Source organism: Pseudomonas syringae pv. cilantro (genome assembly GCF_001293775.1).
Taxonomy (GTDB): Bacteria; Pseudomonadota; Gammaproteobacteria; order Pseudomonadales; family Pseudomonadaceae; genus Aquipseudomonas; species Aquipseudomonas syringae_P.
Map to the genome: position 1 here is coordinate 42,864 of NZ_LGLN01000010.1, position 101,049 is coordinate 143,912.

Here is a 101,049-nt window from a genome sequence, read left to right on the forward strand (position 1 = left end):
TTGTCCGCTATATCTCGGTTTTCGTAGGAGCGGACTTGTCCGCGAACTGCCGGGAACCGGCAGCGAAAGCAGCCGCCTAGGTGCACCAGATACAACCAAGGTGGCCGGTTTTGGGCCGCTTCGCAGCCCATCGCGAACAAGCGAAGCGTCGCCCGGTCCGCCCACAGGGGCCAGTGTCGGGCTCGGGGCAGTGGCGCATAAAGCTCAGGTCTCCCACAGGGTGCCATGTGTGCCCGGTAAATGTGGGAGTGACCGGGGCGGCGATCCGCATTGCTCACGAAGAGGCCGGTGCAGCCGCTTGATGTATCAGTGTCGTGCCCGGGTCAGTGACGTATAAAGCTCAGGTCTTCGATCAACAAAGTAGTCGTTCACCATCTTGGTCTGCGTCAGCAGTGCCTTGTCCAGTGTGCCGATCATCAGTGTTTCATCCTGACCCGCCAGCAGCGGGCGGCTGCCATCGGGTGCGCAGATGCTGCTGAGTCCGCAGTAACGAATCTCGCCCTCGCTGCCGCAGTAGTTGGCGTACACCAGGTAACAATGATTCTCGAACGCTCGCGCCCGCACGGTTACGTCGCAGACGAAGTCGTAAGGCAGCATGTTCGCCGTCGGCACCAGAATCAGTTCGGCACCTGCCAAGGCCAGGCGGCGGGTGTTTTCGGGGAACTCAACGTCGTAACAAATCAGCAGGCCGAGGCGCCAGCCGTTCAGCTCGACCACCGGGAAGTGATCATCGCCTGCCGTGAACATCGACTTGTCCAGGTCAGCAAACAGATGCGTCTTGCGGTAATTGCACAGGCGGGTGCCTTTGCTGTCGATCAACTGCACGGCGTTGTAAATCTGTTGATCAGCGCCGCGCTCCGGATAGCCATACAGGATGGCGATACCGTTGGCCTGGGCAATGGCAGCAATATGAGTCGCTGCCGGTCCGTCTTGCGCCTGTGCCCGTTCACTGACCGCCTGTGCGCCGATGTTATAGCCGGTCAGAAACATTTCCGGACAGATCAGCAACTGTGCACCCTGTGCGGCGGCGTTGACAGCCTGTTGTTCCAGACGAGCCAGATTGCCGCTGATGTCCAGCGGCAATGGCGGGCATTGATACAGCGCAATTCGCATGACGTTTTCCTTGGTTGTCAGTCAGCCAGCGCAATCGGGCCGATTTCATGAAACACGTCGCCAGGGCCGGGGTTGCTGGCGTGGGTCTTGCCGCCAAAGTGATTCATGATGCCCCATACGGCATTCAGCGACGTCTGCACTGCGCCTTCGACCCAGGCGGGTGTCCAGGACACATCGTCACCGGCGATGAACAGGCCGCGCTGTTCGCTGGGCATGTCCTGCTGCATGAAGTGCGCGTACATGCGCTGGTTATAACGGTAATGCCCCGGCAGCGCACCTTTGAATGCGCCGAGGAAGTGCGGGTCGGCTTCCCACGACACAGTGATCGGATCACCGATGATGCGCGCGGCAATATCGACTTTCGGGTAAATCTTCTTCAGCGCATCGAGCGCCAGCTTCACGCGCTTGTCGATAGGCTGCGGGAGCATTTTCAGCGCGTCGCTCATCCACGAGTAAGACAGGCAAATCACCCCTGGCTTGTCGTCGCCGTTATCGAACAGATAGGTGCCGCGGGTCAGGCGGTCGGTGAGGGTCATGCTCATCACGTCGCGACCGGTTTCCGGGTCTTTGTCCTTCCAGAACGGGCGGTCGACCATGACGAACGTCTTCGATGACTGCATGTAACGCGTGCGGTCCAGCGCCATCCACATCTTCTGCGAAAACAGCGATTCCTCGCACTCGATCTGAGTGGTCAGCAGCCAGCTCTGGCAGGTGGTCAGCACCGCCGCGTATTGTCGGGTGTCGCCCCAGTTATCGGTCACGCTGAAGTTACCATCCTCGGCCCGCGCAATACGCTTGACGCCGGTACGCGGTGCGCCACGGTGCAGCGACGACAGGCTGGTGCCTTTGGGCCAGTGCGCGCAGCGTTCCGGCACGTGGTTCCACAACCCGACCGGCACTTGCTGCACGCCGCCGACGATCAGATGCTGGTGCTCGTCGCAGTTGGTCATGACGACGCGGAAGATTTCCAGCATCGAATTGGGAAAATCCGAATCCCAGCCGCCAGTGCCGAAACCGACCTGGCCGAACACTTCGCGATGGTAGAACGACAATTTGGCAAAGGCTTCGGAGGTTGCGACAAAATCATAGAACGTGCGGTCGTCCCACAGCGGCACCAGCGTGTTCCACAGGGCCTTGAGACGTGGCACGTCGCGGTCACGGATCGCTTGCTGGATATCGGCGAATTGCGAGCCGCTTTCCAGTGCATCGGCCCAGGCGTCAGCGACTTCCTGAAACAGCGCGGGCAGGTCCGAAAGCATCTGCGCGTAATACGTGGTGCCTTCCAGGTCGATGACGGTACTGCCTGACGCCGCTGTCAACGGGTTGGGAAACGGCCTGGACTCCAGGCCCAGCTTGTCGACGTAATGAAAGAACGCCGTCGAGGACACCGGAAAGCGCATGCCGCCCAGTTCGGCCACGATGCCCTTGGCGCCTTCGAACTCTTGCGAGCGCAGACGACCGCCCATTTTCGAGGCCTCGTAGACGACCGGCTTAAGGCCCATCTTCATCAATTCATAAGCCGCCACCAGCCCGGCGATGCCGGCACCGACAATCGCCACTTCCGCGCCATGATGTTCTGCTGGAATGCTGCCCAGGCCTTTCGGGTGCTCGATCCAGTCATCGAAAGCGAAGGGAAAATCCGGGCCGAACATCGTGATCGGTTTTTTGCCATTGGCGGGGTGACGATTGTTTTTCATGACTGACCTTGGTGGGCAACGGCGAAAAACGACAGTCTAGAGAAGGGGGCGCACGTTAATAAGACGCAAAGTGTCGTCGATGTGATGTTTATTTAGGCTAAATGACGAAGGCTTATTACGAACTGTACGTTTCAGCAGCATTCTTTATGCATCAGACTGGCTGCCCGCGATCAATCTTGCTGCTGAGGATGATCGATGTGGTGGTTTTTTCGACGCCATCCACGCTGCCAATCAGGTCGAGCAGCTCATCCAGTTGTTCCGGGGAATCAGTGCGCAGCCAGGCCACGTAATCGAACTCGCCACTGACCGCGCACAACTGCTGAACCTGGGCCATCGCACTCAAGCGCCGCAGCACTTCCTTGCCTGAACGCGGTTGCACAGTAATGCCGACATACGCTTGCAACCCGCCATCGACCACGCGCTGGCCCAGGCGCACGCCGTAACCGGTGATGACCTTGCTGCTTTCCAGTCGCGCCAGCCGCGAGGTGACGGTGGTGCGTGCGATGCCCAGCTGGCGAGCCAGCATGGCTACGCTTTCGCGCGCGTTGATTTGCAAGGCGGCGATCAATTTTCGATCAATTTCATCCAGCGCAGGCGGGCGGGTGTCAGGCACGGGCATTCCTTAAAACTTCCAGCGCTTGGCGGTCTTGGCAAGACGCGCCTGCAAGTCGTCCAGGTTGTGCGCCAGTTGCTGGGTCATCAAGTGGTAGCCCATCAGTTCGGCAGGGATGAGTGGCTGCAGCGCTGGCGCTTCCGGGGGTTCTGTCGTGCGAGCCAGACGCTCGGTCGCGCCGGTTTGCAAGGCGCGGGCCATGCCTATCAGTTGGCGGCGGATCTGCCGGTAATCGGCGTCCAGCGATGCCTTCAACGACTCGTCAGCGATCTGATTCAGGTTCGCAGGTCGAATATTGGCGAGGATTTCCAGCGTGCTCAGGCACATGCGGAAATGCCCCTGAATGGCGTCCAGCTCGACCATGGACATCTTCACTTCCTTGGACACCGACGGCAGCAGCGAGCGCAATTGCAGCATGGTGGCGTTGAGCCTGGCGGTCAGTTTCAAGTGCTCGTCGGCGGTGACCGGCTGGCCCTGCACGATGCGCCCGTAAACTTTGGCACAATCACGCAGGCCGCTGGCCAGGTTGTAGCGCCAGGAAAACACCGCGTACAACGGCAGCGCGAACGAGAACGCCAGCGCCAACGCGATACCGATCAGGATGTCGACGGTGCGCCACAGCCCGTCGCTGATCGGGTTGTAACCGTGGCCGGCCACGATGAACAGCGTGATCGCCGACAGCAACGCGGTATACCCGCCCTTGCCGATGGCGTGATAAGCAAAGAAACCGCACATTACCGACATCATCGCGTAGGTCAGTAGCGGCATTTCCAGATAACCCTGCTGCACCACCACAATCAGCCCGAGCCCGGCACCGATCAGCGTTCCGTAGGCCCGCTCGACCGATTTCTTGCCGATATTGCCGTGGTGCTGCAAACCACCGATCACGATCAACATGGTCACCGACGCCCACTCGCCATGCGGCAGGTTGAGGCCCGTGGTCAGGAGGATGGTCACCAGCAACCCCACGGCAATCCGCGCCGCATGGATCAGCCGCGCATGCCGATAACGGCGGTACGGGTCCAGCAAAGGACGCAGAACAGGGCGAAGCCAGGAGGGTATGAAAGCAGAGCGCGAATTCGTCATGCGTAAAGAGACCGCGAGGGTGGGGAAGAAATCCCTGATTGGATGATGGTATTGCTCAGTAAGCCACATTTGCCGGGAGTTGGGTCGGGATTGTTGGCTATCAGCGTCAATGGAATCGTCAGATCACGCCGTAGGAACAACGTGCCAGGCATAGTAGGGAGCGATTTTGAGATCCGTTAAAGTGCCTTGATATGTAACTTTATGGCAGTTAAGGTGTTATTTAATGATCTATTATTTTCACGTTTTTGAATGCAGTCGTGCTACGTTGTGAATCTTCGTCCCCGCGTGTTCTCGCCGGTAACTGCTGATGAAAGCTTTTTTCCCCGTTCAATGCACCGACACGCTGTTGCGGATAGCGCTGCTGGTGAAGCAGGCCCGGCTGCAACAAGGCGTCCGTCAGATCGACCTCGCCGAGCGGCTGGGGATTTCGCTGCGCACATTTCGTCGCATCGAAGCCGGTAGTGCGGAGGGTGTATCACTGCGCGACTTCATGCTGGTGGTCTGGGGCCTGGGCGTGTCGGAACGCCTGTTCCAAGGGCTGAGGGAAGATACCTCGTTCAGTGTCGAGCAACTGGAGGCCGCTGAACGCAGGCGGGTGCGTTTGCCTGGAAACAAGCCGGAGGATTTTTGATGGCTCAGGCCTATATCTACATGGAGTGCCCTGTCAGCGGGCAGACTCTCACGCTGGGCAAGCTGACGATTCAGGCCGGTGTCGGAACGTTTCAGTACTCACCTGACGCGGTGCAGGCGAATATCTGGGTACCTGATCCATTCAGGTATCCATTGTCTGCGCGTTCTTATTCTGTAACGAAAAATGCTGGCGTGCCCGGCTTTATCGACGACGCCATGCCTGATGGCTGGGGAGAGCGGCTCTTGCATCGAGTCGAAAAGGGCCCTCTGGATGCTATTCAACTGCTGCTCAAATCCCCGAACGGCGACAGAGCGGGCAATATCATGGCCGGCGTGGCTCGCGAGCCGCAGCCTGGTCTGGGCCTGACGCCGCCGAAAGCTCTGCACGCCAGAGGTCTTGATCAGTTCATCGAGGCTTGCGAAGCAATCTATGACAGCCAGCTGGGTGCCGATCAGCTGGAAGCCTTGAGGGTCAGGGATCAGCGATCCTCGGCGGGTGGTGCTCGTCCAAAGCGCACTTATCTGGGGGATCGAAAACTGATTCTGGCCAAGCCCCGGGACGCGTTTGATCATTATGATCTGCCCTCTGTGGAACACGCCTGCATGACATTCGCAGGGCTTAAAGGCCTTCAAGCGGCCAATACCTCTGTCTACCGTGGCGAAAAAATCAATACGCTTCTGGTCGAGCGCTTCGACCGGATGTTTGACGAGCAGACCGGCCGTTTCCGGCGACTACCAATGCTCAGTGGGCTGACCTTGCTGGATGCCGAGTGGAAAGCGCTTAACCATCCGGATTGGCAATACGCGGCACTCGCTGACGAGCTTTATCGTCGGGGTGCTCCGGATCAGGACCGGCGAGAGCTGTATCAGCGCATGGCCTATAACGTGCTGGTCGGCAATGCCGATGACCACCCCCGCAATCACGCGGTTATCTGGAAAGACGGTACCTGGCGGCTGTCGCCCATGTACGACGTGCTACCGATTCTGGATGAAGGGCCTGCTCAGGCACTTGCCATGTCGGTGGGTATCGAAGGACCGCGTCTCAACCGAGGCAACCTGCTGAGTCAGCACCTGCACTTTGGTCTGACCAAGTCAGAAGCAGAGGCCGTTCTGGATGAAGTGGCGGCGTGGGAGGCTGAACTGCATGACTACTACAGCCAATTCCTGGCCGGAGCGGAACTGGATGCGGCGGTCAATGCAACCAGTGGGGCACGCCTGAAGCGTTAGCACTCATCCTCGACGCTTGAGATTTCGCACGTGTTCACGATGAGTGGCGCGGTTGGGTACGCGTCGACCAGCTTGCAGTGCGTTCACTAGTGCATCTACCTGCGCTTCACTGAATACCGGCTGCTGGAATGAGCGGATGTAGCGAATGAAGCCCGCGCCATGCGTCACGTTCATCGGCATTGGTGTCTTGAACGTGCTTTCGCCCATAAAACTGATGACCGAGTGCAGGCATGCCATGTTTACGCCGAGAGTCGCCTCCAGCGCCTTGAGGTGTTTGTAGTTCTGCCGTAACGGGTTCTGAAACCTGAAGGTCTGTCGGTAGATTTTCTGCGTCCATTGCGGCTGCTTTTCGCTACCAAAAATCCAGCCACGTATGTTCTTGGTTTCCAGCACAAAGATGCCGTAGGGCGAGATAAACACATGATCGATCTGGGTTGTGCCGTCTGCTGTGTCCAGGGTGACATTGTGCAGGCGGCGATAGACTGTCTTGTCCAGTTTCCAGTGAGCAAGCAGGCGCACCCATAACTCACCGAGATGACCTTTGGTCTGTGATGATTTGAGCAGCGCCAGCACTAACAAGGCAGGAGCTAGCCAGGTCAGAATATTGATGACGGGGGCGAAGATAGCGCTGTAATTCACGGGGAGTCCTTTCCATGGCGTTCATGTAGGTCCGACAGGTTTTCGGAGCCGAAGCGCAATTCTTTAAAGTGCAGCGCTATTGATCTGATAACGCGTACTACGCCCGCCGCCCGGAAGGCGCGTCAGGCAGTTTTTGGCGAGCAGGTCACTAAGGTGGCGCGTAGCCGTCGCTTTGGAGACCTTGGCCACCGCCTGATACTGCGCCGCACTGATACCCTCTTCAAAGCCGCGCTCGCCACCGTCAAGCAGGCGGTTCAGGACTTTGACCTGTTCGGCGGACAGGCCATCGCCGCTGTGCAGTTGCCAGAAACGTGTCTTGGCCAGTACGCGTTCAACGCGAGCCAGAGCACGCTCAATGCTGCGCAGTAATGTGCGCAGGAACCATTCCAGCCACTCGGTTATATCGGTTGTGCTTTTCTGGCTCGCTTCCAGGACCTGGTAGTAGCCGGCCCGATCTTCAAGGATGCTGACTGACATCGCGTACAGCCGAATGGCCTGCTGATCGCCTTGAGCCAATGCGAGGTCGGTCAGTGCCCGGGTCAGGCGACCATTGCCGTCGTCGAATGGATGCAGCGTGACGAACCAGAAGTGCGCGATGCCTGCACGCACGAAAGGGTCGATGGCCGTGTCATCGCGACTGGTGGCGAACCATTCAAGAAAACTGTCCAGTTGCTGCGCAAGCAGCGTTCGAGGCGGTGCTTCGAAATGCACCGTGGGTCGATCAAGTCTGCCCGAAACGACCTGCATGGGCTCTTCGCCACGCAACTGGCCGACCTGAACGCGGGCGGATACGAAACCGTCCTCTGCCGGGAAAAGCCAGTGATGCCAGTCATACAAACGCTGAAGGTCAAGTGGCTGAGCATGTCTGAGCGTGGCATCCAGCATCAGCTCCGCGAGCCCTTCGCTGCGAGGACCGGTTTTGCCGTTATCAACAAGGCCCAGCCGACGGGCCAGCGAAGACCTGACAGACTCCACATTCAATAGCTCGCCTTCGATGGCGGACGACGTGACAATATTCTGTAACAGGGTATCCAGACCTTCCTGCACCTCGGCATCGCCGCCCACTGCACCGCTCATACCCAGCAGGCGTCCCTGAGCCTTGGCACATTCGCGCAACAACGGCGCGAGATGCTCGCTGTCCCAGCTGAAATGCGGCCAATCGGGTTGTTGCCAGATCCAGAGATGTTCAGACATTGGACGTACCTGTGCAGTGAGCCGAATGAGCGTGTTAATCGGCTCATAGGGTGAGCCGATTGTGCGTGCTATTCGGCTCATCTTCCAGACTTGCTTTCAGAGACTGGAAAATCTCAGGTTCTGATATCCCTTTTTCGCCGCCGTTCAAGGAACCTTGCCCGGCTTCCTGCCACTCAGGACGCCACAATAAGGCCCGTCATGGATAATCTGACGGGTTCTTCGGCACAATGGCTCGACACCACAAAAGCGGACACTATCCAGCATGAAAAGTCTTCTCCCCTCGCTCCTGATTCTCTTTTTCTGCAACGGTGTATCGGCAGGAACGGCACGTGATGAGCAAAGCATGGCGTCCTATGTCGACAGCCACGTCACTGAGCAGATTGCGCTGCTTGAGAAACTCGTCAACATCAACAGCGGTACAGATAACGTTGAGGGTGTCGTCAAAGTGGGTAATTTGATGAAGCCAGAGCTGGAGGCGCTTGGCTTCGAGACCACCTGGCACAACCTGCCCGCGGGCATGAACCACGCCGGCAGCCTTGTTGCGATCCACGATGGCAATAAGTCTGCAAAACGCATTCTCCTGATCGGCCATCTGGACACTGTTTTTCCTGAAACCAGCAGTTTTCAGACATTCACCTACCTTGAGGGCGGCAAGAAAGCCAAAGGCCCCGGCGTCATTGATGACAAGGGCGGCATGGTCACGATGCTTTACGCCTTGCAGGCGCTGAAACACGCTGGCGCGCTGGAGAAAATGAACATCTCGGTGGTCCTGATCGGCGATGAAGAGCTGGCAGCCAAACCGACGGAAATATCCCGAGAAGAACTGATCGCCGAAGCCAAAAGAAGCGACATTGCGCTGGGTTTCGAATTCGCATTGTCGCCTGATCAGTTGATCACTGAGCGGAGAGGGCTGAGCGAATGGTTCCTGACCAGCACCGGCATCGACAAACACTCAGCGACTATCTTTCAGCCTGAAACCGGTTTTGGAGCGGTATACGAGTCGGCGCGAGTGCTTGATGAGATTCGTGTGAAGCTTTCGAACGAGCAAGGCCTGACCATCAATCCGGGACTCATCCTCGGCGGCTCCACTGCGGTCGAAGATGTCGCCAGTGGACAAGGCACTGCTTCAGGAAGAAAGACGACAGTCGCCCGAATCTCTTCTGTGCATGGCGATTTGCGGTTCAGCAGTGAGGACCAGAGAGTTTCTGCAGAAAACCAGCTGAAAGAAATAGCCAGTCACCCGCTGCCGCATACCAACAGCGATTTGAAAATCAAAGCCATCATGCCGGTCATGGTGGATCGCGAAAGCAATCGCAAACTGCTGGAAGCCTACAGCAAGGTCAGCCAGGATCTCGACGGGCCTGTGCTGAAGTCGGCCCCGTCAGCGGAACGAGGCGGAGCTGACATTTCCTATGTGAACAAATACGTAACCGCAAGCCTGGACGGGCTAGGCGCCTGGGGTGAAGGTGCGCACAGTGAAAATGAAACCATCGATTTGAGCTCCTTGCCCATTGTGACGAAGCGGGCGGCTATTTTCATGAGCCGTTATGGCAATTAGTAGAAGGGACTCAGTGGCGTTTAACCTGCGTCTATCGGAGTTCAGCGATCTGCCCGACTTGAGGCGCATCTCGGCGCACGCCCGTGATCGCTATAAAACCATTCCCTCCTTGGCGCATGTCGCCGACCTCCCTCCGCTAAACGCAGACAGATTCGAAGCCTGCCGGGTTGTCGTTGCTGTCGATCAGAACACTCAGAAAGTCATCGGTTTCGCAGCCATGCGGCTTCTCGACAATTTGTTGTATCTGGACAATATTTCCGTGGTACCTGGCGCTTCAGGCAATGGCGTCGGTAAGACTCTGCTGTCCTCCGTTGTAACGCATGCGCAAGATCTTCGGGTTCAGGCCGTGAGCCTGACGACCTTCCGTGAACCGCTGTGGAACGGGCCGTGGTTCAGAAAGCATGGCTTTGGCCCCATGCCGGACGCTGACATCGGCGAAGGGCTCAGATCGGTCATGGATCGCCAAGCGCTGACGTTCAGTCCTGCGACACGTGAGACGTTGTGGCGTGTGCTTTGATCGCGCGGTTGATCAGATGCACGCGATGACTCCAGTTATTTGAGCATCAAGCTGTTTCGTTTATTTCGAATAAAAGTAGTGAGTGGTCGCTTGTCATGGCCGCGATCACATTTGATACCGCATTGGAGAAATCATGACCACCGCACGCGTGATTACCGGCATAGGGAAGCCCCTGTTCCCGGAGCTGGTGGCGCGATTCAAGTGACCAGGTTCCACATGAGTTTGATTTGTCAAAAGGTTAGGTATACGTTACATCCAATCTAATTTGTAATGTATACGGAACATGGACCACTCCCTGATCACAACGCGTCTTGGCGAACAAATTCGGCAGCGCCGCCTCAATCGAGGATTGACGCAAGCCAGGGTCGCTGAATTGGCTGCGGTCACACGGCAAAAGATCATCGCCATAGAGAAAGGCGACCTCTCGGTAGGCATGCTGGCCTATGCGCGTGTGCTTGGCGCCCTGGATTGTGAGCTCTCGGTCATACCCGCTGCCATGCCCACACTGGAAGAAATTCAGGGAATATTTGACTGATGATGACCATGCTGCAGGTTGCAACACCAGAAGGCGAGAGTGGAAGAATCCTCAGCAGCGCAGGCGACTACCGGTTTCGCTATCACGACGACGCCAGGCCCCAAGCCGCGGTCAGCCTGCTTATGCCCCAGCGCCTGGATGAATACCTTAATCGCGGGCTGCATCCGATTTTCCAGATGAACTTGCCAGAAGGTTACGTCCTGGAGCAGCTACGAAATCGATTGGCCAAGATCGCCAGCGTCGATCCAATGTTGCTGCTGGCACTGTCTGGCAGCAGCTCGCCTATCGGTCGAGTAAAGGTCAGCTCGCCGGAGGTCGATGCGCTGTTGCAACGACAGCAGTTCCCAGGAGAGCGCCTTGACGAGATTCTCGCGTGGGATGGTGCTGAAGACATCTTCGCGGGCTTGGTAGATCGCTACATCCTCCGCGCCGGCATCTCGGGCGTGCAACCCAAAGTACTGGTTCCAGAGCACCTAGACTTCACATCGCAGCGCTTCACGTCGAAAACTTCCGATCTGATCATCAAGAGCGGTCGGGATGAGTTCCCTGGCTTGGCGGTCAACGAATTCATATGTATGTCCGTGGCAAAGGAGGCAGGCATTGCGGTGCCAGAGTTCTATCTGTCCGATAACTCGAAGCTGTTCGTCATGCGACGCTTCGACCGGGATGACCAGTTCAACCCCATTGGCTTTGAGGACATGGCGGCACTGATGGGGTTGCCTGCCGAGCAGAAATACAGCAAGAGCTACTCTGCTATTGCCAAAGCAATCCGTCTATTCTGTGCCCCAGAACATGTGCAAGATTCGCTGGCCCGGCTGTTTGCCATCGTGACCCTGAGCTGTATCGTCGGTAACGGTGACGCCCATCTGAAAAACTTCGGCCTGCTTTATTCCGAGCCCACCCAACGCGACGCAAGGCTCGCTCCGGCCTACGACATCGTCAACACCACGGCTTACATCCCCGAGGACGTCTTGGCTTTGGATCTAGTCGGCAACAAATCGCTATTTGCCTCGCGGCAGGGCCTGCTGGACTTCGCACAGGCCTGTGATGTTGCTCGGCCAGAAGAGGTTATCTCCGGGCAACTGCAGGCGCTAGAGCAAGTATTGGCGCGTTCAGTTGAGCTGGGCGAACAGGTGCCAGATATCATCGCTGCCATCAGGCGATGTGCTGAACCGTTTATGAAGACGTTTGGGTAATGAGCTGCGCCTGGCTTTTCAGCCTCAAGAGGGCCGAGCATGCCACTGAATTGCCCCGGTCCAAAACGACAAAAGCCGCGCAATGCGCGGCTTTCAAAGGTGGTGGGCCCACACGGACTCGAACCGTGGACCAAAGGATTATGAGTTGCTGGGCGAGCTGCTAAGCCTAGAGAAATCGTTCGTAGGTGAACGTAGGTTGGCATAGCTGGAGGCCCCGTAGTACGTGGTGTTGAGCGTAGTTTTGAGTAGGTTGCTTAAGCTGGGCATTGTACCGTAGATGTACCTACCTTACAGCTGAAGGACGCCACCAGCGCTGAGGATTGAAATGCATTCGCTTCATTTGGTTGGGTAGGAATTGGGGGAACAGTTCGGTCGCCCTATCCCTTCGCCCTCAATGGATGATGCACCGGTATCTACCGGAAACGAGGGATCGGCCTGTTTACTCGCCGAGAAACCCTCCGGCGCCGCCACCTGAATAATCCTGAATTTCATCCGTTTCGAGCTCGAAAAATCAGATATCCACTGCCGAGCTTTACCTAAGGCTTCGAAGCCGCTAAGTTGGCGTGATGGCAATGTGCCGAAAGGGGAGAAGGGATGCGTCAGGATGACTGCTCATAAAACAATATACTCGCATCTGAGAGGCCGATACTCATTAGCCTCTGAGGCATCGCGTCGACTTTCGTGACATATAATTAAGTATAGGCTAAATATGCTTGATACAAAAAAAGCCAGGGAGCAAAACGGTAGAGACTCATTTAGTAGATATCGTGCCCAGGTGCGGTCTGCTGCTGTTGCTTCACTTTCGATCCTTGAAGGCGGAACTGTAGATAGGGTTTATTGTGATCTGCATGATGACTTTGTGATCAGGAAAAAAGACGGTGATGGATTTACTTATATTTTTTATCAGGTAAAAACCAAGGGAAAACAGAACCACAATTGGACAATTAATGAAGTCTTTGGGCTGAACACTCAACTGAGAGATCAGTCAAAGCAAAACGTAGACGCGTTTAAAGGAAGTTTTGTTGGTAAGCTTCTGCTTCATGCTGTTGTCTTTGACCAGTATTGTAACTCCGTAATATTTCAGACAAATGTTAATAATAGCGATGAGGTCGAAGATTTGTTATCGGATATCGAGTCCGGTATCTTTGCTCATAAATTTTCAAAGGTTATGTTGGATCGCTTTAATGAATGCTTTGGTGAGAATGCTAACTCATTCAGCTCTGAGCAAGCTAAGTCTATGTTGTCTAAATTGTCTTTTGAGTCTGATGTATCTTTTTTGAAAGAGGGCGATAACTACTTTGAGTTGATAGTAAAGGAGAAGATTTATGAATTCAGTGAAATTGAGCTTGAACGCGCTGAGTTTAGAGAGATTCTTTTGAGACTACTCGAACTAGTTGAGAGAAAATCGAGCGGCGTCATAAAAACGTGGGACGCCAACTCCATAGAGAGCTGCGCGGGTGTATCTGTAGATGATTTGCTCTCTATATTAAGCATTTCCAAGGATGCATACTATAGTTTGTTGAGTGGTGGGGACGGCAACGCTATAAAATCTGCGTCCATGATCCAGCGCGCGTTGAAGTCTAGTGGTGCTGATATCTCAATGATCATGTACTGTTCAAAGTGTAAGACAGATTGGGATGTTTGGTATAGTAGCGCTAGGCATGTAATCCAAGAGCTAGATCTTTTATCAATATCGGAGCGTGTCTCTGCTATCCTATACAGCACGATGAATACGCAGGGAGTGCTAGGTATGAACAGCTTGCGTATACCGATAAAAAATTTGCTAGTCGAACTGGAAAGCGAATCCCTAAAGTTTGATCTGACTAACGACCTCATACTGGGCGGTGTTTTCTCTGCTTTGGTTAGAGGTAAATCATGAATTTTGAAAATTTTTTCTCTGTTCTTGCTGTTAAAGATGTATCTATTCCGGTAGTGGTAGATTCGCACAGGCACCAGCTAAATAATGAAGCTCTTTTTCAGTTGCCTCTTATATGTCTTATAGTATTGTTGATGGCAAAAGATAAGAGGAAGCCTCGGGTTTCTGAAATCGGTCAGCTGGTTGGTGAAAGTATTGAAGGCGCTATGTCAGGTTTTAAAGGATCTGCACAACATTTAGGGTGGTCGGCGAACTTAAGGGTAAGAACAGTAAAGGCGATCACGTTTTTGGAAAGTACTTCTCTCATTCACGTCGACAATAGGAAAAGTCGTCTTGCTATAACTGATTTGGGTAAGAAAATAATAGCCAAAGCCATCAGTCAGGATGATGATCTCGCTTATAATCTCGCACAAATTGCACGTTCGTACAGAAATATATGCGTTGCCAAACAGCTTGATCTGGAGTTGGAATGAAACTTGTCAGTTTGAAAATATTTCCTAATGGCCAATCAGGCTGGGGTTCAGATCTTCTGATCTTTGGTCGTGATGTTACTCAGCTGTTTGGCCCGAATGGATGTGGAAAAACTCCACTGGTTCAATCTATTCCGTTTTGTTTAGGTTTTCCAAGTGTCTTTAGGAATGATATATATGACAAATGCAAATGCGCTGAGCTTGTAGTTTCTTCTGCTAAGGGGGAATTACGACTTCGTCGAGTGTATGGAAGAGATCTTGACGTAGAGGTGGTTGAGCCTACAGGAGGGGTTCAGAAGTTTTTTAATGAAAGGGATTACTCTCAATACATTTTCGATTGGCTTGGCATTGTTACTAATAATTTGGTAACTACAGGGAATCAGCTTGGTGCAGCCTATCTTGCAACACTGTTGCCAATATATTACTTAGATCAAGATGTCGGGTATAGTGAGATTTACTGCCCGCCTGGTAAGTTCATTAAAGATCAGTTCTCGGAAATGATGAGGATGGTTTTTGATCTGCCTGTAAAAAATTCATTTGATGTCAAAAAAGATCGTTTTCGAGCTAAGGAGCGTTTGGAGTTCCTGGATAAGGATGCTCAGACATTTGCCAGGATGGTAGATCTAGCTAGAAAGAATGTTTCAGAGATCACCAAGTCAAAGTCGGAGATACTAGCCGAAATTTCTCAGCTAGAATTCGAGTTGGATAGTCTTCAAGATGTCGGAGTTAGCCGGGATGACTCTGTTAATGCTCTAGATCGGATTATCTATATTCATAGAAATAATATTAGAGAAATATCGGCAGAAATAAATCAATTACAAAGGCGTAATTTGGGTATTGGGAAGATTGTTCAAGAGATTAATACAGAAATCGAAACTTTAAATTTGAATGAGGAGGCACGTAGAGTTTTCCTATCATTCAAGGAGATTTGTGGGGCTGACCTGTGCCAGTTGTTCTCGTCAAGCTCTGAATCTTATAGTAAAAATCTACTTTATCTTCGAGATCAAATTAAGGACTTGGAGCGGAACGCTGACCTTGATGAAGTTAGAGTCGGAGAACTAAATCGTCAGCGCGATGCTCAAGAGCAAGCGATTCAGTCGTTAGTTGACGCGCGTAACTCTTCTAGCGCAAAAAGTGACATATCCGCTTTGGTTGAGGCTATTACGAGGCTTAAAACAGAAATATTTACACTTCAGGGGCAGCTAAGCGAACTTGAGAAAGTGACAGCTCTAGAGGGAAAGCATTTTAAAGCTATCGTGGAGCGAGATAAAGCATTGACGTTGTACGAGTCTTTTTCAGTGGGTAGAGCGTATTCGCCAGATTTGATTAGAGTTAGAGCGGATATTCGTCGTAACTTCATAGAGTGGCTTGATGTTCTGCATACAAATAATGTTAGCAGGGATATAACCTTTAAAGATGATTTTTCGCCTCTGCTCGGTGTGGAAACAATATCTCAACTCAAAGGTAGTACGAAAATTCGTGCCGTTTTGGCATATCACGCGGCGGTATTTCAAGCCTTCGCAGAGAGCGGGGTGTTAGGGTTTAAGTTTATGATTCTGGATACACCTAAGCAGCATGAGATTCATAATGATGATTTGGGTCGTTATTTAATGGCTTTGAAAAAACTATGTAGCGATCGTGGCGCTCAGATAGTTTTTTCAACGACTGAATACCACTATGATGGTGATGACAATGATGCGGAGTGGCTGCCTACTTATGATGGAGAGGAGCAGAAAATGTTTTTGAAAGTGGGTGGTGTTATAGCCTAGCACATACGAGAGCAAGTTTTTATCTGGTTGGCAGTACGCCTAGCGAGCTGCGTACTGCCTTTGTGCTGTAGTCAAGGTGAGGGTGATTGAGACTTTAAGTCAAAGTTTCTGTTTTTTCATAGACATAAAGCGTGCACGATCTTCCACTAATATATTTTTCACCCTTGCATGACTCCGCAGCTTGGCTCGCGATTCAAAACCATCCGTTTGAAAAAATCCAGCAAGAGAGTCCATTCGCTTTTCACCAACACGCGCTGCTATCCAATCTATGAACTCCTCGTTGAAGAATGGAAATGTGTATGTTGATTTTCGGTGCATTGCCATTGCTCTCAATTCTGTCAATTTGAAAATATCTGCAACGTCGGTATCGAATGTTATGAGATTGCCCAAGTAGAAGTCGGCCTCTGGCAGGGTTTGCGTATTTGCCATTGCGTCCAGTGCTCTGGGAAGATAAAGGTCCCATGAGCAGTTTTTTATCACAGCTAGTGGATCTTCTTTGTCCAGTACCGAGTTAAGTTTTTTGGATAGTGCGGATCGACCGCCGCGACACAAGATATCTGCGCAAACAATAAGCTCTCGAAGCATAAATGTTGAAGTCTCTTCATGCATAAATTGAATGAGCTCTCCCATTTTGTGCTCTACTGATTTTGATGAACTTGCCTCGATGATTTTGGTGCGAAGAATCATACTTTCGACTAGATCCACCTGCTGCTCGATGCCCTCATGCAATCCGTTGTCTAATTGCTTTTGAAAGTCAGCCAATAGCTCATCTGCGTGAGCCTCTGCTTGCTCTTTATAGATACTCCTAAATCGTAAGCCCCAAGACTCATCTAATGGGCTTGAGTCTAGTGAGAGCGCATGGATTGCGGCGAGAGTCATTCGGCAATTTTCAATTGTTTCTTCATTCCAAGATCTTTGGGCTTCCCAAAGATATAAGTATGGATTAAGTACTGCCAGCTCTTCGTTGTCGAAGTTTGCTCTTAAGGCGTTACCGTATTGTGTTAGTCCAGGTGAGGGGTTTTCTCGATATGCAAGTGCTTTGATAAAGCTGGCTGCATTAGAGTCGACAAAGGTGCCATACCCCATTTGGAATCTAACCGGAGATAAGGTGCTAATCGCTTCTGAGTCTAATACCCATAACGATTTTCCTCGAAAGCAAGTTGAAATAAACCCTCTGTCAGCAAATTCTTTACGTCTCAGTTTAAATGGGCCAGCATCATCTTCTGCTGCGTAGATGATACGCCAATCCTTAAGCACGTATTGATTTTCCTCATAGGCGCGTAAAGCAAGAAGCGGATTTAAGGCGGTGCATACCTGATGTAGGGCGAACTGCGTATCGTAGCTAATGTCTTTGGGGTTCATAGATATAAATCTTCCTTTTATATGACGGTGGTTCACTAATAGTACTGGTTCGGTGTATGCAATCTACGAAGCATGGATAACGAAACAGTTTTTCACTACCCAGTGTGAATATTCACTGTTTCTGAATTTTAGCTGCTATTCCAAAGGCTTCCATAACTCTGGAAACGTTAAGGTATCTGTTTTTATTCGGATTGAAAGAAGCGTTTACTCATGATCGTGCTTCGTGGGTACCTGGGGCCTGATGGATGTGGCAGTTCGCTTATGGGCGATTCGGCCATTAGGCTGCGTATCGATCCCAGGGACGAATGCACCATCACTCTCAACGAAGATATGCGTTCGAATTTGCGAGCATCGAAAGGAAAGTACAAATGGCACTGCCTATACGTAGAGCTTGCAACTGGCCACACGTTCTATAACGCCCCCCGGCTCCGCAGGTGGTCCACTTGGGTTTTAGGATGGTTTAACGGGGCTCGAAAACGGCGGCACATCCAGTCCGAGCTGTAGACAGCCGTCCATCCAGACAATGACAGTGCTACGTGAAGCCTGAACGGCCGGGCTCCATCTGTCGAAAACTCTCACACCTCGATTGACCAAGGACCGTAGCTCGACGTTTACTGTATATGCGTACAGCAAACTCCCCAATCAGGCCAACATCATGACCGTTCGAATCCTTGGCAAACTGTCCGAGTGTGGAATCGTCCTTCCTTTCTACTCGTTCAAAATCCCGGCAGGGTTTCCCAATCCTGCCGCGGACCATATCGAGCAGGACTTCTCGTTTGACAGGCTCATGGATGTTCGGGCACCCCACATTTACGTTGCCCAGATCGACGGGAGCAGCATGCAGGGTATCGGGATATTTGATGGTGACTTGATTGTCGTCGACCGGTCCTTGACTGCAGTGCATGGCAGCATTGTCATCGCCTCTGTGAATGGCGAACCTTTGTGCAAACGGTTAACGATGCAGGGGCAGAACGTCGTTTTGATCTCAGAGAATCCAGGCTATGCGCCGCGCTACATACTGGAAGGAGAGGAATTGGTAATTTGGGGGGTGGTCAAGCATGGCGTGCGTACCTTCAATCTCACGTCCTGACCAGGTCTTCGCACTGATTGATTGCAACAGTTTTTACGCCAGTTGTGAACGCGTATTCCGCCCCGACCTTGCGAAGGTTCCGATCGTGGTGCTGAGCAACAATGACGGCTGCGTGATCGCGCGCAGCTATGACGCGAAAGATCACGTCAAAATGGGCGCGCCTTATTTTCAGATCAAGGATTTGTTGAGGCGCAAGGGCATCATGGCGTTCAGCAGTAACTACGCCCTCTAGTAAGTTATGTGGAATGCTTCTGAGCTACGCTGATTCTGACGACGTTGACCTGTGGGGCTGGGGACGTCTTACGTTCAGGCCCTGCAGAACGCCCAGTCAAATCGAGGGGAAAAAGCCGATAGTCGTGGGCGCTGTGATCTGTTTTTGTAGTTTTACTAAAAGCTACCTGCATTAAGCTGAATAGCTATTTGTAAAATGTATATTATAAAAACATCAATACTCAAACGTGCAGAGGGATGGGTTGCTTTCACTGCAACTGAGTCCGTTCCAAGCTTTCCCCACAGGTGTTGCTACCTTGAGCGTCTCAAGACTCATCCTGATTCCTGCGCTGCTATTACCCTCATAGTCGCACGCCACAAATGCATTACCTGTGATCGCGCTTCGGTTACGTATATTTGCAGTTTTGAAAGCAATACTATTTATGTCCTTTGCATCGCCTCGCGGGTTTTCGCCTCTCCATTGTTGGTTGTTTGGGGCTGGTGCCGTATACACAAAACCTTGCCCTTCCTGATGTTGTTTGATGACGCTGACATCCGGGCACGCGGCAGGAGTAGGAGCGGCATACACCTTGCCCATTAAAAGTGCCAAAGCAACAATGCCTACTGATTTCTTTGAGCGAGCTTTCATTTTACTTTCTCCATCGTGGATCTACGTTGATTTTATTTTTACAGCGGGTGAGCGAGTCGCTTGCCATGCGTTTAACCGACAGATCACCACCACCGACTTATCTATTCGCTTTTACTTTTACAGGTGCCGCGCATGAGTGGTCATCAGTGTCCATCGAGTTCCATTATGCTTTCAAAATATTTAAATAGTCGACAGCGCCTCAATGGCAAAGCTGCGATCAGCGTAAAAAAGTAGGTTCTCTTATCATGTAGCGATTGATCAATCTGAGTCACACCCACCGCATTCGTCACGACACCTATCAGGCTGTGCACGGCGCGGCTCAGGTATCGGCGGAGGGTGCCTGCTTCAAGACGCGTTCCGGTAGTGTGGACGTAGTAATCTCGTCAAGGAACGGAAGACTGGGAGAATAATTTTCCATTCCACATAAACGGCGACATGAGCCAGAGGGTCATGGCGATAATCGAGTCCATGGTCCCTGCCGTCGAGGTGTATAGCATCGACGAAGCCTTTGCCGATCTGACAGGGATGCCTGGCAACCTGACAGAGTTCGGACGCACTATCAGGGCGGCCGTGTACAAGCGGACAGGGATACCCGTCGGAGTAGGAATAGCGCCCACCAAAACCTTGGCAAAGCTGGCCAACTACACCGCGAAACGTCTTCAGACACGCACTGGCGGTGTAGTCGACATATGCGACCCCTTCAATCGCGATTGGGTTTTGCGAAATACCAATGTCGGTGAGGTCTGGGGTGTTGGCAAAAGGATGAAGGCACACCTTGAAGGTATGAAAATTCTGACGGCCAAGGATCTCGCTACAGCGGACCCACGCATGCTTCGTGACCAGTTCAGTGTGGTGATTGAAAAGACCGCCCGTGAGCTTTCAGGCACGCCTTGCCTGGCGCTTGAAGAGGTCGAGCCCCCCCGGCAGGAAATATGCTGCAGTCGTATGTTTGGTCAGCGTCAGACAGAGATTGCGCCCATCAAGGAGGCCGTAGCGACCTACATGATGAGAGCGTCGGAAAAGCTGCGCGCCCAAGGGTCGGTGTGCAAGAAGATCCGCGTCAGTATCCGCACCGGCATGTTTAACCCCGATGAAGCGAGATACGCCAACGGCGCGCTCGTTGAGCTGCCTTATCCAACGAATGACGTCAGGCTCATGACCAGGTACGCGACTGAAGCGGTTGATCGAATTTTTCGTCCAGGTTTCAGGTACAGCAAAGCAGAGGTGCTGCTGATGGATCTGTGTCAGCCTGGCGAATTTACCGATGACCTATTTATGGCTGTCCAGCCAGACAGTTCTGATCGTTTGATGGCCACACTGGACCTGATCAATGGCAAATGGGGGCGCGGAACACTGCGAACCGGGTCGATACCGGCCATTCCAGATTGGGGAATGCGTCGCGAACAGAAGAGCCCAAGCTACACAACGAGGGTTGATCAGTTATGGACGGTAAAAAGCAAATGAGCACTGAGAAGCAAGCTGCCGTTGCGGCATGGACGGTGTTACTGGATGACCGATTTGCTCTTATGGAAAACCCCGGCAGCCAGCATAAAGCGTTGTTGGTATCGGCCCATGCTCTTCATCGGTCACACGTCATCAATGATGAAGACCTGAGTGATATGTTGGAACTGGCAGATGGGGCTTTGGCGTATGCCGTGGAAGTTCAAACCGGCGAATACTGATCTACAGCGCATCTAACAGCACCCCAATGAATGGCAGGGGGCGGAGCCCCTGCATTCATCACTTAGAGTTCATGAATCAGGCGGTGCAAGCGTACGATCCAATAGACCGCTTGCAATGCTCTGATCAATTCCTCGGGCAGATAACGCGCAATTATAGCTTTCATCGTTTCGGCTCTCTGAAGGGGGAAAACCGTACCTATTGAAGTTCTGGTACGGCACGTCCCACTCAAACGTACTAACACGTTGCAAGTTCAAACTAGCACCTTTGCCGTAAATCGCCGTAATCCACTTCGGCAGGCCAGAATGCTGATTAGCGCTGTGCAAACGCGAGACAGTGACACCCTAAGAAGGTTGACACGGTAGCTGATTCGACCTACGGTTGGGTTTCGAGGCTCCAAAAAGTAAGACGCTTCATTGTCTGAGTGTTCGAGGAAGACTTTATCACATGTTTTCCAAAACGAATTGCCTCAGATTCGTTGCCCCAAGGCCCGCCTAGTGCGGGCTTTTTTTGGTCGCTAGCTAGACCTTGGACAGCGCTCCCGGAAAACAAAGGGTTTTACGAGGTCGTTACTCAATAATGATCAACGGTAGGAGCAAGCTATTTGCGGTATAGCGTAAAAAAGTATCCGATGAGTGGTATCGGATGGGGGTATAATACTATAAGAAATTGGTCGCTAGGTCGGAAAGATAAGTAGAAGACGATGAAAAACTGCATCTGTATCTCCCCGTCATGCGTCTTTCTCAACGATGTTTTCAACCCTTTTCGGCATTTCGAATGTGTTTAATGTGTTTGCTGTTTTGTTTGCTATTGATTTAAGTGTTCAGTAAACAGTCGGAATCCCTTTCTGCATCGTTATTAGGTGTATCTCAGCGCGTTTCGATGGTTAGAAGGTGGGTTGAATATACTGCGACCTTTAAGATGTTAAGTGGCGATTGACTATGCGGTACTAGACACAAGGCTGATTTGGATGATGATAGCGAACATTGCGGATTCCCCTCCGATGCTCTTCACCTCAAAATTCGTCCCTGGCGAGCAAGTGACCGTAAGGCAGCCACAGATCGTGTCATCTGCTTTGATGTTGACACGGCTTTCTGCATCTCGCTGAACGAGCGACAAAACAGACGCAAGCTGTTTCTGAAGACAATCGGGCTGCTCATCTCAAACCCGATCAACTTGCCTTATCACGCAGCGCTGCCATGATCCTGTTCGTGGATGCCATGAGTCATATCAGGCAGATAGGTATCTGCGGCACGCGGCCGCAGTGGTCGGGCCCAACATTCTGGTAAGCGCAATAAATGAGGATGACCGTAAGGCAGCGAACCTAGAAAAAACCAGGTCTCGCTGCTCTAAATTTATTGGAGAACGCTGCCCCGCATCAGACTTTGATCAGAATCCGCCCGATCCATTCCGCGACCTGCGTAACGACGGCGTTTCCGGCACCGAAAGCCTCTGCAAGGTTGGCCGCATCCAGTCCGAGGCAAACCCCATCATCTTCAGACGCTCGCTTGTGTACGTCGACGAATACTTCTGGATACGCGACTTCGAGAAGCTGAACACCGTCGCCAGCGCCATGGCGACCCACAAGAAGTGGCGCAAAACCTACTTCTCAACGCCCAGCGCCGTGTCGCACCAGGCCTATCCGTTCTGGCAAGGCGAGAAATTCCGCAACAGCAAACGTAAGGCCGCCAAGGAACCGTGGCCGAGCGACAAACAGATATCTGCCGGCGCACTGTGTCCGGACGGTCAGTGGCGCAAGGTCATCACCATCCTGGACGCCATCGCCGGTGGCTGCGATCTGTTCGACCTGGAGCAGTTGCAGCTGGAGTACGACGACGACAAGTTCGAGCAGCTGTTCATGTGCAAATTCATCGACAGCACCCAGAGCGCGTTTTCCCTGGCAGATCTGGAGCGCTGTTATTCGGACCTGTCGTTGTGGGCCGACTTCGACCCGGACGACCCACGGCCCTACGGCAACAGCCCGGTTTGGATCGGTTACGACCCGAGCCGGACCCGCGACGACGCCACCTGCGTGGTCATTGCTCCGCCACTGGAGAACGGCGGCAAGTTCCGGATCCTGGAGAAGCACAGCTGGCGTGGTCAGTCATTCAAGTACCAGGCCGAGCAGGTCAAGAAGCTGACCGAGCGTTTCAACGTCCAGCACATCGGCATCGACACGACTGGCATTGGCTACGGCGTGTTCGACTTGGTGCGCGACTTCTAGCGGCCTTGAGTGATTTCCCGCCGAATGGATGAGTTCGACTGGCCAGAACGTCGGGCAAATTCGTTGATGGTCACGTATGGCGTGTCGATGGTGATCTGCATTCTGATAATCTCTCTAGCTATATTGGTGATGATGGTTCCTATATGGGCCTCAATGATGTGACCTATATAGGAACCTGTCAAGAGGGTGACTCATGGATTTGGCGATTAAGTTGAAGGCGATCCGCCGGAGGGAGGGTGTGACTCAGTCCGAGTTCTGCGAGCAGGTGGGCATCAGCATCAGCACGTACAAAAAATACGAAGCGTCGATGTTTGAGATGGGGTATGGGGCGCTGTGCAAGGTGACCAACCACCCGAACTTCAAGAAATACACCCTGTGGCTGATGACAGGGGATACAGCCTCTGAGTGCGGTCAGGTCAGTGCGGAGTAGGGATGACGATAAGGCCATTGGGTGATGGGCGGTACGTTGTTGACTGCCGACCAGAGGGGAGCGAGGGGCCGAGGGTTCGCAAGATTTTTCGCACTAAGAATGAAGCGTTGGCTCACGAGCGGCGAGTCATGGGCGACGGAGCCAACGGTGCTTTTGAGAAGAAAAGCAAGGTGGATACGCGCAGGTTGAAGGACCTGGTGGAGCTCTGGCACACCTTGCATGGGCAAAACCTCAAGACCGGAGACCAGCGGAAGGAGTTGCTGCTCAACATGGTCGAGCGGATGGGTAATCCAAAGGCGGTGGCTTTCAGCTCATCTCATTTCGCCCAGTATCGAGCGGAGCGTGCCGAGGGCAAGCATTCGAGGTACATGGAAAAAGGGAAGCCAGGTCGACCCGTCAGCGCGAATATGCTCAACCATGAACTCGCCTATCTCCGGGCTGTGTTCAATGAGCTTGAGCGTTTAAGCGAGTGGAATTTGCCCAATCCCTTGGCCAACGTTCGCAGCTTGAAATTTGATGAAGCGGAAATGGCGTATCTGCTGGATGAGCAAATTGACGCATTGCTGACTTATCTATCAGGGCTTGAAAGTGATGCGCTGTTGATTGCTGAAGTTTGTTTGGCAACTGGTGCCCGATGGGGGGAGGCGGAGAGTCTGCAGTCGCGCCAGGTGCGGAACAAGCTTGTGCATTACAGTAAGACCAAATCCAGCAAGAATCGCACAATCCCCATATCAGAGGACTTGTACGAGCGCCTTAGAAAAGCATTACCGTTCAAACCGTCATATGAATCTTTTCGGCGGGCCGTCGATGCGGTGCAGCTCGATCTGCCTGCTGGTCAGTTGACCCACGTTCTTCGACACACCTTTGCTAGCCATTACATGATGAATGGTGGTGATATTATCACCCTGCAAAATGTTTTAGGTCATGCCACACTGGCGATGACTCAGAAGTATGCACACTTTAGCCCAGGACATATGGCTGAGGTTGTTCACTTGAATCCGTTGGCGCGTATTGGAAAATTGAAAGGGAGTATTTGAATGGCCGTGGTAAGCGCAATAAATGATTCGTTGGTCTTAAGTGAGCAGCTTCTGACTGATTTGGAGATGGGGCGTAGCCTTACCTCGGTAGCGCTGAGAGCAAGTAGGCTAGCACGGCTGATGGGGGACGTTGACGTTAATGAAATAATGATGTTTGAGGTCAACGGCTACCCTCAAGAAAATAACGAGCCGACTGATGAGTCCTGGAGACTAGCTAATATTGCAGGCAGGCTCTATACAGAGGAAGTAGATGGCAAGCTGCAGCAGTTTGGACAGTTCGAAACTCTTGAACAAGTAGAGATGGAAATAGAAGGACTAAAGAAAAGATTACCTCGTTTGAGTGGCATCAACCTGGCAAACGCCAATAAATCACTCAGGATAAAAGTAGGTTTGTTAGGTAATAGGCGGTCATATATTCATGGGTATGTATCAGGTATTTATTTCGAGCTGAAGTTTTCTACGTTAGCAAGCAATATGTTTGAAAGGATTCAACATAAGGTTGATAAAAGTGTGGCTGAGTTAATTCCACAAGCTGTTAAAAAGCTTATGTCGGTCTATGATAATTTGTTATCGCAAAATACCGAAGATTGGTCTAATGCTGTCCATAGTTGTAGGCGAATTCTGCAAGATGTGGCAGATGTTCTTTATCCGCCTCGCGCTAGTAAAATAATCAATCCGGGGCCGAGACAAAAAGAAATTAAGCTAGGGGCGGATAATTATATCAATAGGCTTGTTGCTTACGTAGAAGAGAACTCAGCCTCCGAGCGGTTTGAAGAAATTGTCGGATCACACATGAAATACCTAGGGGAGCGATTGGACTCAATCTTCCTAGCCGCTCAAAAAGGTTCTCATGACGTGATCACCTCCCAAGACGAAGCCGATCGGTACGTGATCTACACCTATCTCGTGATTGGCGACATTCTCAAACTGAAGGCAGATGTGGACAGCAAGGCCGGTGCAGCCACCGAGTGAGAATTTCTGGGTGGACACTTTTTGGACAGTCTGACGGTTTTACACACGAAAAAAAGCCTGGAATTACCTATATCAAAAACGACAAAAGCCGCGCAATGCGCGGCTTTCAAAGGTGGTGGGCCCACACGGACTCGAACCGTGGACCAAAGGATTATGAGTCCTCTGCTCTAACCAACTGAGCTATGGGCCCTCAGTAGGTCGCGGATTATAACGGCGGTTTCACGGCTTCGCTATCCGAAACGTCCGAAAGATTCATAAGAAGAAACCTCGCGCTGAATTCTTCGGCGGGGAGGGGCAGGCTGGTGAGGTAGCCTTGCATCTGTTCGCAGCCTTCGCTGGCGAGGAATTGTTGCTGCTCGTGGGTCTCGACGCCTTCGGCGATCACGGTCAGTTGCAGGCTTCGGCCCAGCGCGATGATGGCGCGGACGATGGCGGCGTCGTGGGTGTCGTCGGGCAGGCCGCGGACGAAGGATTGGTCGATCTTGAGAATGTCCAGTGGCAGGCGTTTGAGGTAGCTCAGCGATGAGTAACCGGTGCCGAAGTCGTCGATGGCCAGTTGCACGCCGAGTGTCTTCAGTTTGTGCAGCACGGCTAACGCTTCCTGCGTCTGGCTCATGATGAAGTTTTCAGTGATTTCCAGTTGCAGGCAGCCGGGCATCAGGCCGTTGTCGGCGAGCAGTGTTTCAATGTGTTCGACCAGGTTTGGCTGGCGGAGCTGGGCGCCTGCCAGGTTGACCGACAGAGGGCCGAACGGTTGACGGGTTTTGCGCCATTTGCCCATTTGCCGGCAAGCCTGCCCCAGCACCCACTCGCCGATTTGCAGGATCATGCCGTTTTCTTCGGCCAGCGGGATGAAGTTTTCCGGGGGCACTTCGCCGAAGGTCGGGTGGCTCCAGCGAATCAGTGCTTCGGCGCCTATCAACTGCTGAGTCAGCAGGCTGATCTTGGGCTGATAGGCCAGGCTGAACTGGTTGCGGTCCAGTGCGCGCCTCAGCTCCTGCTCCAGTGCGATGCGCTCGCTGGCCTGGACGGTCAGGTCGCGGGTGTAGCTTTCGACCCGGTTGCGGCCTTTGGCTTTGGACCGATACATGGCGGCGTCGGCGTTTTTGACCAGCGTCGCGACGTCGGTGCCGTCGTTAGGGAACAGGCAACTGCCGATGCTGGGGCTGATGAACAGTTCGTGCTCGCCGGCTTCGAAGGGGGCGTTGAAACAGGCTAGCAGTTTGTTGGCGATGGTGAGGGCGTCGCCGGGTTGCAGCAGGCCGGGCAGCAAAACGATGAACTCGTCGCCGCCGACCCGCGCCACGGTGTCGATGTCCCGCAGGCTCTCCTTCAGGCGATGAGCGATGCCTTTGAGCAGCAGATCGCCGACCGGATGACCGAGGCTGTCATTGATGTGCTTGAAGCGGTCCAGATCGAGGAACAGCACTGCGCCAAGGCCGCCGGACTCTTCACAGTGCAGCAGCGCGGACTGGAGGCGACTCTCGAACAGGGTTCGATTGGGCAGGCCGGTGAGCGGATCGTGATGCGCCTGGTAGTCCAGTCGTGCCTGGGCTTGCTTGAGGCTGGAGATGTCGGCAAATACGGCCACGAAATGCGTCAGTTGGCCGTCTTTGCTGCGTACGGCGCTGATGGTCAGCCAGCTCGGGTAAAGCTCGCCATCCTTGCGGCGGTTACTGATCTCGCCCTGCCAATGACCTTCGGCGGTCAGTTGGTGCCACATCGATGCGTAGAATGCGCTGTCATGCTGACCTGAGGCGAGCAGGCGGGGCGTCTGGCCGATGGCGTCGCTCTCGCCGTAGCCGGTGATTTCAGTGAACGCGCGATTAACCGCCGTGATGCACTGGTCGGTGTCGGTGATCAGTACCCCTTCAGCGGTGCTTTCGAAGACGGTCGCTGCCAGATGCAGTTTTTCCTGCATTTGCTGGTGCTGGGTAATGTCCCGCGTGATCGTCAGCAGACAGTCCTCACCTGCGATCACCAGTGGCTGCGATGACACTTCGCATATCCGGATATCGCCGCTGGCGTTGCGAAGCCGGGCTCTGAAATCTCGCACCAGGCCGTGGCTTTTGAGCCGTTGAATCAGCGTGTTGCGATCATTCAGGTCAGCCCACACGCCGAGGTCGAACGTTGAGTGCTCTAGGCAGTGCTGCTCGCTGTAGCCGGTAATGCGACAGAACCCTTCATTGACCTCCAGCAGCATGCCGTCCTTTTGGCGAGTGATCGACAATCCGTCAGGCGTGGAATGGAAGGCGTTGGCGAACTTTTCTTCGGAGAGTTGCAATTGCTGTTGGGCTTGTTTGAGTTGGGTGATGTCGCGAACGATCACCAGCACTGCGGGCGTTGCGCCCAGATCGAAAGGCTGGGCGGACATGAGGCCAGAAAAGGTCTGACCGTTTTTGCGTCGAAAAGGTATTTCCAGATTATGGATGTCACCGTTTTGCAGTTGCACCAGAACGTTTGGCCCCATGCCGGGCACTGCCCAGAGACCCAGTTCGGTGGGGGTTTTGCCGATGGCTTCATCCACAGCGATACCGGTCTGCTCCACGAACGTCCCGTTGGCATCCAGGATTTGCCCGTCAACAAGGCTGGCGATGATCATCGCGTCCGGGCACTGAGCGAAGACCGAGGCAAACTTGCCTTCGGACAGTCGCAACGCTTCCCGGTCACTGATATTGATCGTTACTCCCCGCATAGGTGGCTCACGTCCGTGTCTGACCATCGCTGATGTAGCATGACCCTGGCAGCAAGCTACTGGCCAAGGGGTAACCCTAAAGTATTGTGTCTGTTGTGATACATAGTTGTAGGTCAATTACGCCGGACCTGCAATCCGACCGACGTCTGGCAGTCCGGAATCGATCAGGATTGCGTCTGATCTGGAATGACCGTTGAGCGTTGAGCGAAAACGCAAAACCCCCGGCATGCCGAGGGTTTTGTTGACTCGCGGGTGCGATTACTCGTCGAGGAACGAGCGCAAATGCTCGCTTCTTGTCGGGTGACGCAGTTTGCGCAGTGCCTTGGCTTCGATCTGACGAATCCGCTCACGGGTTACGTCAAACTGTTTACCGACTTCTTCAAGCGTGTGGTCGGTATTCATGTCGATGCCGAAACGCATACGCAGAACCTTGGCCTCACGGGCGGTGAGGCCCGACAGCACTTCACGTGTCGCTTCTTTCAGGCTTTCAACAGTGGCGACATCGATTGGCGACTGCATGGTCGAGTCTTCGATGAAGTCACCCAGGTGCGAATCTTCGTCGTCGCCGATCGGCGTTTCCATGGAGATCGGCTCTTTGGCGATCTTCAGTACCTTGCGGATCTTGTCCTCAGGCATTTCCATGCGTTCGCCCAGCTCTTCCGGGGTCGGTTCGCGACCCATTTCCTGCAACATCTGCCGGGAAATGCGGTTGAGCTTGTTGATCGTCTCGATCATGTGCACCGGAATACGGATGGTGCGTGCCTGGTCGGCGATCGAGCGAGTGATCGCCTGACGGATCCACCAGGTGGCGTACGTCGAGAACTTGTAACCGCGACGGTATTCGAACTTGTCCACAGCCTTCATCAAGCCGATGTTGCCTTCCTGGATCAGATCGAGGAATTGCAGCCCACGGTTGGTGTACTTCTTGGCAATGGAGATCACCAGACGCAGGTTCGCTTCAACCATCTCTTTCTTCGCGCGGCGGGCCTTGGCCTCACCGATCGACATGCGACGGTTGATGTCCTTGATCTCGGCTATTTTCAGGCCGGTCTCTTCTTCCAGTGCCGACAGCTTCTGCTGGCAACGCTGGATATCAGGCTGCAGGCGTGCAATGGCTTCAGCGTATTTGCTTTTGCCTTTTGCCAGCGCGTCAGTCCAGCTTTCGTCAACTTCGTGGCCCGGGAACTGGCGCAGGAAGTCGGCGCGCGGCATACGTGCATCACGTACACACAGCTGCATGATGGCGCGTTCCTGGGCACGAAGGCGCTCAAGGGCACCGCGAACACGCTCGACCAGACCTTCAAACTGTTTTGGAACCAGTTTGATCGGCATGAACAGTTCGGCGAGGGCCACCATTTCGGCAATGGCGTGCTTGTCGTCGCGACCAAATTTCTTCAACGCCTTGCGGGTGATTTCCATTTGATCGGAAACAGCACCAAAGCGCTGCTGGGCAATGACCGGATCGGGGCCGCTTTCGACCTCTTCCTCGTCATCGGTGGCCTCTGCCGTTTCTTCTTCTTCGTCATCGCCTTCAGCCTTGGCGGCTTTAGGGTCGACAGGCGGAGGCACCTCGGCAGGCGGCGCAATGCCGTCATCCGGGTCGATGTAACCGCTCAGAACGTCGGAGAGACGACCGCCTTCGCTCGTGACACGTGTGTATTCGGAGAGGATATGGTCAACCGTGCCAGGGAAGTGCGCGATTGCGCCCATCACTTCACGGATGCCTTCTTCGATACGTTTGGCGATTTCGATCTCGCCTTCACGGGTCAGGAGTTCAACGGTGCCCATTTCCCGCATGTACATGCGAACGGGATCGGTGGTACGACCGATGTCGGTCTCGACCGCTGCCAACGCTGCAGCCGCTTCTTCTGCGGCTGCCTCGTCGGTATCGGCGTCGGCCAGCATCAAGGCGTCCGCATCCGGAGCACTCTCGTGTACCGGGATCCCCATGTCGTTGATCATGCGGATGATGTCTTCCACCTGCTCAGGATCTGAAATATCCTCGGGCAGGTGGTCGTTGACCTCTGCGTAAGTCAGATACTTCTGCTCACGACCCAGGGTGATCAACTCTTTGATACGAGACTGCTGTTGCGCTTTTCCGGACATAACACCCTATCCACTGAAGGTCTTGGCGGGCAAAAAACAAGCCGAGGATTATACCCGAGCTATGACCTCACGCGCCAGTTGAGGTCGGGGTTTGTACGGGAACATTGCGATTTAGCAGTTCCCGAAGCTGAATTTTCTCTTCTGGGCTCAGCTCGGTTTGACGAGCTTTGCTGATCAGATGTTCCAGACTGCGCTCGCGCTGGCGAGCGGATAGACTAGTTATAGTGTCGAAAAACTGTTGTTCAAGGTTGTCGGCTTCAATCAGCCATTCCTTTTCGGCCAGGGCGCGCAGCAAGCGACCCTGCTCCGTCCCATGCCAACGTGCTATCAACTGTAACGACCGCAGATTGGGATTCTTTTGCCTGGCTTCAATCAATGCGACGAGTAATTGTGCGTTTGACTGGTCTTCTGCAGCGAAGTGGCTGGCATTTTCGACCTTTTCGGCCAGTTCCGGATGATGCAGCAATGTTCTCAGGGCGGCCTGCATCGGTGGCTCGACGGCGGTCGGTACGCGCGGCGTGCGCGGTTCGAAATCCTGGCGCTTGCCTTTTTTGCCCCAGGACTTGTTGTCCCATTTCTTTTGATTCGGACCGCCGGTTTTCTTCGGTGTCCATTCCTGCTGGGCTTCGTAACCGCCTTGTGGCTGATAATCAGCGAAGTCAGGCGCAGCGTCGTAATCGATATACGGGTTGTAGCTGGGTGGCGCCTCCGCCGGGGCGCTCTGCACCAGTTGGCTGACCGCCTCGCCGGTAAGGCCGGTGATTTCGCTCAGGCGTTGACGCATCAGCGTGCGCAGGTTCGCGCCGGGGACTTTATCGATCAGCGGGGCCGCGAGGGTGGCCATGTGCGCTTTGCCTTCCAGCGAGCGCGGGTCTGACTCTTTGGTCAATTGCTCGAAGAAGTAGTCGGCGAGCGGCTGGGCATGCTGATTGATGCGCGCCTTGAACGCGTCGGTGCCTTCGGAGCGCACCAGTGTGTCCGGGTCTTCGCCTTCCGGGAGGAACAGAAAGCGTGCCCGCCTGCCGTCCTGCAGGCTGGACAGCGTGGCCTCGAGCGCCCGCCAGGCCGCGTTGCGTCCGGCCTGGTCGCCGTCGAAGCAGAACAGCACGTTGGGCACGACCCGGAACAGCCGTTTCAAATGTTCTTCACTGGTGGCCGTGCCCAGTGTCGCCACGGCGTTGCGCAGGCCTTGCTGGGCGAGGGCGATGACGTCCATGTAGCCTTCAACCACTATGATCTCGTCAAGGTTGCGATTGAATTTGCGCGCCTCGAAAAGCCCGTATAGCTCCTGACCCTTGTGGAATACCGGGGTTTCCGGGGAGTTCAGGTACTTGGGCTTGTCGTCGCCGAGCACGCGCCCGCCAAAGGCAATGATGCGCCCACGTGAATCGCGGATCGGAAACATCACCCGGTCGCGAAAACGATCATAGCGTTTGCCGGTTTCTGCGTTTTCGATCAGCAGGCCGGCATCGATCATGACTTTCTGCTGCAGGGCGTCACTGCTCAGGTGTTTGTACAGGTTGTCCCAGCCCGGTGGTGCGAAGCCGAGACCAAAGTCCCGGGCAATTTCGCCCGACAAGCCGCGCCCTTTGAGGTAATCCACTGCCGCCTTGCGCGCCGGATGGCTTTTAAGGGCCTGACGATAGAATTCGGCGGCGGCGTTCAGCAACGGGTAGAGCGGGGAATCGGTCGGCTGACGGGGTTTCTGGCCTTTTACGCCCTGTTCGCGGGGCACTTCCATGCCAGCGGCTTTGGCCAGGTCTTCGACGGCCTGGGGGAAATCCAGGTTGTCGTGGTCCATGATGAAGCCAAGCGCGTTACCGCCTGCGCCGCAGCCAAAGCAGTAATAGAACTGTTTGTCCGGGCTGACGCTGAAAGAGGGTGTTTTCTCTTTATGGAACGGGCAGCACGCGCTGTAATTCTTCCCGGCTTTCTTGAGCTGCACGCGCGAGCTGACAACATCGACAATGTCGGTGCGGTTCAGAAGGTCGTCGATAAAGCTCTGGGGAATCAGCCCGGCCATGGCGTTCTCGTCATTCAAGCGTGTCACAAAAATATCGGATGACTCTACGAGTCTTCCGTCAGCCTGTCAGCCGTCTTTTATACGACGACAGCAATGCGCGGGCACGTCTTTGCAGTCGCAGGTCGGCGCTGAAATCAGGAGAGGGTGAGTGCGTGATGGTCAAGTTGATCATCGGGCCGTGGCCTTTGATGTTCATCTGATATCAAACGAGACGCTGCCTTGGCTGAGCTTCTTGCGAAGTCATCAAGGCATACTCGTCTTGTTCACAGGTCGTCTTGTTGCCCGAGTGGGCATGACCAGTGTTGCCTGCAAGCAGGCCGGACGTGCTTGACTGACTATCCGGGTCGCATGCGCGGCCTGGAAATCTGTCAATTTAGCTAGCGCGAAGCTCTCGCTGCTATACAGCTTTAACAGTGCTGCAACTGCCGACAGCCCAGCTGGTTGGCTGGGCAAGGCAGAAGCTTGCGACGAAGGTCTGTAAATTAATACAGACGAACGGCGCGGCGCTGTTCGCGCTGGACTTTCTTGGCGTGGCGTTTGACAGCAGCTGCTGCCTTGCGCTTACGCTCCGAAGTCGGCTTCTCGTAAAATTCGCGGCTACGAACTTCAGCCAGAACACCGGCTTTTTCGCAGGAGCGCTTGAAACGACGCAGAGCTACGTCGAAGGGTTCGTTCTCTTTAACTTTGACGGCTGGCATCCAGAGCTACCTTCATTCATTACCGGGGTCAACGCTTCGTGCAAACACTGCACAAAAGTACGTCGGTTTTTAAGGGTTGCGGATGTTAACCCCTCATTGAGAGGAATGCAAAGCCTCTGATCGAAAACCGCTGGTCGGCACCTCGGGCGGCGACTATTATGCGCGCCTTCAAATCTGCCCCCTACAAGGCGCAAACCCATGCTAGTACTGGGATTAGAAACCTCCTGCGACGAAACCGGCGTCGCGTTATACGACAGCGAACGCGGTTTGCTGGCGGATGCATTATTCAGTCAGATCGACCTGCACCGCGCCTATGGCGGCGTCGTGCCGGAGCTGGCATCACGCGATCACGTCAAGCGCATGCTGCCGCTGATCCGCCAGACGCTGGCCGAAGCAGACTGCGTGGCGACCGATATCGATGCCATTGCCTACACTGCCGGGCCAGGTCTGGTGGGTGCGCTGCTGGTCGGTGCCTCGTGCGCTCAGGCGCTGGCGTTTGCCTGGGATATTCCGGCGCTGGGCGTTCACCACATGGAAGGCCATCTGCTGGCCCCGATGCTGGAAGAAAACCCGCCGCAGTTTCCGTTTGTCGCTTTGCTGGTGTCCGGCGGCCACACGCAGCTGGTGCGCGTTGACGGTATAGGTCAATACGAACTGCTGGGCGAGACGCTGGATGATGCGGCGGGCGAGGCGTTCGACAAGACCGCCAAGATGATGGGCATGCAGTATCCCGGCGGTCCGGAAATCTCGAAGGCGGCCATGCAGGGTGTGGCAGGGCGTTTTGTCTTTCCTCGGCCGATGACTGATCGGCCCGGGCTGGCATTCAGCTTCAGCGGCTTGAAAACCTCGGCGCTCAACACCTGGCAGCAGTGCCAGAGTGCTGGAGACGACAGTGAGCAAACCCGCTGCGACATCGCGCTGGCCTTCCAGCAGGCGGTGGTGGAGACTTTGACCATCAAGTGCAAGCGTGCGCTCAAGCAGACCGGGCTCAACAGCCTGGTTATCGCCGGCGGCGTCAGCGCCAACAAGGCGCTGCGGGTGTCGCTGGAAAGTATGTTGGGCGACCTGCGCGGGCACGTTTACTACGCGCGTCCGGAGTTTTGCACCGACAACGGCGCGATGATCGCCTTTGCCGGCTGTCAGCGTTTGCTGGCCGGGCAGAAGCAGGATTTAAGTATCAGTGTGCAGGCGCGCTGGCCGATGGAGCAGTTGTCAGGGCTCTAGCTATCGGGCGGTGAAGGCGGTTGCGCGGGGGGCGGGGTGTGTCGTCAGAAATGCCGTTCGCGCCCGGCGAACAGGTCGCGTAGATTGCCGCGATGGCGCCAGACGATGAGCAGGGTCAGCACGCTCATGGGCAATAAGGCATGCGGTTCCTGCCAGGCCAGTAAAGGCAGTGTCAGGGGCGTGGCGATCAGCGCGGCGAGCGAGCTGGTGCGGGTCAGGTAGAGCGTCAGCAGCCAGGCCGCTATCGCCAGGGCGGCTGCAGGTGGGTAAAGGCCCAGTAGCACGCCAGCGGCGGTCGCCACACCTTTGCCACCCCGAAAGCGGAAGTACAGTGGAAACAGATGGCCCAGCACTGCGCAGACGCCGATCCAGCCCTGCTGTGAGGGGGCGAGGCCCCAGGCGCCGGCGAGCACTACCGGAATCAGGCCTTTGCAGAGGTCGCCGAGCAAGGTCAGGACGGCCAGCTTTTTCCCGGCCAGACGCAACATGTTGGTGGCGCCGGCATTGCCGGAACCACTGGCGCGCGGGTCCGGGCTGCCATTGAGGCGGCTGAGCAGGATGGCGAAGGACAGCGAGCCGAGCAGGTAGGCGAAGGTCGCCAGTAACCAAAACATGCTAACCATTCCGGGCGAGGATGCCCTGATTCTAACGGCGCATCGCGCCCTTGTCGTGCAGTGGAGAGTAGGCTTGGACAGAGTTTTCATCGAGGGCCTTGAGGTCGATACGGTCATCGGCGCTTATGACTGGGAGCGTGGCATTCGCCAGTGCCTGCGTCTGGACCTCAGTTTTGCCTGGGACAACCGACCTGCCGCAGCGGGCGACGACCTGAGCAAGGCGCTCGACTACGCCAGTGTTTCGGCACGCATTCAGGCGTTCGCCGAGCAGGCACAGTTTCAGCTGGTCGAGACGTTTGCCGAGCGTCTGGCTGAAGTTTTGATGAGCGAATTCCATATCCCCTGGCTGCGTTTGAAACTGACCAAGCCGGGCGCCGTGGCCGCCGCCAGCGGTGTAGGCGTGGAGATCGAGCGCGGATGTCACTGACGCGGATTTTCCTCGGTCTGGGGAGCAATATCGAACGCGAACGGCATCTGCATGCAGGGCTGGACGCGCTGGATGGCTTTCTGACCGACATGAGCTGCTCGCCGGTTTTCGAGAGCCATGCGGTGGGCATCAAGAGCGGGCCATTCTTCAATCTTGTGGTGTCGGCGCTGACCGATCTGCCGCTGGCAGAACTGGATCGCAGCCTGAAAATCATCGAGGCGGACAATGGCCGCTATGCGCCGGATCGGGTCGGTTTGCCGCTGGACATCGACGTGCTGCTGTATGGCGAGCAGGTCGGCAACTTCGACGGGCTGATTTTGCCTCGGGCCGAGATTCTGAAAAATGCTTTCGTATTGTGCCCATTGGCGCTGATCGCCCCCGAACGTCTGCATCCGGGGGTGGGCGTGTCGTTCAGCACATTATGGGCTGATGCGCAGATTGATCAGCAGCTTTGGCCGGTGGCGTTCGAGTGGCGGGGAGCGGGGTTGACGCCTGAGGGTTTGCTGGGTGGGTGGCCCGGATGACCGCCGAAGATTTATGTTGATGTGAGTCTGCCTTCGCGAGCAAGCGAAGCGTCGCCCGGCTCGCTCCCACAAGGGAGGAGCTAGTCAGTCAGGCAGCACGCTCCGCCTTATACACTTGCAGCGCCTTCAAACGCTCGTTCTTCAACGCATCGCCCAGTTCCTTGCCCTTTAGACCTTTCTCCAGCAGCGGTTGCACTGACACCGCTCGGGCCGCTTGTGCTGCGCTGCGCAGGTACTCGGCCTGTGGATAACTGCGCTGCTCGAAGCCATGCCGGCCTCGTGCGTCCATTTCGCAAGCGGCAATGAACTCTTCGAATCGCTGCGGACGGCGGTAGACGTCGAAGCTTTGCAACAGCTCCAGCAGAGTCGAAGGCTTCAGTTCCAGCGCCCGGTGCCCGTGAGTGTGGTATTGACCGACCAGCAACGCCAGTTCCTGGCATTCCCTTGGCACACGAAAGCGCTCATTGACGGCTTTGATCAGCCGCAAACCCGTGTGTTCATGGGCGATGTGGCGGGGCCATTCGGACTCGGGCGTCAGCCCTTTGCCTAGATCGTGCAGCAGGCAGGCCCAGCGCACACTCAGCGGATGCTCGTGGATGGCTGACTGCTCAAGCACGCTAAGCACGTGCACACCAGTGTCGATTTCCGGGTGGTGCGCAGCCGGTTGCGGTACGCCGAACAGGGCTTCGACTTCGGGCATCAGCTCGTTGAGTGCGCCGCAGTCATGCAGCACCTGGATGAACACCTGAGGCTGCTTTTCCATCAGCGCACGGGAGATTTCTTTCCAGCTCCGTTCGGCGGTCAACGCCTTGAGCTCGCCGGATTCACTGAGCTGGCGCATCAGTTCCATGGTCTCGGGTGCAATGCTGAAACCGTGTTCGGCATAGCGCGCGGCAAAACGGGCAACGCGCAACACTCTGAGTGGATCTTCAGCGAACGCGGGCGAAGCGTGACGTAAAATGCGCGCTTCAAGATCGCGCTGGCCCTGGTAAGGATCGGTCAGATTGCCATCCTTGTCTTCGGCCATCGCATTGATCGTCAGGTCGCGGCGGATCAGGTCCCGTTCCAGCGTGACGTCGGGGCTGGCATGGAAGACAAAGCCGCCATAGCCGACGCCGCTTTTGCGCTCGGTGCGCGCCAGAGCGTATTCCTCGTTGGTCAGCGGATGCAGAAACACCGGAAAGTCCGTACCGACCGGGCGATAGCCTTTGATCAGCATTTCTTCAGTGCTTGCACCCACCACTACCCAGTCGACATCCGTGACGGGCAATCCCAGCAGGCGGTCGCGTACAGCGCCGCCAACTTTATAAATCTGCATAAAAAACCTCCGTGAGCGCGACAGGATAAACCCTGCGTCGCGCTTACGGAGGCTAAAACTGAATGAATCACTGCTCAGCTAACACTGTGTCCACTCACTACAGGTGTACGACCGCCAGATCACGCCGGGAAAACTCACTGTCGGCATGCTCGCCCTTCGGCGGGACGTGATGGACTTTGACCACCTCATCGCCCTGAAGCGTCTCCAGATGGATGTCAAAACCCCATAGCCGATGCAAATGCCTGAGCACTTCATCAGTGGAGTCGCCCAATGGTTTGCGGTTGTGCTGCTGGTGGCGCAGGGTCAGCGACCGGTCGCCGCGACGATCGATGCTGTAGATCTGAATGTTGGGCTCACGATTGCCGAGGTTGTACTGGGCCGCGAGGATTTCGCGGATGGTCCGGTAACCGTTCTCATCGTGGATGGCCGGCACCAGCAGGTCTTCCTTCTGGTCGTCGTCCATTATGCTGAACAGCTTGAGGTCACGAATAACCTTGGGCGACAGGTATTGCAGGATGAAGCTTTCGTCCTTGAAGCTGCTCATCGCAAACTTGATCGCCGTCAGCCAGTCGGTGCCGGCAATTTCCGGAAACCACTGCCGGTCTTCATCCGTCGGGTGCTCGCACATCCGCCGGATGTCCTGATACATCGCAAAGCCGAGCGTATAGGGGTTGATACCGCTGTAGTAAGGGCTGTCGAAGCCCGGCTGGTAAATCACACTGGTGTGCGACTGCAGAAATTCCATCATGAAGCCGTCGGTGACGAGGCCTTCGTCGTACAGGTCATTCATCAGCGTGTAGTGCCAGAACGTTGCCCAGCCTTCGTTCATCACCTGGGTCTGACGTTGTGGGTAGAAGTACTGCGCAATCTTGCGCACGATGCGCACCACTTCGCGCTGCCAGGGCTCCAGCAGCGGCGCGTGCTTCTCGATGAAGTAGAGAATGTTTTCCTGTGGTTCGGCAGGGAAGCGCGCGTTGTCTTCCTTGCTGCTCTTGTCGGCGTTTTTCGGAATGGTCCGCCACAGGTCGTTGATCTGCCGTTGCAGGTGCTCCTCACGGTCCTTCTGGCGGCGTCGCTCTTCTTCGGCGGAAATCGGATACGGACGCTTGTAACGGTCCACGCCGTAGTTCATTAACGCATGGCAGGAGTCGAGCAAGTCTTCCACGGCGTCGATGCCATGGCGCTCCTCGCACTGCATGATGTACTGCTTGGCGAACACCAGGTAATCAATGATCGAACTGGCGTCAGTCCAGGTGCGGAACAGGTAATTGCCCTTGAAGAAACTGTTGTGCCCATAGCAGGCGTGGGCAACCACCAGCGCCTGCATGCAGATGGTGTTTTCTTCCATCAGATAGGCGATGCACGGATCGGAGTTGATTACGATTTCGTAAGCCAGACCCATCTGGCCCCGCGAGTAGGATTTTTCCGTGCTGAGGAAGTGTTTGCCGTAGGACCAGTGGTGGTAACCCAGCGGCATGCCCACCGAAGCGTAGGCATCCATCATCTGTTCGGCGGTGATCACTTCAATCTGGTTGGGATACGTGTCCAGGGCATAGCGCTCGGCAATCCTGCCGATTTCCCGGTCATAGGCCCTTATCAGTTCGAACGTCCACTCTGACCCGGTGGAAAGGGGTTGGCGTTTCTGCTCTCTGGCGGTCATGACACTAACCTTCGCTGGAAGAGTTCGCGGAATACCGGATAGATATCACCGGCAGAGACCAGCTGCTGCTGGGCAAACGTGTCGGCATATTCTTCACCGATGCGCTCGTATTCGTACCACAGGGCCTGATGTTCACGGGGAGTGATCTCCACGTAGGTGTAATACTGCACAAACGGCATGATCTGTTTGGTGAGGATTTCCCGGCAGATCGGCGAGTCGTCGTTCCAGTTGTCGCCGTCCGAAGCCTGGGCAGCGTAGATGTTCCAGTCGCTGCTCGGGTAGCGCGCAGCCATGATTTCCTGCATCAGTTTCAAGGCGCTGGAAACGATGGTGCCGCCGGTTTCCCGGGAATAAAAGAATTCCTCTTCGTCCACTTCGCGGGCACTGGTGTGGTGGCGAATGAACACAACGTCGATCTTGTCGTAGTTACGCTTGAGAAACAGATACAGCAGGATAAAGAAGCGCTTGGCGATGTCTTTGGTGGCCTGGGTCATGGAGCCGGAAACGTCCATCAGGCAAAACATGACCGCTTTGGAACTGGGGTTGGGCTGTTTGACCAACAAGTTGTATTTGAGGTCGAAGGTGTCGAGGTACGGTACGCGCCGGATGCGAGCCTTGAGGCGTTCTATTTCGACTTCCAGCTCCTGAATGTCCCCGAAATTATCCGGCTCTTCGCGCTTCATGCGCTCCAGTTCGCTGGTCGATTCCCGGAGCTTGGCGCGGCTGCTGCCCGACAGTGCGATACGCCGCGCGTGAGCCGAGCGCAGCGTGCGGATGATATTGATGCGTGACGGGTTGCCTTCGTTGCTGATCCCGGCGCGCACGGTCTTGAAGGTGTCCGTGCCGGTCAGGTTGCGTTTGACCAGGTTGGGCAGTTCCAGGTCCTCGAACATGAATTCGAGAAACTCTTCCTGCGTGATCTGGAATGAGAACTCGTCCATGCCTTCGCCGGAGTTGCCTGCCTTGCCAGGCCCCTTGCCGCCTGCGCCACCTTGCGGGCGGGCGATGTGCTCGCCGGTCGTGAATTCCTTGTTGCCTGGATGAACCACGGTCTGTTTGCCGCCGCGCCCGTGATGCAGCACCGGTTCGTCGATGTCGCGCCCGGGAATACTGATCTGTTCGCCATGTTCCATGTCGGTAATGGAGCGTCGGCTGACGGCTTCCTCCACTGCCTTCTTGATATGGTCACGATAACGCCGCAGAAACCGCTGCCGGTTTACCGTGCTCTTGTTCTTGCCGTTGAGACGTCGGTCGATCACATAACTCATAGGCCCCTCCGGGGAGCTTCAAGTTGATAGCTTCAAGCTGCAAGCGAATGCGTTGTCAGCCTGTTAACCCAGGCTGGAACGTCGTTCGCTTGCAGCCGATAGCTTGAAGCTTGCACCTGCGTTACTGAGACTTGCGCACGCGCAGATACCATTCGGACAGCAACCGTACCTGCTTGTCCGTGTAGCCCCTCTCGACCATTCGTGTGACGAAGTCGTTGTGTTTCTGCTGGTCCTCTTTGCTGGCTTTGGCGTTGAAACTGATGACCGGCAGCAGGTCCTCGGTGTTGGAGAACATTTTCTTCTCGATCACCACCCGCAGTTTTTCGTAACTGAGCCAGGTCGGGTTCTTGCCATTGTTGTTGGCACGCGCGCGCAGCACGAAATTGACGATTTCGTTGCGGAAATCTTTCGGGTTGCTGATGCCGGCCGGTTTCTCGATCTTCTCCAGTTCCTCGTTCAAGGCCACACGGTTGAGAATCTCGCCGGTTTCCGGATCGCGGTATTCCTGATCCTGAATCCAGAAGTCTGCATACAGCACGTAGCGGTCGAAGATGTTCTGACCGTACTCGCTGTAGGACTCCAGGTACGCCGTCTGGATTTCCTTGCCGATGAACTCGATGTAACGCGGAGCCAGGTATTCCTTGATGAAGCGCAGGTAACGTTCGCGGGTTTCGGCCGGGAATTGTTCCTGTTCGATCTGTTGTTCCAGCACATAGAGCAAATGCACCGGGTTGGCGGCGATTTCGTGCGGGTCGAAGTTGAAGACCTTGGACAGAATCTTGAACGCAAACCGTGTCGACAAGCCGTTCATGCCTTCGTCGACGCCTGCGCTGTCGCGGTACTCCTGAATCGATTTGGCCTTTGGATCGGTGTCCTTCAGGTTTTCGCCGTCGTACACGCGCATCTTCGAGTAGATGTTGGAGTTGTCCGGCTCTTTGAGGCGCGACAGCGTGGTGAACTGCGCGAGCATTTTCAGGGTGTCTGGCGCGCAATGCGCCTTGGCCAGCGAGCTGTTGAACAGCAGCTTGTCGTAAATCTTGATTTCGTCACTGACCCGCAGGCAGTAGGGCACCTTCACGATATAGATACGGTCGATGAAGGCTTCGTTGTTCTTGTTGTTGCGGAAGCTGTGCCATTCCGATTCGTTGGAGTGGGCCAGCAGAATACCGGTGAACGGAATCGCCCCGAGCCCTTCGGTGCTGTTGTAGTTGCCTTCCTGAGTCGCGGTCAGCAAAGGGTGCAGGACCTTGATCGGCGCCTTGAACATTTCGACGAATTCCATCAGGCCCTGGTTGGCCCGGCACAGCGCGCCAGAGTAGCTGTAGGCATCGGCGTCGTTCTGTGGGAATTCTTCCAGTTTGCGGATATCGACCTTGCCGACCAGTGCAGAAATGTCCTGATTGTTTTCGTCGCCCGGCTCGGTTTTCGCCACGGCGATCTGATTGAGGACCGAGGGATAAAGCTTCACCACCTTGAACTGGCTGATGTCGCCCCCGAACTCAGCCAGACGTTTGGTCGCCCAGGGCGACATGATGGTGCTCAGGTAGCGGCGTGGAATACCGAAGTCTTCCTCGAGAATCGCGCCGTCTTCACTGGCATTGAACAGGCCCAGAGGCGATTCGAAAACCGGCGAGCCCTTGATGGCGTAGAACGGGACTTTTTCGATCAGTTGTTTGAGTTTTTCAGCCAGGGACGATTTACCGCCGCCCACCGGGCCGAGCAGATAGAGGATTTGTTTCTTCTCTTCCAGGCCTTGGGCGGCATGGCGGAAATACGAGACGATCTGGTCGATGCATTCTTCCATCCCGTGGAAGTCGGCAAAGGCCGGATAGCGGCGTATGACCTTGTTGGAGAATATTCGCGATAACCGGGAGTTGGCGGACGTGTCCACCAGTTCAGGTTCGCCGATGGCCAGCAACAGACGTTCTGCGGCAGAGGCATAGGCGCTGCGATCCTGTTTGCAGAGCTCAAGATACTCCTGTAACGAGAGCTCTTCCTGTCGTGTGCTTTCAAAGCGGTCTTTGAAGTGGCTGAATATACTCATGACGTCACCTCGCTCGATACGTAGAGCCGGCGGCGGATCGTCAGTCGATGCTGGCAGCAACTGAGTATCCAGATGCTGTTTACCCCCCAGAACACCATAAAAGTAACTACCGATGACCCACGCGCCGGTGTACCGGCTCTCCCCTGAATACGGATGGCCTAGTCTTAGGATAGTTCGGATTCGGAAAGATAAAGAAGGGTTGCGCGAGAAGAGGGGCTGACCGTTCGTCAGATGGTACGCGAGCCCGCGTAGAACGCGGGATCAGCTGTCATAAAAATATTTTGTATCAGCCTTGCGCGGTTTCGTCGGGGTAAGTGGCGCGCCACAGTTCGAAACCGCCGTCCACGCTGTACACATCGGAGAAACCCTGGCCCACCAGGTAGGCCGCAGCGCTCTGGCTGGAATTGCCGTGGTAACAGACCACGACCAGTGGTTTGTCGAGGTCGGCCTCGCGGATGAAGTCGGCGATCGAATGGTTGTCCAGATGCAGGGATTCAGGAATGTGATTGCTCTGAAAGGACTGCGCATCTCGAACATCGACCAGCACTGCGCCCTGTTCGCGCAGCGCCTGAGCCTGTTCAGGCGGGATACGTTTGAATTCGGTCATTGCTTGGGCTCCTGAGCCTGAGGTTGCGGGGTTTCGGCGATATCGGGCTGCCTGCCGATGACGATGGGCCCGGACGCGGCATTGCCTGTAGCATCGCAATTGCATTGATGGCGTTCAAGCGTATCGACGTTGAGCAGGGTCATGGCACCGCCCCAGACACATCCGCTGTCGAGGGCAAAGACACCGGGTTCGTCGCAGCGACCTTCCAGCGCCGCCCAGTGGCCGAAGATGATCTTCACGTCGCGGGTCTTGCGGCTCTTGTGACTGAACCAGGGGGCGTAGCCAGGAATGGTGGTGCCGACGCCTTCCTTGCTTTTCAGGTCGAGTTTGCCGTCGCTGGTGCAGAAACGCATGCGCGTGAAATAGTTGGTGATGACCCGCAGGCGTGTCACGCCGGTCAGGCTGCTGTCCCATTTGGCAGGTTCATTGCCGTACATGCCATCGAGGAACGCGCCATACACGTGGTCGTCCAGCAAAGCCTGTTCAACTTCGGCCGCGCACTTCAGCGCTTTTTTCAGTGACCATTGGGGGGCGATGCCGGCGTGCACCATGGCGACATTGCGGTCTTCATCGTAGTGCATGAGCTTCTGGCGGCGCAGCCAGCCAAGCAACGCGTCGCGATCTGGCGCTTCGATGATTTCGCGCAGCGTGTCACCTTTTTTCAGGCGTTCCAGGTTGCGGGCGGCCGCGAGCAGGTGCAGGTCATGGTTACCCAGGACGCAGACCAGCGATTCGCGGATGTTGTACAGATAACGCAGGGTTTCCAGCGACTGTGGGCCGCGGTTGACCAGATCGCCCACCAGCCACAGCCGATCCTGTGCAGGGTCGAAGTTGACGTGGTCGAGCAGGCACTTCAGGGGATCAAGACAACCTTGCAGGTCGCCGACCGCGTAAACCGCCATCAGTGCAGCGAGCCCGGAACGGCCAGGCGGAACGGGGCGATCACGGCATCGAAGCGTTTGCCGTCTTCGGCCAGCATCTGATACGTGCCTTGCATGATCCCCACCCTTGTCGTCATGACGGTGCCGCTGCTGTAGGTATGGCTCTGCCCGACCTTGATCAGCGGCTGCTGACCCACGACACCCTCACCCCGGACTTGCTCGACATGGCCGTCTCCGTCGGTGATGACCCAGTGCCGCGAGAGTAGCTTGGCAGGCAACTGGCCGTGGTTGTGCACGGTGATGGTGTAGGCGAACGCAAAGCGGTTCTGCTCGGGCTGCGATTGTTCTGCGAGAAAGCGCGTGACGACGCTGACGTCGACCTGATAACGAGAATCGGACATGCAGTAGGCCTTGAAATCCATTGCGAAAAAACGCGCGTGTGCGGCAGATAGAACAGTCTAGGACAAGTAGGCGCAAAGGTGCGACTGAATGGCCGTTAACCTTTCCGGGCGCTTACTCCGTCACAACCTTTTCGCTGAGCGTGTCGGCCAGGCGAACGAACGCGGCCAGATCCAGTTGCTCCGGACGCAGACTGCCGTCTACGCCGGACGCGGTGATTTCATCGCTGCTGAGCAGTAGCTTCAGCGTGTTGCGCAAGGTCTTGCGGCGCTGGTTGAACGCTTCGCGCACGACCCGCTCCAGGACACGGTGATCCTTGGCCGGGTGTGGCAGTGTTTCATGCGGGACCAGACGAACGATGGCCGAGTCCACTTTCGGCGGCGGGTTGAACGCGCCCGGCCCGACGTTGAACAGGTGTTCCACGCGGCAATGGTACTGAACCATGATCGACAGCCGGCCCCAGTCACCACCGCCCGGCCCGGCAGCCATGCGCTCGACCACCTCTTTCTGCAACATGAAATGCATGTCGCGAATCAGGCTGGCGTTTTGCAGCAGGTGAAAGATCAGCGGCGTAGAAATGTTATACGGCAGGTTGCCGACCACGCGCAGGCTATGCGGCTCGGCGCCCAGGCTGTTGAAGTCGAACTTCAGCGCATCGCCTTGATGCAGGCTGAAGTTCGGCTTGCCGGCGAACTGGCTGTTGAGGATCGGGATCAGGTCCTTGTCCAGCTCAACCACGTCCAGCTGCGCGCCGCTGTTGAGCAAGCCTTCTGTCAGTGCGCCCTGGCCCGGGCCGATTTCCAGCAGGCGCTCTTCGGATTTGGCCCGAATGGCACGCAGGATCTTGTCGATAACGCCTGCGTCATGCAGGAAGTTCTGGCCGAAGCGCTTGCGCGCCCGGTGTTGGTATTGCTCGGTCATGAATGGGTCTCGGCCATCTGGTAAGCGGTTTGCAGCGCCACGTGCAGGCTGCCGGTGTCGATGTTCGCGGTGCCAGCCAGATCCAGCGCCGTGCCGTGATCGACAGAGGTGCGGATAATCGGCAAGCCGAGCGTCACATTGACTGCCGCGCCGAAACCTTTGTATTTCAGCACGGGCAGGCCCTGATCGTGGTACATCGCCAGCACTGCGTCGCAGTGCTCCAGATATTTGGGGGTAAACAGAGTGTCGGCAGGCAGCGGGCCGCGTAAATCCAGGCCCTCGCTGCGCAGACGCTCCAGAGTCGGTTCGATGATGTCGATTTCCTCGCGACCCAGATGCCCGCTTTCGCCAGCATGAGGGTTGAGGCCACAGACCAGAATGCGCGGGTGGGCGATGCCGAACTTGTTGACCAGATCAGCGTGCAGGATGCGTGTCACGCGCTCCAGTCGATCCGGCGTGATGGCGTCAGCCACGTCGCGCAGGGGCAGGTGAGTGGTCACCAGCGCCACGCGCAGGTCGCCGGTCGCCAGCATCATCACCACCTGTTCGGTGTGGGTCAGTTCGGCAAGGAATTCAGTGTGCCCGGAAAAAGCGATGCCGCCGTCGTTGATGACGCCCTTGTGCACCGGAGCGGTAATCATGCCGCTGAAGAGGCCGTCGAGACAGCCTTGCCCGGCGCGCGTCAGGGTTTGCAAGACGAATGCGGCGTTGGCCTTGTTCAGCACGCCAGTTACCACCGGGGCGGCCAGTGGCGTATCCCAGACGTAAAGACTGCCAGCAGGTGCCGGCAGGTCGGGGAGGGCGTCTGCAGTGACATCAAGCAGACTGACGGCCACACCCAGTTGCGTGGCCCGCTCAAGGAGCAGGCTACGGCTGGTGATGGCAATCAGGGGGTAGGGCTGAGGCTGCGTGGCGAGCAGCAGGCAGAGGTCAGGACCTATGCCGGCCGGCTCGCCGGGTGTCAGTGCGAAACGCTTGGGTTTCACTGTTCAGCCTGGGTCGCGCCAGGAAGTTTGATCTCGACGTAGGCTTCGTCACGAATCTGACGCAACCAGGTTTGCAGCTCTTCATCGTACTTGCGGTTGCGCAGAACGCTCAGCGCCTGCTGCTCACGCGCCTGACCGGTTGCATCTGTGGCGCGACGACCCAGCACTTCCAGGACGTGCCAGCCGTAAGCCGTCTTGAACGGTTTGGACAGCACACCCTGCGGCGTATTGCTCATGACTTCACGGAACTCCGGAACCAGCGAGTTGGGATCAACCCAGTTCAGATCGCCGCCGTTGAGCGCCGAGCCAGGGTCTTCCGAGAAGCTTTTGGCCAGCGTCGCGAAGTCTTCGCCATTCTCGATGCGTTCGTAGATTTTTTGCGCCAGAAGTTTGGTCGCTTCTTCGCTGCGGATCTCGCTTGGCTTGATCAGGATATGGCGCACATGCACTTCATCGCGCATCTGTGCCTGGCCCTGACCGCCACGTTTTTCCAGCAGCTTGAGAATAATGAAGCCACCCGGCGTACGTGCCGGAGGCGTCACATCACCAATCGGCATCGAACTGAGCATGTCACCGAACGGCGGCGGCAGTTGAGCGGCTTTACGCCAGCCCATGTCGCCACCTTCCAGTGCGTTTTCGCTGGAAGAGTTGGTAGTGGCAAGCTTGCCGAAGTCCGCACCTTTCTTCAGTTGGTCATAAATGCTCTTGGCTTTGATGGCCGCAGCCTGGATGGCTTCCGAGGAAGCGCTGTCCGGTGTCGCGATCAGAATGTTGGCCAGGTGAAACTCTTCAGACAGCTGAGCCTTGCCCTGATCGGATGCCAGGAAGTTTTTCACTTCCTGTTCGGACACCTGGATACGCTCGGCCACCCGGCGCTGACGCACACGGCTGATGATCATTTCCCGGCGAACCTGCTCGCGCGCATCGTCGTAAGACAGGCCGTCATGCGCCAACGCGGCGCGGAACTGGTCCACGCTCATGTTGTTACGCTGGGCAATGGTGCCGATCGCCTGGTTCAGTTCTTCATCGCTGACCCGAATCCCGGCCCGCTCACCCATCTGCAATTGCAGGTTTTCCAGAATCAGACGATCCAGAACCTGCTTTTGCAGGGCTTCGGCTGGCGGTACGCCAGAGCCGCGCTTGGCGATGGTTTGCTGAACTTCATAAACACGCTGGTCCATCTGGCTTTTCATGATCACGTCGTTATCGACGATGGCCACAACGCTGTCCAGAGGTTGAACCGCTGCATGCACAGCACCGCTCAGCAGTAACGCGCCCAGCATCAGCGGGCGCAGACAATCAGAAAGCTTGGTCTTCACGTTCACGATAACCTTGGATGCCTTTGTCGAGGAAGCTGTCTACTTTGGCGCCAGTCACACCGCCGAGCCCCTTCAACACGATTTGTAGGAATATGCCGCGGTCGCCTTTCTCGTTCTGAGGCGCTGCCTGGCTGAACTCGTCGTAGTCGATCCAGTAGCGGTTGACCAGACGCATTTTCCAGCAGCAGTTGTCGTATTCGAACCCGCCGAAAGCTTCGAGGGTGCGTTGACGGTTGTAGTCATACTGCCAGCGGCTGATCACGCTCCACTGCGGCACGATCGGCCAGATAACCGAGAAGTCGTGCTGCTGGATCTTGTAGTAGTCCTTCACGTAGTTGTCATCACCCGGACGGCCATAGTCACCACCACCAACGATCCACGTACCGGTGCTTTCGTCGTAACGAATCTGGTCGTTGCGATAGCGATAGCCGAGGTTGACAATCTTGTTGGGGTTGGCTTCAGGCTGATAGTGGAACATCGCGCTGCCCGAACGGGTGCTCTTGCTGTCCGGATCCCAGTTGAAATCGGAGCTGAAGCGCCAGTCGCGGTTGAAACGGTATTCGTATTCCAGCGCGTAAGGCGAAACGGTGGACTGAGCATCTTTGCGAGTGGCGAACGCGATGCCCGGCAACTGCACCTTGCGGTCTTCGAAATAGAAGGCCTGACCGATTGCAAAGCGTTGACGCTCGAATCCGTTGTCTTCGATCCAGCGGTTGTTGATGCCCAGCGACAGCTTGTTCTCGTCGCCGATGCGGTCGGAACCGGTGAAACGGTTATCACGGAACAGCGAGGCATAATTGAATGTGCTTTCGCCGGTGTCGAAGACCGGGATGTCGTCCTGGTCTTTCTCGGGAACATAGAGATAGAACAGGCGCGGTTCCAGGGTCTGGCGGTAATTCTTGCCGAACCAGTTGGTGTTGCGGTCGAAGTACAGGCCGCTGTCGACGCTGAAGATCGGTACGGCGCGGTTCTGGTTGCTGTCGAACGTTCCGGGGGCCAGGTCATTTTTGCCCTTGCTGTCCAGATCCAGGTCGTACTGGGTATAGACATACTTGAGCTTCGGCGTCAGGAAACCGTAGGTCCAGTTCATCGGCAGGCTGACTGACGGCGCCAGATTAAGGCGGTTGCCGTTGGCCCGTGCAATACCGCTAATATTTTCGTCTAGCCTACGCGTACCTATAGTTCCATCCTGATTAAATGGTCCACCATCTTTATCAAAAGAATTACCACCGCGCAGGTCACGCTCAAAACGAACTGCTTCGGTCTGATAATCGAACTTCAGGCCTTCCGGGTTGTAGGGCAACGTGCCGTTGAGCGTAAGCTGAGGCATACGATTATAAGGTGTAACGTTCGCAATCGTCGCCAGCTTGTAGGCCTGAGCATTGAGCACTGCCGAGTAGTTGTCACCCCGGTAGGTCAGGGAGCCCTGCTGGTTGATGTAGTCGGTGCTCTTCACACCGATCTGGTCGGTATCGAGATCCTGGAAGTAGTACGGGTCGCTGATGTCGGTGTAGTCGACCTTGGTCAGCCAGCGCGTATCAAGCCCGCCCACGTGCTGCCAGTTGATCATCCAGCGGGTCTTGTCGTAGTCCGATTGCAGCTTGCGCTCGTCGTTCTCGTCGTTCAGGTACGCACCGCCGAACTGGCCTTCGCTGCTCTTGGTCAGGTAACGGAACTCGCCTTCCATCAACAGACCGCGGTCTGCCATGTAACGCGGGTACAACGTGGCGTCGTAGTTTGGCGCCAGGTTGAAGTAGTAAGGCGTGACCAGCGTAAAGCCGTTATCGCCGCCTGCCGCAATGGTCGGCGGCAGGAAGCCGGACTGACGGCGGTCGTCGATCGGGAAGTAGATATACGGCGTATAGAGTACCGGTATGTCCTTGACCCGCAGGGTAACGTTGGTCGCTGTACCAAAACCGGTGGCCGGGTTCAGCGTGATGTTGTTGCCCTTGAGCGTCCAGGCGTTGCTGTTCGGCTCGCACGTGGTGTACGTGCCGTCCTTGAGGCGGATGATCGCGTTCTCGGCACGCTTGGCGTACAGGGCGTTACCGCGAATATTCGACTTGTGCAGGACGTATTCTGCGTTGTCGACCCGGGCTTCGCCGGTATCGAGCTGCAACTCGGCCTTGTCACCGACGATAAGCGCACCGTTGTCGCGCAGACGGACATTGCCGTTCAGCTCGCCACGGTTCTCGGCCTGATGCAGAGCAGCCTCCTGGGCCTCGACCTGCATGCTGCCCTGACGCATCACGACATCACCGGCGAGCGACGCGACCTGTGCTTCCTGTTCGTATCGCGAAGCCTTGGCTCCCACGAACATCGGCGCTTCGCTCATCTTGGTCTTGTCGTCCATGCCCGGGCGAAGAGGCTCGACGTAGGCGCCCGAGCAATACGGGCCGGTTTCGGCCAGTTGCGCTGGGGTAAGCTTGTCGCGAGGAACCCAATCGAGGTGGCTGTAGTCAGCACTACGCGACTTCAGGCCTTTGCCCTTGGCTTCGGTGACCAGTTGCGTACCCGCAGACTGCCCGCTCGAAGAGGTGCTCTCCGATGAGACCGTGCCGTTGGAACTGACCGACGTCGTGTCATGCACGGGGCGCGGAGGCAGGTCTACAGCAGCGGTATTGGATTTCGGCGCACAGTTCCAGGCACCCGAAGCAGAGACTGAGCAGTCATACTGTTCCGCGGCGACCACGAACTGAGTGGCCAGAGGTTGCATCGCCAGCAGACTGCCGGTTACGAGCAACGGAAATTTTTTACGAAACGCGGGGGATTTCAATGCCATCTTATTAGTCCGGGCTTCCTGCGCGCCATCTGCCCGCGGGGGGGCCGCACGCCTCTCGATGGGCTGAAAAAGATTCCGGATAATAAAGCATGACCCGCTTGACGGCTAGCGCCGTCGGAGACCCTTGTAATGTCAGATCAAGATATACGCCTTCAATCCTTGAAAGTTTGGCTCGATGAGCAGCTGCCAGCGTTGTTTGACGCGCAGAATTGGGGCGCCGTGCCCCCGGCCACGTTGACTGCGGCCAGTAGTGATGCAAGTTTTCGTCGTTATTTTCGCTGGGAGGGTGCCGGTCGAACTTTTATTGTCATGGACGCGCCTCCACCGCAGGAAAACTGCAAACCGTTCGTGGATATCGCTCATTTATTGAAAACGTCGGGCATTAATGTTCCGAAAATATACGCCGAAGACCTGACGCAAGGCTTTTTGCTGCTCAACGATCTGGGCCGCAAGACCTATCTGGACGTGATCGACGCCGAAAACGCCGATGCACTGTTCGACGACGCGATCCAGGCGCTGCTGGCCTACCAGCAATTGCCGATGGACGCGCCGCTGCCCAGCTATGACACGGCCTTGCTGCGTCGTGAACTGGAGCTGTTCCCCGAGTGGTACGTGAAGCGCCATCTGGGCATCGACATGGATGAGGCACAACAGGCCGACTGGCAGCAGGTCAGCGAGTTGCTGATCAACAGCGCCCTCGCGCAGCCCAAGGTGCTGGTGCATCGCGACTACATGCCGCGCAATCTGATGATCAGCGAACCCAATCCGGGCGTGCTGGATTTCCAGGATGCGGTGTACGGCCCGGTCACCTACGACGTAACCTGTCTGTTCAAGGATGCTTTTTTGAGCTGGCCGCAAGAGCGGGTCAGCGGCTGGCTCAGGACTTACTGGGATCAGGCGTGGGCCGTTGGCATTCCGGTTCAGGACGACTTTGCAGCGTTCGAGCGGGCCAGTGAGTTGATGGGCGTGCAACGGCATTTGAAAGTGATCGGGATTTTCGCGCGTATCTGCCATCGCGATGGCAAGCCACGTTACCTGGATGACGTGCCGCGCTTCTTCGCTTATATAGAAGCGGTTTTGTCACGCCGTCCCGAGCTGGCTCAGTTGGGGCAACTGCTCACCAGCCTGCAGCATCCCGCAGAGGCCTCTGCCTGAGTGTGCAGATGAGCGCTCGGGAAAACCATTGACTGTGTTGAAGAGGATTGCATGAAAGCGATGATTCTCGCCGCCGGAAAAGGCGAACGAATGCGCCCGTTGACCCTGCATACGCCCAAGCCGCTGGTGCGCGTCGGCGATGTGCCGTTGATCGAGTACCACCTGAACGCATTGCGTGCCGCCGGGTTTCACCAGTTGGTGATCAACCACGCTTGGCTGGGGCAGCAGATCGAAGATTATCTGGGCGACGGTCAGCGTTTCGATCTGAGCATCCGCTACTCCCCCGAAGGCCAGCCGCTGGAGACCGGCGGCGGCATTCAGCGGGCCTTGCCGTTGCTGGGGCTCGACCCTTTTCTGGTGGTCAATGGCGACATCTGGACGGACTACGACTTCAACGCCTTGCGCGTGTCGCTCTCCGGGCTGGCGCATCTGGTGCTGGTCGATAACCCGGCGCATCACCCGACCGGCGATTTTTCACTCGTCGACGGTCAGGTTCGTGATGGCGATTCCGCTGGCCCGCGCCTGACCTACAGTGGCATCGCGATCCTGCACCCGCGGCTTTTTGCCGGCTGCGAGCCGGGAGCGTTCAAGCTTGCGCCGTTGCTGCGTGAGGCGATGCAGCAAGGGCTGGTGACGGGCGAGCATTATCAGGGGCACTGGGTCGATGTCGGCACCCACGAGCGTCTGGCCGAAGTCGAACAATTGCTCGCGGAGACGCGCTGAATGCTCTGGCCCGGCACAGTGATCGGCGCAGGCATCGGTTACGCGATCGCCAGCATTCCGGGGACGATGCTCGGTGCATTGCTGGGGCAGGCGCTGGACCGGCGGTTGAAACTGCAAAACTGGGCGCAGCTGCGCGAGCGCCTCGGCGGACGCGCAGCCATTGCTCAGGACAGTCTGCTGTTTGTGCTGCTGGGGCGACTGGCCAAGAGTGAAGGACGGGTGCTGGCCAGCCACATTCATCAGGCACGAACCGAGATGCGCCGCCTGAGCCTCAACGATGCCGAGCAGCTACGCGCCATCAATGCGTTCAAGCGCGGCAGGGATGGTGCTGACGGGTTGCGCACTTACCTGCGCGGTTTGCAGCGCCAGCCGGACGTGGCCGAAGACCTGCTGCGTGCCTGCTGGCGAATGGCCTGGGCCGATGGCAAGGCTTCACGGGTCGAGCGCGAGCTGATTGGCGTCTGGGGCATGTGGCTTGGCTGGTCGGCGCAGCAAATCGAGGCGCTGGCTGCCGAGTACGATCCGATGAAGCGTTCGCCGATCAACGTCGGTGACGATTACAAAGGCGCGATGATTCTGCTGGGCGTCAAGCCGGACACCGATCCCCTTAGCGTCAAGCGCGCTTATCGGCGGCTGCTCAGTCGCCATCACCCGGACAAGATCGCCGGTTCGGGTGCCAATGCACAGCAGGTGCGCATGGCCACCGAGAAAACCAGCGAGCTGCACAACGCCTATCGGGTGATCAAGGCCCGGCGTGGGTTTACATGATCCTGCACCGGTCTTGAGGTTGGTGGCTACTTGTCTTCTTTGGGGTCTATCCAGCCGCGAATTCGCCGAAACAGCTGTTCTTGTTCCGTGTCTTCGTTGCCCACGATATTAATCAGGGCGATCTGGGTAAAACCGGGGCCTTTGGTGCGTTTGCTGGCCTGCAGTCGTGCTTTTGCAGCCAGGTCTGCCGGATTTTTGTAGATGAAGTCGGCGGTTTTGATTTTCAACGTCGGCACCATGTCCAGCAACGACGGGACGGCATTGACCGGTTCGCGTGCCGCGACCATCACCAACCTCTGCACCGTGGGCGAAGGGCGCTCGCTGAGGAACCGGGTGGCCCAGTAAGCGCCACTGCTGTGTCCGAGCAATATGACGCTGCGCGCCTTGTTCTGCTGGGCGAAGCTGATCGCGCTTTCGATCCGAGCGAAGATACGCTCGGCGCGGGCCTTGTTGCGCTCTTCGTCGGCGGCCGCTTTTGCCGTTGCAGCGCTGGCCAGTGCTTCAGCTTCCGCCGCCGGGTCTGGCGTCTTGGCTGCGGCGTCTTTCGGCGCGTCTTTTGCGGCACTGGCAGGTTTGTCGGCGGCTTTATCCTTATCGGCACTGGCCTCTGTTGCCGCGTCGGGCTCGCGTGCAGTCAGTGTGTCGTCCTCGGCGTCCGGCAGGGTAATGCTCAGGCTCGACCAGCCCACGTCCGGAAACTTGCGGCGCAACGGGCCGACCGCGTCTGGCCAGTCGGGAGACTCGGCGTCGCCCGGCAAAATGATCACAGCGCCTTGTGGCTCTTCACTGTTGGCAGGCTTCCAGAGCGCCAGAAAACTTTCGTCTCCGGCTTGCAGTTGCTGCTGGTCCCGAGTCGGTAACTGGCGCTCCAGAGCAATGGAGTCCTCTTGCGAACGGCTGAGCAGCGGTGCGCGTTCCACGGGCGCTTCGGCGGCAGCGTCCTTGTCGGGGGCCGGGTCGGCGGCCATCGCAGGCAGTGCGCAAGGAAGCATCAATGACAAAAACAATGCAGGAAACATTGCGCGAAAGGTGTAGGACATCGGATATTCCAAGCCAGAAACTATCCCGGCAGCCTAATGGGTTGATCGGCTTTTGTCAGGCCTGAGCGTGGGCGGCCCATGACCGTCCTGCGTACACATGAGAACGACACGTTGATCATTCGTCTTCTGCGCACCGTTTTTATCGGCTGCCTGGCTTTGCTCTTGATGGTGCGGGTGGCGAATGCGCAGGCTGACGAGTCCGGAGTGGCTGCCACTGCGCAACTGACGGCGACGCAGCTTGACTGGCTCAAGACGCATGGCCCATTGCGGGTTGGCCTGGTGTTGCGCGCGCCGTATGCCCAGTTCGATCAACGCCTGCAACAGTTGTCCGGCGCCAACGTCGACCTGATGAACGCTTTGGCGCGGACGCTGCCTGTCGAGCTGTTGTGGCGCAACTTCGCTGATCAGGCGGCGCTGGAAAAGGCGCTGCTCAACGGTGAAATCGACGTTGCGCCGGGCTTGATGCAGACCCCGGCCGGATTGCGTTTGTGGTTGTTTTCCGATCCGTACCTGCGGGTGTCGCAACTGTTGATCGGCGAACGTGATGGCAGCGCTGCGGTGGATCTGGAAAAGCTCGACAGCCTTTCCAGAGTGGCTGTGCGTATGCCAGGCCCGACCGCCGATTACCTGCGCAGCAATTTTGCGCACCTGAACCTGCAAGGCGTGCCGCTGGAGCGTCAGGCGCTGCAATTGTTGCTCAGCCAGCAGGCGCGCTATGCCGTGGTGGATGAAGCGCAACTGAGTCGCCTGCTGCGCGAACCGGAGTTTTCCGCGCTGGCCGTGGTCGGAGATATCGGTTTGCCGCAATTGCTGCGGGTTGCGTCGCGCCGCGATGAGCCGGAACTGGCGGCGATTGTCAGCGAGGCTTTAAAAGCCATTCCGGCCCGCGAGCTGGAGCAGTTGCACGCCCGCTGGATGCCGCTGAACCCGTCGCATTTCAGTGGGTCCACGGGCTTGTGGAAGAATCTGTGCATTTTGTTGCTGGTGATGCTGCTGGCCTGTTTTGCGATTGTGGTCTGGCAACGTCGTCAGCAACAGGCACTGGAGCAGGAGTTGCTGACCGCACGCGAGGACCTTGCCCAACGGGTAGAAAGCGAAGAAGCGCTGCGGCTGGCGCAGTTTTCCATCGATCAGAGCACCGTCGGCATTCTGTGGGTCAATTGGGACAGTCGCGTGCGTTACGCCAATCGGGCCGCGGAGGCGATGCTCGGCTATGCGCCGGGACAGGTGGTCGAGCGCCCGCTGATCGATTTCGAACCCGGCCTGCACATGGACCGTTGGCTCAACCTGTGGAAAAACGCCCGTTCCAGCGAAGACAGCCCGCAGGTGTTCGAGACCCACTGCCTGCGCGCAGATGGCAGCTTTCTGCCTGCCGATGTGTCCTTGAGCTTCCTGCGTTTTCACGAAGCGGAATACCTGGTGGTGTTCCTCAGTGATGTCAGCGAACGACGACGCGCCCATGATCAGTTGCGTGAATTGTCGGCGCATCTGGAGAGCGTGCGCGAAGAAGAAAAGGCGCGTATTGCCCGGGAAGTCCATGACGAACTGGGTCAGATGCTGACCGTGTTGAAGCTCGAAACGTCGATGTGCGAGCTGGCCTATGCCGAGCTGGACCCAGGCTTGAGCGAGCGGCTGGGCAGCATGAAACGCCTCATCGCCCAGCTGTTCCAGTTGGTACGCGATGTTGCCACGGCCTTGCGGCCACCGATTCTCGATGCCGGAATAGCGTCGGCCATCGAATGGCAGGCGCGCCGTTTCGAGGCGCGTACGCAGATTCCCTGCCTGGTGCAAGTGCCCGATAACCTGCCGACGCTCAGCGATGCCAAGGCCACCGGTATGTTCCGGATTCTGCAGGAGGCACTGACCAACGTCATGCGTCATGCTCAGGCCCATACCGTGGAGATCAGCCTGGCGCTGGAAGACGGCATTTTGTGCATGACCATCGCCGATGACGGGCAGGGCTTTGCCGTCGAGTCGGGCCGGACGGTTTCGTTTGGTCTGGTGGGCATGCGCGAGCGGGTGCTGATGCTCGGCGGCAGACTGGAGCTGGACAGCGAGGTCGGTGAGGGCACAACCTTGCGCGCCTACATCCCGATGGACCCGACCGTACAGGAGCGACACCCGTGATTCGTGTTTTGGTAGCCGAAGACCACGCCATTGTGCGTGAGGGCATCAAGCAATTGATTGGTCTGGCCAGGGATCTGCAAGTCGTCGGCGAGGCCAGCAATGGCGAGCAGTTGCTTGAGACATTGCGCCACGTGGCCTGTGAAGTGGTGTTGCTGGACATTTCCATGCCGGGCGTCAACGGCCTTGAAGCGATCCCGAGGATTCGCGCGCTGACCCATCCGCCGGCGATTCTGGTGTTGTCGATGCACAACGAGGCGCAGATGGCTGCACGCGCCTTGAAGGTCGGTGCAGCGGGCTACGCGACCAAAGACAGCGATCCGGCACTGCTGCTGACGGCGATTCGGCGGGTGGCAGCGGGCGGGCGCTACATCGACCCGGATCTGGCCGACCGCATGGTGTTCGAAGTCGGCCTGACGGATAACCGGCCTTTGCATGCGCTGCTCTCGGAGCGTGAGTTCTCGGTATTCGAACGGCTCGCTCAAGGCGCCAACGTCAACGACATCGCCCAGCAACTGGCGCTGAGCAGCAAGACCATCAGCACCCACAAAGCCCGGCTGATGCAGAAAATGAAACTCAACTCGCTGGCCGACCTGGTCAAATACGCGATGGAGCACAAACTGCTCTGAGTCTGAAAACGACACTCTGCTCACCACTATCGTGCGGCGCTCCCACGCCCTGCGCTGGAACGCTCATCGTTGTACACAAGTCTGCTTTTGATTCTGGCCGGAGGCCGTGGGAGCGAACTTGTTCGCGAATGGGCCGGTATAAGCGCCGGAATGCATCGTCTGANTCGCGGACAAGCGAAGCGTCGCCCGGTCCGCTCCCGCGCCCTTCGGGCAGAAGCCTGAAACCTCTTTTTTTTGCGCTCGTCAGGACTTGTGTATCACGCTGAGCGCTGGAACGATCAGACGTCGCCGACGTGCTCAATCGCGCCATCCCTGTAGGGCAATCCCTACCCTCAACCTTCCAGCCGGCCTAGGCCATTCTCTCCCGGTCCCCGATTTGCGGGGCGATCACGCTGCTCTAGTCTTGAGCCCACGCAGACAAAACAAAGGTGTGGGCAATGAGCGACGTCGATATAAGCGCTGGAGCGAGTGATGTTCTGGTCAGCTTTCGTGGTGTGCAAAAGAGCTACGACGGCGAAGCACTGATCGTCAAAGACCTGAACCTGGATATTCGCACAGGCGAGTTCCTGACCCTGCTCGGTCCTTCCGGCTCCGGCAAGACCACCAGCCTGATGATGCTGGCCGGTTTCGAAACGCCGACTGCGGGCGAAATCCTGCTCGGTGGCCGCGCCATCAACAATGTGCCGCCGCACAAGCGCGACATCGGCATGGTGTTCCAGAACTACGCCTTGTTTCCGCACATGACAGTCGCCGAGAACCTCGCCTTTCCGCTGACAGTACGCGGCATGAGCAAGACCGACGTCGGCGAAAAGGTCAAAAAAGCGCTGGGCATGGTCCAGCTCGACAGCTTCGCGCATCGCTACCCGGCGCAGTTGTCCGGCGGTCAGCAGCAGCGTGTGGCCTTGGCCCGCGCGCTGGTGTTCGAGCCGCAACTGGTGTTGATGGATGAGCCGCTTGGCGCCCTCGACAAGCAGCTGCGCGAGCACATGCAGATGGAGATCAAACACCTGCACCAGCGCCTCGGCGTAACGGTGGTCTACGTGACCCACGACCAGGGTGAAGCCCTGACCATGTCCGACCGGGTTGCCGTGTTTCATCAGGGCGAAATCCAGCAGATCGCGCCGCCGCGCAGCCTGTACGAAGAGCCGAAAAACACTTTCGTGGCCAACTTCATCGGTGAGAACAACCGGCTTAACGGTCGTCTGGTCAGTCAGGACGGCGACCGCTGCGTGGTCGAGCTGGAGCGCGGCGAGAAAGTGCACGCGCTGGCGATCAATGTCGGCCAGCCCGGCGCCCCGGTCACCCTGTCGATCCGCCCCGAGCGCATCAACCTCAATGGCCGCAGCGAAAGTTGTACCAATCGGTTCTCTGGCCGTGTGGCCGAGTTCATCTACCTGGGCGACCACGTGCGGGTGCGTCTGGAAGTCGCCGGCAAGACCGATTTCTTCGTCAAACAGCCAATCGCCGAGCTGGACCCGACGCTGAGCGTGGGCGATGTGGTACCCATCGGCTGGCAAGTCGAGCATGTCCGCGCGCTCGACCCCTTGCAGCAAGTGCATTGATCTACCGATAAAAGCAACAACAGAGGCGAACTGATCGCCCATCCCAATCGCTTACCAACACTGCTCGTGGAGAAAAGAACACATGTTGAAATCTTTGAAGTTCACCGCCATCACGTTGGGCCTGATGTGCGCTGCGCAAGCCATGGCTGCGCCCGATCTGACCGTCATTTCCTTCGGCGGCGCCAACAAGGCCGCTCAGGAAAAAGCGTTCTACGCGCCGTGGGAAAAAGCCGGTAACGGCAAGATCATCGCCGGTGAGTACAACGGTGAAATGGCCAAGGTCAAAACCATGGTCGACACCAAGAGCGTTTCCTGGGATCTGGTAGAAGTCGAATCGCCAGAACTGGCTCGCGGCTGTGATGAAGACATGTTTGAAGAGCTGGACCCGAAACTGCTCGGCAATGCCGAAGACTACGTTCCGGGCGCGATCACCACGTGCGGCGCAGGCTTCTTCGTCTGGTCCACCGTGCTGGCCTATAACGCTGACAAGGTCACCACGGCCCCGAGCGGCTGGGTCGATTTCTGGAACACCCAGAAATTCCCGGGCAAGCGTGGCCTGCGCAAAGGCGCGAAGTACACCCTCGAATTCGCCCTGATGGCCGACGGCGTTGCGCCGAAAGACGTCTACAAAGTGCTGGCCAGCAAAGACGGACAAGACCGCGCGTTCAAGAAGCTCGATGAGCTCAAACCCAACATCCAGTGGTGGGAAGCTGGCGCACAGCCGCCGCAGTACCTCGCTTCCGGTGACGTGGTGATGAGCTCGGCTTACAACGGCCGAATCGCTGCCGTGCAGAAAGAAAGCAACCTGAAAGTGGTCTGGACCGGCGGCGTGTATGACTTCGATGCCTGGGCCATCCCGAAGGGTTCGAAAAACGCGGATGCGGCGAAGAAATTCATCGCCTTCATGCTGAGCCCCGAGCAGCAGAAGACCTACTCGCAGAACATCGCCTACGGCCCGGCCAACACCCAGGCAGTCAAGCTGCTGGACAAGGAAACGCTGCAGAACATGCCGACCACGCCTGAGAACATCAAGGATCAGGTGCAGATGAACGTTGCGTTCTGGACCGACAACGGCGAATCGCTGGAACAGCGTTTCACTGCCTGGGCTGCCAAGTAATCAGCCGGCGTTGAGTCAGATCCGGGCGCTCCCTGATACCGGGGGCGCCCCTTTGTTGAAAGATTCCGGAGTTCGCTATGGCCATCGCAGTGCCCTTGACTGAAGGCGCCAGCCCCACCTTGAAGCAACGTCTTGCTCGCGCCGAGCGGGTCAACCGCTGGAAGGCTCAGGCACTGATCGCGCCGTTGGTGATTTTCCTGTTGTTGGTGTTTCTGGTGCCTATCGCCGCGCTGCTCTACAAGAGCGTCGGCAACCCCGAAGTCGTGACTGCGCTGCCGACTACCGTGATCGAAGTGCAGAAATGGGACGGTAAAGGGCTGCCACCCGAGTCGGTCTACAAGGCGATGAGCCTGGACCTGGCCGAAACACGCAAGAATTCCACGCTGGGCGATCTGTCCAAGCGTCTGAACATCGAGCTGGCCGGCTATCGCAGCCTGTTGAGCAAAACCGCCCGCGCGCTGCCGTTCAAGACTGAGCCGGCCTCCTATAAAGAAGCGCTCGAAGCGCTGGATGAACGCTGGGGCGACCCGGCCTATTGGCAGGCGGTGCGCCGCAATACCAGCAGTATCACTCCGTATTACCTGCTGGCCGCCGTTGACCATCGCATTGATGACCTCGGTGAAGTCGCCCCGGCCACGCCGGATCAGGCGATCTACCTGGATATCTTCGCCCGTACCTTCTGGATGGGCCTGGTGATCACCGCGATCTGTCTGGTGCTGGCGTATCCACTGGCTTACCTGCTGGCCAACCTGCCGGCCCGGCAGAGCAACCTGCTGATGATTCTGGTGCTGCTGCCGTTCTGGACTTCAATCCTGGTGCGCGTCGCCGCCTGGATCGTGCTGTTGCAGTCGAGCGGGCTGATCAACAGTGCGCTGCTGGCGATGGGCATTATCGACAAGCCGCTGGAGCTGGTCTTCAACCGGGTCGGCGTTTACATCTCGATGGTGCACATCATGTTGCCGTTCATGATCCTGCCGATCTACAGCGTGATGAAAAACATCTCCCCGACCTACATGCGTGCAGCCATTTCCTTGGGCTGCCACCCGTTCGCCAGCTTCTGGCGCGTGTACTTTCCGCAGACCTACGCCGGCATCGGGGCGGGTTGTCTGCTGGTGTTCATTCTGTCGATCGGCTACTACATCACCCCGGCCTTGCTGGGCAGCCCGAACGACCAGATGGTCAGCTATTTCGTCGCGTTCTACACCAACACCAGCATCAACTGGGGCATGGCAACGGCGCTCGGCGGGCTGCTGTTGTTGGCGACCATCGTGCTGTACCTGATTTATAGCTGGCTGGTCGGCGCCAGCCGCCTGCGTCTGAGCTGAGGAGCGTTACCATGCTGAACCCCTACACATCGCCGATCGAGCGCCTCTGGTATTACGCCTTGCGCATCATCTGCACTCTGGTGCTGCTGTTTCTTGTGCTGCCGGTACTGGTCATCGTGCCGCTGTCATTCAACTCGGGCAGCTTTCTGGTCTATCCGCTGCAAGGCTTCTCGTTGCAGTGGTATCAGGATTTTTTCAATTCGGCTGAATGGATGCGCGCGCTGAAAAACAGCATGATCGTCGCCCCGGCCGCGACCCTGCTGGCGATGGGCTTCGGCACGCTGGCAGCGATTGGCCTGACCCGCGGCAACTTCCCCGGCAAGGCGCTGGTCATGGCCCTGGTGATTTCGCCGATGGTGGTGCCGGTGGTAATCGTCGGTGTCGCCAGCTACCTGTTTTTCGCGCCACTGGGCCTGGGCAACAGCTACACCTCGCTGATTCTGGTCCATGCGGTGCTGGGTGTGCCGTTCGTGATCATCACCGTGTCGGCTACCTTGCAGGGCTTCAATCACAACTTGGTGCGCGCTGCTGCAAGCCTGGGCGCATCGCCGCTGACCGCGTTCCGTCGCGTGACCTTGCCGTTGATTGCGCCGGGGGTGATTTCCGGCGCGCTGTTCGCCTTTGCGACCTCGTTCGACGAAGTGGTCGTGACGCTGTTTCTCGCCGGACCGGAACAGGCGACCTTGCCCCGGCAGATGTTCAGCGGTATCCGCGAAAACCTCAGCCCGACCATCGCCGCTGCGGCGACGCTGTTGATCGGCTTCTCGGTGCTATTGCTGCTGGTGCTGGAATGGCTGCGGGGGCGGAGCGAGAAACTGAGAACGGCTCAGTGAACTGGGAGCTGCAAGTTTCAAGCGGTAAGCTACAAGCTTGAAGCTTGAAGCAGAAGCAGATCAAACGCTTGAAGCTTGCCGCTTAACGCTCCAGGCGAAGCTTGGCGTACAATGCGCACCACCGTGATTCTGCTCAAACAGGTGCGTCATGCAGCCCTTCGTTATTGCCCCATCGATTCTTTCCGCTGACTTCGCCCGACTGGGTGAGGAAGTCGACAACGTGCTTGCTAGCGGCGCGGATTTTGTCCACTTCGATGTCATGGACAACCACTACGTCCCCAACCTGACCATTGGTCCGATGGTGTGCAGTGCGCTGCGCAAGTACGGCGTAACTGCGCCCATCGATGTGCACCTGATGGTCAGCCCGGTGGATCGCATCATCGGCGATTTCATCGAGGCCGGTGCCACGTACATCACCTTTCACCCGGAAGCGACCCAGCACATCGACCGTTCGCTGCAACTGATCCGTGAAGGCGGTTGCAAGGCCGGTCTGGTCTTCAACCCGGCCACGCCGCTGAACCTGCTGGAATACGTGATGGACAAGGTCGACATGATCCTGCTCATGAGCGTCAACCCGGGTTTCGGCGGGCAGAAGTTCATCCCCGGCACGCTCAACAAGCTGCGCGAGGCGCGGGCCCTGATCGATGCTTCGGGCCGTGATATTCGTCTGGAGATCGACGGCGGCGTCAACGTCAATAACATCCGCGAAATCGCTGCGGCGGGTGCTGACACTTTCGTCGCCGGTTCGGCGATCTTCAACGCGCCGGACTACCGCGAAGTGATCGAGAAAATGCGCACCGAGCTGGCGTCAGCCCGCGCATGAGCGGCTTCGAGACGCTGTTTGCAGGCAAGCTGCCAAAGCTGATCATGTTCGACCTGGACGGCACCCTGGTGGACTCGGTTCCCGATCTGGCGGTGGCGGTTGACAAGACCCTGGCCGAGCTCGGCCGACCGCCCGCCGGTCTGGATGCAGTGCGTGCCTGGATCGGCAACGGTGCGCCGGTGCTGGTGCGTCGTGCGCTGGCCAATGATATTGATCACAGTGGCGTCGACGACGCACTGGCCACGCAGGCGCTGGAAATCTTCATGCGCGCTTATGCCGAAAAGCATGAGTTCACGGCGGTCTACCCCGGCGTGCGCGAAACCCTGAAATGGCTGCAGAAGATGGGCGTCGAGATGGCACTCATCACCAACAAGCCGGAGCGTTTCGTCGCACCGTTGCTGGATGAAATGAAGCTGGGGCGTTTCTTCCGCTGGATCATCGGTGGCGACACCCTGCCGCAGAAAAAACCTGACCCGGCTGCGCTGTTTTTCGTGATGAAAATGGCCGGTATTCCCGCTTCGCAATCGCTGTTTGTCGGCGACTCGCGCAGTGACGTGCAGGCCGCCAAGGCTGCCGGTGTCGCCTGCGTTGCATTGAGCTACGGCTACAACCACGGCAGGCCGATTGCCGAGGAGAATCCGGCGCTGGTGATCGATGATCTGCGCAGGCTGATTCCCGGTTGCCTGGATCGGGACGCTGAGATACTGTTGCCCGACATCAAACGTCCCTCCTCAAGAGAATCCATCGTGGTGGTCACTCGCAAACTCTGGATGAAAGTCATCAAGGCCCTGGCCCGCTGGCGTTGGCGCGCCTGACTTGATTCTGGCCGGCCTGCCGGCACGTTTGCCTGACTGACTGTTGCTCCTCAAAACCACGAGGTTACTCATGAACCGTGAAGAATTCCTGCGTTTGGCCGCCGACGGCTACAACCGCATCCCGCTTGCCCGCGAAACTCTGGCTGACTTCGATACGCCGCTGTCGATCTACCTCAAGCTGGCCGATCAGCCGAACTCCTATCTGCTGGAATCGGTGCAGGGCGGCGAGAAATGGGGTCGTTATTCGATTATCGGTTTGCCATGCCGCACCGTAATGCGCGTGCACGGCCATCACGTCAGCGTGACGCATGATGGCGTCGAGATCGAAAGCCTGGACGTCGAAGACCCGCTGGATTTTGTCGAGACTTTCAAGGCGCGCTACAACGTGCCGACCATTGCCGGGCTGCCGCGTTTCAATGGCGGGCTGGTGGGTTATTTCGGTTATGACTGCGTGCGCTATGTCGAGAAACGTCTGGCGGTGTGTCCGAACCCGGACCCGCTCGGCGTGCCGGATATCCTGCTGATGGTGTCCGATGCGGTGGTGGTATTCGACAACCTCGCGGGCAAGATGCACGCCATTGTGTTGGTCGATCCGGCGCAACAGGGTGCCTACGACAGCGGCGTCGCGCTGCTCGATGAGCTGATGAACAAACTGCGCCAGCCAATCACGCCGCGTCGCGGGCTGGATCTGGACCGGCCTCCGGCGGCCGATCCGGTATTTCGCTCAAGCTTCACGCAGAATGATTACGAAGCTGCAGTCGACACGATCAAGCAGTACATCCTCGCGGGCGACGTGATGCAGGTTGTGCCGTCGCAGCGTATGTCCATCGATTTCGCTGCTGCGCCTATTGATCTGTACCGTGCGCTGCGCTGTTTCAATCCTACGCCGTACATGTACTTTTTCAATTTCGGTGATTTCCACGTGGTTGGCAGTTCGCCGGAAGTGCTGGTACGCGTCGAGGACAACCTGATCACCGTGCGGCCCATCGCTGGCACGCGTCCACGCGGCGCCACTGAAGAGGCGGATCTCGCGCTGGAAGAGGACCTGCTGTCCGACGACAAGGAAATCGCCGAGCACTTGATGCTGATTGATCTGGGCCGTAACGATACCGGGCGGGTTTCCGAGATCGGCACGGTCAAGCTGACCGAGAAGATGGTCATCGAGCGTTATTCCAACGTAATGCACATTGTTTCGAACGTCACTGGTCAACTGAAAAGCGGGCTGACGGCGATGGATGCGCTGCGGGCGATTCTGCCGGCTGGCACCTTGTCCGGCGCACCGAAGATCCGCGCCATGGAAATCATCGACGAGCTGGAGCCCGTCAAGCGTGGCGTCTACGGCGGAGCGGTGGGGTACATGGCCTGGAACGGCAACATGGACACCGCGATTGCGATCCGTACGGCGGTGATCAAGAACGGCGAGCTGCACGTGCAGGCGGGTGGCGGCATCGTCGCCGACTCGGTGCCAGCACTGGAATGGGAAGAAACCCTGAACAAACGCCGCGCCATGTTCCGCGCCGTGGCCCTGGCCTCGCAGACTGCCGAGGACTGAGCGGGCTGGATGCTCTGCGTCCCATAGCGGACGCAGAACGTTATACGTAAGTCCTGTGGGAGCGAGCCGGGCGACGCTTCGCTCGCTCGCGAAGAGGCCGGCACAGCCCCGGTAATGGGGTGTTTGGGCTATTGTTTTCGTGAGCAATGCGGATCGCCGCCCCGGTCACTCCCACAATGTTGCATGTGTAACCGGATACTGCTGTTTTAGTCCCACTTTCCGGGCCTGTCAGGACTTGTGTATAACGGTGAGTGCTTCAGCGTGGGAGCGCCTTGGGGGTGACGCTCCGCATGCCGCTTCTATCTAGAAACTCATACTCAACGCCACATTAACCCCCTGCTGGGTCACGTCGTCGTTCTTGCGCCAGTTGTAGTTGCCGCGCAGGGTCAGGTCCTGGGTGAGTTTCTGGCTGACGCCCACAGTCGCGCGGTTCAGGTCGCGTTGTGGGGTATAGCCGTCCAGGGTGAAGTCGACCGACTGTACGCTGTTGAGGGCCATGGTCACGTTCTGCTGATCGGTCTCGAATTCCCGTTCCCGCGCGACTTCGCCCCACACCTGAGTGGTCGGCGTCGCCTGGAATTTGCCCTGCAAACCAACGCCTGCACGCCGGGATTTGCGCGTCTGATCGCTGAAGGTCAAGGCGGTCGAACGGTCGCCTTTTTCCGAGTAGCCATCGACATCGATGTGGGCATAGTCGGCGCTGACGAAAGGCGACAGGTGCCAGCGACTGGCAGCCCCGGCGATATCAAAACCGACTCGCCCGCTGACAGCCCACATTTCACCGTCGGTATCGCCTTTTTCCTGCCCCTCGCTGACACCCAGCGCGAATTTGCGCTCGGCATTTTCATAGTCCAGCTTGCCGCCCGACACTGCCAGGTCGCCCCACCAGTGATTGGCCTGATACTGCAGAAACGCCGTGGCGATGTAGCTGTTGAGCTTGTAGTCCGAGTCCCTGGGGCCGGCTTCCAGCGTCTGTCGATAGGCACCCGCCACGACACCCGTGCGCCAGTTTTCGGCAAAGCGGTAGCTGCCACCGATGGTCAGGTTGTAGCCTTGTCCGTCAGCATCTGCAGAACTGTCCTGCGCGTCGAAGTCCAGTTTCTGACCGCCAGCCGAGAGAATGCTCTGCCACTGGCCGATGCCTTGCCAGTTACCCCAGTCGCTGAGCCACTGCGCGCGGATTTCGTCCTGATGCATGCGCAGTGTGCCGTTGGCCATTTCCGGCAGCAGGCTGATTTCCCACGGTGCCGAGAGCAGTGAATAGGCGTAGTCGGCGAGTAGCCGTTGTCCGGCTTCGGTCGGGTGCACGCGGTCATTGAAGAACAGCCGGCTCGGGTTCGGCGTGGCGCTGGACCGGCCGTTGGTGGTGCTTTCACGGCAGTTGTCGCCGCTGAAACAGGTGCTGACCAGGTTTTCACTGGGGTCGAAGCCGAAGCGTGCCGGTTCGGCCAGCGTCTCGGAGATCAGCAATGGCACGTTGAGCGGGATGATCTGCGCATTGATCTGCGCCAGACGGCTGACCAGTTGTTGATTGAAGGCAGCGCTGAGTACCGACGTGGCAGAGGCCAGCGGCGTACCGCTCAAGGCCGGCGTCCGACCGATGTCCGGCAGCAGCCAGACCATGATGTAGCGCGCCCCTGCCTGTTGCAGGGCCTGTGCGCTGTCAGCCAGTTGATTGGCGGCTTGCCCTGCGCTGCTGGCGCTCAATACGCGACCTTGCAGGAAGTCGTTGCCGCCGCCGGTCAGGTAATACAGAGCATTGGGGTCGGCGCGAAAGCTGTTGGCGGGCAAATATCCGGTCCGGCTGCGCAACAGCATGCCGCTGTTCGGGTCGACGACAGTGGATTGCGAGTTGATCGAATCAAGGATCTGGTCAGTTCGGTAGCCACCGACAGCCCAGTTATTACCATCCGGTGCACCCAGGGCCGCATTGACCGGCGAGGTAGATGCCGCCAGGTCGCCAGCCGGAACCCGCAGCATCCGGCCGATCAGGGTAGATGAGTTCAGATTGAATGCTTCGCCGCTGCCATCCTGATAGGTCGGGCCCACGCGGTTGGTAAAGCGCAGCGTGGAGCCTGCCGGGCCAGCGGTGTCCGGGAACTGCCCGGCATCGGCCAGGCTGTCGCCGAACACCACCATGGTCGAATAGGGGGCCGCAGCGGCGCTGCCGCACGCCAGCGAAAGCAGACAGGCCACGAAGGGCCAGCGCCTTGATGTTTTGGTCATGAAAGTATCCCGGTTGTTGTTATTTTGTACCGGGAACGTAGCAAGATTTTTCATGACTGCAAAGGTCGCTGAAACCCTTTGCCGAGCGGCGGTACTTTTTGAACTCACGCGGCCTTTTCGGTCACGATGCCGCTCAGGTAATTAGCCAGATCGTGCAAGTAGACAAACGGGTGACCCTGCCGCGTGCCGCCTGTGCGGTTGACCTTGAGGTCAATGCGGCCCGCGTTGATCTTGCGTAACAGGTTGCGATCACTCGACAGGTGCGAGAAATAACGCTCCCTTACGGCGCTCAGCGATGGGCACGGCGTGGCGAATTCTTTGCGAAGTTGGTCCAGTATTTCGTTCATTCCATGACTCCCTGTGGTTTGCATATAAGGACTCCCGAAGTGGGGTGCATGCAAACGATACGATATGTAGTGCTTTCATACAATACAGTTTGTATTTTAAATACAGATTGTATGAATCTTCCTACAAGGAGTCGATGTACCAGCACACGTGCGCGGTGCCGTTTTCAGGGTAACGGGTCACGGTGATGCCCTCTGCCTCGCTGATCTCCTCCAGAATCCGCTCCCAATGTTCAAGCACCTCGCCCGGCTCTCTGACCAGTAAGACCTGATGCTCGATTTGAGCCTTGTCACTGGTGATAGCGTCCTGAATACGCTGCGCCAAGGCCAGGTAAGCGTCGTGATGAGCCGTGTCGAGGGGCTGGTTTAGCATGCGTGAACTCCTTTTTACTGTATGTGCATACAGTAATTGAGGAGTATTTCCTACGCAAGCTACAAATGTTTCCTACACAAGTGTGTGGTAGCTGCTGAACGGCGCCCACAAAAAAGCCCCGGTTTCGGGGCTTGGCTGAATCCGCAGCGCGTTACAGACGCATCGTCATTTGCCGGATGACCCCGATCAGTTTGCAGTCTTCAGTAACTGGCAAGGTCGGGTAAGCCGGGTTCAGCGGCTTGAGGAAGAAGCGTCCGGCGTCCTCGACGAGCTTTTTGAATGTGGCTTCGTTGCTTTCGGGAAGTTTGGCAATGACCAGTTTTCCAGCCGTTGGCTCCAGCCCGGTATCGACCAGAATCAACATGCCTTCAGGGATGCTCTGGCCGGCAGGCGCGGTCATCGAGTCGCCCCGCACGACCAGCCAGAAGGCGCGGCCCTTGGCTTTATAATCGCTGATTTCGAAGGTGTCGGAATAGCCGGCCGGGTAGGGCTCGACAGCCTCGCTCCAGCCTCCGGCTTCAACCCAGCTGATGACCGGATAACGATAGAAACGCGAAGGCTGCACCGCAGGCGCTACGTTATCCATAGCGGACTCCTGCCACGGAATGGAGGTCGCGAGGATCGGCAGGCCCAGCTCGGTCAAAAACCGATTGATCACCTCGATCTTCGGCTCGCGCTTGCCGTTCAGCCAATGCCCCACCGCGCCCGGCGTTACACCCATGCGCTCAGCCATTTCTTCCTGGCTGATTTCCTGGGTTGCCATGACCTGTCTTGCGACTTCATACCATTTTCTGTTCATGCGTCGAATCATACAGGCTGTAGGGTGATCGGCAATATACATATTGTAAATGCGGGTTGTCTCTTGAAAATACAGATTGTATTGTCTGCCGCGCAGGCTTTGGGGCGAACTCGCTCGCAAAGCGTCTCCGCAGATCAGGACAGGAAACAGACAATGATCGAGAAAGTAGAAGTGGTCATGCAGCATTGGGGCGAGCAACGCATGCGCGTAGGGCTAGGCGGCGGGCTGAGCAGTCCGATGGCCGGGATCATGGAGTGGGGCGCTTATATTCCGCGTCGCACACCCGGCTCGCGGGCACTGATCGGTAATGGCAGCGGCATGGACTATATAAGCAGCGAAGTCGAAGCGGCCATTGCACAAATGGCTCGCAGCCCTGCCAAAGGCCGTGGGCCCGAACTGGCCCAACTGGCCACCTTGCGTTATGTCGAAGCGTTGCCGGTTCGCGAACAGATGCGTCTGGTGGGCATCAACGAAGGCGCAGACCGCACCTATCGCAACTGGATCAACAAGCTTCATCAGCAAGTGCTGGCGATTCTTGCCGAGCGCAGCGCTTCGCGAAGCAACAAGGATGACGTTTGCAAGGCTGGATAAGCGCGGATGAACAGGGTATCCGATACCGTTTATCCGGGGCGATTGCACAGCTGTGGTCGAACTCGTGTTGAACTCCGGTCAAACTCGACCCACCCCGAAACTGCCCCTTCCCAGGCTTTCCGGAGGGGGGTAAAAAGGTCCCACGATATGCGATTTGCGCCTCAGGGCTGCAGCCGAACAGAGGCTGCTCAACAGCGCCAACCGGTCAATCGCGACCCACCCCCAACCCCGCTTCGGCGGGGTTTTTCATTGGGCCAGGCACACGGAGGCCTCGTGCACATGTTGAAAGACTTTCGATGCGGCCAGTGCAAGAAACTGTAAGCCCGCATGGGTGACCATACCGAACTACATCAAGCGTTCCCCATGCGGAACGCCGAGCCATGTGAAGGCCGTGAGCCATGAGTCATCGCCTTTGATCTAGATAGAAAAGCGGAATCCTTCGCGAACATCAACTGATTAACACGTAAAATCAATGCCTATTGAGCTTCCTCCGACATACATCACCCCTTATCCTGAAATTAGCGCAGGAGGTAATGGTACCTATCGTGGTCAAGACCTTAGTTTTGGTCAAAGCTTTCCGCGAGGTATGCAGAATCCTGTAGCGACTGTGCTGCTTCTTCAGGGTGATTTGTATTGCAGCCCGAACTGTCTTGCCACGTTTCAGGATCAAGCGAGGCGTGACAGCTTCGGGATTCAATCCAAGGTTGCCTTGAAGACCTTCGCAGCGGCGGATCAGCGTGAGGCTGAAGGGCGTGATCTTCGAACGGCTTACAACGAAATCGCAACTGACATCGGCAGAAGCCAGCAGATCAACGAAAATATCATCAAGTATCCGCCAGGCAACCATGTATTGTCTGGCGGCCTTATGACACCATTTCATGCACTGGCTCATGGCATGTTTGGTTTGGGCGCACCCCTTACGTTCCCTATTCAGAATGTTGGGCTTAACGTCGATATCCGTGATATCCCTGATGTAATGAATATTATCCAGAGCGCACGCCCGGTTGGCACCAGTTCGCTTGATGTCAACTTCGCCTATGATGTCGGTAAGGATTCCAACGCATCTTGGCTGACGCTGGGGAACATTACACTCAGGCTGGTGGGAACTATCGATAAAAACTCGAGTGGAGCATGGACATTCTCGGGCAAGATTCGCGCCTTCAATGATGTCTACGATGCCAATCCGTCCAATCATCGCGGATGGCTGGGTGAAAATCTTACTTCGTTGTTGAGTGCCGTTCCATTTACCTCGTACTCGATCGAAATTCCCGGTTCGTTGCCGGTTACGGTTAGTGGCAACTAGGTCAAAGGCATGACAGGTAGCGCATGAGCAGTGGCGTAGCCAGCGTTGACTGATCTGTAAAAAAGACAGGCAGGTGTGTACTGTTTTTCTACTCGTTCGGACCTTTTTCCATAGGATTGACAATGGCTGCGTTACGCAGGAATTTTGTTTTTTTATCATTTCCAGTCGCTCTAGGTGTTTTAGGCTTATCAATCAGGGGGGGCAGTGAAAATCCGCTACAGCCTTCTGATACCTATGGGCTGCCACCGGTGGCTATTTACTTCGTTGTGCTTGTTGGATTTGGAGCCCTCTCTTTTCTCCTGGCTGCGGCCGGAAAATTATTAGAGTGGTTCACCTCCAGTGACGGCAGAATGGGGAGGGTGATTCGACTCGTTCTTTTCGCGCCTATGCTGCTCTCGACCTGTCTCGCCACGTTGGTAAGCGCTGGTTACGCGTTGGATTCATTGACTGGAATCTTCGCCTGCTTGTTATCACTGATATCGACCCTCGGCGCTTATTCCTTGTTTTCAAAAAGGAAAAATTTGGGCTAGCGTCTGATTTCAGGCGCTCTTTTTCTCGAGCCCAAGTTCCTGCTTTCCGTGCGGTTGAACACGGATATGACACGCACGGCTATCTCAGGCCTCGGCATTTGCCGGGACTTTTTCGTATCTGGAGTACCCATGGACCCCACCGACCTAGGCCCAGGCACAGTCACCTGGCTGGGCGGAACGGGCACCATTCTGCTTGGCGGCTTTTTGTGGCTGCGCAAGTTTCTTTCAAGGGATGCAACAGACCGGGCGATGGACAGCGCCGATATCGGCACGGTGCGTCGCCTCAATGAACTGCTCGACTCCGAGCGGCAGGCACGCAAGGAGGCGGAAGCGCGGTCCGATCAGTTCGCCAGGGAGCGTAATGAACTCGCGGCAGCGGTTGGCCGGATGGAGGGCAAGATTGAGGCCCTCACCAGCCATATCGTTCAACTTACCGACAAGGTCACCACGCAGAGTGCGGAAATTGCCCGGCTCCGCTCCAAGCTCGGAGGTGTCAATGATGCACAGACGCGCAATTGATTTTATCGCTCGTCACTGGTGGCGGCAGCTGGAGATCTGGGTGATCGCCGTGCTGCTGCTTGTCGGGTGTCTGACGCTCGGGTTTCAGGCCGGGCAATGGTCGGCCAACGCTGAGCACACCCGGCAACTGGCCGAGATTCGCGCGGCCTATGACGCAGCCCTCGGCAAACGTGATCGCCGTCTCGACAGGCTGGCCGAAACCACAACTCAGGCGGCAGACAAGGTCGAGACCGCTGCGTCAATCGCCAGCCAGGCTGCGCATGCTGCCAGTCGCGCTGCGGACAAGGCGGATGAGGCGCTGGGCAAGGCGAACCAATAGACATTGCTCACGCCCGAACAACCTTCAACACACGCGGAAACCCTTATGAAGATCACCCCGATAGTTGCCCATTTGCAGGCGACCTGCCCGACCTTTGCCGGTCGCATCAGCGCTGGCATCGACTGGGCTGCGGCTGCCCTTGTCGATCAGCTTGCGCATCCCTCGGCCTATGTCATTGCCAGCGGCGATGTGGCCACGGCCAATGACCTGCAAAACGTCATTCGCCAGAACATTACTGACCAGATCGACATCGTGGTCGTGCTTGAAGGTGACGACAAACGAGGTCAGCAGGCCAGCGATCAGTTGCATGCCATTCGCGCCGAGCTCTGGCGCGCGCTGGTGGGCTGGAACGCTGACCGCGATTACGACGCGATGCAGTACACCGGCGGTGCGCTGGTGCAGATCAGCGGCGCACGTGTGACGTATCGCTTCGGTTTTGCCGCGCAGTTTCAGCTGGGCCGCAGCACCTCGGATCAGCCCGCCGAAACCTGGCACGAAGCGTATCTGGATGGTTTGCCGGGCTTTACCGGCGCGACCCTCGAGATGGACTGCGTCGATCCCGCAGACCCGAATCTGAAATCCCCCGGCCCTGATGGCCGTATCGAAGCGAAGTTCATCGCAGAGGTAACACCATGACCCAACGCATCACTGTAATACCGGCCGAAGGCCGCGCTGTGCCGGATCCGGAGGCGGGCGATTTGCTGCCCGCCGAAGGTCGGCAGGTCACCTTCAATGCCTGGTGGCAGCGTCGTCACAACGACGGCGACGTCACCGTTCAGACCGAGCAAACCCCTATCACCTATCAGGCCTTCACAGCCTAACCAAGAGGAAGCCCAATAATGGCTATCAGTTTTAACAACATTCCATCCGACGTCCGCGTGCCGCTGTTTTATGCGGAGATGGACAACTCGGCCGCCAACAGCGCGTCGGCGAGCATGCGTCGCCTGATCGTTGCTCAGGTCAACGACGACGTGTCCGGCCCTGAGCTCGGCTCTCTGGTGCTGGTGCCCAGCGTGGCGCTGGCAAAGAACATCGGCGGTCAGGGCTCGATGCTGGCCGCGATGTACGAGATCTGGCGCAAGGCTGATCCGACCGGTGAAGTCTGGTGCCTGCCACTGCTCAACACCGAAGGCGTCAAGGCCGCTGCAACCGTCACCCTGACAGGCGCTGCGACCGAGCCGGGTTTGCTGAACCTGTATGTCGGCGGTGTGCGCGTTCAGGCAACTGTCGTCAATGGTGCGACCGCTGCGCAAGCTGCAAGCGCGCTGTCGGTAAAAATCAATGCTACGCCTGACCTGCCGATCACCGCGGCCGTCGAGGCCGGTGTGCTGACCCTTTCCTGCAAATGGAGCGGGGCCAGCGGCAACGACATTCATCTGGAATTCAACCGCCTGGGCAAAACCAGCGGCGAAGTCATTCCAGCCGGCCTGACTGCCGCAGTGACGGCAATGACCGGTGGCGTGGGTACGCCTGATCAGCTCAAGGCACTGGCTGCGCTGGGCGACGAACCGTTCGAGTTTCTGTGCATGCCGTGGACCGACACCAGCACCCTGGATGCCTGGAAAGCGGCGATGGACGACAGCACTGGTCGCTGGAGCTGGGCCCGTCAATTGTACGGCCATGTGTACAGCGCCAAGCGCGGTACGGTCGGTACGCTGGTGGCTGCAGGCCAACTGCGCAACGATCAGCACATCACCATTCAAGGTGTGGAAACCGGCGTTCCGCAACCGGTCTGGCTGCAAGCCGCTGCACTGGCTGCGCGCACCGCAGTGTTCATTTCTGCCGACGCCAGCCGTCCGACCCAGAGCGGCACCATGCCCGGCCTGGACCCGGCGCCCGCCAGTCAGCGTTTCACCCTGACCGAGCGTGAATCGCTGCTGCGTTACGGCATCGCGACGGCGTACTACGAAGGCGGCTACGTGCGTATTCAGCGCTCGATCACCACCTATCAGAAGAACGCTTACGGCCAGGCTGACAACTCGTACCTGGACAGCGAAACCATGCACCAGTCGGCGTTCATCATTCGTCGTCTGCAAGGCATCATCACCAGCAAGTACGGTCGCCACAAGCTGGCCAGCGATGGCACGCGCTTCGGTGCCGGTCAGCCGATCATCACGCCGAGCACCATTCGTGGCGAGTTGATTGCGCAGTACGCCCGCCTTGAGGAAGAAGGTCATGTGGAGAACGCCGAAGTGTTCGCCCAGCACCTGATCGTCGAGCGTGATGGCAACGATCCGAGCCGCGTGAACGTGATGTTCCCGCCTGATTACATCAATGGCCTGCGCGTGTTCGCGCTGCTCAATCAGTTCCGCTTGCAGTACGACGAAGCGGCATAAGCCTCACCCACCCTTTTCAAGCCCGCCGCGTGCGGGTTTTTTCATTCTGGAGATAAACAACATGGGTCAGAAAGTTGCGGGTACCTGCTACATCAAAGTGGATGGCACCCAATTGACCATCATTGGCGGCGGCGAAGCCCCTCTGACGAACGTCAAGCGCGATACGGTCGTGCCGGGCTACTACAAGGAAGTCGACAAGGCGGCCTGGTTGAAATTTCAGGCGCTGCATACCGCAGACCTGCCGATCAAGCTGCTCACCACCGGTGTGGACATGACCATCACCTGTGAATTCAGCAACGGCAAGACCTACGTGCTGTCCGGCGCTTACCTGGTCGATGAGCCGGTCAGCAAGGCAGATGACGGCGCCATCGATTTCAAATTCGAAGGCAGTCAGGGGAGCTGGCAATGAGTGAAATCATCGACCTTGCCAGCCCGATCGAAGCTCACGGGGAAAGCCTTTCGCAGGTGACGTTCCGACGCCCTACGGCACAGGAAGCGCGAGCCATCAAGGCCCTGCCGTACAAGATCGACAAGAACGAAGACGTGTCGCTGGACCTGGACGTGGCGGCGAAGTACATCGCCGTCTGCGCCGGGATCCCGCCCTCGTCGGTCAATCAGATGGATCTGTGCGACATCAACACGTTGAGCTGGAAGGTTGCGAGTTTTTTCATGGCAGCGGCATCAGCGACCTTGAAGGCCTGATCGCCGTCGTTTACGACCTCGCGTACTTCTGGAAGACCGATCCCGAACTGATGATGTCCAGGGAGCTGGACGTCATCACCGAATCGATCTTGCAGGCGCAACGCATCAACCAGATCCTGCAGGGGGAGTGATGGCAGACACTATCAAGACGCTGATTACCGGCGTCGACAAGCTGTCTCCAACGCTGGCAACGATTCGCACCAACGTTGATGGTTTCCAGGCCAGGCTTGAAAGCTCTGGCCTGGGAGACGTCAAGGTCGGTGAGATGATCAAGAGCAATGCGTTAGCAGAGCCCTTGATTGCCGGGGTAAAGGCGGCGATCGGTTTCGAGACCAGCATGGCCGGCGTGAAACGCTCGGTCAGCTTTGAAACACCGCAGCAGTTCCAGCAGATGGGGGCCGACATTCTGGACCTCAGTGAACGGTTGCCGGAAAGCGCCAACGGCATCGCGGCGATTGTTGCCGCCGGTGCCAAGGCCAATGTACCGCGCGAAGAACTGACCGGGTTTGCCAGCGACGCCGTGAAAATGGGTGTCGCCTTCGATCAGACGGCGGCCGAGTCGGGCGACATGATGGCCTCATGGCGATCTTCGTTCCAGATGACTCAACCGCAAGTCGCGGCGCTGTCCGAGAAGATCAACGTGCTTGGCGGCAACAACCTGGAAAAGAAAATCGCCACCATGGTTACTGCAATGGGCCCGCTCGGGCCGGTTGCGGGGCTGGCGTCCGGTCAACTGGCGGCGATGGGCGCCACCCTGGCCAGCGTCGATGTGCCGGCCGATGTGGCGGCCAGCGGCATGAAGCGATTCATGCAGTCGTTGACCGAAGGCGGCGCGGCGAAAGCCGGGGCATTCGAGGCGTTGCAACTCGACGCCAATCAGCTGACCCAGGGCATGCAGAGCGACCCGTCCGGGACCATTGAAAAGGTCCTGACGGCGGTTTCCAGTGTTGACCCAGGCAAACAGTCGGATGTCATCACGCAACTGTTCGGCGCCGAATCGCTGGGGGCGATCACACCGCTGCTGGCCAACCTTGACGTGCTCAAGTCCAACCTGGCCAAGGTCGGCGAGGGTGTGCAGAACAGCGGCACCATCGAGAAGGAATTCGCCGACAACTCCCAGACCACGGCGACCGCCATCAAAGAGATGACCAACCGTGTCGATCGTCTGGGCATCAATATCGGCAGTATGTTTCTGCCTGCGATGAACGAAGCAATGGCCGTGATCGGGCCGATGATTTCTCAGGTCGCTGCACTGGCGGCCGAGCACCCTGGCGTGATCAAGGGTGTGGTGGGCGCGGCTATTGCGTTCGGCGTCTTGCAAGTTGCCGTTATCGCTGCAACAGGTGCAGCCCGACTGCTGAGTGCGGTAATGGGCATGTCGCCGCTGGGCCTTATCGTACGCGGCCTTGCGCTGGCGGCAGGTTTTCTGATCGCCAACTGGTCGACCGTCGCGCCTAATTTTCAGGCCGTGTGGGAGGCGATTCGCGGGCCGGCCATGGCGCTGTGGGATGTACTCAAGGCGGTGTTTGCCTGGACGCCGCTCGGCTTGATCGTGGCCAACTGGCAGCCGTTGTCCGAGTTCTTTGCAGCGCTTTGGGATGTGATCAAAGCGCTGGCGACGCCGTTTTTCGACTTCCTGCAGACGCTGTTCGCCTGGTCGCCATTGGGCATGCTCGTGACCAATTGGCAGCCAGTCTCCGAGTACTTCACCGGGTTGTGGGAAATCATCAAGGCCGAGGCACTGCCGTTTGCCGAGGTGCTGGCAACACTGTTCAGTTTTTCGCCGCTGGGCATGGTTATCGAGAAATGGCAGCCGATCAAAACCTGGTTCGCGGATTTGTGGGCGGACATCAAGCCGTTCATCGAGCCGATCATGAGCTGGTTTGGTGGCGACGGAGATAAGTCCCTGCTGAAAAGCGCTACCGAAAAGGTCAATCAGTTCTCTGAAGAACAACGGGTACGCAATGCAGGGCCAGGCGGCGGGACCGGGGCGTTTCTGGCTGCCAACGCTGTCGAGACCAGCCGCTCGCAACAGCAGCAGCTCAACCTGGCGACCGGCGTGCCGCCGACCAGTCAATTGCTCGGCGCGCCGAACTTTCCGGCCCCCGGCAACCTGTTGTTGCAACAGGGCACTTCGGGGGCCGGTTCGCGGCTTGAAGGCGAACTCAATATCCGCTTTGAAAACGCACCGCCCGGCATGCGTCCGGGACAAGTACAGACCAACCAGCCGGGTTTGACGATATCGCCAAACGTCGGTTATCGAACCCTCGGCGCAGGAGCCGGATCATGAGTACATGGCGTGACAGCCTGCTGCCAGCGTCTTTCCGGGGCGTCGGTTTTTTCATTGAAAAAGCCGTCGTTCCGGTGGGCCGCAAGGGGCAATTGCATGAGTTTCCACAACGCGACGAGCCGTATTTCGAGTCGCTGGGCAAGCAGTCGCAGGTTCACACGCTGACGGCCTTCATTGTCGGTCGCGACTGTTTTGAACAACGAGACAAGCTGCTTCAGGCGCTGGAGCAGGAAGGGGCGGGCGAGCTGGTGCATCCGTGGTTGGGGCGCATGCCGGTACAGGTCGGGCAGTGCAGTGTTACGCACACTCTGAGCGAAGGCGGGCTGGTCAAGCTGGATCTGATGTTCTATCCGGCCAACCCGCTCAAGTTTCCTGTGTCGACGCTCAACACCCGACGGCAGTTGCTGGGCGCGTCCGAGAGCCTGCTGGACTCGGCGCTTCGTCGTTACCGCTCGGTCATGGCGACTGTGGATGCCGTGCGTATCAACATTCAGGCGTTGCGAAGCGCGCTGTCCGGGGTGTTTGCCACTATTCAGCGGCAGTTCGCGCCGTTCATGACGATCTATTCGGATGTCACTGCGTTGGTGCATTCGCTGGTCAATGCGCCGCTGACGGTGAGCACGTTGTTTTCCACGTTCTTCGCCAGCTTTGACGGCGACAGGCGTCGATCTGGAAGAACTGACGGCAGCAGCAATATCGGCGGGGCGAGTATCGGAACGAGTGCTGGCAGCGCTGTCGGCGGCAGTTCCGGTGGTGGTAGCGCCTCTGGTTCAGGCGGCTCCGCGAGTGGCAGCAATGTCAGCGGCGCTTCCAGCGGCTCGGCGTCCGGATCGGGCAGCACGTCCACCCGTCAGGCATCCCGGACGGCCATTAACGGCGGAGGGTCCTCTGTTGAAACGGTTCCTTACCGGTCGGTTATTTCCGAGGCCACCCAACAGGCGGAGGCAGTGTCCAGTATCAATCTGGTCAACCAGGGCAGCGGGCTGGACACCGGCGTGACGGCTCAGGCCACTGCGAATCTGGTTCAGGATGCACTGTTGGTCAAAGTGGCGAGAATCGTCGCGAGCATGCCGGTGGCGGCGAAGGTCACGCCGCTGACGGTGGTGCCGTCGCTGGATCAGCAGGTGACGCAAGCGCTGCAACGTGTGGATGTGCCGGTGGCCGATGATGTGATCGAGCTGCGGGACACATTGAGTTCGGCCATCTGGGAAGCGTCGCTGAAAGCCGACCCCGAACATTACCTGGCGCTGAACACTTTGCGACAGGCATTGGTCCGGCACCTCAACGCGGTGGCAGCGTCTGGTGTGCGTCTGGTGGACATGCAGGTGTCCGAACCGCTGCCTGCGCTGGTGCTGGCCTATCGTCGTTTCGGTGATGCCAGCCGGGGGCAGGAAATCGTCCAGCGCAACCGGTTGGCCCACCCGGGTTTCGTGCCGCCCGGCACGCTTAAAATCGCTCAGGAGTGACCCATGATCGACCCTGATGTTGTCACCCTGACGGTTGGCGATCACGACTATGCCGGTTGGAAGTCGGTGGAAATCTCTGCCGGGATCGAGCGTCAGGCACGCAGCTTTGAAGTGAGCATTACCTGGCAGTGGCCGGGCACTGAAGTCGCGCATCCGATCATGCCCGGCGCTGCCTGCGAAGTGCGTATCGGCGGCGAATTGATTCTGACCGGCTGGGTATTTGCCGCGCCGATCAGCTATGACGGCAAGCAGGTCACGCTGAAGATTTCCGGTCGCTCGAAAACCGCCGATCTTATCGACTGCGCGGCCATCAACAAGCCCAGCCAGTGGAAAGAGGTCGGGGTGCTGAAGATCGTTCAGGCGCTGGCTGCTCCCTATGCGTTGTCGGTAATCAGCGAAATCCCGGAAACCTCGAAAATGGCCGATCACACCATTGAGCCTGCCGAAAGCGTGTTCAAGTCCATCGACCGGCTGTTGACCCTGTTCCGGATTTTTTCCACCGATGACGAGTTCGGCAATGTGGTGCTGGCAAGGCCGGGCAGTCGAGGGCAGACCGCAGACGCGCTGGAACTCGGCAAGAACGTGTTGAGCGCCATCATCACGAGGGATTTTTCCGGGCTTTTTTCCGAATACCGGGTCATTGGTCAGCAGACCGGTAATGACAAGACGTTCGGCAAGGAAGCGGCGGAGGTGTCAGCGGTCGTTACCGATGACAGGAATAAAGAGCGCCTGCGCGTGCTGATCATTCATGAGGATGCGCCGATCACACCCCGGCTTGCCCTGAGCCGCGCCAATTGGGAGCGCGGTCAGCGGGCAGGCAAAGCGCTGCTCACCACCTACAAAGTGCAGGGCTGGCGGCAGTCCAACGGCGCGCTCTGGCGGCACAACACGATGGTGCAGGTGGTTGATCCGGTCATCGGCCTGCGCAGGAACATGCTGATTTCAGCCGTGACCTACTCGCTGACTGACCAGGGCACCACCACCACGCTGGTGGTCGGTCCGCCTGAGGGCTTCCAGGCCGAGCCCGGTGACCCCAACAAGCACAGCAAAGTGCAGCTCAATCAGGACGCTTACTCCTGGCTGCTGCCTATCGATGAGGAAACAAACGCATGAGCTTACTCAATCGCATGCTGGTGCGCGGCACGGTGGTGCTCGCCAAGGCCAGCAGCAAAATGCAGGCGCTGCAAATGCGCCTCACCGCCGGGGAGGTCAAGGACGACATGGAGCATTTCGAGCCTTACGGCTTTACCAGCAACCCGTTGGCTGGCGCCGAGGGCATCGCCGCCTTTATCGGGGGTGACCGGTCACACGGTCTGCTGCTGGTGGTGGCCGACCGACGCTATCGCCTCAAGGGCCTGGAGTCGGGCGAAGTGGCGATCTACACCGACGAGGGCGACAAGCTTCACCTCAAGCGCGGCAAAGTCATCGACATCGAAACCGGCACCTTGAACATCAAGGCAGCCGTGGCGGTGAATTTCGACACGCCGCAAATCACCCAGACCGGAAAGATCGTGTCTCAGGGCGATCAACTCGCTGGAGGCATCAGCCAGATCAGCCATCTGCATGGCAACGTGCAGGGCGGTAATGGCCAGAGCGGGCCGCCCGTCGGAGGTGCCGGATGATTATCGAAGGCTCTTTGCAGGCTTCGTTGCTGCGCTCGGTGGTCATCAGCCTGTTCATCTGGCGTCGCGCCGAAACCGACGATCCGTTCGACGATGCCGAACGCTTTGGCTGGTGGGGCGACACCTACCCGGCGCAGGCCAATGACCGCATCGGCTCCAGGCTGTGGCTGCTGCGTCGGGTCCGGCTTACTGCCCAGACCCAGCGTGACGCCGAGTTCTATGCGCGCGAAGCGCTCGCCTGGCTGATCGACGATGGTCAGGTCACGCACATCAACATCCTTACCGAACAGGTTCAGAGCAATCGCCTGAACCTGGGCGTCGAGCTGGTCGTCTCCGACGGTCAGGTCGTACGCTTCAACCCCTCTGAACAGTGGCAGGTGATTTATGCCGTTTGAAACGCCTACGTTACCGGCGCTGATCAACCGAACCCAGGTCGACCTCGCCGACGAAGCGCTGCGCCAGTCCGATGCTCGGGTACTGTCGCGCGCACACAGCGGTGCAGCCTATGGGCTGTACGGCTATCAGGACTGGATCGCCGACCAGATTCTGCCGGACACCGCCGACGAGGACACCCTCGAACGGCAAGCCATCCTGCGCTTGCGCCAACCACGCAAGGTCGCGCAGGCCGCCAGCGGTTCGGTGCGCTTTACCGCTGCGGCCGGGGCTGTGCTGGATGTGGACACCGTTTTGCAATTCAGCGACGGACGCTTCTTCCGAGTGACCAAAGGCGTCACCACGGTCGCGGGCAACAACACAACCACGGTCGAAGCAGTGGATGCAGGCATTCTCGGTAACGCCGATGCTGGCCTGGCGATGACGGCGGTGCAGCCGATCGAAGGCATCGACAGTACGTTCATCGTGGTCGGCGACGGTCTGGCGGGTGGCATCGCGCAGGAAAGCATCGAGTCGTTGCGCGCGCGCGTGGTGCGCTCTTATCGCGTCATTCCGCATGGCGGCAATCAGGACGATTACGTGACCTGGGCGCTGGAACTGCCGGGCGTAACGCGTGCCTGGTGCGTGCGTCGTTACTTGGGGCCAGGCACCGTCGCGGTGTTCTTCATGCGTGACGATGATGTCAATCCGATCCCCGACGCCGGCCAACTGGCTGAAATGGCTGCCTATCTAGAGCCGCTGCGACCGGTGACTGCCGAGGTGTACGTGCTGGCGCCGGTGCAGAAGCCGGTGGTCTACACCATCAGACTGACACCCGATACCTCGGCGGTGCGCGCGGCGGTCGAGGCCCAGTTGCTGGACCTGCACAACCGCGAGGGCGGACTGGGCGAAACCCTGCTGCTGACGCACATCGCCGAAGCCATCAGCCGGGCTGCAGGCGAAACCGATCATGTGCTGGTTTCGCCGGTCGCCAACGTCACGGCGGCGGCCAATCAGTTGCTCACGTTCGGGGGCATCCAATGGTCGTCATAAGAACCGCCGAGCACTACGCCGGGCAACTTCAAGCGCTGCTGCCTCCCGGCCCCGCCTGGGACCCGGAGCGCGTGCCGCAATTGCAGCAAGTCATCACCGGTCTGTCCCGCGAGTTTGCGCGCATCGACGGGCGCGCGTTCGACCTGCTCAACGAGATGGACCCTGCCACCGTCAGTGAGCTGGTGCCGGATTGGGAGCGGGTCATGAACCTGCCTGACCCGTGTCTGGGGCTCAAACCCCTGTTCGCCGACCGGCGCCTGTCTGTGCGCCAGCGGCTAGTGGCAGTGGGAGGGCAGAACGCAGCGTTCTACATCGACATTGCCATCAGCCAGGGCTACCCCGACGCCACCGTGACCGAACACCGAGCGCCCCGTATGGGGCGTTCGCGTTTTGGCCTGGCGCACTTCGGCACCTGGAACGCGCAATTCATGTGGACCCTGAACACCGGCGGCCGCCAGCGGCTGGGGCGGCGCTTCGGGGCCAGCTACTGGGGCGAGCGATTCGGGGTCAACCCTGGCACCGCGATCGAGTGTTTGATTCGTCGAGCAGCACCGGCGCACAGCGTCGAATTCGTTAACTTCAACTGAGGAACACAATGTGGATTATCCCAAGAGTGTGCCAAGCGTAGGCTTGGTCAGCGGCAAATTTGTAGATGAAAACCCGGCCACCGGCACGCCCGGCTCGCTGATCCCTGCAGCCTGGGGGAACTCGGTGACGCAGGAGATTTTGAACGTCATCCAGGGTGCCGGCCTGGTGCCCAATGAGGCGGATGTCACCCAGTTGCATCGGGCTATTCTGGGCCTCGCCGCGTCTGATTATAAAAAGGCCGTGCGCTGCGCCACGACGGTGTCGATCGGCCTGAGCGGCCTGCAGACCATTGATGACGTCGTACTGGTCACGGGCGACCGCGTGCTGGTCAAGAATCAGGACACTGCGTCGCAGAACTGGATTTATGTGGCTGCGGCAGGCGCCTGGACCCGCGCGCAGGATGCGAACGAAAGTAACGAATGCAACCCCGGGCACCTGGTGCCGGTGCAGGCCGGCACGAAAAACGCCGGGACGGTATGGCAGTTGGTCAACACGGTATTTCCGGTATTGGGAACAACGGCGCTGGTGTTTGAGCGTTTGCTGGGACGTAGTGGCGTGGCAGCGGGTGATTACACTCGCGTAAAGGTCAACAAGTTCGGTCAGGTGGAAGAGGGGAGTAACCCGACGACACTCAGCGGTAACGGTATTCAGGATGCCTATACAAAAGCCGAGGCGGATTTGCGCGATCTGCAACGGCCTTTGCGGGATTCCATCACTTATGTCGGCTTGGCTAACAACAAACCTGATGCGCCTTACATGCGCCGTGAGTCCGATGGGGCTTTGGTTCCCCTGCAGCCGAGCCTGGGTTTTGCGCCGGTGCAACAAGGGGGGGGTGTGGGGCAGCAAACCAATTCGGTGAAAATCGGTTGGTCGCCTACAGGCTTGAAGGCGACAGTTGATGTCACTGACTTGGGCAACCTCTGGTACTCCGGTAACTTCGACCCCGCAGGTAAAGCCAACTGGGGGGCTACACTGGCGAGCTATAGGATTTCGGATGCTTACACAAAGGCCGAGGTGTACGCTAAAAGTGAAGTCGACACGCGGGTGGCAGAAAGGGCTCTAGCTGACAGCATCTCTTTCGTGGGGTTGGGCAGTGGTGATCTAACGCAGCCTTACATGCGACGGGTTGCTGACTCAGTTATCTGCTGGCTTCAGACCAAACTGAACTATACACCGGTTCAGCAGGGCACCGGTATCAGCCAGAACAATGCGGTCGTAAAGATGGGCTGGTCGCCCAGCGGACTCAAAGCAACAGTCGACGTTACTGATATTGGAAATTTTTGGTATTCATCTAACTTTGACCCCGGCACCAAAGCTAACTGGGGCACAACATTGGCTGCTTATGGCATCACCAATGCGTACACAAAAGCCGAGATCGACGCTCGCGAAGCACAGCTTGCCGGAACGGATTCGATATCGGCAGTAGGATTAGCCGGTAATGATCCGACGCTGCCTTATATGCGCCGTCTATCAGATAATCAAGTGTACTACTTGCAGCCGCGCTTGGGCTTTGCGCCTGTTGAACAGGGCGGTGGTCCCAATATGTCTACCAGCAGAATTCGCATTGGTTACAACAATGCCGGGAGTTTGCGCCTTCAAGTAGACAGTTCTGACCTGGGTGACATTATCAATGATCAGAATCTAACAGCTAAACTTGTCGCGATAGGACTTGGAGGCATTGGGTCGTATGCTCTTGCGCGGGTCATAAACTCTCAGGGGGCGGTCAATCAGGGCGGTATAGTGGCGGGCGCTAACTTGATTTATAGCTCCACAAACAGTAGCGACGGAACCACTAATAATTCTGGGATTATTAATGTAGGAACCTGGCGCGCCCATGGGGCGTTTTCCAATAATGAACGTACTCTCTTTCAACGAGTTTCATAAAGGTAATCACATGAACACAGTATCAAGTGCTCGTAATCCTCGCTGGGCCGATCAGGCCCATACATCTATCGTTCTTTGGGTGGTCTTTGAGGAGACCAAGGAGTTGTATGGTGAAGTGCCCTTCGCCGCCTCTGCCGATGACCCGGAACCACATGGTGTTGATCTTTTCAATCGCGCAATCGCAGGTGAGTTTGGCGAGATTCTTGAGCCTACCGAAGATATGGTCATGGCACACGTCATGATTATGCGTGGCGGTTATTCGGCCGGGGCTACTGAAAAAATCAATGCATTGGCTAACGAGCTGGATACTTTGCAAGACGCCGTCGCACTGGGCTTGGCCACTGAATCTCAACGGGAAGCCCTGCCTGCGCTAAAAGCTGAGCTTGATGCATATCGACTGTACCGCGTGCAACTCGCCCAACTCGATGCGCAGCCAGGCTTTCCGGAATCGTTCGTCTGGCCCGTACCGCCTGCGTCGCCATTCGTATACGTAAAGCCGATTGAACAGCCAACACCGTTCACAGGTGTGAGTGCAGACGAACTGCCCAAGTAATAACGCCCCGCACTGACGGGGCGTTGTTTTATCTGCAATCCACGTGGCTTTAAGCAGGAGGGTTTTATCAACTCGGGGTGCAGCTTGGTTCTGCAAGCCTTACAGGAGGAACTATGCCTATCAACCAGCAACAACTGCTAAAAATCCTCCCCAACGCCGGCCCGCAAGCCGGCGTTTTTGTTCCTGCGCTTAACACCGCCATGACCCGCTACGCCATCAATACCCGGCTGCGCATCGCCGGATTCATCGCCCAGGTAGGGCATGAATCCGGGCAGCTTCGCTATGTGCGTGAACTGGGTGGCAACAGCTATCTCTCCATGTACGACACGGGGCAGTTGGCGCTGCGTCTGGGCAATACGCCAGACGCAGATGGCGACGGCCAGCTCTATCGGGGTCGCGGGCTGATTCAGGTGACGGGGCGAGCCAACTATGAGGCGTGCGGGGAGGCGCTGGGGCTGGATCTGTTGCGCCAGCCGCAACTGCTCGAACAGCCAGACCACGCGGCCATGTCGGCGGCGTGGTTCTGGGATAGGGCCAACCTCAACGTACTGGCAGACAAGGGCGACTTTCTGATGATCACCCGCCGTATCAACGGCGGCACCAATGGTCTCGCTGACAGGCAAGTGCTGTATCAGCGGGCACTGGAGGTGCTGCCATGAAAGCGCTGGATGCGCGATTCCTGATCCTGGCATTCGTGCTGGGTTCGGGGCTGGGTACGTGGACGGCCTGGAAGTGGCAGGCGGCGTGTTACGGCCTGCAACTGTCAGCGCAAGCGCAGGGTTATCAGCGCGAGCGTGAGCAGGCGGCGCTGGCGGTCGTCGACTGGCAGAACGCCGAACAGGCCAAAAGGCGCGCGCTGGAAATCCGCCTGCGTGACAGTGACACAACCCTTCACAAGGAATTGAGCGATGCTCAGACCTCTCAAACTCGTTTGCGCGACCGTCTGGCCACTGCTGATCTGCGGCTGTCAGTCCTTCTCGCCAACCCCCTCGCGGATGATGAAATGCCAGCCACCGCCGACGCCGGCGGCCTGGTTCATGGAAGCGCGCGAGGCGAACTTGACCCGGCGGCTGCTGGGCGAATTGTCGCCATCACCGATGACGGCGATCAGGGATTGATCGCCTTGAAGGCCTGCCAGGCCTACGTGCGCGAGATTGCGCACTGATGTTTCCCTCCCGCAAAGGCCATCGTGCCCCCGCCTCAATCCCGCCTCCGCAAGGAGGTGCGGCCCTCTTTTCAGCCGTTGCCGGCTCATCAATCGGTCCCGCCCGGTACATTCATATTGCACCGGTCGATTCGGTACGCTAATGTCCCGAAACGTACCAACGAGACCCCCTCCCGTGACGACAGTCAGCAAGCTTTTGATGCGCGTTATCAAGGCTCACGCCCGTTGGCGTTGGCGCGCCTGACTATTTCCTTGCCGGCCCGGCCGGACCCGTACCTGTATGCCTTCGGTTTGTGATGTTTTTGCCGTTGTCACCTCAAGCGTTGTGGCTGAAGAGTGGCGCATGAGCGAAGCAGAATCCGGAAGGCCTGAATCAAAAGTCAGTAAATCAAAAGGTTGATAGCAAAATGTTGCTGATGATCGATAACTACGATTCCTTTACCTACAACGTCGTGCAGTACCTCGGTGAGCTTGGGGCAGACGTCAAAGTCATCCGCAATGACGAACTGACCATTGCCCAGATCGAGGCGCTGAACCCTGAGCGCATCGTGGTCTCGCCCGGTCCGTGCACGCCCAACGAAGCCGGTGTCTCGCTGGAGGTGATCAAGCACTTCGCGGGCAAGCTGCCGATTCTGGGTGTTTGCCTTGGGCATCAGTCCATCGGCCAGGCGTTCGGTGGCGAAGTGGTGCGCGCGCGGCAGGTGATGCACGGCAAGACCAGCCCGGTGGTTCACAGGGACGGCGGCGTGTTTGCAGGTTTGAACCATCCGTTGGTGGTAACCCGCTACCACTCGCTGGTGGTCAAAAGCGATACCCTGCCCGAGTGTCTGGAAATGACGGCATGGACGGCGCTGGAAGACGGTTCGGTTGACGAGATCATGGGCCTGCGTCACAAGACATTGAACGTCGAGGGTGTGCAGTTTCACCCCGAGTCGATCCTGACCGAGCAAGGTCACGAACTGTTCGCCAACTTTCTCAAACAGAGCGGCGGCCAGCGTCAGGGCTAAGGACTTTTTATGAATACTCCGATGAATATCAAAAACGCGTTGAACCGCGTGGTCAACCAGCTGGACCTGTCCACTGCCGAGATGAGCGAAGTCATGCGTGAGATCATGACCGGCCAGTGCACTGAAGCGCAGATTGGCTCGTTTCTGATGGGCATGCGCATGAAGAGCGAGACCATCGATGAAATCGTCGGTGCTGTTCTGGTCATGCGCGAGCTGGCCGACAAGGTCGAACTGAAAACCCTCGACGGCGTTGTCGACATCGTCGGCACGGGCGGTGACGGCGCGAATATTTTCAACGTGTCCACGGCTTCGGCGTTTGTCATTGCGGCCGCAGGCTGCACGGTAGCCAAGCACGGCAACCGCGCGGTGTCTGGCAAAAGCGGCAGCGCTGACTTGCTGGAGGCGGCAGGTGTGTACCTGAACCTGACGCCTGTTCAAGTGGCACGCTGCATTGACAGCGTCGGTATTGGCTTCATGTTTGCCCAGTCTCATCACACCGCCATGAAACACACTGCCGGCCCTCGCCGCGAGCTGGGGCTGCGCACATTGTTCAACATGCTTGGTCCGCTGACCAACCCGGCTGGCGTTCGTCATCAGGTCGTCGGTGTGTTCAATCAGGCACTGTGCCGCCCGCTGGCCGAAGTGTTGCTGCGTTTGGGCAGCACCCACGTGCTGGTGGTGCATTCGCAGGACGGTCTGGACGAATTCAGCCTGGCCGCGCCGACTTTCGTTGCCGAGCTGAAGAACGGCGAAGTGACTGAATACTGGGTGCATCCGGAAGAACTGGGTATAAAGAGTCAGAGCCTGTATGGCCTCGCGGTGGAAAGCCCTGCGCAGTCGCTGGACCTGATCCGCGACGCGCTGGGCCGCCGCAAGACCGAAAACGGCCAGAAGGCGGCGGAAATGATCTTACTCAATGCGGGCGCCGCTCTTTATGCGGCTGATCACGCTACAAGCTTGAAAGAGGGCGTAGCGCTGGCACACGATGCATTGCATACCGGCCTTGCGCGGGAAAAACTGGAAGAGTTGGGTGCCTTCACGGCGGTATTCAAGCAGGAGAACGAAGCATGAGCGTGCCAACCGTACTGGAAAAGATTCTTGTCCGAAAAGCCGAAGAAGTCGCGGCCCGTCGCGCGATCGTGAGCCTGGCCGAGCTCGAACAGCAGGCGGCCAAGGCTGATGCACCTCGTGGTTTCGCAAAAGCGATGATCAATCAGGTCAAGCTGAAGCAGCCTGCGGTCATTGCCGAAATCAAGAAAGCGTCGCCGAGCAAAGGCGTTATTCGGGAAAACTTCCTGCCTGCTGATATCGCCAGAAGTTATCAGGCGGGCGGCGCGACTTGTCTCTCGGTGTTGACCGATGTCGATTTCTTCCAGGGTTCCGATGCCTATCTGCAAGAAGCGCGTGCGGCGTGCAATTTGCCGGTGATCCGCAAGGATTTCATGATCGACCCGTATCAAGTGGTTGAAGCACGTGCTTTGGGCGCCGACTGTATTTTGCTGATTGTTTCGGCACTGGATGACGGGCGGATGGCCGAACTGGCCGCAGTTGCCAAGAGCGTCGGCCTGGATGTGCTGGTCGAGGTGCATGACGGCGACGAGCTGGATCGTGCGCTGAAAACGCTCGATACGCCATTGGTGGGCGTCAACAACCGCAACCTTCACACCTTCGACGTAAGTCTGGAAACCACGCTGGATCTGCTGCCGCGTATTCCGCGTGATCGCATCGTGATCACTGAAAGCGGGATTCTCAACCGGGCCGACGTCGAGCTGATGGAAATCAGTGATGTGTATGCGTTTCTGGTGGGCGAAGCATTCATGCGCGCAGAAAAGCCGGGCGCAGAATTGCAGCGTCTGTTCTTCCCGGAGCGCAAGCCGGCGGCGAGCGGTCCATCCATCGACTGATGGTCTTGAAGAACATTACGCTGAGGTCCGGCATGCAAGACCCGATCATCGATACCTGTGTCGAACAAGGCTTGCAGGCCGAACAGGATTTATTGGCGTCGGTCTGCGCCGGTGCGGCGGATCATGGGCTGCTGCTCTGGCGACCCAACGATCAAGCGCTGGTCATGCCGCGACGTATGAGCCGTTTGCCGGGCTTTGTCGAAGCCTGTGAGACCCTGTCTGATAATGGCTGGCCTGTACTGTTGCGGGAAACCGGTGGCGAGCCGGTGCCGCAATCTCGCGCAACCGTGAATATCGCCCTGGTCTACGCGCAGCCCCGGATGGACGCTGATCGGGACCGGATTGAAACCGCGTATTTGCGCCTGTGTCAGCCGCTTCTGGATTTACTGGCCGAACTGGGTGGCCGGGCGTCATTGGGCGAGGTGGCTGGCGCATTCTGCGACGGCCGCTTCAACGTCAATCTCGATGGCCGCAAGATGGTCGGAACTGCCCAGCGCTGGCGTCAGAGTCAGGGCGGAACGCGCCCGGTGGTGTTGGCTCACGGTGCGTTGTTGCTGGAAGACGAGCGCTTGCAGATGGCGGCGGCGGTCAATCGCTTCAACGAACTCTGCGAACTTGAACAACGTGTGCGAGCCGACAGCCACATTGACCTGCATGAAGCGTTTCCCGGTGTAGAGGTTGTGCCGCGTCTGGCACAGGCCTATCGGCAGCTGCTTTCCGGCCTCTGAATACCCGTTCTCAGCGCGTGCCGAAGACCACCATGGTCTTGCCTTTGACGTTGACCAGGCTTTGTTCTTCCAGAGCCTTGAGCACACGCCCGACCATCTCCCTTGAACAGCCCACGATGCGGCCGATTTCCTGGCGGGTGATCTTGATCTGCATGCCGTCAGGGTGCGTCATGGCGTCGGGCTGCTTGCACAGGTCGAGCAAGGTGCGGGCCACGCGCCCGGTGACATCCAGAAAAGCCAGATCGCCTACCTTGCGCGTGGTGTTGCGCAAACGTTCAGCCATCTGGCTGCCCAATGCATAGAGAATGTCCGGTTCCTGGCAGGCCAGCTCGCGAAACGTGTCGTAAGGGATCTCCGCTACTTCGCACTCGGTTTTGGCGCGCACCCACGCGCTACGCATTGACTCATGCCCCGGCAGTTCGAACAGACCCAGCTCACCGAAGAAATCCCCGCTGTTGAGATAGGCAACGATCATCTCGCGTCGTTCGTCATCCTCGATGAGTACCGTGACCGACCCTTTGAGAATGATGAACAACGAGGCCGAGCGTTCGCCCGCGTTGATGATGTTGCTTTTCGCGGCACAACGGCGACGTTCGGCATGCGGCAGCAGCTTCTCCAGAATGCTCGTTTTGGGTGTAAACGTTATCGCGACCATGCGTGACTTCCGAAATAAGACTATGGCCAAATGGCATACCTGTAGGTATCGGCTGCCGGTGGGTTCTCCGCAGCTTTTCAATACCGGGAAGGCATGATTTGCGAATATTCCTACACGTTTTCCCCGAATAGCATTTTTGCAGACGCCTCAGGCCATGCCCTGACGCTGTGCTAAGCTGGCGCCCCCTTTTTTACACTGGAGTCTTGGCGATGAAGGCACGCATCCAATGGGCTGGCGAAGCCATGTTCCTCGGCGAGTCCGGCAGCGGTCACGTGGTGGTCATGGACGGCCCGCCGGAAAGTGGCGGGCGCAATCTGGGCGTGCGTCCGATGGAAATGGTGCTGATCGGCCTGGGTGGCTGCAGCAACTATGACGTGGTCAGCATTCTCAAGAAGTCGCGCCAGCCGATCGAAAGTTGCGAAGCCTTTCTTGAGGCCGAGCGCGCGGACGAAGATCCGAAAGTGTTCACCAAGATACATTTGCACTTCGTCGTCAAAGGCCGTGGCCTCAAGGAAGCGCAAGTCAAACGTGCCATCGAACTGTCTGCGGAGAAGTATTGCTCGGCGTCGATCATGCTCGGAAACGCCGGCGTGAAGATCACCCACGATTATGAAATTGTCGAACTGGGCTGAGCGCCAGACATCCAACGATCATAAAAACGGCGCACACTCTGGCAGACGGCTTCGGACGTCTGCATAATGCGCCACTTTTTCAGGGCGCAGCGTGCATTGGTTTTCTGCTGGCAGCCCGAACAGACAACCAAAATCGCCAACGCGAAGAGGTGTTAACCGTCCTACGCAGATGAGCCGGGCTCACCTGACGGGCATGCTTGATCACGCGGCTGGCGCCGCACCCATATAGAGAGTTTTTAACGGTGAAAAGCAAACTCAAGCTCCACGGGTTCAATAACCTGACAAAGACCTTGAGCTTCAACATTTACGACATCTGCTATGCGGAAACCCCGCAGGACCAGCAGGCGTACGTCGAGTACATCAATAGTGTGTACGACGCAGAACGCCTGACGCGGATTCTGACTGATGTTGTCGATATCATTGGTGCCAATATCCTGAACATTGCGCGTCAGGATTACGATCCACAAGGTGCCAGTGTGACCATTCTGATCTCCGAGCAGCCGGTGACGCCTACCGAAAGCCAGATCGAAGAGTCGCCAGGTCCACTGCCGGAAACCATCCTGGCCCATCTGGACAAGAGCCACATCACGGTGCATACCTATCCGGAAATTCACCCGGTCGACGGTATTGCCACGTTCCGGGTAGACATCGATGTGTCGACCTGTGGCGTCATTTCACCGCTCAAGGCGCTGAACTACCTGATTCACAAGTTCGAGTCGGACATCGTCACCGTCGATTATCGCGTGCGCGGTTTCACCCGTGACGTGGAAGGCAAGAAGCATTTCATCGATCACGAAATCAACTCGATCCAGAATTACCTCTCCGAAGACACGCGCAACGGTTACCAGATGACCGACGTGAACGTGTACCAGGAAAACCTGTTCCACACCAAAATGCTGCTCAAGCAATTCGAACTGGATAACTACCTGTTTGGCGATGCCACCAGCAACTTGTCTGCCGAACAGCGTGAACAAGTGACCGCGAAGGTCAAACACGAAATGCTGGAAATCTTCTACGGCCGTAACGTAGCGGTTTAAACCCGGATTTCGGATATGAAAAAGGCGCCTCTCGCAGGCGCCTTTTTCGTTCTTGCTGCTTCAGATGCGATAGGTGGACTTGGTCATGACCTTGGCCAGAATACTCATGCCGAATTTGACCGGGGCCGGAAAGCGAAAGCCTCCTGCTTCGAGCGCGGATTCGGCGTGGTGTTCTTCATCGCTGAGCATCTGCTCCAGAATCGCCCGGGACTTGCCATCTTCGGTCGGCAGTTGTTCCAGGTGTTCGCTCAGGTGTTTGCAGACCTGATCTTCTGTTGCAGCAACGAACCCGAGGCTGACCCGGTCGCTGATGATCCCGGCGACTGCGCCCATCCCGAAGGACAGACCGTAAAACAGCGGGTTCAGCACGCTGGTGTGGCTGCCAAGCTGATGAATGCGCTGTTCGCACCAGACCAGATGATCGATTTCTTCTTCGGCCGCATGCTCCATGGCCTTGCGGACCTTGGGCAGCTTCGCGGTCAGCGCCTGGCCTTGATACAGCGCCTGTGCGCAGACCTCGCCGGTATGGTTGATACGCATCATGCCTGCGACATGCCGGGCGTCTGCCTCGCTCATCTTTTGATCGGGCTGGACGACTGCCGGGGACGGACGCCGTGCGTGGGCGCTCGACGGCAGCAGCGTGCGCATTGCGCTGTCGGCTTGCAGTAACAGACGGTCGATAGGGGAATATTGACGTTCGGTAGCCATGGGCACCTCCGGAAGAACCATGCGGGCAGTTTACCCGAATTGGCGTGGGGCGGCTGGGCCTGTGTCAGCCGGCCAGCGATCTTCAGGATCAGCCAGTCGGGTGACTCTCGTGGCGATTTCTCGATCAGCCCGGTGGCCAGTTCATCTGACGCTGACCCAGCACGTGCATGTGAATGTGATAGACGGTCTGGCCGCCCGACTCATTGCAGTTCATGACCACGCGGAAGCCGTCTTCACACCCCAGCTCGAGGGCCAGCCGTTGCGCTGTGAACAGAATGTGGCCCGCCAGGCCTTTGTCTTCTTCGGTCAGGTCATTGAGGGTACGAATCGGCTTTTTCGGGATCACCAGAAAATGCACGGGTGCCTGTGGAGCAATATCGTGAAAGGCCAATACCTGATCATCTTCGTAGATGATCTTCGCCGGAATTTCCCGATTGATGATTTTGGTGAACAAAGTATCCACAGCCGTTTGCTCCTTGTCGGTTGATGGGGGACGCAGCTTACTGCCGTGATCCCGAGTGTACTGCGCGAGACATGGCTCGCCCAGCGACCTTGGTCAGCGCGGGCAGAACTTCTTATTGATGTAACCGCTGATCTGGCGGGCCAGCCAGCGCGAAACCAGGCGCGGGCTGAGGGTCCAGAACCTGTTGCTGAGGCCTGGAATGATGATTGCCCGGTTTTTTGCCAGCGCCCTGACGGTGTACAGCGCCACCTCTTCAGGGCTCATCAGGTTATCGCCGTTCACCTGCAATTGCGCAGTACGGAAGAACGCCGTTCTGGTCGGGCCCGGGCACAATACCGAGACTTTGACGCCGGCCTTTTTCACTTCTTCACGCAGGCCCTCGGAAAAGTGCAGCACATACGCTTTGCTTGCGTAGTAGGTGCTCATCCATGGCCCCGGCTGGAAAGCTGCGACCGACGCGACATTGAGTATCTGTCCGCCGCCCTGGATAGCCATCAGATTGCCGACGGTGTGGCACAAGCGTGTGAGCGCGAGGATATTGAGGTCAATCAGGTCCTGCTCGACGCCCCAGTCCTGAGCCAGAAACGGCCCGCAGGTGCCGATGCCGGCGGCGTTGACCAGCAGGTCGATCTGGTGGGCACCGTCTTCCAGCTCCAGTAGAAAACCCGAGAGTCGCAGCGGCTCGCCCAGATCGCATGCGCGAATCAGCACCTCGACGCCAAAGCGCTGAGTGAATTCCAGTGCAATCGTTTCCAGCAAGTCACGCTGGCGGGCAACCAGAATCAGGTTGCGACCACGACGTGCCAGCGCCTCGGCCATGGCCAGGCCAATGCCACTGGAAGCGCCGGTGATCAGGGCGTAACGGGTCATGCATTTCTCCATTGAGCCTGTGCGCCCGGCCGTTCGCCGGGCGGCAGCAGTTTATTGCTTGTCGTTCTGGTCGTTGGACTCTTCATTGACATCATCAGGAGCGCTCAAGGCACTATCAGTGTCTTCCTGATCATCGTAAGGCAGGGTTTGTTCGTACTCGTCGGTCTTGAGCGCGAGCTCTTCTTTGGCCAGGTTTGCGATGCCGAAATAGATGCTGGCGACCGTGATCACTGGAATCATGGCAATCCACACCACCGCGAGAAACTTCACGCCACGTGTGTTGGGCGGCGGCGGTGGGCCGTACTGGTTCGGACCTTGTGTGCCGGGCAGCACCATGATCAGGAACGGAAACAAGGTGCCTACGAACGGTACGAGGTTCAGCAGCAGGAGCCAGCCTGACCAACCCAGGTCGTGTAGTCTCTGCACGCCGATCATCACGCCGATGGTGATAAACGCGATCACTAATACTGCGATCAACAAGCCGCCGCCGACCAGCGACCCGTTCATGACCGTCAGGGCCACCGAGAGCAGGACGATCAGCGTGACGCACTGAACCATGCTCCACGCCAGAAAACGCAGGCGGCCGATGCGGCCGTGAGTGGTGAAAACTTTGAGCGTGGAATGCCCGTACTCCTCGCTGCCGACCTGCGCCTTGGGCGGCGCGTAGGGCGATGCAGTTTGCGGCGCAAGCTTGTCGGCCGCCCAGGCGTTGGCGGGCGTGGTGACCTCATCCAGCGTGAGGCTGATGGCCTGGTCGGGTTCTATACGCGCTTCGACGCCCGCGTTTTTCAACGCGGCGATATAGCGTTCGGCTTCCGTATGCACCAGCCCGCGCTTGAGGGTCACGGGTGTGCCGCTGAACAGCTTCTCCACCGCCGCCGCATCGCTTTTGAACAATCCGGCCACATTGGCTTTTGCGGCTTCAGGCTCTACGCCGTCACGCACCTGCCCTTCAAACATGATCTTGAAGAGGGTTTCGGTCATACAGGGCTTCCTTGTCTTGAGTGGGGAACGGAGGGACGCCTACGCGCGGGCGTCCTTTCGTGTCTGATAAAGGCAGAGTGCAGGTCGGTCAGAACGGTTTGACGATGACCAGAATGACCACCGCAATCAGAATCAGCACCGGGATTTCGTTGAACCAGCGATAAAACACATGGCTGCGGCCATTTTCGCCACGGGCAAAGCGTTTCATCTGCGCACCGCACACATGGTGATAGCCTATCAACAGGAAAACCAGCGTCAGCTTCACGTGCATCCAGCCCTGGCTGAAATAACCGCTAGGGTCGAAGCTGATCAGCCAGCCGCCGAAGATCAGCGTGGCGATCATCGCCGGTGTCATGATGCCGCGGTACAGTTTGCGCTCCATGATGATGAAACGGTCACGGCTGACGGTGTCCTCGCTCATCGAGTGGTAGACAAACAGTCTTGGTAGATAGAACAGGGCTGCAAACCAGCAGACCATCGAGATCACGTGCAGCGCTTTGATCCATAAATAGAGCATTTTTGATTATTCCCAGGTTCACGGTGGCCGAATAGTAGTGTCTTGTGCGCCCTTACGTCACGTTGTCGGTTGTCGCAGAGGTCGTAGGCTCCTATTATCGACCGCTTTCCAGTTGTTTCGTTGAGGGCAGGTTATGGTCAAGGTCGGTATCGTCGGCGGCACGGGTTACACCGGAGTCGAGCTGCTGCGTCTGTTGGCACAGCATCCGCAGGCAGAAGTGGTGGTGATTACCTCTCGCTCGGAGGCCGGTCTGCCAGTCGCCGACATGTACCCGAACCTGCGAGGCCATTACGACGGCCTGGCGTTCAGCGTGCCGGATGTCAAAACCCTGGGGGCCTGTGATGTGGTGTTCTTCGCTACGCCCCACGGTGTTGCTCACGCCCTGGCGGGTGAGCTGCTTGCGGCAGGCACCAGGGTCATCGACCTGTCTGCCGATTTCCGTTTGCAGGATCCGGTCGAGTGGTCCAAATGGTACGGTCAGCCTCATGGTGCACCGGAGCTGCTGCAAGACGCGGTCTACGGGCTGCCGGAAGTCAATCGCGAGCAGATTCGGAACGCGCGTTTGATTGCGGTGCCGGGTTGCTATCCAACGGCTACCCAACTGGGCTTTCTGCCGTTGCTTGAGGCGGGTATTGCCGACAAAACTCGCCTGATAGCCGACTGTAAGTCTGGCGTGAGCGGTGCAGGGCGCGGGTTGAGCATTGGCTCGCTGTACTCGGAGGCCAACGAAAGCTTCAAGGCCTATGCCGTAAAAGGTCACCGCCACTTGCCTGAAATCACCCAAGGGCTGCGTCGCGCAGCGGGTGGCGATGTCGGCCTGACCTTCGTTCCGCATCTGGTACCGATGATCCGCGGCATCCACTCCACGCTTTACGCAACGGTTGCTGATCGCTCGGTAGACCTGCAAGCCCTGTTCGAGAAGCGCTATGCCGACGAGCCGTTTGTAGACGTGATGCCTGCGGGCAGCCATCCAGAGACTCGCAGTGTGCGCGGTGCCAACGTTTGCCGAATCGCTGTGCATCGTCCGCAGGATGGCGATCTGGTGGTGGTGCTCTCGGTCATCGATAACCTGGTCAAGGGTGCGTCGGGGCAGGCGGTTCAAAACATGAACATCCTGTTCGGCCTGGACGAGCGCGCCGGGTTGTCTCATGCGGGGATGATGCCTTAGAGGGGCAGCTTCAAGTGACAAGCTTCAAGCTTCAAGATAAAGGCGAGTTGGCCCATGCTCTTTGTAGCTTGTAGCTGCTCCCAACCAAATAGTTGACCGTTTTTCTGGGAGAAGCGGATAATGCCGTCATTACGCATTACGACGGCTAACGCCGGGAGATATCTGACATGAGTGTTGAATCCTTCACGCCTACGGCTTTGGAATTCACCCCAAATGCAGCGCACAAGGTGAAAACCCTGGTCGATGAAGAGGGCAATGATCGCCTTAAACTGCGTGTGTTCGTTACAGGCGGTGGTTGCTCGGGTTTTCAGTACGGCTTCACGTTCGATGAAGATGTGGCAGACGACGATACGATCGTCGAGCGCGAGGGCGTGAGCCTGGTGGTCGATCCGATGAGCTTCCAGTATCTGGCGGGCGCTGAAGTGGACTATCAGGAAGGGCTGGAGGGTTCGCGGTTCGTGATCAAGAACCCGAATGCTTCCACGACCTGTGGTTGCGGTTCCTCGTTTTCGATCTGAACAGACCACTGCGAACACGTTTCTGAAAACAAAAAAACGCCGCTCATTGAGCGGCGTTTTGCGTTCAGGCATCAGGTCAGGCAGGGTAGATTGCACCCAGAATCCGCAGGCCTCTGGCGCCGGTCACCGTCGGACGGTTCGCCGGGACACTTTCAAGGCAGCAATGCGCCAGCCATGCAAAGGCCATTGCCTCTACCCAGTCCGGGTCTACGCCGAACTTTGCGGTGCTGCTGACTTTGGTGTCCGGCAGCAGATCGGCAAGACGATTCATCAGCGCGGTGTTATGCGCGCCACCGCCGCAAACCAGCAGGTCGTTGGTGCTCGACTGCGCGGATTGCAGCGACTCGGTAATGGTCAGTGCGGTCAGTTCCAGAAGCGTTGCCTGCACGTCTTCCGGCGCCAGTGTCTGGAACTGGAAGAGGTGATGGCGAAGCCAGCCAAGGTTGAAGACCTCCCGGCCAGTACTTTTCGGGCCTTTAGTCTGGAAGAACGGATCGCTGAGCAGCGTGTTCAGCAACTCTTGGTTGACCTGACCGCTCGCCGCCCAGTTGCCGTCTTCGTCGTAGCTCTGTGTCAGCTTGGATTGAATCCAGGCGTCGAGCAGTACGTTGCCAGGCCCGCAATCGAAGCCTTCAACAGGTCGATCCGACTCGATCAGGCTCAGGTTGCTGAACCCGCCAATGTTCAGAACGGCGCGATGATTCTTGTTGTCATCGAACAGCGCTTCATGGAAAGCCGGCACTAATGGCGCGCCTTGGCCCCCAGCAGCGATATCGCGACGACGGAAGTCACTCACCACGGTGATTTCAGTCAGTTCGGCAAGCAGAGCAGGGTTACCGATCTGAATGCTGTAACCACGAGCAGGCTCATGGCGAATGGTCTGGCCGTGGCTGCCAATGGCGCGTATCTGGCCGGCTACCATGTTCTGCTCTTTCAGCAAGGTCAGAACACCTTCAGCGACCAGTCGGCACCACTTCTGCTCGGTAACGGCTGCGCGAGCCAGCTCGTCCGCGCCGCTGGAGCAAAGCGCCAGCAATTCCGCATGCAGGTCTTCCGGCATGGGAATGTAGTGAGTTGCCAGAAGTATCGGTCGGTTATCCTGCTCCAATAGGGCGATATCGATCCCATCGAGGCTGCTGCCGGACATCACACCTATATAGAAGTAGGCCATGGATTACCTTTTATTGGAGGCCAGCGTGGTGGCCTTTTCCTGATCCATGCGCGCCATTAACGGCTGGCTTTGCTGCATGAAGCGCTGTTTTTCGGATTTGGCGATCGGATCCGCCATCGGAAGCTTCTGACCCAGCGGGTCTACGTGCACGCCATTGACCTGAAATTCATAGTGCAAATGCGGGCCAGTCGACAAGCCGGTGGTTCCAATATAGCCGATCACCTGGCCTTGCTTCACAGAACTGCCGGTTTGCACGCCTTTGGCGAAGCCTTGCATGTGACCATACAGCGTGCGGTAGGTGTCGCCGTGCTGGATGATGACTGTGTTGCCGTAACCGCCACGACGTCCTGCCAGCAGGACCTTGCCGTCGCCGGTTGCCTTGATGGGTGTGCCGCGTGGCGCCGCATAGTCGACACCTTTGTGCGCGCGGATCTTGTTCAGGATCGGGTGTTTGCGCCCCATCGAGAACATCGAGCTGATGCGGGCGAAGTCAACCGGTGTGCGGATGAAGGCCTTGCGCATGCTGTTGCCATCGGCGGTGTAATAATTGGTCGTGCCTTGTTTACTTGTATAGCGGACGGCCGTGTAAGTCTTGCCGCGGTTTGTGAAACGCGCTGCCAGAATGTTGCCGGTGCCGACGTTCTTGCCGTTGACCACTTTCTGCTCGTACACCACATCAAACTCGTCACCCTTGCGGATGTCCTGAGCGAAATCAACGTCGTAGCCAAAGATATTGGCCATGTCCATCGTCATGCTGTGGCTCAACCCGGCGCGCTGGGCTGACTGCGACAGAGAACTGTTGATCACCCCGTGTACATAGGCGTTACGCACGTTGGGCTTGCTGATTTCGCGATTGAATGCGTATCCGGTCGCTGTCTTCGACAGGCTGATGGTTTCGACTTCGCTGAGTTTGGTGTGCAGTTGCTTGAGCTGGCCGTCCGGTGTCATCTCGAACTGGAAGGTCTGACCATTCTGCAGCTTGCTGAATTGCCTGGCTTGCTTGTCACTGGCCAGTACTTCATGAACTGTGGCGGCCGGAAGGCCGACCTTTTCGAACAGCGTCGACAAGGTGTCACCTTTGCTGACGGTGACTTCCCGGTGCAGCGGATCCTTGATTGCGGCAGGTGCCGGTTTTTCTGTTACAGGCTGTGCCGCGGCGGTGTCCTGAGCCTGATCTTCGGTGGCGTCGATCTGGGCAAATGGCGATTCAGCGGTTTCAGGTGTGGCTTGAGTGGCGTCTGGAGCGTCTTGGTCTTGTACGTCCTGATCTGGCATCTCCAGATCAAGGGCAAGGTTCGTTCGTTTGGCTTCGACTTCGCTTGAAGGAAAAACCAGGAGAGCCAGGCTCAACAACGCGGCAATGCCGCTTGCAGCGAGCAGGTGACTCTTCGGATAAAGCGGGGGCGCTTTAGGCGGTGTGTCTTTCATAGGTAATTTGACTTTGAAAAAGGTGAAATGGAAAAGATGAATGACATGATGAAGATGAAATAACTGTATAAAATATAACCAAAACCTGCTCGAAGCAACCCTTCCTGCGGATCAGTGCCTGATTCGCGGGCGAACGCTGGGCAAAACTTGTAATTGGGCTCTGATCTTGTAAGGTTGAGCCCCTTTGAATTGGGGGCTGAAATGAAGTCGGTTGAAGAACAGCTGACGCTGATCAAGCGCGGTGCGGATGAACTCCTGGTTGAGGCTGAACTGGTCGAGAAACTGAAGCGTGGCCAACCGCTACGTATCAAGGCTGGTTTCGATCCGACGGCACCCGACCTGCATCTGGGCCATACCGTCCTTATTAACAAGCTGCGCCAGTTCCAGGATCTTGGGCATCAGGTCATCTTCCTGATTGGCGATTTCACCGGGATGATCGGTGATCCCAGCGGCAAGAGTGCCACGCGTCCGCCGCTCACCCGTGAGCAGGTTCTCGACTACGCCGAGACCTACAAGTCTCAGGTCTTCAAGATTCTCGATCCGGCCAGGACCGAAGTGGCTTTCAACTCGACGTGGATGGACAAGCTCAGCCCCGCTGACTTCATTCGTCTCTCCTCGCAATACACCGTTGCGCGAATGCTCGAGCGTGACGACTTCGACAAGCGCTATAAAAGCAACCAGTCCATCGCCATCCACGAATTCCTGTATCCGCTGGTGCAGGGTTACGACTCGGTCGCTTTGAAAGCTGACGTCGAGCTGGGTGGTACCGATCAGAAATTCAACCTGCTGATGGGGCGCGAACTTCAGCGCTCTTACGGGCAGGAGCCGCAGTGCATTCTGACCATGCCGTTGCTGGAAGGGCTGGATGGCGTGAAGAAGATGTCCAAGTCGCTGGGCAACTATGTCGGCATTCAGGAAGCGCCAGGCATTATGTACAGCAAGCTGGTCTCGATCCCCGATTCCCTGATGTGGCGCTACTTCGAACTGTTGAGCTTCCGCTCGATGGAAGAGATCGATGGCTTCAAGGCTGATTGCGACGCGGGTGCCAATCCGCGTGATATCAAGATCAAGCTGGCTGAAGAGTTGGTGGCGCGCTTCCATGGTGAAGAAGCTGCGGCCAATGCGCACCGTTCTGCGGGTAACCGTATGAAGGAGGGGGAGCTGCCGGCTGATCTGCCGGAGATATCGGTAACGGCGGCTGAAGACATGCCAATCTCGGCTGTCCTTAATAAAGCCGGGTTGGTAAAGAATGCGGCGGTTGCGCGTGATCTGCTGGCTTCTGGCGGTGTACGTATAGATGGTGAGGTTGTTGATCGTGGGTTTGTCTTCAAGCTGAGTGCTACTCATGTCTGCCAGGCAGGCAAGAAGGCTTTCGGGCGCGTTACCCTGGTTTCTGAAGAAAGTTCAAAATAACGGTTGACGCGCTCTGTGATGTGTCTATAATTCGCCCCACTTCCGGCGCAGACGGAAACGAAAAAGTCTTGTAGA

At 57.4% G+C, this 101,049-nt stretch carries 96 protein-coding genes, 1 tRNA gene and 3 pseudogenes; 62 read left to right on the forward strand and 38 right to left on the reverse strand.

Annotated elements, in window-relative coordinates; translation table 11 throughout:
* Positions 1-306: 306 nt before the first annotated feature.
* From ABJ99_RS00875 to ABJ99_RS00890, 4 genes are all read right to left on the reverse strand, one after another.
* Positions 307-1,113 (reverse strand): carbon-nitrogen hydrolase family protein, encoded by an 807-nt coding sequence (locus ABJ99_RS00875; protein ID WP_054084204.1) that lies wholly within the window; start codon positions 1,111-1,113, stop codon positions 307-309.
* Positions 1,114-1,130: 17 nt separating this feature from the next.
* On the reverse strand, positions 1,131-2,810 hold the full coding sequence (locus ABJ99_RS00880; RefSeq protein ID WP_054084205.1) for a flavin monoamine oxidase family protein: 1,680 nt from the start codon (positions 2,808-2,810) through the stop codon (positions 1,131-1,133).
* A gap of 151 nt (positions 2,811-2,961) precedes the next feature.
* A complete protein-coding gene (locus ABJ99_RS00885; RefSeq protein WP_007247969.1) occupies positions 2,962-3,423 on the reverse strand; it encodes an Lrp/AsnC family transcriptional regulator in 462 nt (153 codons plus the stop codon).
* A 9-nt stretch (positions 3,424-3,432) separates the two neighbouring features.
* Entirely contained in the window at positions 3,433-4,509 is a 1,077-nt protein-coding gene (locus tag ABJ99_RS00890) for an FUSC family protein (RefSeq protein ID WP_054084206.1), read from the reverse strand.
* Between the two features lie 307 nt (positions 4,510-4,816).
* Between ABJ99_RS00890 and ABJ99_RS00895 the strand changes: the two genes are divergently transcribed.
* Complete coding sequence (locus ABJ99_RS00895) at positions 4,817-5,140, forward strand: helix-turn-helix domain-containing protein (protein WP_007247967.1); 324 nt, start codon at positions 4,817-4,819, stop codon at positions 5,138-5,140.
* A complete protein-coding gene (locus ABJ99_RS00900; protein ID WP_054084207.1) occupies positions 5,140-6,366 on the forward strand; it encodes a type II toxin-antitoxin system HipA family toxin in 1,227 nt (408 codons plus the stop codon). The genes ABJ99_RS00895 and ABJ99_RS00900 overlap by 1 nt, the downstream gene beginning before the upstream one ends.
* A 3-nt stretch (positions 6,367-6,369) precedes the next feature.
* On the opposite strand, the gene ABJ99_RS00905 is transcribed toward ABJ99_RS00900, so the two are convergent.
* Both ABJ99_RS00905 and ABJ99_RS00910 read right to left on the reverse strand, forming a co-directional pair.
* Complete coding sequence (locus ABJ99_RS00905; protein ID WP_054084208.1) at positions 6,370-7,005, reverse strand: nuclease-related domain-containing protein; 636 nt, start codon at positions 7,003-7,005, stop codon at positions 6,370-6,372.
* Between the two features lie 63 nt (positions 7,006-7,068).
* Positions 7,069-8,199, reverse strand: a complete 1,131-nt coding sequence (locus tag ABJ99_RS00910) for a Fic family protein (RefSeq protein ID WP_054084209.1) — start codon at positions 8,197-8,199, stop codon at positions 7,069-7,071.
* A gap of 262 nt (positions 8,200-8,461) precedes the next feature.
* Between ABJ99_RS00910 and ABJ99_RS00915 the strand changes: the two genes are divergently transcribed.
* The 7 genes from ABJ99_RS00915 (at position 8,462) to ABJ99_RS00945 (ending at position 16,120) form a co-directional block, all read left to right on the forward strand.
* Positions 8,462-9,757: a M20 family metallopeptidase gene (locus ABJ99_RS00915; RefSeq protein WP_054084210.1), complete on the forward strand. Its 1,296-nt coding sequence runs from the start codon at positions 8,462-8,464 to the stop codon at positions 9,755-9,757.
* A gap of 13 nt (positions 9,758-9,770) precedes the next feature.
* Positions 9,771-10,274: a GNAT family N-acetyltransferase gene (locus ABJ99_RS00920; protein WP_054084211.1), complete on the forward strand. Its 504-nt coding sequence runs from the start codon at positions 9,771-9,773 to the stop codon at positions 10,272-10,274.
* 283 nt (positions 10,275-10,557) lie between these two features.
* On the forward strand, positions 10,558-10,809 hold the full coding sequence (locus tag ABJ99_RS00925; protein WP_054084212.1) for a helix-turn-helix transcriptional regulator: 252 nt from the start codon (positions 10,558-10,560) through the stop codon (positions 10,807-10,809).
* Complete coding sequence (locus tag ABJ99_RS00930) at positions 10,809-12,005, forward strand: type II toxin-antitoxin system HipA family toxin (RefSeq protein ID WP_054084213.1); 1,197 nt, start codon at positions 10,809-10,811, stop codon at positions 12,003-12,005. Before ABJ99_RS00925 ends, ABJ99_RS00930 begins: the two co-directional genes overlap by 1 nt.
* Before the next feature lie 709 nt (positions 12,006-12,714).
* On the forward strand, positions 12,715-13,884 hold the full coding sequence (locus ABJ99_RS00935) for a dsDNA nuclease domain-containing protein (RefSeq protein ID WP_054084214.1): 1,170 nt from the start codon (positions 12,715-12,717) through the stop codon (positions 13,882-13,884).
* Positions 13,881-14,354 carry a hypothetical protein gene (locus ABJ99_RS00940; protein WP_054084215.1) on the forward strand — a complete coding sequence of 158 codons (474 nt, stop codon included), beginning with the start codon at positions 13,881-13,883 and terminating at the stop codon, positions 14,352-14,354. Before ABJ99_RS00935 ends, ABJ99_RS00940 begins: the two co-directional genes overlap by 4 nt.
* Positions 14,351-16,120 (forward strand): coiled-coil domain-containing protein, encoded by a 1,770-nt coding sequence (locus tag ABJ99_RS00945; protein WP_054084216.1) that lies wholly within the window; start codon positions 14,351-14,353, stop codon positions 16,118-16,120. Before ABJ99_RS00940 ends, ABJ99_RS00945 begins: the two co-directional genes overlap by 4 nt.
* A 99-nt stretch (positions 16,121-16,219) precedes the next feature.
* On the opposite strand, the gene ABJ99_RS28925 is transcribed toward ABJ99_RS00945, so the two are convergent.
* Positions 16,220-17,482: a hypothetical protein gene (locus ABJ99_RS28925; RefSeq protein WP_220789599.1), complete on the reverse strand. Its 1,263-nt coding sequence runs from the start codon at positions 17,480-17,482 to the stop codon at positions 16,220-16,222.
* Positions 17,483-18,137: 655 nt separating this feature from the next.
* On the opposite strand from ABJ99_RS28925, the gene ABJ99_RS00955 reads away from it, so the two are divergent.
* The gene (locus ABJ99_RS00955) at positions 18,138-18,572 is read left to right on the forward strand and encodes a LexA family protein (protein ID WP_054084217.1); all 435 of its coding nucleotides are present in this window, start codon (positions 18,138-18,140) and stop codon (positions 18,570-18,572) included.
* Positions 18,541-18,801, forward strand: a pseudogene (locus tag ABJ99_RS00960) (Y-family DNA polymerase); the annotation flags it as partial. The gene ABJ99_RS00955 and the pseudogene ABJ99_RS00960, both read left to right, overlap by 32 nt.
* A gap of 216 nt (positions 18,802-19,017) precedes the next feature.
* Here the strand turns inward: ABJ99_RS00960 and ABJ99_RS26430 are convergent.
* Positions 19,018-19,431 (reverse strand): DUF3757 domain-containing protein, encoded by a 414-nt coding sequence (locus ABJ99_RS26430; RefSeq protein ID WP_003348573.1) that lies wholly within the window; start codon positions 19,429-19,431, stop codon positions 19,018-19,020.
* Between the two features lie 429 nt (positions 19,432-19,860).
* Between ABJ99_RS26430 and ABJ99_RS00965 the strand changes: the two are divergent.
* The 6 genes and pseudogenes from ABJ99_RS00965 to ABJ99_RS28565 form a co-directional block, all read left to right on the forward strand.
* Positions 19,861-20,895: pseudogene (locus ABJ99_RS00965) on the forward strand (Y-family DNA polymerase); the annotation flags it as partial.
* The gene (locus tag ABJ99_RS00970) at positions 20,874-21,113 is read left to right on the forward strand and encodes a hypothetical protein (RefSeq protein WP_230080973.1); all 240 of its coding nucleotides are present in this window, start codon (positions 20,874-20,876) and stop codon (positions 21,111-21,113) included. The pseudogene ABJ99_RS00965 and the gene ABJ99_RS00970, both read left to right, overlap by 22 nt.
* Positions 21,114-22,621: 1,508 nt before the next feature.
* Positions 22,622-23,332, forward strand: a pseudogene (locus ABJ99_RS00975) (terminase large subunit domain-containing protein); the annotation flags it as partial.
* A gap of 196 nt (positions 23,333-23,528) precedes the next feature.
* Complete coding sequence (locus ABJ99_RS00980; RefSeq protein ID WP_054084221.1) at positions 23,529-23,765, forward strand: helix-turn-helix domain-containing protein; 237 nt, start codon at positions 23,529-23,531, stop codon at positions 23,763-23,765.
* Positions 23,766-23,893: 128 nt separating this feature from the next.
* A complete protein-coding gene (locus ABJ99_RS00985) occupies positions 23,894-24,802 on the forward strand; it encodes a phage integrase (protein ID WP_230080974.1) in 909 nt (302 codons plus the stop codon).
* Positions 24,803-25,774, forward strand: a complete 972-nt coding sequence (locus ABJ99_RS28565; RefSeq protein WP_160320704.1) for a hypothetical protein — start codon at positions 24,803-24,805, stop codon at positions 25,772-25,774.
* A 113-nt stretch (positions 25,775-25,887) separates the two neighbouring features.
* Here the strand turns inward: ABJ99_RS28565 and ABJ99_RS00995 are convergent.
* From ABJ99_RS00995 to rpsU, 5 genes are all read right to left on the reverse strand, one after another.
* Positions 25,888-25,964, reverse strand: a tRNA-Ile gene (locus ABJ99_RS00995).
* Positions 25,965-25,979: 15 nt separating this feature from the next.
* The gene (locus tag ABJ99_RS01000; protein WP_054084223.1) at positions 25,980-28,469 is read right to left on the reverse strand and encodes a sensor domain-containing protein; all 2,490 of its coding nucleotides are present in this window, start codon (positions 28,467-28,469) and stop codon (positions 25,980-25,982) included.
* Between the two features lie 258 nt (positions 28,470-28,727).
* Positions 28,728-30,575, reverse strand: a complete 1,848-nt coding sequence (rpoD, locus tag ABJ99_RS01005) for an RNA polymerase sigma factor RpoD (protein ID WP_054079712.1) — start codon at positions 30,573-30,575, stop codon at positions 28,728-28,730.
* 67 nt (positions 30,576-30,642) lie between these two features.
* A complete protein-coding gene (dnaG, locus tag ABJ99_RS01010) occupies positions 30,643-32,598 on the reverse strand; it encodes a DNA primase (RefSeq protein WP_054084224.1) in 1,956 nt (651 codons plus the stop codon).
* A 482-nt stretch (positions 32,599-33,080) separates the two neighbouring features.
* A complete protein-coding gene (rpsU, locus tag ABJ99_RS01015; RefSeq protein ID WP_002551877.1) occupies positions 33,081-33,296 on the reverse strand; it encodes a 30S ribosomal protein S21 in 216 nt (71 codons plus the stop codon).
* 198 nt (positions 33,297-33,494) lie between these two features.
* On the opposite strand from rpsU, the gene tsaD reads away from it, so the two are divergent.
* Complete coding sequence (gene tsaD / locus ABJ99_RS01020) at positions 33,495-34,520, forward strand: tRNA (adenosine(37)-N6)-threonylcarbamoyltransferase complex transferase subunit TsaD (protein WP_054084225.1); 1,026 nt, start codon at positions 33,495-33,497, stop codon at positions 34,518-34,520.
* Positions 34,521-34,564: 44 nt separating this feature from the next.
* Here the strand turns inward: tsaD and plsY are convergent, their stop codons facing one another.
* Positions 34,565-35,134 carry a glycerol-3-phosphate 1-O-acyltransferase PlsY gene (plsY, locus tag ABJ99_RS01025; RefSeq protein ID WP_054084226.1) on the reverse strand — a complete coding sequence of 190 codons (570 nt, stop codon included), beginning with the start codon at positions 35,132-35,134 and terminating at the stop codon, positions 34,565-34,567.
* Between the two features lie 73 nt (positions 35,135-35,207).
* Here plsY and folB point away from each other — a divergent pair, with 73 nt between their 5' ends.
* Together folB and folK are read left to right on the forward strand one after the other, a co-directional pair.
* Positions 35,208-35,561 carry a dihydroneopterin aldolase gene (gene folB / locus ABJ99_RS01030; protein WP_054084227.1) on the forward strand — a complete coding sequence of 118 codons (354 nt, stop codon included), beginning with the start codon at positions 35,208-35,210 and terminating at the stop codon, positions 35,559-35,561.
* Positions 35,552-36,085 carry a 2-amino-4-hydroxy-6-hydroxymethyldihydropteridine diphosphokinase gene (folK, locus tag ABJ99_RS01035; protein ID WP_054084228.1) on the forward strand — a complete coding sequence of 178 codons (534 nt, stop codon included), beginning with the start codon at positions 35,552-35,554 and terminating at the stop codon, positions 36,083-36,085. The genes folB and folK overlap by 10 nt, the downstream gene beginning before the upstream one ends.
* 88 nt (positions 36,086-36,173) lie before the next feature.
* Here folK and ABJ99_RS01040 read toward each other — a convergent pair whose 3' ends face one another.
* From ABJ99_RS01040 to ABJ99_RS01090, 11 genes are all read right to left on the reverse strand, one after another.
* Complete coding sequence (locus ABJ99_RS01040) at positions 36,174-37,403, reverse strand: multifunctional CCA addition/repair protein (protein ID WP_054084229.1); 1,230 nt, start codon at positions 37,401-37,403, stop codon at positions 36,174-36,176.
* Positions 37,404-37,500: 97 nt separating this feature from the next.
* Entirely contained in the window at positions 37,501-39,063 is a 1,563-nt protein-coding gene (locus tag ABJ99_RS01045; RefSeq protein ID WP_054084230.1) for a SpoVR family protein, read from the reverse strand.
* On the reverse strand, positions 39,060-40,331 hold the full coding sequence (locus ABJ99_RS01050) for a YeaH/YhbH family protein (protein ID WP_054084231.1): 1,272 nt from the start codon (positions 40,329-40,331) through the stop codon (positions 39,060-39,062). Before ABJ99_RS01050 ends, ABJ99_RS01045 begins: the two co-directional genes overlap by 4 nt.
* A gap of 121 nt (positions 40,332-40,452) precedes the next feature.
* Positions 40,453-42,375 carry a PrkA family serine protein kinase gene (locus tag ABJ99_RS01055; RefSeq protein ID WP_005614133.1) on the reverse strand — a complete coding sequence of 641 codons (1,923 nt, stop codon included), beginning with the start codon at positions 42,373-42,375 and terminating at the stop codon, positions 40,453-40,455.
* A 286-nt stretch (positions 42,376-42,661) separates the two neighbouring features.
* Entirely contained in the window at positions 42,662-42,982 is a 321-nt protein-coding gene (glpE, locus tag ABJ99_RS01060) for a thiosulfate sulfurtransferase GlpE (protein WP_054084232.1), read from the reverse strand.
* The gene (locus ABJ99_RS01065; RefSeq protein WP_054084233.1) at positions 42,979-43,884 is read right to left on the reverse strand and encodes a symmetrical bis(5'-nucleosyl)-tetraphosphatase; all 906 of its coding nucleotides are present in this window, start codon (positions 43,882-43,884) and stop codon (positions 42,979-42,981) included. The genes glpE and ABJ99_RS01065 overlap by 4 nt, the downstream gene beginning before the upstream one ends.
* Positions 43,884-44,264 carry a Co2+/Mg2+ efflux protein ApaG gene (apaG, locus tag ABJ99_RS01070; protein WP_054084291.1) on the reverse strand — a complete coding sequence of 127 codons (381 nt, stop codon included), beginning with the start codon at positions 44,262-44,264 and terminating at the stop codon, positions 43,884-43,886. The genes ABJ99_RS01065 and apaG overlap by 1 nt, the downstream gene beginning before the upstream one ends.
* A gap of 112 nt (positions 44,265-44,376) precedes the next feature.
* Positions 44,377-45,183 (reverse strand): 16S rRNA (adenine(1518)-N(6)/adenine(1519)-N(6))-dimethyltransferase RsmA, encoded by an 807-nt coding sequence (gene rsmA, locus ABJ99_RS01075; protein ID WP_054084234.1) that lies wholly within the window; start codon positions 45,181-45,183, stop codon positions 44,377-44,379.
* A complete protein-coding gene (gene pdxA / locus ABJ99_RS01080) occupies positions 45,180-46,169 on the reverse strand; it encodes a 4-hydroxythreonine-4-phosphate dehydrogenase PdxA (protein ID WP_054084235.1) in 990 nt (329 codons plus the stop codon). The genes rsmA and pdxA overlap by 4 nt, the downstream gene beginning before the upstream one ends.
* Positions 46,166-47,488: a peptidylprolyl isomerase gene (locus ABJ99_RS01085; protein ID WP_054084292.1), complete on the reverse strand. Its 1,323-nt coding sequence runs from the start codon at positions 47,486-47,488 to the stop codon at positions 46,166-46,168. The genes pdxA and ABJ99_RS01085 overlap by 4 nt, the downstream gene beginning before the upstream one ends.
* Positions 47,469-50,270 carry an LPS-assembly protein LptD gene (locus tag ABJ99_RS01090; protein WP_054084236.1) on the reverse strand — a complete coding sequence of 934 codons (2,802 nt, stop codon included), beginning with the start codon at positions 50,268-50,270 and terminating at the stop codon, positions 47,469-47,471. The genes ABJ99_RS01085 and ABJ99_RS01090 overlap by 20 nt, the downstream gene beginning before the upstream one ends.
* Before the next feature lie 129 nt (positions 50,271-50,399).
* Here ABJ99_RS01090 and ABJ99_RS01095 point away from each other — a divergent pair, with 129 nt between their 5' ends.
* The 3 genes from ABJ99_RS01095 to ABJ99_RS01105 are packed head-to-tail and all read left to right on the forward strand — an operon-like array spanning position 50,400 to position 52,916.
* Entirely contained in the window at positions 50,400-51,425 is a 1,026-nt protein-coding gene (locus tag ABJ99_RS01095; RefSeq protein ID WP_054084237.1) for an aminoglycoside phosphotransferase family protein, read from the forward strand.
* Positions 51,426-51,476: 51 nt separating this feature from the next.
* A complete protein-coding gene (gene murU / locus ABJ99_RS01100; RefSeq protein WP_054084238.1) occupies positions 51,477-52,148 on the forward strand; it encodes an N-acetylmuramate alpha-1-phosphate uridylyltransferase MurU in 672 nt (223 codons plus the stop codon).
* On the forward strand, positions 52,149-52,916 hold the full coding sequence (locus tag ABJ99_RS01105) for a TerB family tellurite resistance protein (protein ID WP_054084239.1): 768 nt from the start codon (positions 52,149-52,151) through the stop codon (positions 52,914-52,916).
* A 26-nt stretch (positions 52,917-52,942) separates the two neighbouring features.
* Here ABJ99_RS01105 and ABJ99_RS01110 read toward each other — a convergent pair whose 3' ends face one another.
* Positions 52,943-53,956, reverse strand: coding sequence for an alpha/beta hydrolase family protein (locus tag ABJ99_RS01110; protein WP_054084240.1), 1,014 nt, complete (start codon positions 53,954-53,956; stop codon positions 52,943-52,945).
* Positions 53,957-54,034: 78 nt separating this feature from the next.
* Between ABJ99_RS01110 and ABJ99_RS01115 the strand changes: the two genes are divergently transcribed.
* From ABJ99_RS01115 to trpE, 9 genes are all read left to right on the forward strand, one after another.
* Positions 54,035-56,083 (forward strand): sensor histidine kinase, encoded by a 2,049-nt coding sequence (locus ABJ99_RS01115; protein ID WP_054084241.1) that lies wholly within the window; start codon positions 54,035-54,037, stop codon positions 56,081-56,083.
* On the forward strand, positions 56,080-56,709 hold the full coding sequence (locus tag ABJ99_RS01120; RefSeq protein WP_054084242.1) for a response regulator: 630 nt from the start codon (positions 56,080-56,082) through the stop codon (positions 56,707-56,709). The genes ABJ99_RS01115 and ABJ99_RS01120 overlap by 4 nt, the downstream gene beginning before the upstream one ends.
* A gap of 437 nt (positions 56,710-57,146) precedes the next feature.
* Positions 57,147-58,271: an ABC transporter ATP-binding protein gene (locus ABJ99_RS01125; RefSeq protein WP_054084243.1), complete on the forward strand. Its 1,125-nt coding sequence runs from the start codon at positions 57,147-57,149 to the stop codon at positions 58,269-58,271.
* 82 nt (positions 58,272-58,353) lie between these two features.
* Positions 58,354-59,388, forward strand: coding sequence for a polyamine ABC transporter substrate-binding protein (locus tag ABJ99_RS01130; RefSeq protein WP_054084244.1), 1,035 nt, complete (start codon positions 58,354-58,356; stop codon positions 59,386-59,388).
* A 77-nt stretch (positions 59,389-59,465) separates the two neighbouring features.
* Positions 59,466-60,713 carry an ABC transporter permease gene (locus ABJ99_RS01135; RefSeq protein ID WP_054084245.1) on the forward strand — a complete coding sequence of 416 codons (1,248 nt, stop codon included), beginning with the start codon at positions 59,466-59,468 and terminating at the stop codon, positions 60,711-60,713.
* 11 nt (positions 60,714-60,724) lie between these two features.
* Positions 60,725-61,546: an ABC transporter permease gene (locus tag ABJ99_RS01140; protein WP_054084246.1), complete on the forward strand. Its 822-nt coding sequence runs from the start codon at positions 60,725-60,727 to the stop codon at positions 61,544-61,546.
* A 148-nt stretch (positions 61,547-61,694) separates the two neighbouring features.
* The gene (gene rpe, locus ABJ99_RS01145) at positions 61,695-62,369 is read left to right on the forward strand and encodes a ribulose-phosphate 3-epimerase (protein WP_054084247.1); all 675 of its coding nucleotides are present in this window, start codon (positions 61,695-61,697) and stop codon (positions 62,367-62,369) included.
* Entirely contained in the window at positions 62,366-63,184 is an 819-nt protein-coding gene (locus ABJ99_RS01150) for a phosphoglycolate phosphatase (RefSeq protein ID WP_054084248.1), read from the forward strand. The genes rpe and ABJ99_RS01150 overlap by 4 nt, the downstream gene beginning before the upstream one ends.
* Positions 63,185-63,254: 70 nt before the next feature.
* Positions 63,255-64,736 (forward strand): anthranilate synthase component I, encoded by a 1,482-nt coding sequence (trpE, locus tag ABJ99_RS01155; protein ID WP_054084249.1) that lies wholly within the window; start codon positions 63,255-63,257, stop codon positions 64,734-64,736.
* Positions 64,737-65,039: 303 nt separating this feature from the next.
* On the opposite strand, the gene estP is transcribed toward trpE, so the two are convergent.
* The 4 genes from estP to ABJ99_RS01175 form a co-directional block, all read right to left on the reverse strand.
* The gene (gene estP / locus ABJ99_RS01160) at positions 65,040-66,962 is read right to left on the reverse strand and encodes an esterase EstP (protein WP_054084250.1); all 1,923 of its coding nucleotides are present in this window, start codon (positions 66,960-66,962) and stop codon (positions 65,040-65,042) included.
* Positions 66,963-67,066: 104 nt separating this feature from the next.
* Positions 67,067-67,309 carry a pyocin activator PrtN family protein gene (locus tag ABJ99_RS01165; RefSeq protein WP_007251927.1) on the reverse strand — a complete coding sequence of 81 codons (243 nt, stop codon included), beginning with the start codon at positions 67,307-67,309 and terminating at the stop codon, positions 67,067-67,069.
* A 121-nt stretch (positions 67,310-67,430) separates the two neighbouring features.
* Complete coding sequence (locus ABJ99_RS01170; protein ID WP_054084251.1) at positions 67,431-67,679, reverse strand: DUF1654 domain-containing protein; 249 nt, start codon at positions 67,677-67,679, stop codon at positions 67,431-67,433.
* 151 nt (positions 67,680-67,830) lie between these two features.
* Positions 67,831-68,442, reverse strand: a complete 612-nt coding sequence (locus tag ABJ99_RS01175) for a LexA family protein (RefSeq protein ID WP_054084252.1) — start codon at positions 68,440-68,442, stop codon at positions 67,831-67,833.
* Between the two features lie 189 nt (positions 68,443-68,631).
* On the opposite strand from ABJ99_RS01175, the gene ABJ99_RS01180 reads away from it, so the two are divergent.
* From ABJ99_RS01180 to ABJ99_RS01295, 25 genes are all read left to right on the forward strand, one after another.
* Entirely contained in the window at positions 68,632-69,069 is a 438-nt protein-coding gene (locus ABJ99_RS01180; RefSeq protein WP_054084253.1) for a hypothetical protein, read from the forward strand.
* Positions 69,070-69,541: 472 nt separating this feature from the next.
* The gene (locus ABJ99_RS01185) at positions 69,542-70,372 is read left to right on the forward strand and encodes a lipid II-degrading bacteriocin (protein ID WP_054084254.1); all 831 of its coding nucleotides are present in this window, start codon (positions 69,542-69,544) and stop codon (positions 70,370-70,372) included.
* A 122-nt stretch (positions 70,373-70,494) separates the two neighbouring features.
* Positions 70,495-70,902 carry a hypothetical protein gene (locus tag ABJ99_RS28010; protein WP_147461912.1) on the forward strand — a complete coding sequence of 136 codons (408 nt, stop codon included), beginning with the start codon at positions 70,495-70,497 and terminating at the stop codon, positions 70,900-70,902.
* A gap of 129 nt (positions 70,903-71,031) precedes the next feature.
* Positions 71,032-71,421 (forward strand): DUF3450 domain-containing protein, encoded by a 390-nt coding sequence (locus ABJ99_RS01190; RefSeq protein ID WP_054084255.1) that lies wholly within the window; start codon positions 71,032-71,034, stop codon positions 71,419-71,421.
* Positions 71,402-71,740, forward strand: a complete 339-nt coding sequence (locus ABJ99_RS01195) for a hypothetical protein (RefSeq protein ID WP_054084293.1) — start codon at positions 71,402-71,404, stop codon at positions 71,738-71,740. Before ABJ99_RS01190 ends, ABJ99_RS01195 begins: the two co-directional genes overlap by 20 nt.
* A 45-nt stretch (positions 71,741-71,785) precedes the next feature.
* Entirely contained in the window at positions 71,786-72,376 is a 591-nt protein-coding gene (locus ABJ99_RS01200) for a phage tail terminator protein (protein WP_054084256.1), read from the forward strand.
* Positions 72,373-72,561 carry a DUF2635 domain-containing protein gene (locus ABJ99_RS01205; RefSeq protein ID WP_054084257.1) on the forward strand — a complete coding sequence of 63 codons (189 nt, stop codon included), beginning with the start codon at positions 72,373-72,375 and terminating at the stop codon, positions 72,559-72,561. The genes ABJ99_RS01200 and ABJ99_RS01205 overlap by 4 nt, the downstream gene beginning before the upstream one ends.
* A gap of 18 nt (positions 72,562-72,579) precedes the next feature.
* Positions 72,580-74,076 carry a phage tail sheath subtilisin-like domain-containing protein gene (locus ABJ99_RS01210; RefSeq protein ID WP_054084258.1) on the forward strand — a complete coding sequence of 499 codons (1,497 nt, stop codon included), beginning with the start codon at positions 72,580-72,582 and terminating at the stop codon, positions 74,074-74,076.
* A 61-nt stretch (positions 74,077-74,137) separates the two neighbouring features.
* Positions 74,138-74,485 carry a phage tail tube protein gene (locus tag ABJ99_RS01215; protein ID WP_054084259.1) on the forward strand — a complete coding sequence of 116 codons (348 nt, stop codon included), beginning with the start codon at positions 74,138-74,140 and terminating at the stop codon, positions 74,483-74,485.
* Complete coding sequence (locus ABJ99_RS01220) at positions 74,482-74,778, forward strand: phage tail assembly protein (RefSeq protein ID WP_054084260.1); 297 nt, start codon at positions 74,482-74,484, stop codon at positions 74,776-74,778. The genes ABJ99_RS01215 and ABJ99_RS01220 overlap by 4 nt, the downstream gene beginning before the upstream one ends.
* Before the next feature lie 130 nt (positions 74,779-74,908).
* Complete coding sequence (locus ABJ99_RS01225; RefSeq protein WP_054084261.1) at positions 74,909-77,068, forward strand: phage tail tape measure protein; 2,160 nt, start codon at positions 74,909-74,911, stop codon at positions 77,066-77,068.
* The gene (locus ABJ99_RS01230; RefSeq protein WP_054084262.1) at positions 77,065-78,534 is read left to right on the forward strand and encodes a DNA circularization protein; all 1,470 of its coding nucleotides are present in this window, start codon (positions 77,065-77,067) and stop codon (positions 78,532-78,534) included. The genes ABJ99_RS01225 and ABJ99_RS01230 overlap by 4 nt, the downstream gene beginning before the upstream one ends.
* Positions 78,535-78,537: 3 nt before the next feature.
* Positions 78,538-79,647 (forward strand): phage baseplate assembly protein, encoded by a 1,110-nt coding sequence (locus ABJ99_RS01235; RefSeq protein WP_054084263.1) that lies wholly within the window; start codon positions 78,538-78,540, stop codon positions 79,645-79,647.
* Positions 79,644-80,156, forward strand: a complete 513-nt coding sequence (locus tag ABJ99_RS01240; protein ID WP_054084264.1) for a phage baseplate assembly protein V — start codon at positions 79,644-79,646, stop codon at positions 80,154-80,156. Before ABJ99_RS01235 ends, ABJ99_RS01240 begins: the two co-directional genes overlap by 4 nt.
* Positions 80,153-80,551, forward strand: a complete 399-nt coding sequence (locus tag ABJ99_RS01245) for a phage GP46 family protein (protein WP_054084265.1) — start codon at positions 80,153-80,155, stop codon at positions 80,549-80,551. The genes ABJ99_RS01240 and ABJ99_RS01245 overlap by 4 nt, the downstream gene beginning before the upstream one ends.
* On the forward strand, positions 80,541-81,581 hold the full coding sequence (locus ABJ99_RS01250; protein ID WP_054084266.1) for a baseplate J/gp47 family protein: 1,041 nt from the start codon (positions 80,541-80,543) through the stop codon (positions 81,579-81,581). The genes ABJ99_RS01245 and ABJ99_RS01250 overlap by 11 nt, the downstream gene beginning before the upstream one ends.
* Positions 81,569-82,168, forward strand: a complete 600-nt coding sequence (locus ABJ99_RS01255) for a YmfQ family protein (protein WP_054084267.1) — start codon at positions 81,569-81,571, stop codon at positions 82,166-82,168. The genes ABJ99_RS01250 and ABJ99_RS01255 overlap by 13 nt, the downstream gene beginning before the upstream one ends.
* A 10-nt stretch (positions 82,169-82,178) precedes the next feature.
* Positions 82,179-84,053 (forward strand): hypothetical protein, encoded by a 1,875-nt coding sequence (locus ABJ99_RS01260; protein WP_054084268.1) that lies wholly within the window; start codon positions 82,179-82,181, stop codon positions 84,051-84,053.
* A gap of 10 nt (positions 84,054-84,063) precedes the next feature.
* Positions 84,064-84,606, forward strand: coding sequence for a tail fiber assembly protein (locus ABJ99_RS01265; RefSeq protein WP_054084269.1), 543 nt, complete (start codon positions 84,064-84,066; stop codon positions 84,604-84,606).
* A gap of 113 nt (positions 84,607-84,719) precedes the next feature.
* Positions 84,720-85,265, forward strand: coding sequence for a glycoside hydrolase family 19 protein (locus ABJ99_RS01270; RefSeq protein ID WP_054084270.1), 546 nt, complete (start codon positions 84,720-84,722; stop codon positions 85,263-85,265).
* The gene (locus ABJ99_RS01275; RefSeq protein WP_054084271.1) at positions 85,262-85,771 is read left to right on the forward strand and encodes a lysis system i-spanin subunit Rz; all 510 of its coding nucleotides are present in this window, start codon (positions 85,262-85,264) and stop codon (positions 85,769-85,771) included. The genes ABJ99_RS01270 and ABJ99_RS01275 overlap by 4 nt, the downstream gene beginning before the upstream one ends.
* Positions 85,772-86,178: 407 nt before the next feature.
* The gene (locus tag ABJ99_RS01280) at positions 86,179-86,778 is read left to right on the forward strand and encodes an aminodeoxychorismate/anthranilate synthase component II (protein ID WP_054084272.1); all 600 of its coding nucleotides are present in this window, start codon (positions 86,179-86,181) and stop codon (positions 86,776-86,778) included.
* A gap of 21 nt (positions 86,779-86,799) precedes the next feature.
* Positions 86,800-87,849, forward strand: coding sequence for an anthranilate phosphoribosyltransferase (trpD, locus tag ABJ99_RS01285; protein WP_054084273.1), 1,050 nt, complete (start codon positions 86,800-86,802; stop codon positions 87,847-87,849).
* Complete coding sequence (gene trpC, locus ABJ99_RS01290; protein WP_054084274.1) at positions 87,846-88,682, forward strand: indole-3-glycerol phosphate synthase TrpC; 837 nt, start codon at positions 87,846-87,848, stop codon at positions 88,680-88,682. The genes trpD and trpC overlap by 4 nt, the downstream gene beginning before the upstream one ends.
* Positions 88,683-88,714: 32 nt before the next feature.
* Positions 88,715-89,410 (forward strand): lipoate--protein ligase family protein, encoded by a 696-nt coding sequence (locus tag ABJ99_RS01295; protein ID WP_054084275.1) that lies wholly within the window; start codon positions 88,715-88,717, stop codon positions 89,408-89,410.
* A 10-nt stretch (positions 89,411-89,420) separates the two neighbouring features.
* Here the strand turns inward: ABJ99_RS01295 and crp are convergent, their stop codons facing one another.
* Positions 89,421-90,065: a cAMP-activated global transcriptional regulator CRP gene (crp, locus tag ABJ99_RS01300; RefSeq protein WP_054084276.1), complete on the reverse strand. Its 645-nt coding sequence runs from the start codon at positions 90,063-90,065 to the stop codon at positions 89,421-89,423.
* Between the two features lie 209 nt (positions 90,066-90,274).
* Here crp and ABJ99_RS01305 point away from each other — a divergent pair, with 209 nt between their 5' ends.
* Both ABJ99_RS01305 and speD read left to right on the forward strand, forming a co-directional pair.
* Positions 90,275-90,697 carry an OsmC family protein gene (locus ABJ99_RS01305; protein WP_024674774.1) on the forward strand — a complete coding sequence of 141 codons (423 nt, stop codon included), beginning with the start codon at positions 90,275-90,277 and terminating at the stop codon, positions 90,695-90,697.
* 242 nt (positions 90,698-90,939) lie between these two features.
* On the forward strand, positions 90,940-91,734 hold the full coding sequence (gene speD / locus ABJ99_RS01310; RefSeq protein ID WP_002551946.1) for an adenosylmethionine decarboxylase: 795 nt from the start codon (positions 90,940-90,942) through the stop codon (positions 91,732-91,734).
* Positions 91,735-91,794: 60 nt separating this feature from the next.
* Here the strand turns inward: speD and coq7 are convergent, their stop codons facing one another.
* From coq7 to hemJ, 5 genes are all read right to left on the reverse strand, one after another.
* Positions 91,795-92,442, reverse strand: coding sequence for a 2-polyprenyl-3-methyl-6-methoxy-1,4-benzoquinone monooxygenase (gene coq7 / locus ABJ99_RS01315; RefSeq protein WP_054084277.1), 648 nt, complete (start codon positions 92,440-92,442; stop codon positions 91,795-91,797).
* Positions 92,443-92,566: 124 nt separating this feature from the next.
* The gene (locus ABJ99_RS01320; protein ID WP_054084278.1) at positions 92,567-92,905 is read right to left on the reverse strand and encodes a histidine triad nucleotide-binding protein; all 339 of its coding nucleotides are present in this window, start codon (positions 92,903-92,905) and stop codon (positions 92,567-92,569) included.
* Positions 92,906-92,998: 93 nt separating this feature from the next.
* Positions 92,999-93,775: an SDR family NAD(P)-dependent oxidoreductase gene (locus tag ABJ99_RS01325; RefSeq protein ID WP_007251895.1), complete on the reverse strand. Its 777-nt coding sequence runs from the start codon at positions 93,773-93,775 to the stop codon at positions 92,999-93,001.
* A 51-nt stretch (positions 93,776-93,826) separates the two neighbouring features.
* On the reverse strand, positions 93,827-94,759 hold the full coding sequence (locus tag ABJ99_RS01330; RefSeq protein ID WP_054084279.1) for a DUF805 domain-containing protein: 933 nt from the start codon (positions 94,757-94,759) through the stop codon (positions 93,827-93,829).
* An 88-nt stretch (positions 94,760-94,847) separates the two neighbouring features.
* The gene (gene hemJ, locus ABJ99_RS01335; protein ID WP_007251893.1) at positions 94,848-95,276 is read right to left on the reverse strand and encodes a protoporphyrinogen oxidase HemJ; all 429 of its coding nucleotides are present in this window, start codon (positions 95,274-95,276) and stop codon (positions 94,848-94,850) included.
* Positions 95,277-95,409: 133 nt separating this feature from the next.
* On the opposite strand from hemJ, the gene argC reads away from it, so the two are divergent.
* Both argC and erpA read left to right on the forward strand, forming a co-directional pair.
* Entirely contained in the window at positions 95,410-96,444 is a 1,035-nt protein-coding gene (argC, locus tag ABJ99_RS01340; protein WP_054084280.1) for an N-acetyl-gamma-glutamyl-phosphate reductase, read from the forward strand.
* A 167-nt stretch (positions 96,445-96,611) separates the two neighbouring features.
* Positions 96,612-96,962, forward strand: coding sequence for an iron-sulfur cluster insertion protein ErpA (gene erpA, locus ABJ99_RS01345; RefSeq protein WP_002551953.1), 351 nt, complete (start codon positions 96,612-96,614; stop codon positions 96,960-96,962).
* 76 nt (positions 96,963-97,038) lie between these two features.
* On the opposite strand, the gene ABJ99_RS01350 is transcribed toward erpA, so the two are convergent.
* Positions 97,039-98,133 carry an anhydro-N-acetylmuramic acid kinase gene (locus ABJ99_RS01350; protein WP_054084281.1) on the reverse strand — a complete coding sequence of 365 codons (1,095 nt, stop codon included), beginning with the start codon at positions 98,131-98,133 and terminating at the stop codon, positions 97,039-97,041.
* Positions 98,134-98,136: 3 nt separating this feature from the next.
* Positions 98,137-99,561 (reverse strand): peptidoglycan DD-metalloendopeptidase family protein, encoded by a 1,425-nt coding sequence (locus ABJ99_RS01355; protein ID WP_054084282.1) that lies wholly within the window; start codon positions 99,559-99,561, stop codon positions 98,137-98,139.
* A gap of 201 nt (positions 99,562-99,762) precedes the next feature.
* Here ABJ99_RS01355 and tyrS point away from each other — a divergent pair, with 201 nt between their 5' ends.
* On the forward strand, positions 99,763-100,974 hold the full coding sequence (gene tyrS / locus ABJ99_RS01360; RefSeq protein WP_054084283.1) for a tyrosine--tRNA ligase: 1,212 nt from the start codon (positions 99,763-99,765) through the stop codon (positions 100,972-100,974).
* Positions 100,975-101,049 lie beyond the last annotated feature (75 nt).

Excerpts from the sequence above, each read along its gene's own strand:
- ABJ99_RS00875 (WP_054084204.1), bottom strand. The coding sequence starts at position 1,113 with ATGCGAATTGCGCTGTATCAATGCCCGCCATTGCCGCTGGACATCAGC.
- ABJ99_RS00880 (WP_054084205.1), bottom strand. The coding sequence starts at position 2,810 with ATGAAAAACAATCGTCACCCCGCCAATGGCAAAAAACCGATCACGATG.
- ABJ99_RS00890 (WP_054084206.1), bottom strand. The coding sequence starts at position 4,509 with ATGACGAATTCGCGCTCTGCTTTCATACCCTCCTGGCTTCGCCCTGTT.
- ABJ99_RS00895 (WP_007247967.1), top strand. The coding sequence starts at position 4,817 with ATGAAAGCTTTTTTCCCCGTTCAATGCACCGACACGCTGTTGCGGATA.
- ABJ99_RS00900 (WP_054084207.1), top strand. The coding sequence starts at position 5,140 with ATGGCTCAGGCCTATATCTACATGGAGTGCCCTGTCAGCGGGCAGACT.
- ABJ99_RS00910 (WP_054084209.1), bottom strand. The coding sequence starts at position 8,199 with ATGTCTGAACATCTCTGGATCTGGCAACAACCCGATTGGCCGCATTTC.
- ABJ99_RS00915 (WP_054084210.1), top strand. The coding sequence starts at position 8,462 with ATGAAAAGTCTTCTCCCCTCGCTCCTGATTCTCTTTTTCTGCAACGGT.
- ABJ99_RS00925 (WP_054084212.1), top strand. The coding sequence starts at position 10,558 with ATGGACCACTCCCTGATCACAACGCGTCTTGGCGAACAAATTCGGCAG.
- ABJ99_RS00930 (WP_054084213.1), top strand. The coding sequence starts at position 10,809 with ATGATGACCATGCTGCAGGTTGCAACACCAGAAGGCGAGAGTGGAAGA.
- ABJ99_RS00935 (WP_054084214.1), top strand. The coding sequence starts at position 12,715 with ATGCTTGATACAAAAAAAGCCAGGGAGCAAAACGGTAGAGACTCATTT.
- ABJ99_RS00940 (WP_054084215.1), top strand. The coding sequence starts at position 13,881 with ATGAATTTTGAAAATTTTTTCTCTGTTCTTGCTGTTAAAGATGTATCT.
- ABJ99_RS00945 (WP_054084216.1), top strand. The coding sequence starts at position 14,351 with ATGAAACTTGTCAGTTTGAAAATATTTCCTAATGGCCAATCAGGCTGG.
- ABJ99_RS28925 (WP_220789599.1), bottom strand. The coding sequence starts at position 17,482 with ATGAACCCCAAAGACATTAGCTACGATACGCAGTTCGCCCTACATCAG.
- ABJ99_RS00955 (WP_054084217.1), top strand. The coding sequence starts at position 18,138 with ATGACCGTTCGAATCCTTGGCAAACTGTCCGAGTGTGGAATCGTCCTT.
- ABJ99_RS26430 (WP_003348573.1), bottom strand. The coding sequence starts at position 19,431 with ATGAAAGCTCGCTCAAAGAAATCAGTAGGCATTGTTGCTTTGGCACTT.
- ABJ99_RS00970 (WP_230080973.1), top strand. The coding sequence starts at position 20,874 with ATGGACGGTAAAAAGCAAATGAGCACTGAGAAGCAAGCTGCCGTTGCG.
- ABJ99_RS00980 (WP_054084221.1), top strand. The coding sequence starts at position 23,529 with ATGGATTTGGCGATTAAGTTGAAGGCGATCCGCCGGAGGGAGGGTGTG.
- ABJ99_RS00985 (WP_230080974.1), top strand. The coding sequence starts at position 23,894 with ATGGGCGACGGAGCCAACGGTGCTTTTGAGAAGAAAAGCAAGGTGGAT.
- ABJ99_RS28565 (WP_160320704.1), top strand. The coding sequence starts at position 24,803 with ATGGCCGTGGTAAGCGCAATAAATGATTCGTTGGTCTTAAGTGAGCAG.
- ABJ99_RS01000 (WP_054084223.1), bottom strand. The coding sequence starts at position 28,469 with ATGCGGGGAGTAACGATCAATATCAGTGACCGGGAAGCGTTGCGACTG.
- rpoD (WP_054079712.1), bottom strand. The coding sequence starts at position 30,575 with ATGTCCGGAAAAGCGCAACAGCAGTCTCGTATCAAAGAGTTGATCACC.
- dnaG (WP_054084224.1), bottom strand. The coding sequence starts at position 32,598 with ATGGCCGGGCTGATTCCCCAGAGCTTTATCGACGACCTTCTGAACCGC.
- rpsU (WP_002551877.1), bottom strand. The coding sequence starts at position 33,296 with ATGCCAGCCGTCAAAGTTAAAGAGAACGAACCCTTCGACGTAGCTCTG.
- tsaD (WP_054084225.1), top strand. The coding sequence starts at position 33,495 with ATGCTAGTACTGGGATTAGAAACCTCCTGCGACGAAACCGGCGTCGCG.
- plsY (WP_054084226.1), bottom strand. The coding sequence starts at position 35,134 with ATGTTTTGGTTACTGGCGACCTTCGCCTACCTGCTCGGCTCGCTGTCC.
- folK (WP_054084228.1), top strand. The coding sequence starts at position 35,552 with ATGTCACTGACGCGGATTTTCCTCGGTCTGGGGAGCAATATCGAACGC.
- ABJ99_RS01040 (WP_054084229.1), bottom strand. The coding sequence starts at position 37,403 with ATGCAGATTTATAAAGTTGGCGGCGCTGTACGCGACCGCCTGCTGGGA.
- ABJ99_RS01045 (WP_054084230.1), bottom strand. The coding sequence starts at position 39,063 with ATGACCGCCAGAGAGCAGAAACGCCAACCCCTTTCCACCGGGTCAGAG.
- ABJ99_RS01050 (WP_054084231.1), bottom strand. The coding sequence starts at position 40,331 with ATGAGTTATGTGATCGACCGACGTCTCAACGGCAAGAACAAGAGCACG.
- ABJ99_RS01055 (WP_005614133.1), bottom strand. The coding sequence starts at position 42,375 with ATGAGTATATTCAGCCACTTCAAAGACCGCTTTGAAAGCACACGACAG.
- glpE (WP_054084232.1), bottom strand. The coding sequence starts at position 42,982 with ATGACCGAATTCAAACGTATCCCGCCTGAACAGGCTCAGGCGCTGCGC.
- ABJ99_RS01065 (WP_054084233.1), bottom strand. The coding sequence starts at position 43,884 with ATGGCGGTTTACGCGGTCGGCGACCTGCAAGGTTGTCTTGATCCCCTG.
- apaG (WP_054084291.1), bottom strand. The coding sequence starts at position 44,264 with ATGTCCGATTCTCGTTATCAGGTCGACGTCAGCGTCGTCACGCGCTTT.
- rsmA (WP_054084234.1), bottom strand. The coding sequence starts at position 45,183 with ATGACCGAGCAATACCAACACCGGGCGCGCAAGCGCTTCGGCCAGAAC.
- ABJ99_RS01090 (WP_054084236.1), bottom strand. The coding sequence starts at position 50,270 with ATGGCATTGAAATCCCCCGCGTTTCGTAAAAAATTTCCGTTGCTCGTA.
- ABJ99_RS01095 (WP_054084237.1), top strand. The coding sequence starts at position 50,400 with ATGTCAGATCAAGATATACGCCTTCAATCCTTGAAAGTTTGGCTCGAT.
- murU (WP_054084238.1), top strand. The coding sequence starts at position 51,477 with ATGAAAGCGATGATTCTCGCCGCCGGAAAAGGCGAACGAATGCGCCCG.
- ABJ99_RS01105 (WP_054084239.1), top strand. The coding sequence starts at position 52,149 with ATGCTCTGGCCCGGCACAGTGATCGGCGCAGGCATCGGTTACGCGATC.
- ABJ99_RS01110 (WP_054084240.1), bottom strand. The coding sequence starts at position 53,956 with ATGTCCTACACCTTTCGCGCAATGTTTCCTGCATTGTTTTTGTCATTG.
- ABJ99_RS01115 (WP_054084241.1), top strand. The coding sequence starts at position 54,035 with ATGACCGTCCTGCGTACACATGAGAACGACACGTTGATCATTCGTCTT.
- ABJ99_RS01125 (WP_054084243.1), top strand. The coding sequence starts at position 57,147 with ATGAGCGACGTCGATATAAGCGCTGGAGCGAGTGATGTTCTGGTCAGC.
- ABJ99_RS01130 (WP_054084244.1), top strand. The coding sequence starts at position 58,354 with ATGTTGAAATCTTTGAAGTTCACCGCCATCACGTTGGGCCTGATGTGC.
- ABJ99_RS01135 (WP_054084245.1), top strand. The coding sequence starts at position 59,466 with ATGGCCATCGCAGTGCCCTTGACTGAAGGCGCCAGCCCCACCTTGAAG.
- ABJ99_RS01140 (WP_054084246.1), top strand. The coding sequence starts at position 60,725 with ATGCTGAACCCCTACACATCGCCGATCGAGCGCCTCTGGTATTACGCC.
- rpe (WP_054084247.1), top strand. The coding sequence starts at position 61,695 with ATGCAGCCCTTCGTTATTGCCCCATCGATTCTTTCCGCTGACTTCGCC.
- ABJ99_RS01150 (WP_054084248.1), top strand. The coding sequence starts at position 62,366 with ATGAGCGGCTTCGAGACGCTGTTTGCAGGCAAGCTGCCAAAGCTGATC.
- trpE (WP_054084249.1), top strand. The coding sequence starts at position 63,255 with ATGAACCGTGAAGAATTCCTGCGTTTGGCCGCCGACGGCTACAACCGC.
- estP (WP_054084250.1), bottom strand. The coding sequence starts at position 66,962 with ATGACCAAAACATCAAGGCGCTGGCCCTTCGTGGCCTGTCTGCTTTCG.
- ABJ99_RS01165 (WP_007251927.1), bottom strand. The coding sequence starts at position 67,309 with ATGAACGAAATACTGGACCAACTTCGCAAAGAATTCGCCACGCCGTGC.
- ABJ99_RS01170 (WP_054084251.1), bottom strand. The coding sequence starts at position 67,679 with ATGCTAAACCAGCCCCTCGACACGGCTCATCACGACGCTTACCTGGCC.
- ABJ99_RS01175 (WP_054084252.1), bottom strand. The coding sequence starts at position 68,442 with ATGGCAACCCAGGAAATCAGCCAGGAAGAAATGGCTGAGCGCATGGGT.
- ABJ99_RS01180 (WP_054084253.1), top strand. The coding sequence starts at position 68,632 with ATGATCGAGAAAGTAGAAGTGGTCATGCAGCATTGGGGCGAGCAACGC.
- ABJ99_RS01185 (WP_054084254.1), top strand. The coding sequence starts at position 69,542 with ATGCCTATTGAGCTTCCTCCGACATACATCACCCCTTATCCTGAAATT.
- ABJ99_RS28010 (WP_147461912.1), top strand. The coding sequence starts at position 70,495 with ATGGCTGCGTTACGCAGGAATTTTGTTTTTTTATCATTTCCAGTCGCT.
- ABJ99_RS01190 (WP_054084255.1), top strand. The coding sequence starts at position 71,032 with ATGGACCCCACCGACCTAGGCCCAGGCACAGTCACCTGGCTGGGCGGA.
- ABJ99_RS01195 (WP_054084293.1), top strand. The coding sequence starts at position 71,402 with ATGCACAGACGCGCAATTGATTTTATCGCTCGTCACTGGTGGCGGCAG.
- ABJ99_RS01200 (WP_054084256.1), top strand. The coding sequence starts at position 71,786 with ATGAAGATCACCCCGATAGTTGCCCATTTGCAGGCGACCTGCCCGACC.
- ABJ99_RS01205 (WP_054084257.1), top strand. The coding sequence starts at position 72,373 with ATGACCCAACGCATCACTGTAATACCGGCCGAAGGCCGCGCTGTGCCG.
- ABJ99_RS01210 (WP_054084258.1), top strand. The coding sequence starts at position 72,580 with ATGGCTATCAGTTTTAACAACATTCCATCCGACGTCCGCGTGCCGCTG.
- ABJ99_RS01215 (WP_054084259.1), top strand. The coding sequence starts at position 74,138 with ATGGGTCAGAAAGTTGCGGGTACCTGCTACATCAAAGTGGATGGCACC.
- ABJ99_RS01220 (WP_054084260.1), top strand. The coding sequence starts at position 74,482 with ATGAGTGAAATCATCGACCTTGCCAGCCCGATCGAAGCTCACGGGGAA.
- ABJ99_RS01225 (WP_054084261.1), top strand. The coding sequence starts at position 74,909 with ATGGCAGACACTATCAAGACGCTGATTACCGGCGTCGACAAGCTGTCT.
- ABJ99_RS01230 (WP_054084262.1), top strand. The coding sequence starts at position 77,065 with ATGAGTACATGGCGTGACAGCCTGCTGCCAGCGTCTTTCCGGGGCGTC.
- ABJ99_RS01235 (WP_054084263.1), top strand. The coding sequence starts at position 78,538 with ATGATCGACCCTGATGTTGTCACCCTGACGGTTGGCGATCACGACTAT.
- ABJ99_RS01240 (WP_054084264.1), top strand. The coding sequence starts at position 79,644 with ATGAGCTTACTCAATCGCATGCTGGTGCGCGGCACGGTGGTGCTCGCC.
- ABJ99_RS01245 (WP_054084265.1), top strand. The coding sequence starts at position 80,153 with ATGATTATCGAAGGCTCTTTGCAGGCTTCGTTGCTGCGCTCGGTGGTC.
- ABJ99_RS01250 (WP_054084266.1), top strand. The coding sequence starts at position 80,541 with ATGCCGTTTGAAACGCCTACGTTACCGGCGCTGATCAACCGAACCCAG.
- ABJ99_RS01255 (WP_054084267.1), top strand. The coding sequence starts at position 81,569 with ATGGTCGTCATAAGAACCGCCGAGCACTACGCCGGGCAACTTCAAGCG.
- ABJ99_RS01265 (WP_054084269.1), top strand. The coding sequence starts at position 84,064 with ATGAACACAGTATCAAGTGCTCGTAATCCTCGCTGGGCCGATCAGGCC.
- ABJ99_RS01270 (WP_054084270.1), top strand. The coding sequence starts at position 84,720 with ATGCCTATCAACCAGCAACAACTGCTAAAAATCCTCCCCAACGCCGGC.
- ABJ99_RS01275 (WP_054084271.1), top strand. The coding sequence starts at position 85,262 with ATGAAAGCGCTGGATGCGCGATTCCTGATCCTGGCATTCGTGCTGGGT.
- ABJ99_RS01280 (WP_054084272.1), top strand. The coding sequence starts at position 86,179 with ATGTTGCTGATGATCGATAACTACGATTCCTTTACCTACAACGTCGTG.
- trpD (WP_054084273.1), top strand. The coding sequence starts at position 86,800 with ATGAATATCAAAAACGCGTTGAACCGCGTGGTCAACCAGCTGGACCTG.
- trpC (WP_054084274.1), top strand. The coding sequence starts at position 87,846 with ATGAGCGTGCCAACCGTACTGGAAAAGATTCTTGTCCGAAAAGCCGAA.
- ABJ99_RS01295 (WP_054084275.1), top strand. The coding sequence starts at position 88,715 with ATGCAAGACCCGATCATCGATACCTGTGTCGAACAAGGCTTGCAGGCC.
- crp (WP_054084276.1), bottom strand. The coding sequence starts at position 90,065 with ATGGTCGCGATAACGTTTACACCCAAAACGAGCATTCTGGAGAAGCTG.
- ABJ99_RS01305 (WP_024674774.1), top strand. The coding sequence starts at position 90,275 with ATGAAGGCACGCATCCAATGGGCTGGCGAAGCCATGTTCCTCGGCGAG.
- coq7 (WP_054084277.1), bottom strand. The coding sequence starts at position 92,442 with ATGGCTACCGAACGTCAATATTCCCCTATCGACCGTCTGTTACTGCAA.
- ABJ99_RS01325 (WP_007251895.1), bottom strand. The coding sequence starts at position 93,775 with ATGACCCGTTACGCCCTGATCACCGGCGCTTCCAGTGGCATTGGCCTG.
- ABJ99_RS01330 (WP_054084279.1), bottom strand. The coding sequence starts at position 94,759 with ATGACCGAAACCCTCTTCAAGATCATGTTTGAAGGGCAGGTGCGTGAC.
- hemJ (WP_007251893.1), bottom strand. The coding sequence starts at position 95,276 with ATGCTCTATTTATGGATCAAAGCGCTGCACGTGATCTCGATGGTCTGC.
- argC (WP_054084280.1), top strand. The coding sequence starts at position 95,410 with ATGGTCAAGGTCGGTATCGTCGGCGGCACGGGTTACACCGGAGTCGAG.
- erpA (WP_002551953.1), top strand. The coding sequence starts at position 96,612 with ATGAGTGTTGAATCCTTCACGCCTACGGCTTTGGAATTCACCCCAAAT.
- ABJ99_RS01350 (WP_054084281.1), bottom strand. The coding sequence starts at position 98,133 with ATGGCCTACTTCTATATAGGTGTGATGTCCGGCAGCAGCCTCGATGGG.
- ABJ99_RS01355 (WP_054084282.1), bottom strand. The coding sequence starts at position 99,561 with ATGAAAGACACACCGCCTAAAGCGCCCCCGCTTTATCCGAAGAGTCAC.
- tyrS (WP_054084283.1), top strand. The coding sequence starts at position 99,763 with ATGAAGTCGGTTGAAGAACAGCTGACGCTGATCAAGCGCGGTGCGGAT.